The sequence below is a fragment of the Streptomyces sp. NPDC127197 genome (genome assembly GCF_042672405.1).
Taxonomy (GTDB): Bacteria; Actinomycetota; Actinomycetes; order Streptomycetales; family Streptomycetaceae; genus Streptomyces; species Streptomyces flavusporus.
The window spans coordinates 102,271-213,313 of sequence record NZ_JBHXVG010000004.1; the positions used below are offsets into that span (position 1 = coordinate 102,271).

Sequence of the window (111,043 nt, forward strand, 5' to 3'; positions counted from 1 at the left end):
GAACGGATGGTGCACCGGCCGAGCAACTGCCTTAGCGCGAGCGGCAGTTCGGCGCCGTCCAGCGCGGTGCGGGTGGCGAGGCCCAGGATCCGGGTCGGCGCGTCCACCAGGTCGTGGGCGTCGGCCCGCTCGATCCAGGTGTGCGTACCGCCCGCCTGCGAGACCGCCCGGGTGATCTCGGACGCCGCGAGCTCTGCGGGAGCCCGCAGCAGGAACTCGTCGACCGTGCCGTCACCCAGCGGATGCGTCTGCAGGCTCAGGATGTCGACCCGGTGCCCGGCGAGGGCCGTGCACAGCGCGGCCAGCGAGCCCGGTTCGTCCTTCACCGTCGTCCGCATCCGCCACAGCGTGCCCTCCCCGGCCTCGGACTCAGGGCTCGTGGACGGCCCGGCCTGCTGCTCCGGGGAGCGCGGCCGGGCGCCGGTATCGCTCTTCGGAGGAGCGTGACCGTGGCGCCGTGCCCACCAGATGTGGAAGGCGGCCGTGGCGAGCAGGACGACCGCCGAGATCACCAGCAGCGCCGGACCGTCGGGTCCGTGGCCGATCAGGTTCGCCACGGCATCGGCCACCGCGACGGCGGTGAAGAGGGCGGCGAGTTCGACGACGTCCCGTCGCCAGTGGTGCACAGGACGCCCGTTTTTCGCACGCGTCACATCAGACATGTCTCGACTCATGCAGCCACTGTGAAGGAAAGGTGTTGCGTGATCACGAACGCTTTGTGACTGATCGGTAAAGCATGGTTCTGTCCGTTTTGCAGTTCTTTTTACGAATGTGTTGCGTCAGAGGTGTCAACGAGGTGACACCGGCCGTGCCGACGGGCCCCTGCCTGCAGGCCTACGTCAGGCGGCCGGCTCCCCGGCCAGCGAACTACGCAGCCGGCGTGCCTGGGCCACCAGACGCGACGAGCCGCGCCGCGCCGCCGTCTGCGCCAGGTGCGGCAGCTCGCCGCGCGCCCCGGACCGCTCGGCACACTCGGCCGCCACCGCCAGCAGATCGCCGAGCCCGCGGGCCGGTGCGGTCGCCCCGCCGGTCGCGAGATCGGCGAGCAGCATGGGCAGGGTGTGGCGGAGGATGCCCCAGATGGAGGCATTGGCCTCGGTGGCCGCCGCGGTCCGCGCCGACTCGGCGAGCCGCTGCGGTTTCACGGCTCCCCGCCGAATCAGCTGACCGAGGTCGGCGCCGAGCCGAGCCGTGTCCAGCTGTCCACGCGCGGCCAGCACCAGCAGCGCGTCCACGGCGGCGAGCCGGTCCTCCGGATGCCGTGCCCCGAGCGCGTACGCCACACCCAGATGGACGGCCTCGCCCGCTTCGCCACCCGACTCGGCGAGCAGCGGCAGCACCGAGGCGGCGCCCCGTGAGTCGTCCACGGCGAGGGCGGACAGATCGCGCAGCAACCGCACCGCCACCAGTTCGCGCCGCTCCGGGAGCAGCGCCAGCCAGTGCTGCTGTATGTCGTCGCTCCAGTGGTAGCAGTAGTGCCGCTCCGTGAAGACGCCCACCGGTCGCCCGAGCGGCCGGAACTCCGCCGGGAAGTGCTCCTGCAGTTCCAGCAGTTCAGCCAGCTCGACCAGGACACGCGGCCCCGACGTCCGCCGCCGGGCGGTGGGGAACGCCGGTGCCTCGGAGGTCAGCCACTCGGCGAGCCGTCTCCCCTCCGCCGTGCCGAGCGCCGCCGCCCGGTGGGCTGCCGTCCGGGCCGCCTCGCGGTCCCCGCGCCGCACCCGCAACAGGGCCTGCGCGAAGTCGGCGGACGAGACGCGGGCGCCCAGCCGGCCGTAGACCTCCAGGCGTTCCACCAGTTCGGCGGGTTCCAGCAGCCCCGTGCTCCAGGTCGGGGTGGAGAGCAGGAAGGGCAGGGGATCGGTGCGTATCCGGTACGCCACCTCCCACACGCGGCTGTCGAAGGCCCGGGACAGGGCGCTGTGCACGCAGTCACGGCCGGTCGTCCCGTGCTGGACCCGGGCGTGCAGCGTGGCAGTGCGCACCTTGCCCCGCAGGGCGGCGAGGAGGATGTCCAGCCCGTCCGCCGCGTTGGACACGCCGTGGTGGGCGGTGCCGAACCGGTCGCCGGCGTGCAGGGTGTCGGCGCGGTCCCACCAGCGGCGGGTCATCACCGGCTCCAGGGCCTGCAGCAGGGCGTCCCGGTTGCGGTACGCCTGCCGTACCAGCCCGTCCAACGCCCGCTCGAAGCCGGTCACGCCGGGCTCGCCCGCCAGTGCCGCTCCCACCTCCTCGGCGAGTTCCTCCACGGACTCCGGTGCCGGCGCCAGACAGACCGGCTCCGGCACGGGTGGCAGCACCTCCTCGTACGTCACCGGCTCAGGTGCCGCCGGTGCGATACCCAGGGTGCGGGATGCCCGGGCGCGCAGGCCGGGGACCAACTGCTCGGCGGCCACGGCCAGTTCGTCCCGCGCATCGGCCGTGTTCAGTCTCTTGACATGCCGCTCGACCAGCTTGAGCGCCCGCTCCTGCATCTCCGAGTCCGCATGCCCGAAGGCCTGCGCGGCGGCGAGCAGCAGCTCCTCGGCCGTGGACGCGTCCCGCGCGAGCACCTTGCTCAGCAGCACGAGCTGCGCCCGCACCAGCTTCTTCTCGGTCCGGAACAGCACCGCTCCCGACAACTCCGCCAGATGACGTGGTGTCAGCTCACCGTCCAGAGCCAGGTTTCCCAGGACGGACTGGGCGTGCGAGGCGACCGGGGACGCCGCGTCCGAGGCCAGCGCAAGCCAGTCGGCGACCCGCTCCCGCTCCTCGGCGCGGGTCAGGGCGAGCGTCTTCAGCAGCCGCAGGAACACCCGCTGATCGGCGGCGGGACCACCCCGCAGGAGCCGCGCCACGCACGCGTCGACCGTCGCACGGCGGTCGAGGGCGCCCTCGGCGGTCAGCTGCGCGAGCGCTCCGGTCCAGCTGTCCGGGCCCTCCTGGTTCGGCCATTCCAGCCTGCCGCCGATGTCGTTCGTCTCGAAGAGCGCCGCCGCCAGCTGCGGCAGATGCGGATCCTGCCGCAGCCGGTCGAACAGGGTCCCCCCGCGCTGCCATGAGCCGTGAAGGTGATCGACCCAGCCCCGGACGTAGGCCTCGGTCGTCGGTACCGGGCAGCCGGAGAGTCGCACCAGGCCGGCCATCAGCTCGAAGGGTACCCACGCGGTGACCGGGCGCTGCGCCAGCCGGTGCGTCACATCCGTGAGCCAGTCGGTGTCCCGGTCGCCCAGGACGTGCAGCAGCAGTCCGGGCGACACCCGTGACCAGCGCAGGTCCGCGGCGGCGATCCACCCGGCCACCCCCGCGGCCCCCGTCTGGCATGCCGCCCCGGCCGCGTGCAGGGCGGGCAGGGCGCGCCGCGACTGCGCGTCCCAGGGGGCCGCCCTCAGCTCCTTGCGCAGCGCCTTCAACTCGGGGAAGTGCGACCTCCGTTCGGCGTCCGTCATCCCGTCGAGCAGACCCACCGCCTCGGCTGTACGGCCCGCCCGCACCGCATCCATCAGCGCACTCATCGCACACTCCCCTCGACCCGCGCCCCGACCTGCTCCACCGCGACACCCCGCCGCACCATCCGCACCGCCAGCGCGTGCTTGCACGGCCCGCGCCCGCCCCGATATCTGGCCCACCACAGGCAACTGCAGCTCAACACCCCCGCCTGGTCGCGCACCCGGTGGACGTGCCCGTCCTCGGCCGTCACCGTGGCGACCGCGCCGTCCAGGGCGACCGCGCCCGCCGCCACCAGCGCCCGGGCGGAGCGCAGGCGCGGGTTGTGCCGGCCCACGCGTTCGGCGTCGTACGGCAGTTCCCGGTGGAAGTAGGCCGCCTCCGCCACGTCGTACCCGACGCGTCCCGAGGTGCCGAGGCGGACCAGGGCCGCGCGGACGCGCTCGGCGGTGAGGCCGGAAGCGGTGGCGAGGTCGGCGACGTCGATGCGGGGCTCCCAGGCCAGCAGCACCGAGATCAGCTCCGCGTCCTCTGCGGCCTCGTCCGTTGCGAGCGCATCGAGGACTCCGCCCTCGCCGGAGAACCCGCGCGAGGCGTCGGGGGACAGCGTCAGGGTGAGCCGCATGCCGGGCAGCACGGCCTCCCATGCGCCGGCCGTGGGGGCGCTGCCGCCAGTGACGGCGGGACCGTAGACCCGCAGGGCGGTCGCATGCCGCAGCACCCGCTGGAGTGCGACCAGCCGTTCCGGGCCGGGCAGGCACACCGCGCCGGGCACCGCCCGGGTCGTCGGCCGCAGCCCGTGACCCGAAGGCACCACCCACCGGGCACCCCCCGACGCACCGCGCGCTCCGCCACGCGGCAGGGACCGCAGGAACCGCACCGCCTCGGCGGCCGGCAGCTCCGCGCGCAGGTCGAAGCCGGCGGCGATGACCTGGGCCTCGGCGAACCCGCGCAGCCACCGGTCGGGAAGCGGCACCTTCCGCTCCACCACCGGGCCGTCCAGCGTGGTCACGGACAACTCGTCGGGACCCACCCGCATGTGCAGCGGGTCGGCCGGGCCGATCCTCGACAGGGCCTCGCGCAGGGGGTTGTTGACGTCGACGTTCGTCGTCCCGTGCCCCACCTCGCCGCCCTCGAGGCCCGGCTCCATGACGTCCAGGCGTGCGTACACCCCGCCGCAGCCCGAGAAGGACTCGAAGCGCAGCCGGTCACCGTTGCCCGTCACCACCGGGTCGAGCGAGGCGCGCAGCTGCCGCTGGTAGTACCGCGCGGCCGCCACGTCGGCCACCGCCAACAGCCCGGCCGAGGCGACCTGAGGGGAGGTCAGGAAGCCTGCGAAGAACTGCGGATGGTCCTGCACGCCCGAAGGCGTCGCACCTCGTGAGGTCTCCAACCCCAGGCGTTGTCCGTCCGCCGCGGACTCCAGCACGGAGGGTCGCCGATAGGCCACGGCCTGCAAAGATCGCGTCATGGGAAAACCGTAGAGGCGACCACTGACAATCGGCCTGACCTGCGAAAGGCCCTGATCGAGGGGAGGTTGGGGACTGCGGCCCAAGGCCGCGCACCGGGGGATGACACCGGTGCGCGCCTTGGGCCGCGCGCACCGAATCTACTGGCCGACGCGGCCCGGCTGCAGCACCTGCGTGAACAGCACGGTGCCGTCCTGCTCGCGCAGCCGCACCGTCATCTCCCCGCTGTGGCCGTCGATGTCCACCTCGCCGAAGAACTGGTAGCCGCCGGCCGGCGAGACGTTGGCCGTGGCCGGTGCCTTCACGAACACCCGCTCCGGGCCGAAGGTGTTGTCGAGCGTGTTGGCGGGGAAGGCGCCCGCGTTGAGCGGGCCCGAGACGAACTCCCAGAACGGCTCGAAGTCGGTGAACGCGGCCCGCGACGGCTGGTAATGCTGCGCCGAGGTGTAGTGCACATCGGCGGTCAGCCACACCGTGCCCGTGATCCGCCGGTGCTTGACGAACCGCAGCAGCTCGGCGATCTGCAGTTCACGGCCGAGGGGCGCCCCGGGGTCGCCCTGCGCGACCGCCTCGATGTTCGGTTTGCCGTCCCCGGTGTCCGGCACGACCAGGCCGAGCGGCATGTCGGAGGCGATCACCTTCCACACCGCCCGGGAGCGGGACAGCTCCCGCTTGAGCCACTCCAGCTGCTCGCGGCCTAGGATGCCCTGCTGGTCGGTGGGCTGGTCGTCCGTGGAGTTCGCGTTGCGGTAGGTGCGCATGTCCAGGACGAAGACGTCGAGCAGCGGGCCGTGGTGCTGGACCCGGTAGACCCGGCCGTCGGGGCGGCGCAGCGTCGAGATCGGGAAGTACTCCGAGAACGCCTGCCGGGCGCGCGCGGCGAGCACGTCGACGTTCTTCTCGGTGTACCGGGTGTCGGTGAGGATCTCACCCGGGTACCAGTTGTTGGTGACCTCGTGGTCGTCCCACTGGATGATGGACGGCACCTGGGCGTTGAAGGCGCGCAGGCTCTCGTCCAGCAGGTTGTAGCGGAAGTTGCCGCGGAACTCCGCCAGCGTCTCGGCGACCTTGGACTTCTCCTCGGTGGTGATGTTCCGCCAGGTCCGCCCGTCGGGCAGGGCCACGGTCTCGGTGATCGGACCGTCGGCGTAGACGTTGTCACCGCTGCAGATGAAGAAGTCCGGGTCGAGGGCGGCCATCGCGTCGTAGATCCGGTAACCGCCGAGCTCCGGGTTGATGCCCCAGCCCTGTCCGGCCAGATCGCCGGACCAGACGAACCGCACCCCGTCGCGCCGCCGGTCGGACGCCGTGCGGAAGGTGCCGGTGACCGGCTCGCCGGTGCGACGCGGGTCGTCCGGGTCGGCGAGCAGCACGCGGTAGTGGATCTGCTCGCCGGACGGCAGTCCGCGCAGCCGGGTCGTGCCGGTGAAGTCCGTGCCGGGGCCGAGCAGCGGGCCCTGCCATCTGCGCGGGTTGCGGAACGACTCGGTCGCGGACGTCTCGACGATCATCCGGGCCGGCCGGTCGGACCGTACCCACACCAGCCCGGAATGCGCGGTCACGTCGCCCGTCTGTACGCCCCAGCCCGCCGAGGGGCGCCCCGACCGGGCGAGGGCCGGCGCCGCGCCGAGGCCGACGGGCAGGGTCAGGGCCGCCGACGCGGCGAGGGAGCCGCGCAGGACGCTGCGGCGGCCGGGGAAGGGACGGTGTGACATGGGGCGCCTCCAGGACAGGACGGTTCCGGCCAGTTGCGATGCCACAACTACTGGTGCGCCGCAGCGCACACGGAAACCACAAGTGAACAACTGACCGTGGGCGCACGGAAAAGCGGCGGCGACCGGGGCGCAAGAACAGTAGAGCCTCCTGAGGGACCGGCTCCGCTCAGCGGCTGCCGTCGAGCAGGACCCGCGCGACCAGCGCCGGGTCGTCGTTCATCGGGACGTGACCGCAGCCGGGCAGCCGGATCAGCCGGGCCCGGGGAATGACGTACTTAGCGCGGACGCCCTGCCGGGGCACGAGCAGCCGGTCCCTGCTGCCCCAGGCCACCGTGACCGAAATCCCCGGCACGTCATCGGTGAACTGCACGTCCCTGCCGGTCCGCAGGGTCTCCGAGAAGCCCTCGGCACGCGCCAGCGCGAGCGTCTCCGCGACCACGGCCTCGGGTGAACGGCGGGCCGGGCGGGCGTAGATGGTGCTCGTCAGGAGCGTACGGCCGAGCGCCGGGCGGGCGAGCCGCTCGACCACGGGCACCGGCATCCGCTGCGCGATCTGTCGCATCGTCATCAGGACACCGAAGGCGTAGCGCCGCTCGACCGGCGACCAGAACCCGGCCGGGGACAGGGCCGTGACCGACCGGACGAGCCGGTCGCGACCGAGCTGCAACGCCAGCAGACCGCCCAGCGAATTGCCCGCCACATGCGGCCGTTCGACATCCAGCGCCTCGCACAGAGCGGTGAGTACGGCAGTCATCGACGGCAGGTCGTGCGCCAGTCCGGCCGGGAGCGCCGGGGATTCCCCACAGCCCGGCAGATCCACGGCGATCACATCGCGCTCGGGCGCCAGGGCGGGGATCACCGGATCCCACACCTGCCGGTGGTGACCTATGCCGTGCAGCAGGAGCAGCGGTGCACCGGTGCCCACGCGCGCGTAGGAGACGGTCACACTCCGCGGGCCGTGCTGGGTGGGGACCTTGAAGGAGACGGTGGCGGACATACAGCTCCTTGCCGAAGACTCGTGCGCCGGACGTGGTGTAGACACCTTGTCAGCAATAGCTACCGCCGGGTAGCCCCCGGTTGTCGTCAACCACTCAGCCGTATGGACCGCGAAGCCCCGCCCGCGGAAATCCGCCTGGACACGACCGGACGCGTCGGATGGGATGAGGGCGTGACCACCGACACCGCCACCGAGGTCTTCGAAGAGCACCGCGCCGTCCTCCTGGGCGTCGCCTACCGCATGCTCGGCCGCGTGGCCGACGCGGAGGACGTGGTCCAGGAGGCCTGGCTGCGCTGGTCCGGCGCCGACCGGTCCGAAGTGCGCGTACCGCGCGCGTTCCTGGTGCGTGTCACCACCCGCCTCGCCGTCGACCGGCTGCGCCAGATCAAGGCGCGTAACGAGGCGTACGTCGGCCCCTGGCTGCCCGAGCCGTATGTCACCGAGTTCGGCGGCGCCGTCCCGGACGTGGCGGAGCGGGCGATGCTGGCCGACTCCGTGTCCCTCGCGGTACTCGTCGTCCTGGAGTCGCTGTCGCCGCTGGAGCGGGCCGTGTTCGTCCTGCGGGAGGCCTTCGGATACCCGTACGCGGACATCGCCGCCATGCTCGACCGGGCCGAGCCGGCCGTGCGGCAGCTGGCGGGCCGCGCCCGCAAGCACGTCGACGAGCGCCGGCCGCGCTACGACGTCGACCCCGTCCAGCGCCGTGATCTCACCGAGCGGTTCCTCGCCGCCGCGGCGGACGGGGACCTCGAGGGCCTCATGTCGCTGCTCGCCCCCGACGTCCGGCTCGTCGGCGACAGCGGCGGCAAGGCGAAGGCGCCCCTGCGGGTACTTCAGAGCGCCGACAACGTGGGCCGCTTCCTCGTCGGCGCCGCGCGCAAGGGCATTGCGGCGGTGTCCTTCCGGTTCCTGGAACTCAACGGCGGCCCCGCGGTGCTGGTCCTGTCCGGGGACGAGCCCGACGCCGTGTTCCAGCTGGACGTCCTCGACGGGCGCATCCATTCGGTCTACGTCATCCGCAACCCCGACAAGCTGCGGAGGCTGGTCGGCGAGTAGCCACCGTTGCCGCCATGTCACCTATACGGCGTTTTGCGAACGCCCCGTGAACGCTTCACGTCGGTCCGCCCGTGCGGCGCCCAAGGGATCGAGGATTGGTCTTGACCAAGGGTGAGGGCCGTCTTATGGTCGCAGATAAGTGCAACAACCTTTAATAAACAAGGGCGCTAAAACGCCGCCGGATCACGGCGATTGCGGAGGACAGGGTGGGGACCACGCAGCTGGAATCGGTGCCGGAACCGAAGTACTGGCACCTCAAGACCGTGCTCACGGAGGCACTGGACTCCGAGTTCTCCGTGGGCGAGATCCTGCCCAACGAGCGCGACCTCGCCGCCCGCTTCGGTGTCGCCCGCGCCACGCTGCGCCAGGCCCTGGAACAGCTCGAACTGGAAGGCCGGCTGCAACGCCGCCGCGGCGTCGGTACGACCGTCGCGCCGCCGCGCGTGGGAGTGGCCGTCGGCACCGAACAGCACGCCTGGCCGGGCGCGCCCGGCGATGCCTGGCAGGCCGTCGACTGCACGATGGCGGCACCGCCGGCGGCGGTCGCCGACGCCCTGGAGGCCGACCGCGACGAACCCGTGCACACAGTGCGCCGCACCCGGATGACACACGGCCAGCCGGTCGCCGCCGAGCTGCTGTACATCCCCGAGTCGTCCGTGCCCGAACTGTCCGCCATCGACGCCCCGGCCGGACCGGCGCGCGTGCGTGCGTTGCTGCGTGAGCTGCAGCGCATGGAGCTGGAGGGCCAGGACAGCGCCGTGGAGCTGGGCTCGGCCCGTGCCGACGACGCGAAGGAACTCGACCGGTTGCCGGGCGCGCCCGTGCTCGTCGTCACCACCCGCTACTTCGCCGAGGGCCGCACCGCCGTGCTCTCCGTCGCCACCTACCGCGCGGACACCTGCCGGCTGACCTTCGGGGACTCGGGCGGCGTGGAGATCCACCAGGACCCACAGCGCCGGGCATCCTGACCGCCGGTCCCGACGTCTCGCGCTCCGATGGGGCGGGGGCACGCGGGGTTTTCCGGGCCCGTCGGCGGGCGCTTCAGTGGCGTGCCGTCACCGTGCTCTCGACTGCGAAGAGCTGCTCCTCCACATGGTCCAGGGCCAGTCGCAGTGCCCCTGTCGCCACCGCGGCCTCGCCGAGCAGGGACAGGGTCACCTTCGGCGGCCGCAGGCAGTAGCGCGCTAGCTCGCGCCGCAGCGGGTCCAGTACGCCGTCCAGTCCCGCCGCCCAGCCACCGATGACGACCAGCTCCGGGTCGAGGGCCAGCACGAGCGCGGCGACATCGTGCACCAGCCGCTGAATGAAGCGGTCGACGGCAGCCCGGGCCCGCTGATCGCCCTGGCGGGCCTGGGCGAAGACCTGGGCGACCGCCTGCTCGTCCAGCGGATGCAGCGGCTCGTCCGTTGTGGACAACAGCGTCTCCGGGGTGACGTCCCGGCCCAGCAGATGCAGCGCGCCGATCTCACCGGCTGCCCCGCCGAACCCGCGGTGCAGCCGCCCGCCGATCAGCGAACCGGCGCCGGGGCTCAACCCCGCCAGTACGAACACAACGTCGTCGGACTCGGTGGCGGAACCCTTCCAGTGCTCGGCAACGGCCGCCGCGTTGGCGTCGTTCTCCACCAGGACCGGGCACTTGAAGGAGCGGCCCAGCCGTTCCCCGAGACGCAGCCCCGTCCACCCCGGCAGTGCGGTACCCAGCCGTACCGTGCCGTCCGCCTCGACGATCCCGGGCGTGGCCACCCCCACCGCCCGCAGTGAGCCGCGCGCCACGCCGGCCCGTCGCAGCAGCTCGGCGACCGCGGTGCGCAGCCGCTCCAGGCGTTCGTCCGCGTGCGCCGTCTCGTCGACGTCCTTCGCCTGCGCGCCGATCACCCGCCCGTCCAGATCGGCGAGGAGCGCGGCGACGCGATGCGCCCCGATCTCCAGCCCCAGCAGATGACCGGCCTCGGCCCGGAACCTGAACCTCCGCGCAGGCCGCCCCTGACGCCGCGCGGCACCCTCCTCGGCCGCCTTCTCCACCACGAGACCGGCCTCGATGAGCCCTTCGACGACGCCCTCGACGGTCGGCCGGGACAGCCCGGTCACCCGGGTGATCTCCGTCAGCGTCGCGCAGTCCGTGGCACGCAGCGCGTGCAGCACCACCGCGGAATTGATCCTTCGCAACAGCGAGGGATCCCCGCCGGTCAGCCGCCCCACCGTCCGTCCTCCCAGCTCGTGCGCGTGTTGGCCGGATGGTACTCGGCGCGGGACAGCCGGGCGAGAGGCGGACGCCTGCGGTCCGGTGCGACGACCGCCGTCAGCCCGGCGACACGAACCCCGACTCGTACGCCGTGATGACCGCCTGGGTGCGATCCCGCGCCCCCAGCTTCGCCAGCACCGCGCTGACATGCGACTTCACCGTCTCCGTGCCGACGACCAGCTGCCCGGCGATCTCCGCGTTGGACAGCCCGCGCGTCATCAACCGCAGCACCTCCGCCTCCCGTTCGGTCAGCTGGGCCCGCTCCAGCACCGCCCGCGCCGCACGATTCCCGCCATCCTCGCCGTACTCCGCGGCCAGCTGCCGTACCGACGCAGGGAACAGCAGCGACTCGCCCTCGGCTACCAGCCGTACCGCGTGCACGATCTCGGCCGGCCGGGCCCGCTTGAGCAGGAACCCGTCGGCGCCGGCCCGCAGCGCCCCATAGACGTACTCGTCGTTCTCGAACGTCGTCACCACCAGGATCTTCGGCGGCTCGTCGATCGTCCGCAGCACCGCGCGCGTGGCCTCGATGCCGTCCAGGAGCGGCATCCGTACATCCATGGCGACCACGTCGGGCCGCAGTTGCCGCACCAGCGGAATCACCGCGGCCCCGTCGGCCGCCTCCCCGACGACCTCGATGTCGGGCTGCGCCTCCAGCACGGCCCGCAGGCCCGCCCGTACGAGGGGCTCGTCGTCGACGAGGAGAACGGTGACCGGCATCCGGCCAGCGTAGATCAGCCGAGCGGCAGCTCCACACGCACCTGCCAGTCACCTTCGTCGGGCCCCGTCCGCGCGCGGCCGCCCAGCAGGGCAGCGCGCTCCCGTATGCCGCGCAGACCGCTGCCGCGACCGGGCCCCGGTATGTCGGCGGTGAGCGGGTTGCGCACCTCGAGGGTGAGCGTGCCGCCCGCGACGGCGATGCGGACCCGGACGGCGACGGACCCCGCGTGCCGCAGCACGTTGGTCAGGGACTCCTGGAGGATGCGGTAGCCCTCCCGGGAGACCGGGCCGGGCACGGTCTCCAGCGGCCCGGTCATCTCGACCTCTACCTTTGCACCGGAGGCACGCGCGGACTCCAGCAGACGATCTGCGTCCGTCAGCGTCGGCCGGCTGCTGACCGGCCGCTCCGATTCACGCAGGATGCCGAGGACGCGATCCAGGTCCTCCAGGGCCGCCCGGCCGGTCTCCTCGATGGCATCCAGGGCCCGGTCGGTGAAGGCGGGATCGCCTGCCGCGCGCGCGGCACCCGCCTGCACCACCGCCACGGTCAGGGCGTGGCCGATGGAGTCGTGGAGTTCGCGAGCGATGCGGGTGCGTTCCAGAAGCTGCTCGGTGCGTTCCTCCATGGCGGCGAGGCGCTCGGCAGGGGAGGGGCCCAGGAGACGGTGGGCGAGTGCGGTGATGAGGTGGCCCGAGGCGACCACGGTCACCGCAAGCGTGACCAGCGCCAGGGGCACGAGCAGGACGTGCCACCACTCGTGGCCGTCGAGGAGCAGCAGCACGCCCTCCTCTACGTCACGGCCGAACGCCGCCGACACCAAGTCCACCGAGGCGAGGAGCAGTTGGACGGTGAACAGCGAGGTCGCGCAGCCGAGCAGCAGCCGCGTCTCCAGCCACACCACGAGCCGTCCCCGGTCTCTCCAGGAGGCGGACGGCGCGACGACGATGTCGGTGCCCTCACTGTCGTGCCGGTGACCGGTCAGCAGCAGTCTGGCCTGCATCCCCTCCACGGTGCGCATTGCGGGCACCAGGCCGACGGGGGCGAGCACCACGGCCGCCACCAGCCAGGTCCACCAGGCTTCCTTGACGAACAGCCACATGGACGGCCACACGATGGCGATGAACAGATGCAGCAATCGTGTGTACGTCACCGCCCTGCCGAACGGGCGCAGCCAGCGGACCATTCCGTCATCGTGCCAGCCGTCACTGACAACGAGCCTCCCCCGCGCGGGGGAGACGATCTCCACCCGCGGGGGAGGAACCGCCTGCGCCCCAGCAGCCAGGCTGCCGGCATGACCAGCATCGAAGTCCAGGCCCTCACCAAGGAGTACGGCACCCGGCGAGCCGTGGACGACCTCACCTTCACCGTCCTCCCCGGCCGCGTCACCGGCTTCCTCGGCCCCAACGGCGCCGGCAAGTCCACCACCATGCGGCTCGTGCTCGGCCTCGACCGGCCGACCTCCGGCACCGCCACCATCGGCGGCCGCGCCTACGCAACCCTGCGCGAACCTCTACGTCACGTGGGCGCGTTGCTCGACGCCCAGGCCGCGCACGGCTCCCGCACCGGCCGCGATCATCTGCGCGTCCTGGCGGCGAGCAACCGCATCCCGGACCGGCGCGTCGACGAGATGCTGGAGGAGACGGGGCTCGCGTCGGTGGCGCGCCGCAGGGTGAAGACGTACTCCCTGGGCATGCGCCAGCGGCTCGGCATCGCCGCAGCCCTCCTCGGCGACCCCGAGGTGGTCATGCTCGACGAGCCCTCCAACGGCCTCGACCCCGAAGGCATCATCTGGATCCGGGAGTTGATGCGCCGGCTCGCCGGGGAGGGGCGCACGGTCCTGGTATCCAGCCATCTCATGAACGAGACGGCGTCCTTCGCCGACCACCTCGTCGTCCTGGGCCGGGGCCGCCTGCTGGCCGACACCCCGATGCGGGAGTTCATCCACGCGCGCGTGCAGCCGCGCGTGCGGATCCGCACGACGGACCCCGCGGCCCTCAAGAGCGCCCTCGCCCGGCACGGTCACGACGCCGTGGAGCACGAGGACGGGATCTGGACCGTGCCCCTCGCGCGCGTGGACGACATCGGGCGCATCGCCTCGGCCGCGGGCGTGCCGATCCTCGAACTGGCCACGGAGGAGGGCACGTTGGAGCAGGCCTATCTCGACCTGACGGCGGCCGAGACCGAGTTCACCGCACAGCCCCAGGAGGCCTGACCATGGAATTCACGCCCGTGCTCCGCGCCGAGTGGATCAAGATCCGCACACTGCGGTCGCTCCTCGGCGCCCTGTGCGCCGTTCTGCTCGTCACCACCCTGTTCTCGGCGCTCGGCGGTCTGGACACCGGCGGCGCGGACTTCGACCCCCTGTTCGCGGCATTCTTCGGCGTCAGTTTCGGGCAGATCGCCGCGGTCGCCTTCGGTACGACGGCCGTCTCCTCGGAGTTCCAGGGCGGTGCCCTGCGCGTCACGTTCGCCGCGGTGCCGCGGCGCGGGTGGTGGTTCGCGGCCAAGGCGGTGGCGATCGCCGCCCCCGTCCTCGCGGCCGGCCTCGTCACGGGCGCGGCGAGCCTGGCCGTCGGCAGAGCCGTGCTCGGGGACGAGGCGGACGGCCTCTCCTGGAGCGAGGGGCTGCGCGGGGTCGTCGGCTGTGCCGTCTACCTCACGCTGATGGCGCTGTTCGCGGCCGGGCTCACCGCCCTGCTGCGCAGCGGCGTGGCCACGCTGAGCGTGCTGATCCCGTTCCTGCTCATCGTGTCCTTCGTGATCGGTGACATGTCCGGCACCGTCGCCGACCTCCTGCCCGACAAGGCCGGCCAGCTGGTGTTCCACGAGACCCCGGAGGGCACCCTCGGCCCGTGGACCGGCCTCGCCGTGACCGCCCTGTGGACGGCGGCGGCCCTGGTGGCGGGCGCGTGGAGCGTGCGGCGCCGGGACGCCTGACGCGGCGGCAACTGTCAGTGGCCCCGGGTTTACCGGGGCATGAACATCGTGCGGTGCCTGGAGACGATCGACCGGCTGTGCGCAAGCCCCCTGCCCGCGGCCCACGGCTGGTCGGACGAGAGGGGCTGGGCTACTACCTCGGGAAGCGCGCGGCACCGGCCGCTGGGTCGCCGTCGGCGTGGCCGACCGGGACGAGTCGGACACCGCCCGGCTCCTCGCGGTCGGCACCGCGACCGACCCGCCGTGACGAACACGACCGGGACCGTCAGACCTCCGCCGCCGCCCGCAACCGCGCGAACTCCTCCGCCATCGTCGCCGCAGTCCAATGCGCGTTCAGCCCGGAGGGATTCGGCAGTACCCACACCCGCGTGTTCCCGATCGTCCTGGCCTGCGGCCCCACCTGGGCCGTGCGGTCGTCGAACGCGGCCCGGTAGGCGGTGACGCCCACCACCGCCAGCCAGCGCGGTCGCAACCGCGCCACCTTCAGCGACAGCAGGCGCCCGCCCTCGCGGTACTCCTCGGCGCTCAGCTCGTCGGCCCGAGCCGTCGCCCGCGCGACCACATTGGTGATCCCGAGCCCGTACGAGAGCAACTCACCCTGCTCGGACGGCTTCAGGAGCCGGGGCGTGAACCCGGACAGATGCAGCACCGGCCAGAAGCGGTTGCCCGGGCGGGCGAAGTGGTGGCCCGTCGCCGCGGTCATCAGGCCCGGGTTGATGCCGCAGAACAGCACGCGGAGGCCGTCCGCGACCACGTCCGGTACCAGGCGGTCGCGAGCGGCCTCCAACTCCTCCGCGGTGAAGCGCGTCAGAGGATCGCTCCCGGCGTGTAGCCCGCGGCCTCCGGGTGCTGCTTCATGAGCTCCTCGATCCGGCCGACGACGGTGCCGACCTGGTCGGCCGCGGCGCCCGTGAAGGACAGCTTGTCGGCCATCAGCTCGTCCAGCTGCGCACGTTCGAGCGGGATGCGCGAGTCGTCCGCGAGCTTGTCCAGCAGCTCGTTGCGCTCGGCGCCCTGCTCGCGCATGGCCAGAGCACATGCCACCGCGTTCTCCTTGATCGCCTCGTGTGCGACCTCACGGCCGACCCCCGCGCGCACCGAGGCCATCAGCACCTTCGTCGTCGCCAGGAACGGCAGGTAGCGGTCCAGCTCGCGCGCCACGACCGACGGGAACGCGCCGAACTCGTCGAGCACCGTCAGGAACGTCTCCAGCAGTCCGTCCAGCGCGAAGAAAGCGTCCGGCAGCGCGACCCGGCGCACCACCGAGCAGGACACGTCGCCCTCGTTCCACTGGTCGCCCGCCAGCTCGCCGGTCATCGAGGCGTAGCCGCGCAGGATCACCATCAGGCCGTTGACGCGCTCGCAGGAGCGGGTGTTCATCTTGTGCGGCATGGCGGAGGAGCCGACCTGGCCCGGCTTGAAGCCCTCGGTGACCAGCTCGTGCCCGGCCATCAGCCGGATCGTCTTCGCCAGCGAGGACGGCGCCGCTGCCAGCTGCACCAGCGCGGTGACGACCTCGTAGTCGAGTGAGCGCGGGTAGACCTGGCCGACCGACGTGAAGGCGGTGGAGAAGCCCAGGTGGTCGGCGATCCGTTGTTCCAGCTCCGCAAGCTTCGACGCGTCCCCGCCGAGCAGGTCCAGCATGTCCTGCGCCGTGCCGACCGGGCCCTTGATGCCGCGCAGCGGATAGCGGCCCAGCAGCTCCTCCACCCGTCCGTACGCGACGAGCAGCTCGTCGGCCGCGGTCGCGAACCGCTTGCCGAGGGTCGTGGCCTGCGCGGCGACGTTGTGCGAGCGGCCGGCCATGACCAGTTCGCCGTACTCACCCGCCAGCTTGCCCAGGCGCGCGAGGACGGCCACCGTGCGGTCGCGCATCAGTTCCAGCGAGAGCCGGATCTGCAGCTGCTCGACGTTCTCGGTCAGGTCGCGGGAGGTCATGCCCTTGTGCACCTGCTCGTGCCCGGCGAGGTCGTTGAACTCCTCGATCCGCGCTTTCACATCGTGCCGCGTGATCTTCTCGCGCTCGGCGATGGAGGCCAGGTCGACCTGGTCGAGGACGCGCTCGTAGTCGGCGATCGCCGCGTCCGGCACCTCGATCCCGAGGTCCTTCTGGGCCCGCAGCACGGCGAGCCAGAGCTGACGCTCCAGCCTCACCTTCTGCTCGGGCGACCAGAGCGTGGCGAGCTCGGCGGAGGCGTAGCGTCCGGCGAGGACGTTCGGGATGCGGGGCTTGGCGGGCGCAGAAGTCACGTAAACGGATTCTACTGGCGGTTTGTGCAGGCCAACGCCACGGATGCGTTTGGTGGAACCTACGAGACCTGGGTCACGCCCGGGAGGGTGGGAAGGTCTTCGCCCCCGCCGTCCTACCCGTCCCATTCGCAGGAGCTCGGGCCGCTTCGGCCGGTATCCCCGCGCGGAGCTACGCCACCGGGCCCTCGTACGGCAGGAGCTCCGGGCGCTTCGGCGGGAGCCCATCCCCGGACGACCGGCCCGTCAGGCGGCGGGCGATCCACGGCAGCAGGTGCTGTCGGGCGAATCGCACGTCCGCGACCCGGCGCGCTGCCCAGCCCGGCGGCAGGGTCGCCGGCATCGGCGTGTGCCAGTCCGGGTCCTCGGAGTCGTATCCGAGCGTCTGCCACACCGCCTCCGCGACCCGCCGGTGCCCCTCGGCGGTCAGGTGCAGCCGGTCCACGTCCCACAGCCGGGGGTCGCCGAGCGAGGGCGCCCCGTACAGGTCGACCACCACCGCGCCGTGCCGCGCGGCCAGCTCGTCGACGCAGGCGAAGAGCTCCTCCATGCGCGGCCGGAACCGCTCCAGGACCGGGCCCTGCCGTCCCGGGCTCCGCATCAGGACGAGCTGCTTGCACGACGGAGCCAGCCGTTCCACGGCCTCCTCCAGGAGCCCGCGCACCCGCCCCATGTCGCACTTGGGGCGCAGGGTGTCGTTGAGCCCGCCGACGAGCGTGATGACATCGGCGCCCATCGCGGCCGCCACATCCACCTGCTCGTCGACGATCTGCCCGATCAGCTTGCCGCGCACGGCCAGGTTGGCGTACCGGAAGCCGGGCGTACGGGCGGCCAGCCGTGCCGCGAGCAGGTCGGCCCAGCCCCGGTAGGTGCCGTCGGGCAGCAGGTCCGACATGCCCTCGGTGAAGGAGTCGCCCACCGCGACCAGGCTGGTGTACTGGGGAGAGGGATTCGTCTGCATGGCGTACGAGATGGTATCCCGAGGCGCATACCCGACGGTCGGTCGGGCCCCTTCACCCACCGCCCCTACGTACGCTGCCCGAACAGCTCCCGCAGCACGTCCTCCATGGTCACCAGCCCCGCCAGCCGCCCGTCCGACCCGAGCACGGCCGCCAGGTGCGTACGGCTGCCGCGCATCGCGGTGAGCACGTCGTCCAGCGGTGTCGTCTCCCGTACACGCGCGATGGACCGCATGTCGCGCAGCCGGAACGGCACATCCCGCGGCGAGGCGTCCAGCGCGTCCTTCACATGCAGGTAGCCGACGATCCGGCGCCCCTCGTCCACGACGGGGAAGCGGGAGAACCCGGACTCGGCCGACAGCTGCTCCAGCTCTTCCGGCGTGACGCCCACGCGCGCGTAGAAGACGCGTTCCAGCGGGAGCACGACGTCCCGCACGGGCCGGCGGCCCAGTTCCAGGGCGTCGTGCAGCCGCTCCTGCGCGCGGACGTCGATGAGCCCGGCCGCACCGGAGTCCTTGACCAGGCGGGCCAGTTCGGCGTCGGAGAAGGCGGCCGTGACCTCGTCCCTGGTCTCGATCCGCAGCAGCTTCAGCAGCCCGTTCGCGAAGGCGTTGATCGTGAAGATCACCGGTCGCAGCGCCCGGGACAGCGTCACCAGCGGCGGCCCGAGCAGCAGCGCGCTGCGCACCGGCTCCGCGAGCGCGACGTTCTTCGGCACCATCTCGCCGAGCAGCATGTGCAGATACGTCGCCAGGGTCAGCGCGATCACGAAGGACACCGCGTGTCCCGCGCCGCTCGGCACACCCATCGCGTGGAACACCGGCTCCAGCAGATGCGCGATCGCCGGTTCCGCGACCACACCGAGCACCAGCGTGCACAGGGTGATGCCCAGCTGCGCCGCCGCCATCAGCGCCGACACGTGCTGCAGGCCCCACAGCACGCTCTTCGCCCGCCGGTCGCCCTGCTCGGCGTACGGCTCGATCTGGGAGCGGCGTACGGAGATCAGCGCGAACTCGGCGCCCACGAAGAAGGCGTTGACGACCAGCGTCGCCAGACCGATCAGCAGCTGTACGGCGGTCATGCCTGGGCCTCCTTCTCGTCGTCGAGCGGCGCGTACAGCAGCACCCGTGCCGCCCTGCGCCCCGCGGCGTCCAGCACTTCCAGGCGCCAGCCGGCCACCTGGACCGTGTCGCCGGCGGCGGGTATCCGGCCCAGTTCGGTCGCGACGAGTCCGGCCAGTGTCTCGTAGGGACCCTCGGGCGGCCGCAGGCCGACGCGCGCGAGCTGGTCCATGCGGGCGGCACCGTCGGCGGAGTACAGCGCGTGTCCGTCCTCGTCCGTGCCGGCCGGGAGGAGGTCGGGTGTCTCGTGCGGGTCGTGCTCGTCGCGCACCTCGCCGACGACCTCCTCGACGATGTCCTCCAGCGTCGCGACGCCCGCCGTGCCGCCGTACTCGTCGATGACCACGGCCATCGTCCGCTTGCCGGACAGCCGGTCCAGGAGCCGGTCCACAGTGAGGGACTCCGGGACGAGAAGCGGCTCGCGCATCAGTTCGGAGACGGGCACGCGGGGCCGGCGTTCGGCGGGCACCGCCAGGACGTCCTTGACGTGCGCGGTGCCCACGACCGAGTCGAGGCTGCCGCGGTAGACCGGGAACCGCGACAGCCCGGTGGCCCGGGTCGCGTTCGCCACGTCCTCGCAGGTCGCCTGCACGTCGAGGGCCACGACCTGCACGCGCGGCGTCATCACGTTCTCCGCGGTCAGGTCCGCGAGGTTCAGGGTCCGTACGAACAGCTCGGCGGTGTCCGGCTCCAGGGCGCCCTCGCGGGCGGAGTGCCGGGCGAGGGCGGCCAGTTCCTGCGGACCGCGCGCGGAGGCGAGCTCCTCGGCGGGTTCGAGGCCCAGGCGGCGCACCATGCGGTTGGCGGTGTTGTTGAGGTGGGTGATGAACGGCCGGAACACCGCGCTGAACCAGCGCTGGGCGTTGCCCACCGTCTTGGCCACGCCCAGCGGCGAGGAGATCGCCCAGTTCTTGGGCACCAGCTCGCCCACCACCATCAGGAAGACCGTCGACAGGGCGGTGCCCAGCACCAGGGCGATCGACGAGGCCATGGAGCGGGAGATGCCCAGCGACTCCAGCGGGCCCGCGATCAGCCGGGCGATGGACGGCTCGGCGAGCATGCCGACCACCAGGTTGGTGACGGTGATGCCGAGCTGCGCACCGGAGAGCTGGAAGGTGAGTTTCCGTACGGCCTTCAGAGCGCCGGACGCGCCGCGCTCGCCGCGCTCGACGGCACGCTCCAGTGCGCTGCGCTCGACCGTGGTCAGCGAGAACTCCGCGGCGACGAAGGCGCCACAGGCGAGGGAGAGCAGGATCGCCACGAGGAGGAGGAGCACTTCGGTCATCGGGTCACCCCCGTCCCATGTTCCGGCAGGGCAGGGGGGAATGCGCGATGGCTGGTACTGGGAGGCTCGCCCATGGGCGGACGCTCACACCTTTCTTGGAGGACCGAGTGGTCCTCCAAGAGTAAAGGACCGGCAAAGGGTGTCAGGACTCGGCCAGGGGCTTCACCCAGCGCCGCCAGTGCTCCTCGGGCGCGTACCCCGCCGCGCGCCAGGCGTGCTGCGCCCTCTCGTTGCGGGTCAGCACCATCGCGTCCCCGCGGCGCCCGCCGAGCCGTACGAACCGCTCCTCTGCAGCGGCGAGCAGCGCCCCGCCGATGCCCTGGCGGCGGCGCTCCGGATGTACCGCCAGCCGGTAGAGGTGGCAGCGCCAGCCGTCGAAGCCCGCGATCACCGTGCCGACCAGCTCACCGCCCAGCTCGGCCAGGATCAGCGCCTCGGGGTCACGGGCGACCAGCCGCTCCACGCCGTCCCGGTCGTCGCTGATGCTCGTCCCCTCGGCGGCGGTCTTCCAGAAGGCCAGCACGGTGTCGAGGTCGTCGGGCGTCGCGGCCCGTATCCGCAGGTCAGTCATGGCGTGATCTCATCACCGGCGGCGCTTCGGGGCACGCGATTTTCAGCATCCGGACGCCCGCCCGCCGTACCTCCCTGTCACTCGTGCGCTATCGCAGTCAGCACGTTCATCCGCGAGGCCCGCAGGGCGGGCAGCAGCGCCGCCACGACGCCGAGCACCGCCGAACCGATCACCACCGCGATGATCGTGCCCCACGGGATCGCCAGCGCCGTCATGCCCTGCAACGCCAGCACCTGCTGGGTGCACACCCCCCACACCAGGCCCAGCCCGAGGCCCAGGACCGCGCCGAAAACCGCGATCACCACCGACTCCAGCCGGATCATCCGGCGCAGCTGCCGCCGGGCCAGCCCGATGGCGCGCAGCAGCCCGATCTCCCGGGTGCGCTCCACGACCGACAGGGTGAGGGTGTTCACCACGCCGAGCACGGCGATGACGATCGCGAGCCCCAGGAGGGCGTACACGAGGTAGAGCAGCACGGAGATCTGGTCGCGCACCAGTTGCTTGTAGTCGGCCAGGTCCCGGACCTGCAGCTGCGGATACGCGTCGAGCGTCCGCTCCAGGTTCCTGCGCAGGTCGTCGTCGCTCGTGCCCGGGGCGGCGTTGACGTACAGCACGGAGTCCTGCCCGCCCTGTGCGTACCGCTCCAGGGTGGCGAGGCCGAAGTAGATCCCGCCCTGCAGCCCGAAGCCCTCGGCGGACTCCTGGTCGGTGAGGGCGCCGACGGTCAGCTCGGCCGTGCGGCCGCCCTGGAACTCGACGGGGACCGTGCTGCCGAGCCGTACGCCGTGGTCCCGCGCGAAGTCCAGGTCCATCGCAAGGTGTCCGGCGGCCAGCGCGGCGGCGCTGTCGCCCCCGGCGTAGGTGATGTTGGCGACCTCGTCGAGCCGCCGGTCGTAGCCGGCGGCGGTCGTCTCGACGCGGGCGCCGTCGGGCAGGAGGATCGCGATCGGCGTGAACCGCGAGCGCACCACGAGCCCCACGCCCTCGGTGTCGCGCACATGGTCGGTGACCTCCGGCGGGAAGGGCACGAAGTTGTTCTGGATCACGAAGTCGGCGCCGAGCGTCCGGTCGATCTGCCGGTCGAACGACTTCGTGATCGAGTCGCTCGCCACCGACAGCCCGCCGACCAGCGCGAGGCCCACCATGAGCGCGGCCGCCGTGGCGCCGGTACGGCGGGGGTTGCGCAGGGCGTTGCGCTGGCTCATCCGGCCGATGGGACCGAACAGCGCCGGGAAGGCCCCGCCCAGCACCCGGATCACCGGCCGGACCAGGAGAGGTCCCGCGACCACGGTGGCGATGAGGGTCAGGAGCACCCCGAGGCCCAGCAGGGATGCCGCCGGTCCCGTCTCGGACGACATCACGCAGCCCGCCAGTGCCGCCGCGCCCGCCGCTCCCACGACCGCGCCCACCACCGCGCGCATCTTGAGCGGCCGGCCCACCGCGGCGACCTCGGCGTCGGAGAGCGCCGCCATCGGCGAGACGCCCGCCGCACGCCGGGCCGGGAGGTACGCAGCGACGAAGGTGACGCCGACACCGACGACGTACGCCGCGAGGGGTGTCCCCCAGCCGATGACCATCTCGGTGGACTTGATGTTCATGCCGAGCAGGCCCATCAGTTCGATGAGGCCGGCGGCGAGCCCGATGCCGGCGGCCAGACCCAGCGTGGAGCCGACCAGGCCGAGCAGCAGCGCCTCGGTGAGCACCGACCGGCGCACCTGGCGCCGGTCGGCGCCCAGCGCGCGCAGCAGACCCAGCTCGCGGGTGCGCTGCGCGATCAGCATCGAGAAGGTGTTGACGATCAGGAACACGCCCACGAGGACGGCGACCCCGGCGAAGCCGAGCATCACGTACTTGATGACGTCGAGGAAGCCGCCGAGCTGTTCGACGTCCGACTCGGCCTGCTCGTCGGCGGTCCGGAAGTTGTAGCGGTCGGCGCCGAGGGCGGCCGCGACGCGCTGCTTGAGCGTGGTGTCGCTCACGCCGTCCGCCGCGTCCACGGTGATGCTCGTGGCGGCTCCCTTGACGCCCAGCAGCTTCGTCTGGGCGGTCGGCGTGTCGACGAACACCAGTGCGGCGCCGGGATTGGTGGTCGTGAACGTGACGATGCCGACGACCTCGACCCGGAAGGAGCCGGGTGCGGCGATCACCGTCACGACGTCCCCGATCCGTACGTTCCTGCGGTCGGCGGTCTCGGAGTCGATCAGCGCCTCGGTGGGCCCGTGCGGGGCGTGGCCGGAGGTCAGCTCGACGGGGCTGCGGTCGCTCGGGTTCCAGTTGGTGCCGATCGTGGGGGCGCCGGTCGTCGGGCCGACCGATTCGTTGTCGGCGTTGACGACCGTGATGTTCGTGGCCTCGGCCTCCGCGCGGGCGGCGGCCACACCGTGGACCCGGGCGATCCGGTCGGCGAGCGCGGCGGGCAGCGTGGCCGTCGCACCGGACGGCAGCACCTCGTCGAGGGTCTCCTTGGGGGTCACGGTGACGTCCGCCGCGGTCGACGCGAAGAGCCGGTTGAAGGTGCGGCTGACGGTGTCCGAGAAGATCAGGCTGCCCGCGACGAACGCGACGGACAGCAGCACGGCCAGCGCCGAGAGCAGCAACCGCCCCTTGTGGGCGACGAAACTCCGGAGTGTTGCCCTGAGCACGGGTTTCAGTCCCTCTGGACGGGGGCGGCGTCGTCGGTCCGGCGGCGGATCACGTCGAACCGCTTCATGCGCTCCAGCACGGCCTCTGCCGTCGGCCGCTCCATCTCGTCGACGATCCGTCCGTCGCCGAGGAAGAGCACCAGGTCGGAGTGGGCGGCGGCGCCAGGGTCGTGGGTGACCATGACGACGGTCTGCCCGAGGTCGTCGACGGCCCCGCGCAGGAAGCCGAGGACCTCCAGACCGGCCCGCGAGTCGAGGTTGCCGGTCGGCTCGTCCGCGAAGATCAGCTCGGGACGGGAGGCCAGTGCGCGGGCGCAGGCGACGCGCTGCTGCTGGCCGCCGGACAGCTGCGAGGGCCGGTGCCCCAGCCGGTCCCGCAGGCCGAGCGTGTCGATGACCTGGTCCAGCCACTCCCGGTCGGGCTTCTGGCCCGCGATGTCCATGGGCAGGGTGATGTTCTCGAGCGCGTTCAGCGTCGGGATGAGGTTGAACGACTGGAACATGAACCCGATCCGGTCCCGCCGCAGCCTGGTCAGCTCGCGCTCCTTCAGCCCCGTGATCTCGGTGTCGCCGAGCCACACCTGTCCGGCCGAGACGGTGTCGAGCCCGGCCAGACAGTGCATCAACGTGGACTTCCCGGAGCCCGACGGGCCCATGACGGCGGTGAAGCGGCGGCGTGCGACGTCCACGTCCACCGAGTCCAGGGCGAGCACCGTCGTCTCGCCCGAGCCGTATGCCTTGGTGAGACGGCGGGCGCGGGCCGCGACCCCGTCGGCCGGTGCGAGCCCCGGGGCGTGCTCCGCAGCAGGTGTGGACAAGGCTGCCTCCTCGATCGCGCCTCGCTCGTGGACGTCACGAGTTCCGTTCCTGTGCCGCGGGTGATGTGATCCGCACCACAAACGGTATCCCGCCGAGGATGCAGACGGTTTCTCTCCCAGGTCGGGCCCCGGATGTGGTTGTAAGGGACACTCACTGCCCCTCGGGCGACGCCCTTGCCGCTGCTAGCATTCCGGCGCTAGCTTCGAGGTATGGCCAAGACCCAGCTGAACGTCCGCGTCGACGAGGACACCGCCCGCGCGGCCCGCGAACGCGCACTCGCGCGCGGCATGAGCGTCAACCGCTACATCGAAGAGCTTGTGCGGCAGGACACCGGAGAGGTCGGCCACACCTTCGTGGAGGCCGCCGCCGACTTCATGAAGCAGTACGAGTCCGTCTTCGCCGAGGAGTTCGACGGGGGTGCCCCCGCTCATGGGGGTCCCCCCGCGCGAGCGAAGTCGAGCGTGGGGGAGAAGTCGAGCGTGGGGGAGGACCGTCAAGGCCGCACGAGTGAAGGTCGCCACTGATCCGTTGAGCGACCTCACCATCGACCTCGCCTGGCTCCTGATGCTCGCCGAACAGAAGACGCCGGGAGATCCCCAGGTCACCGACTGGGGAGCCCTCGTCGCCGCGGTCGCGCGCCACCAGGCCGAGATCTTCGACGTCCCCGTCTACGACACCCCGTACGCGCGCGCCGCGGCCCTGCTCCAACTGCTGATCCACGTCCCCGCGCTGGAGCGCTCCAACGCCCTGTTCGCCTCCGCGGTCGCGTACGCCTACCTGGTCGCCAGCGGCGTCAAGGTCGTCACCTCGCCCGTGCAGGTGCGTGACCTGGCCCGGCTGGTGAAAAGCGGTGAGGCGTCGGTGCACGACATCGCGCGCGAACTGCAGCAGTGGAGCCTGTGACGCCCGGCCCTACTCCTCGGGGCGCCACGCGGTGCCCAGCACGCAGAACGAGGTGGGCAGCACAGGCCCCTTCTCCGGCATCAGCATCCGCCGGTACGGGCCCAGTTCGAACCCGGTGTCCCTGAGCGCGGCGACCGGATCCCGGGACAGATGGCAGCCGCCGTTCAGTTGCGGCCACACCGTGCGGTCCAGCGCGCGCTGGGTGAACGTCATCGCCCGGCCGCCGCCCCGCCCGTGCTCGAAGAACCGCACCTGACCGCCGGGCCGCAGCACCCTGCGCACCTCACCCAGGGCGCGCGGCACATCCCGCACACTGCACAGCACCAGCGACAGCACCACCGCGTCGAAGGCCTCGCTCTTGACCGGCAGCGCCTCCGCCGCCCCCGGTACCACGTCGACGGGCATCTGGGCGCGCAGCGCGGCCTCCACCGCCAACTGCCGCAGACTGCGCTCGGGTTCGATCGCCACGACCTCCGAGACCGTACGCGGATAGTGCGCGAAGTTCAGTCCGTTGCCCGCGCCGATCTCGAGCACGCGTCCGGACAGCCCGGCGAGCAGCCGGTCGCGCACCCCGGCCATGCCCAGCCGGGTCTCGGCGGCCACGCTGACGCGGGCGTAGTAGCGGGCGAACAACGGGTGGTGCACAGGATCCCGCGTCATCCTGCGGGCACCGGCGGACCGTAGCGGCATGAGGACCTCCCTCGCAGGACGGGCAAGTACCGCGATTCTCCCCCCGGTACGGCGCCATACGCCCCACACCGATGGCTGCCGAACGCGGCAGCACGCCCTCGGGGGGTCTCGGCAAGGGGCCCACGACCCCCGGGCTAGGGTGGATGGCTCGGGTCACGCACACCGTCATCGAGGAGTCATGGCGCAGACACCGCTGTCCTGGTTAGCCGGCCGATACACCTGGGGGCCGCGCAGTGTACGCATGGCCGCCGTGGCGTCCGTGGTCGCCGCCATCGGGATCATCGTCACCGGCGGCGTGGTCCGGGTCACCGGCTCCGGGCTCGGCTGCCCCGAGTGGCCCGCGTGCTCCGGCGACAGCCTCGCTCCCACCGCGGAGATGGGACTGCACGGCGCGATCGAGTTCGGCAACCGCCTCCTCACCGGTGGGCTGTGCGCGGTGGTCGGCTGGCTCATCATCGCCGCCCGGCTGCAGCGCGAACCCTCTCGGCCGGTGCTGCGCGGGGCGTGGGCACAGTTCCGGGTCATCGTGCTCAACGCCGTCGTCGGCGGAATCACCGTGTGGATGCGGCTGAGCCCGTACATCGTCGCCGCGCACTTCCTCGCGGCCACTTTGCTCCTGACCGCTGCGGTGGTCACGTGGGAACGGCTGCGCGATGCGGACCACGACGTGCCCGCCCCGACGGTCCTGCCGCGGCGCTGTGCCGTCCTGGCCCGTGCCCTGCTGGTGTCGACGGCCCTGCTGCTTGTGGTGGGCACGTCGGTCACCGGCTCGGGGCCGCACGCGGGCGACTCCTCCGAAGTGGACCGGATGCCGTTCGACTGGGTCGGCGCAACCGTCGTGCACGGCCTGCTCGCGGGAGTGTGCCTTGTCCTGGGTGGCCTGCTGTTCACCGCCCTGCCCGGCGGCACCCCGGCCCGCCGACGCACCGGGGTGTTCCTCGCCGTCTTCCTCGCACAGGGCCTCGTCGGTCTGTTCCAGGCGCTGACCGGTCTGCCCGCGGTCGCGGTCGTCCTGCATCTGCTCGGATCGGCGCTTGTCTGGGCGGGAGCGCTCCGCGTCAGCCTCGCGGTGGGCCGGGGCACGACTCGCGCGCCCGCGGCGGCGCCGCCGGTCGCTCAGGTCCCGGCACCACTCGCCCGGTCCACCAGCTCGGCCGACACGTAGAGCGAGAGCGGCCCAAGGGCTGAACGGTTCAGCTTGACCGCCGCCCAGTGGAACGGGTTCACCGGCTCCTCGTCCCGGTGCGCGCGTTCCCGGCCCTGTGCGGCGTCGGTCACCAACCGGGTCAGCCGGTGCAGGTGCTCGGGCCGGACGAACGGCCACCGCGGCGCAACGAAAGAGGTCGGCGGGCCCGAGCGGACCGGCCGACCTCTTGGGTGCCAGACTCCTAACGGTGCGGCGCAGGCGCCTGACGCACCCGGAACGCCTCCGCGTCCCACGTCCCGTCCAGCCGCGGCGCGAGCCAGTCCGGCGCCGCCGCACGGAAGGTGGCCGGAGCCAGCGCCCCGGCGCCGGCGGGCACGGCGCCGAGGAGCGGGGCCCCGGCCACCTCCGGCAGATCCGCGAGGTTGCACCGGGCGGCGAGGTCGGGCTCGCCGGGCCAGCTGCCGATGACGACTCCGGCCAGGTCGAGCCGCCGGGACCGTACTTCACGTGCCGTCAGCTCGGTGGTGTTCAGCGTGCCCAGTCCCGCGGACACCACGACCAGCACCGGCGCGGCGAGCAGCCCGGCCGCGTCGGCGAGGGTCCCGCCCGCCGCGTCGAACCGTACGAGCAGCCCGCCGGCACCCTCGACCAGCACCAGATCGTGCTCGGTGGCCAGCTTGGCCGCCGCTTCGGCGATCTCCTGCGGGTGCACCGGCGCCCGCCCGGCCCGCCGCGCGGCGGTGCCCGGCGCCAACGGCTCGGGATACCGGGCGAGTTCGGCCGCCGTGACGGTACCGGCGAGCCGCGCGACCTCGTCGGCGTCCCCGCGCTCGTCCGGCCGCACGCCGGTCTGCGCGGCCTTGAGCACGGCCACCGAACGCCCGGCCGCCCGTGCGGCGGCGGCGACCGCGGCCGTCGTGACCGTCTTGCCGACCTCCGTGCCCGTACCCGTGATCACCAGAACCGGCATGTCATCCCTCCCGCGCCGCGGCGCACACCGCGCGCCCGATCCGCGCCACGTCCGCGTCGTTCGTGACGTACGGCGGCATCGTGTACACCAGATCGCGGAACGGCCGCAGCCACACGCCCTCGCGCACCGCCGCCCTCGTCGCCGCGGCCATGTCGATTGCGTGGTCGAGCTGGACGACGCCGATGGCGCCGAGGACTCGGACGTCCCGCACACCCGGAAGGTCCGCGGCCGGAGCCAGCCCCTCCCGCAGCCCCGTCTCGATCCGCTTGACCTCCGCCGACCAGTCCTGGCCGAGCAGCAGCTCGATGGAGGCGCAAGCCACGGCCGCGGCCAGCGGATTGCCCATGAACGTCGGCCCGTGCGCGAGCACCGGCACCTCACCCCGCGAGATGCCGTCGGCCACCCGCGAGGAGCACAGCGTCGCCGCCATCGTCAGGTAGCCGCCGGTCAGCGCCTTGCCCACGCACATCACGTCCGGCGCGAGAGCCGCGTGCTCCGCCGCGAACAGCGCGCCCGTACGCCCGAAGCCGGTCGCGATCTCGTCGAACACCAGCAGCACGTCGTGCGCGTCGCACGCCTCGCGCAGCACCCGCAGATACGCGGGGGAGTGGAAACGCATCCCGCCCGCGCCCTGCACCACCGGCTCGACGATCACCGCGGCCAGTTCGTCGGCGTGCCGTTCGATCATCGCGCGCAGATGGTCGGCGTACGACTCCTCGTACTCCGTCGGGGGCGCGTCCGCGAACACCTGACGGGGCAGCACCCCGGTCCACAGCTCGTGCATTCCGCCCTCGGGGTCGCACACCGACATCGGCTGCCACGTGTCGCCGTGGTAGCCGCCGCGCCAGGTCAGCAGGCGCTGCTTGCCCGGGCGGCCGAGCGAACGCCAGTACTGCAGACACATCTTGACCGCGACCTCGACCGACACCGAGCCGGAGTCGGCGAGGAAGACATGCTCCAGACCGTCGGGCGACATGTCGACAAGGAGCTTTGCCAGGCGTACGGCGGGCTCGTGCGTGAGCCCGCCGAACATCACATGGCTCATCCGGCCGAGCTGTTCACGCGCGGCCTCGTCGAGCACCGGGTGGCGGTAGCCGTGGATCGCCGACCACCAGGACGACATGCCGTCGACCAGCTCACCCGAGCCGTCCGCCAACCTCAGCCGCACCCCGCTCGCCGCCTCGACGACGAGCGGTTCCTGCCGGCCCGGCATCGGCCCGTACGGATGCCAGACGTGCCGCCGGTCGAGGTCCAGCAGCTCGGACACGGTCAGCTCAGGCATTGGGCGCGAGGTCCGTTCCGGCTCCTCTGCGGCGCACGGCCACCAGGTCGGTGCGCGCCTCGGGGGCCGTCTCGGCCGCCGGCGCCGACGCCGAGCCGCACGTCGAGGCGCAGCCGCCGGTCGCCCGGTGCTCCGGCAGCGTCACCTCGTCCGTGCCCTCCACCTCGAACCCGGCATCCGCGATCATCTCCAGGTCGGCCTTGCCCGCCTGGCCCTCGCTGGTGAGGTAGTCGCCGAGGAAGATGGAGTTGGCCAGATGCAGGGCCAGCGGCTGCATGGTGCGCAGGTGCACCTCGCGGCCACCGGCGATGCGCACCTCGACGTCCGGGCAGACGAACCGGACCATCGCCAGGATGCGCAGGCACCGTTGCGGGGTGAGGTGCCACTCCTTGGCGAGCGGAGTGCCCTCGAACGGGATCAGGAAGTTGACCGGCACCGAGTCCGGGTCCAGCTCGCGCAGCGAGAACACCACGTCGACGAGGTCCGCGTCGCTCTCGCCCATTCCGGCGATCAGACCGGAACACGCCGACAGCCCGGCCGCGTGCGCCTTCTGGACCGTGTCCACCCGGTCGGCGTACGTGTGCGTCGTCGTGATGTCCGCGTACGTTCCTTCGGAGGTGTTGAGGTTGTGGTTGTACGCGTCCGCGCCGGCCGCGCGCAGCCGCTCGGCCTGGCCGTCGGAGAGCAGACCGAGGCAGGCGCACACCTCGACGTCCTCGTTCTGGTCCTTGATCGCCTTGATGGTCTCGGAGACCCGGTCGACGTCACGGTCGGTCGGGCCCCGTCCGCTGGCCACCAGACAGACTCGCTTGGCACCTCCGGCGAGCCCCGCGGCCGCGGCCTGCGAGGCCTCGTCGGGCTTGAGCCAGGTGTACTTGAGGATGTCGGCCTTCGACCCGAGCCGCTGGGAGCAGTAGGAGCAGTCCTCGGGACACAGGCCCGACTTGAGGTTGACGAGGTAGTTGAGTTTCACCCGTCGGCCGAACCAGTGCCGGCGCACCTTGCCGGCCGCGGCCACCACATCGAGCAGGTCGTCGTCGGAAGTGGCGAGGACGGCCAGTGCTTCCTCGCGGGTCGGCAACTCACGCCGAAGCCCCTTGTCCACGAGCGTGTTCAGCAGGTCCATGAGAGCCGATCCTGTCCTAAGGCACCACCTCCGGCCAAGGAGAGTTCGCACAGCTCTGGCAGTTCGTCGTGTGGGTATTGCCACACACTGAGCTGCGTTGCGTCCCGCTAGGGTCTGTGCATTACCTACAAAAGTCCCGGAGGGCTCATGGCGTTCGGCTGGATCGACGAGCAGGCGGAGCTGCGCCGCCGCGCCGGACTCGTACGGACCCTGCGCCCCCGCTCCGCCGACACGCCGCTGCTGGACCTGGCGAGCAACGACTACCTGGGGCTGGCCCGCCACCCCGAGGTCACCGAGGGCGCCGCGCGGGCCGCGCGCACCTGGGGCGGCGGCGCCACCGGCTCCCGACTCGTCACCGGCACCACCGAGCTGCACGGCGAACTCGAACGCGAGCTGGCCGACTTCTGCGGCTTCGAAGCGGCCCTGGTCTTCTCCTCCGGGTACGCGGCCAACCTCGCCGCGGTCACCGCACTCGCGCCCCACGGCTCCCTGATCGTCTCCGACGCCGGCAACCACGCCTCGCTGATCGACGGCTGCCGGCTGGCCCGCGGCACGACACAGGTCGTCGCGCACGCCGATCCGGACGCGGTGCGCAAGGCGCTGCAGACACACGAGGGGCCGGCCGTCGCCGTGTCCGACACGGTCTTCTCGGTCGACGGCGACGCCGCACCGCTCGCCGCACTGGCCGAGGCATGCCGCACACACGGCGCCGGGCTGGTCGTCGACGACGCCCACGGCCTCGGTGTGCTCGGTGACGGCGGCCGGGGCGCCCCGTACGCGGCGGGGCTCGCGGGCGCCGACGATGTCGTCGTGACGGTGACGCTGTCCAAGTCGCTCGGTAGTCAGGGCGGCGCCGTGCTCGGCCCCGCCCGGGTGATCGACCACCTGGTCAACGCGGCCAGGACCTTCATCTTCGACACCGGCCTCGCCCCCGCGGCCACGGGCGCGGCCCTGGCGGCGCTGAGACTGCTGCGCCGCGAACCCGAGCGGGCGGCGCGGGTGCGCGCGGTGGCGGGCGAACTGCACGCCCGGTTGACGGGCATGGGTCTGGAGGCGGTACGCCCGGACGCCGCGGTCGTCTCCGTGCGCGCGCCGTCCCCGGAGGGGGCCTTGCGTTGGGCGGCCGACTGCCGCGCCGCGGGGCTCGCCGTGGGCTGCTTCAGGCCTCCTTCCGTGCCCGACGGCATCTCCCGGCTGCGGCTGACGGCCCGCGCGGACCTCTCCGGGGACCAGGTCGAACGCGCTGTACGTGTGATCGGCGAAACGCGACCATGAGTCGGCGTACCACGGCCGTGCATCACGCGATGCGGACCTGATCAGATTCGATCAGGAGGTGACGCTGGTCGGGGGTGGTCAGGGATCGGTGCGCCTCACCGGAACGAGGCCGTGAATCCCGCCCAGCTCTCGGGAGAGAAGAGCAGCGCGGGTCCGGCCGGGTCCTTGGAGTCGCGCACGGCGAGCAGTCCGGCCCCTGGGCCGTGGTCCGGCCGGGCCGTCTCCACACAGTTGTTCGCTCCGGTGCTGTAGCTGCTGCGCAGCCAGTGCACACCGAGCAGTCGAGTGCTGGAAGGTACGTTCCGAGGCAGTGCGGTCATGGTGCCTCCTTACGCGCCGTCACCTATCCCGGCGATGTAATCCAACGAGTCCTCGGGCGAAAGGGCATGGAACTGAAGGACGTTGAAGGCCTCGGTGTAGGCCTCTACGTCTTCTTTCCGTTCGAGGTAGAGGCTACTCGTCAAGTGGTCGAGAACAACCACATCCAGATCAGAAGTGCTCGGAAATGAGAAGACAACGAAAGGCCCGGTGATGCCGATGTGGGCTCCGGCCGCGAAGGGCAACACCTGGAGCCGCACTTGGGGCAGCCGGGCCGCCTCCACCAGCCGCGCCAGCTGCCGGGCCATGACATCCGGTCCGCCGACCTCGCGGCGCAGCACCGCCTCGTCCAGTACGGCGCTCAGCGCCAGGGGCGGCTGCGAACGCAGCACGTCCTGCCGGGCCAGGCGTACCTCCACCAGGGCGTCGAGCCGGTCCTCGTCCAGTCCCTCCACCGCGGCCCGGGTCACCGCACGCGCGTACTCGGGTGTCTGGAGCAGCCCGGGGACGACGGAGGTCTCCAGTGTGCGCATCGCGCTCGCTTGGGACTCCAGGCTGATGAAGTCCCGGTAGGTGGGCGGCAGCACCCCACGGTAGGCGTGCCACCAGTGGTCCCGGCCATAGCCGCCGCCGGAGTCCGCCAATGTCAGGAGCACCTCGCGGAGTTGAGAGTCGGTCACCCGGTAGGCATCCAGGAGTAACCGCACGTCGGCCGGTTTCACCCCGCTCGCGCCGGTCTCGATCCGGCTCACCTTCGACTGGTGCCAGCCCACGAGCCGGGCCGCCTCGCCGCTCGTGAGGCCGGCGCGGCTGCGCAGTGTGCGCAATTCGGCACCAAGTTTCCGACGGCGCACCGCGGGACCGTGCTGCATGGGAAACTCCTTACTCCTTCTGAGCCGCCCAAATACGGTCTGCCGTCGCAGAGTTCACCGCTTCGAGCGACAGATATATGCATATCTTGGTGGATCGCCACCGTGACCGGCGCGGTAGTGGCAGTCTGGCGACGAAGCACCAGTCCGGGACCGTACTCGAACCATCCGCTCCGTGTCGGACTGCGGTCCCGTGGGAAAGGGACGACCTCGCCATGGCAGACCATCTGGAAGCATCCGTCACTCTGCCGAGCGATCCAGCCTCGGTCTCCGCGGCTCGCGGCTATGTGGTCAGCACCCTCGCGGAGTGGGGCCTGGCGCCGGACAGTGAGGTGGCCGACACCATCCGGCTCATCGTCTCCGAACTCGCCACCAACGCCGTACAGCACACCTTCGGCCAGTCACCCACCTTTACGGTGGACATCGAACTCGACCGCGACGAACAACTGCGCATCGGAGTGACCGACAGCCACCCGCGCTTCCCCAAGCGGCTGCCGGCCGCCGTCCAGCAGGACAACGGCCGCGGCATGGTCATCATCCGCTGGCTGACCAACGAGTGCGGGGGCCGGCTGCGGGTGCGTCCCACCCGCGAGGGCGGCAAGACGGTCTCCATCGAACTGCCGTGGACCGTCCCCTCGCGGCCGGTGCCGGCGGCGGCGCCGCAGGAGCCGTAGGGCGCGTCCACCAGGCAGTGCAGTGCGCCGCCCGTGCCCGGAGGGCGTCACGGACGGCGCAGGGGCTCCCGGCCCTGTTCCAGGTGCAGGGCGGGCCGGGGACGGACGGGGCGGTGGCGGTGCGTCAGGGCGCCGCCACCACCGCGCCCCAGGGGTCAGGTCAGGAGACCCGGCCGTACCAGACGCTCCTCGTCCAGATCTTCTGCAACCTGACCACGTCCCCGGTCTTCGGGGCGTGCCAGATCTTCCCCTTTCCGGCGTAGATACCGACGTGGTAGACGCTGGACCCCGAGTGGAAGAACACGAGGTCGCCGGCCTTGCGGTTCTTGGCCGAGATGTGGCGGGTCTTGTTGTACTGCTGGGCGGCCGTACGAGGCAGCTTCTTGCCGGCCTTCTTGTACGAGTACAGCGTGAGCCCGGAGCAGTCGAACCTGCGCGGCCCGGTGGCGCCCCACGCGTACGGGGAGCCCTTCTTCGACGCCGCGATCTGCAGCGCCTTGGCCGCGGGCGAGGCGGCAGCCGCCTCGGAGGCGACACCCGGAACCACGACGGAGCCGCCCACCGCGGCCAGGGTGAGGGCCGAGGCCGTACCGGCCCGGGCCATGAGCGACGGGACACGATTGAGCGTTGTCATGCGCAACCCTTCGTCAGCCGCCTGTGAAGGATGACCTGTCGGATTCGGGCTGGCGAAGTGGCCCGGCCGCGTCATCGCGGCTTCACCCCAAGGGCTGCGCGGAACTTGCGCTCCGGCGACCCGTCTTGCGTGGGTCCTCCACTCCTGCCGATCCACTCCTGTCGACCCGTCATCCGGGCGGCGGCAGGACTCGGCGTCCGCCCGGATCGCCCCGCCGCTGCGGCGGGGTCTTGTCGTCGTCACGGATCTTGACTCACGAATGTCCGAAAATCCCAATGGAACCGGGGGTTTGTGTTGTTACTCACCACTCACCCGTTCGGGTGGACAGCCTGCTGTTCGAGCGGCTGTCAAGGGCACTGCGAGCCCCGGACCAGCACTGGAATGCTCTATTCCGCCCCGGAGGCATGCCTGTTGCGCAAGTGCAGCGGTTCCAAAAAATATGCTCGGATACTCCGAGCGGGGGTACACCTTTTGGTCCGTTTCAACTCCGGCCCGGACACGGCGTCATGAGGGCTGACGAGCCGGGCCGACTGGCGGTGCGTCAACTGTCGGAGCGCGGTGGAACGATGACCCGCGCCGTGCGGCGTTCACCGTCCAGGACGCGCAGCGCCCGCGCGAGTGTCGGGGCGTGCAGCTCGGTCTCGCCCCGCTGGTGCATCAGTGCGAGCGCGTCGCGCAGTTCGACGGCCTTGCGCACCAGCGCCTGGGCGGCGCGCAGTCCACGGTAGGTGTCCCCTTCGTGGGCCGGATTGATCCGGCCGAGCAGGTCCACCACGTCCAGGTAACGGTCGATCACCTCGCCCTCGGCGCGGGTCAGGGCAGGCAGCGGCGGGAGTTCCGGAGGCAGCATCCGCGGCTCACCGTGCGCCGGGGGCGGTGCGCGAGGCCCTGCGGCTGGGGATGATCCGGTCGATCAGGCCGTACTCCAGCGCCTCCTGCGCGGTGAGAATCTTGTCCCGCTCGATGTCCACGCCCACCTGCTCCGGAGTCCGCCCCGTGTGCCGTACGAGCATCTCCTCCAAGCGGGCCCGGACGTGGGCCAACTCCTCGGCCTGGATGGCGAGATCGCTGGCCTGTCCCTCGATCGGCTCGGGCAGGCTCGGCTGACGGATCGCCACCCGGGCGCCGGGCAGCGCGTATCGCTTGCCCGGGGTGCCGGCGGCCAGCAGGACCGCGGCGGACGATCCGGCCTGCCCGAGGCAGATCGTCTCCACGTCGCAGCCCACGTACTGCATCGTGTCGTACACGGCCGACATGGCGCTGAACGAGCCGCCGGGGGAGTTGATGTACAGCGAGATGTCCCGGTCCGGGTCCTGGTACTCGAGGTGCATGAACTGCGCCATCACATCGTTCGCCGACGTGTCGTCGATCGGCGTCCCGAGGAAGACGATCCGTTCCTCCAGCAGCTTCGAGTACGGATCCATCGTCTTGTGCCCGTAGCTCGTGCGTTCGGTGAACTCGGGCAGGACGTGACGGGCGGACGGTCGGGTCATGGCGAACCCCTCCTCGCGGCGGAAGCCGGCTCCGGCGGAGCCGTCTGTAAAAAATGTACAGGATGTACGTGACGTTAGAATGGGGGCATGGCCTACGAGATTCCGGTGACGCAAGCCAGGGCTGAGCTCGCCGACCTGATCAACCGGGTGGTGTACGGCGGCGAGCGCGTCGTCGTGACACGGCACGGCAAACCCCTCGTCGCCCTGGTCTCCGCCGCCGACCTGGAACGACTCGATGCGCTCGAGGCAGCTCAGGAGTCCGCGGAGGAGCAGGTGGTCACCTCGGTTTCCGGCGTCCGCGAGGTCGCGTCCGCTCCCCGCGAACATCAGCGCTTCGGCATCGTGGCGGAGCACCGGGGGCCGAATCCCTCGTAACGGGGACCGGGAAACGAAAGAGACCGTGCGTCCCCGTCCGCTGCAGTGGGGGCGCACGGTCTTGACCGCGGTCGGCCGGCTGCTCAGTCGGAGAGCGCCGGTTCCCGGTGGGCGGCGGGCTCGCCGCTCTTCACGCGGGCGGTCTTCAGGGCGCTGCCCAGCAGTACGGCGCCCAGGCCCAGTGCGGCCCACCAGGTCAGCGTCAGGGCAGGCCCGACGGCAGCCGCGCCGTCGAAGTACGACACCGAGCGCAGCAGGGACGTCCCTGCGCCGGGCGGCAGCCACTGGCCGATCGTCCCGGCCGGTTCGGGCAGCATCTCCGGCGCCGAGCCCGCGGCCGAGAACGGGTTGCCGAACAGCATCACCACGGCCGAGACGATGCCCACGCCGGCGAGGCCCAGGAGTGCGGCGAGCCCGGCGACGGCGCCGCTCACGGCCAGCGTGGACAGCCCGAGTACGGCGGCCTCCGCCCACCAGTTGCCGGTCAGTACCTCCAGCCAGCTGTGCGCGATCGCGGCTGCCGCCACCCCGACGAGCGCGGAGGTGCCGAGGAGGGCGGCCGCGGCCCGCACACCGCGCAGCCCGGCCATGGTCACCGCCGCGCCCGCTGCGATCCCAGCCAGCGTCAGCGGCAGCGCGCTCGCGTTCAGGGCCGCGCCGCGGGGGTCGTTCGCGGGAGCGGCCACCACGTCGACCGTCCTGACCCCGGTCCCGTCGGCGGACGCCCGCTCGGCCACCGCCTGCTGAAGCAGTTGGGCGACCGCCGGGCTCGCGGCCGACGCGGTCAGCAGTTCGGGGCCCCGGTCGGTGACGACGACCGCGCCGTACACCGTCCGGTCCTCGATGGCCTCCCGGGCGGCGGCCTCGTCGGCGTAGCGGTGAATCTCGAACGCGCCCTCCTGCCGGGTCAGCTGCTGTTCGACCTGGGCCGTGGCGGCGGCCGGTCCCGCCACGCCGAGCGGCAGATCGCGCGGAGCGGTGCGAGCGGCGGGCCAGGCGAAGGCCCACAGGGCGAGTGTCGCGAGGAGCGGGACGAGGACGACGGTCGCGATCAGCCGGCGGGTGTGGGTGTGGGCTGGCGTGGACATGGGATCCCCCTCGGATGGGATGACTAAAAAGAAGGATCGTTCGTTTTGGCTGTTCTCCACCGTGCGTCCATCGGTGTCGCTTGTCAAGAAGGAATGTTCGTTTTAGATTTGGGGCATGGCCCGCGTATCGCAGGAACACCTCGACGCCCGCCGCCGGCAGATCCTCGACGGCGCCGCCCTCTGCTTCGCCCGCAACGGGTTCCATGCCACGTCGATGCAGGACGTGCTGAAGGCGGTCGATCTCTCCGCGGGGGCCGTGTACCGCTACTTCAGCGGCAAGGAGGAGCTGATCGAGGCGATCGTCACCGAGGTGCTGTCCACCCTGGGCGACATCTTCAAGGGGGCGACCACGGAGAGCCCGCCGCCCCTGCCGGACGTGCTGGTTCTCAGGGTGCTGGAGCGCATGCGGGAGCTGCGGCCCCTCACGGTCGACGGCGAGTGGATGTTCCCCCGCCTGATGATCCAGGTGTGGACCGAGACCCTGCGCAACGAGAAGCTGGGGGCGGTGCTGACGCCGGGCTTCGGCAGGGTCGAGGAGGCCTGGAGGCAGGTCGTCGAGCGCTACCGGGACGCCGGACTCGTCCCCGAGGACGTCGACGCCCGCGCCATGGCGCGCGTGATGATCGCCGTCGTGCAGGGCTTCGCCGTGCAGATGGTCCTCTTCGGCGACGTCTCGGAGGACACGCTGCGCGACGGGCTGCGGGCCCTGATGAGTGTGGGCGGGCCCAGCGCGGTCGGCGGACGGGACGCACAGCCGGTTTAACGTGTCGGAAACTCGCCGCGATTAGCCTGCCCATCCACGCCACCAGGGACTTTTCCCGGTGGCCGCGGCAACCGGGCCCCGCACGGCCCGGAGCGAGGATGTGAGGTGGGACGTGCAACTGACCCCGCACGAGCAAGAGAGGCTGCTGATCCACGTGGCCGCCGACGTGGCCGAGAAGCGCCGGGCCCGGGGGCTGAAGCTGAACCACCCCGAGGCGGTCGCCCTCATCACGTCGCATCTCCTCGAAGGCGCGCGGGACGGCCGTACCGTCGCCGAACTCATGGCCTCCGGGCGCAAGCTGCTCACCCGGGACGACGTCATGGAAGGCGTCCCCGAGATGATCCACGACGTCCAGGTCGAGGCGACCTTCCCGGACGGCACCAAGCTCGTCACCGTCCACGACCCGATCGTCTGAGAGGGCCTCGATGATTCCCGGAGAGATCCTCTTCGCCGACGGGCCGATTGCCTACAACGAGGGCCGCGAGGTCACCCGACTGACCGTCCTCAACGCCGCCGACCGGCCCGTCCAGGTCGGTTCCCACTACCACTTCGCCGAGGCCAACCCCGGCCTGGAGTTCGACCGCGCCGCGGCGCGCGGCAAGCGGCTGAACGTCGCCGCCGGCACCGCCGTGCGCTTCGAGCCCGGGATCCCCGTCGACGTCGAACTCGTCCCGCTCACCGGCGCCCGTGTCGTGCCCGGACTGCGCGGGGAGACCGGAGGTGCCCTCGATGCCTGAGATCTCGCGTGCCGCGTACGCCGACCTGTTCGGCCCGACCACCAGTGACCGCATCCGGCTGGCCGACACCGACCTGATCGTCGAGATCGAGGAGGACCGCAGCGGCGGGCCCGGTCTCGCCGGTGACGAGGCCGTGTTCGGCGGCGGCAAGGTCATCCGCGAGTCCATGGGACAGTCGCGCGCCACGCGCGCGGACGGCACGCCGGACACCGTCATCACCGGTGCCGTGATCGTCGACCACTGGGGGATCGTCAAGGCCGACATCGGCATCCGCGACGGCCGGATCACCGGCATCGGCAAGGCGGGCAACCCGGACACCATGGACGGGGTGCACCCGGACCTGGTGATCGGCCCGGAGACCGAGGTCATCGCCGGCAACGGACGGATCCTCACCGCCGGTGCCATCGATGCGCACGTCCACTTCATCTGCCCGCAGATCGCCGACGAGGCGCTGTCCGCGGGCATCACCACCCTCGTCGGCGGCGGCACCGGACCGGCCGAGGGCTCCAAGGCGACCACCGTGACTCCCGGCCCCTGGCACCTGGCCCGGATGCTGGAGGCGATGGAGCAGTACCCGCTCAACATCGGCTTCCTCGGCAAGGGCAACACCGTCTCGCACGAGGCGATGCTGTCCCAGATCCGCGGCGGCGCACTGGGCCTGAAGCTGCACGAGGACTGGGGCTCCACCCCGGCCGTCATCGACGCCTCGCTGACCGTCGCCGAGCAGACCGGCATCCAGGTCGCCATCCACACCGACACCCTCAACGAGGCCGGATTCGTCGGCGACACCCTTGCAGCGATCGCCGGCCGGGGGATTCACGCGTACCACACGGAGGGCGCGGGCGGCGGGCACGCACCGGACATCATGACGGTCGTCTCCCAGCCGCATGTGCTGCCGAGTTCGACGAACCCGACGCGGCCCTTCACCGTCAACACCGCCGAGGAACACCTCGACATGCTGATGGTGTGCCACCACCTGAACCCCGCGGTGCCGGAGGACCTCGCCTTCGCCGAGTCCCGCATCCGGCCGTCGACCATCGGCGCCGAGGACATCCTGCACGACCTGGGCGCCATCTCGATCATCTCCTCCGACTCCCAGGCCATGGGCCGGGTCGGCGAGGTGATCATGCGGACCTGGCAGACGGCGCATGTGATGAAGCGGCGGCGGGGTGCGCTCCCCGGCGACGGCCGGGCCGACAACCGTCGCGTACGTCGCTATGTCGCCAAGTACACGATCAACCCGGCGATCGCCCAGGGCCTCGCCCACGAGGTCGGCTCCGTGGAGACCGGCAAGCTCGCCGACCTGGTGCTGTGGGAGCCGGCGTTCTTCGGCGTCAAGCCGCAGCTGGTCATCAAGGGCGGGCAGATCGCGTACGCGCAGATGGGCGACGCCAACGCCTCCATCCCGACACCGCAGCCGATCCTGCCGCGGCCGATGTACGGGGCGATCGGACGGGCGCCGGCCTCGAACTCGTTCAACTTCGTGGCGCCGCTCGCCCTCGAGGACGGGCTGCCCGACCGGCTCGGGCTCGGGAAGCGGTTCGTGGCCATCGAGTCGACCCGCGGGGTGACCAAGGCCGACATGCGCGAGAACGATGCGCGGCCCGAGGTGCGGGTCGACCCCGACAGCTTCGCCGTGCACATCGACGGGGAGCTTGTCGAGGCCACTCCGGCCGCCGAACTGCCCATGGCTCAGCGGTACTTCCTCTTCTGATGTCCAGGGCAGCGCTACTCGTTCTGGCCGACGGCCGGTTTCCCGCCGGAGGGCATGCGCACTCCGGTGGGGCCGAGGCCGCGGTGAAGGCAGGGCGGATCACGGGCGCCGCGAGCCTGGAGGACTTCTGCCGGGGGCGGTTGCATACGGCGGGGCTGGTGTCGGCCGGCCTCGCCGCGGCGGCCGCGCTCGGTGTCGATCCGGTGGAGCTGGACATGGCGGCGGATGCGCGGACGCCGTCGCCGGCGCTTCGGCTCGCCGCTCGGAAGCTGGGACGGCAGCTCATGCGGGCCGCGCGGGCGACCTGGCCGTCGGGTGAACTCGACGCCCTTGCTGCGGAGTTTCCCAAGGGAGTGCATCAGCCGGTGGTGCTGGGGGTGGCGGCGCGGGCGGCTGGGTTGGGGGCTGTCGATGCGGCGTACTGCGCGGCGTACGAGAGTGTGAGCGGGCCCGCTTCGGCGACGGTGCGGTTGTTGAGTCTTGATCCGTTCGACGCTACGGGGGTGCTGGCTCGGCTGGCGCCCGAGATGGACCGGGTTGCGGATCGGGCGGTGGAGGCGGCTCGGGGGGTGGTCGACGACGGGGTCGATGCGCTGCCTGCGGGGTCGGCTCCGCTGTTGGAGATCGGGGCGGAGGTGCATGCGGCTTGGGCTGTACGGCTGTTCGCGTCGTAGGGGTTTTTCACCCCCGCCGCCCCTACCCGTCCCTTCCCTGGGGGCTCCGCCCCCAGACCCCCGTATCGGCCTGAACGGCCTCGTCCTCAAACGCCGGACGGGCTGGATGATGTCGCCTGCGCTGAAAACTGGAGCCGCCCTTATGCACCTCGACCACTCCCACGACGGGCCCGCCGCCGTCAGCGCCGATGCCCGCCGCCCCGACGGGTCGCGCCGCGCTCTCCGTATCGGTCTCGGTGGACCTGTGGGTTCCGGGAAGACCGCCACTGTCGCGGCGCTCTGCCGTGCCCTGCGGGACGAGTTGTCGCTTGCTGTCGTCACCAATGACATCTACACGCGCGAGGACGCCGAGTTCCTGCTGCGCGAAGCCGTGTTGCCGCCCGAGCGGATCACCGCCGTGGAGACGGGCGCCTGCCCGCACACCGCGATCCGGGACGACATCTCCGCCAACCTCGAAGCGGTCGAGGACCTGGAGGACGAGGTCGGGCCGCTGGATCTGATCCTTGTCGAGTCCGGTGGGGACAATCTCACCGCCACCTTTTCCAAAGGGCTCGTCGACGCGCAGATCTTCGTGATCGACGTGGCCGGCGGTGACGACATTCCGCGCAAGGGCGGACCCGGGGTGACCACGGCCGACCTGCTCGTCGTCAACAAGACCGACCTCGCGCCGTACGTCGGCTCCGACCTCGGGCGGATGGCGGCGGACGCCAAGGCGCAGCGGACCGAACTGCCGGTCGTCTTCCAGTCGCTGAGGACCGAGGCTGGGGTGGGGGACGTCGCCGACTGGGTGCGAGCGCAGCTCGCCTCGTGGAAGGCGTGACCGTGACCGGTGTGCGGGCCACCGCGAGGATCAGCGCCCGCGAGGACGGACGCGGCGGTACGTCCCTGCCCGTGCTGGAGGGCGAGGGACCGATCGCCCTGCGGCGTACGCGGGGGAGTGGCCCGGAAGCATACGTCATGCTCGTCGGCGCGATGAGCGGGCCGCTCGGCGGTGACCACTTCACCGTGGCGGCCGACGTCGCGGACGGAGCCCGGCTGCGGGTCGGGTCGGCCGCCGCCACCATCGCGCTGCCCGGACAGGCCAAGGGCGAGGCCCGGTACGACGTGCAGCTCAGCGTGGCGGACGGGGGCGAACTGCACTGGCTGCCCGAGCAGTTGATCTCCGCGCGAGGCAGCGACCTGTACGTGCGCACCCGCGTCGAACTCGGGCCGGCCGCTTCGCTGGTCCTGCGTGAGGAACAAGTGCTCGGGCGGGCGGGTGAGGAACCCGGGCGGCTCACCAGCCGTCTCTCCCTGCGGATCGCCGGGCGGGTCGTCCTCGACCAGGAGCTGGCCTGCGGGCCGGGCGCACCGGGCGGCTGGGACGGTCCCGCCGGACTCGGGGGGCACCGCGCCGTCGGGCAACTCGTCGTCGCCCGGCCGGAGTTCGAGCAGCAGCCGGTGCCGACCCGGGTGCTGGGCGACGGGGCAGCGGTCGTACCCCTCGCCGGGCCGGCCGCACTGGTGACCGCCGTCGCGCCGGACGCGCTGCGGCTGCGCCGGCTGCTGGACGAGGCGTTGGCCTCCCTGGAGTAGCTCTCCGTTCAGCGGGACGCCGTTCTCCGGTTATCGGATTGGCAAAGAACCGCAGTCGCCTCTGTTCTCAGCAACCTCACAGCGGACAGGATCACCCGTACTCATCCAAACGGCGTACGGGAGGCCCCACTTGAGGGACAAGAGACCGAAGAGGCGGACGGCGGCGCTCGGTTCGGCCGGAGTGCTCGTCGCGGCGACCCTGATAGCCGGTGCCGTCGCCGCGCCCACGGCCAGTGCGAGCGCCGAAAGCCGTCACGGTCAGAACCCCGAGGCCAGGGGCGTCGCGATCGCCGCCGCCCGCGCCGCGCAGACCGGGGTGAACTGGCAGGACTGCCCCTCCGACTGGGGGCTGGAGAAGCCCATCCAGTGCGGCTGGGTCACGGTGCCGCTCGACTACGCCAAGCCGTACGGCAAGCAGATCAGGATCGCCGTCGACCGGGTCGGCAACACGGGCACCGAGGAGGAGCGCCAGGGCGCCCTCGTCTACAACCCGGGCGGACCCGGAGGCTCCGGCCTGCGCTTCCCGCGCCGGGTGACCACGAACAGCCCCCTGTGGGCGAAGACGGCCAAGGCATACGACTTCGTGGGCTTCGACCCGCGCGGCGTCGGCAAGTCGGCGCCCATCTCCTGCGTCGACCCGCAGGAGTTCGTCAAGGCACCCAAGCTGGACCCGGTGCCCGACTCGGAGGCCGACAAGCTCGCCCAGCGCAAGCTGGCCCGCGAGTACGCCGAGGGCTGCCAGGAGCGCAGCGGCGCGATGCTCCCGCACATGACGACGCCGAACACCGCGCGCGACCTGGACGTCATCCGCGCCGCGCTCGGCGAGAAGAAGCTCAACTTCCTCGGCGTCTCCTACGGGACGTACCTCGGTGCGGTCTACGGCACCCTCTTCCCCGGGCACGTGCGCCGCATGGTCGTCGACAGCGTCGTCAACCCGTCCCGCGAGAAGATCTGGTACCAGGCCAACCTGGACCAGGACGTCGCCTTCGAGATGCGCTGGCAGGACTGGCAGGACTGGGTCGCGAAGAACGACGCCACCTTCCACCTCGGCGACACCCGTGCCGAGGTCCAGGCGGAGTGGCTCGAACTGCGCGCCACCGCCAAGAAGGATCCCATCGGCGGGGTCGTCGGCCCGGCCGAGCTGATCGGCTTCTTCCAGAGCGCCCCGTACTACGACTCCGCGTGGGTGCAGGTCGCCACGGTGTTCAGCAAGTACGTCGCCGGTGACACCCAGGCCCTCGTCGACGCGGCCGCCCCCGACCTGGCGGACACCGTGGGCAACGCCGCCTCCGAGAACGGCAACGCCGTCTACACGGCGGTCGAGTGCGCCGACGCCAAGTGGCCGACCAGCTGGCAGAAGTGGGATCAGGACAACACCCGCCTGCACCGTGACCATCCCTTCCTCACCTGGTCCAACGCGTGGATGAACCTGCCCTGCGCCACCTGGCCCGCCCGGCAGAACACCCCGCTGGACGTGAAGACCGGCAAGGGCCTGCCGCCCGTGCTGATCGTGCAGGCCGAGCGTGACGCGGCCACCCCGTACGGCGGCGCCCTCGAACTGCACCAGCGCTTCAAGGGCTCCCGCCTGATCACGGAGAAGGACGCGGGCTCCCACGGCGTCACCGGCCTGGTCAATCCGTGCATCAACGACCGGGTGGACGCCTACCTGCTCACCGGCAGGCTGGACACGAAGGACGTGACCTGCGCACCGCACGCCACGCCCAAGCCGTGAGCAGCAGTCGTAGGAGGTGAGGGGCGGCCGGCGGTCAGCCGGCCGCCCCTTCGCTACACCCGGTCGAGCCAGGCGTCCTCGGCCGCGTAGTCGAAGAGGTCGCCGTACGCCTGCACCATCTTCGGGTACGCCTCCCGCCAGTCCCGCCCGGACAGTTGGCGTTCGATCGACTCGACCGTTTCCGGGAGCGTCTCGGCGTACCGCACCACCGGGCGGTACCCCAACTCCCGCTGGGCCGCCGACATGTCGCACACCACCGGGACCGGGACCGACCATGGGCTGTCGCCCACGGTCGGAGCCGGCGGGGGACCGTCGACCAGGACCGTCTCGGTCTCCGTGCCCATCACGGTGTCGATCGCCGCGGCGATGTCCGCGACGGTCGGTGCCTCGTCGTCGCAGGCGTTGAGCACCCGGGAGGCGGGTCGTGCCGCGGCGAGGCGGATGAGTTCGGCGAGGGTGTGCACGCTCACCGGGTGGAAGCGGCTCTCACCGCCGTAGGCGATGACACGACGTCGGCGGCCGTCCAGGTTGCGCTTGACGAAGTACAGCTCGCGGGGGGTGCGGCAGTGCGGTCCGTGCACCGCGCCGGCGCGCAGCAGGGTGGTGGGCAACTGCTTGCCGGCCGCGAGCAGTTCACGCTCCAGGGCCGCCTTGCGGGTGCTGTACGACGTGTCGCCGGGCGTCACCGTGCGCTGGGTCTCCGGCAGCGGCACCGGGTACTCGGGGAAGCCGTCCGGTTCGGCCTGTGTGTCGAAGTTCCGGCCCTTGTCGTCCTCGTACACCGACACACTGGAGATCACCACCGCCGAGCCGACCCGCCCCGCCATGGCGGTCAACTGCCGTGCATGCCGGTCCCCGAACGCGACGATGTCGACCACCAGGTCGCAGTCCTCGCCGATCACCGCGGCCAGTGCCGCGTCGTCCTCCCGGTCCAGCCGCACGGTCCGCACCTCGTCGGGCCACGACGCGTCCCGGCCGCCGCCCCGCGACGCGGCCGTCACCGCCCAGCCGTCCCGCGCCAGCGCCCGCACGGCCGGACGCCCGATCTGGCCCGTCGCTCCGATCACCACAGCACGTTTCATGAGGCGACCCTAGGACGGAACGGCCCGGCAGGCACGGGAACTTGGCCCACAGCAGAGCTCAACCGAGCGGCATCCGCGGGAATCTGCGCTCTCGCTCCGCCCGGGCCGCGGCCTCCTCCGCCTTGACCACGGCCGCGTACCGGTCGACGTACTCCTGCCCGGACAGCGTCAGGATCGCGTACATGATCTCGTCGGTGACGGCGCGCAGGATCGCCTTCTCGTTCTCCATGCCGGCGTAGCGGGAGAAGTCGAGGGGCTCGCCGAAACGGATCACGACGGGGTGGATGCGCGGGACGACCTTGCCCGGCGGCTGGGCCTCGAAGGTGCCGATCATCGCGCAGGGGATCACCGGGACCCCGGCCTTGAGGGCCATCACCGCGACACCGACCTTGCCCTTGTAGAGGCGGCCGTCGTGCGAGCGGGTGCCCTCCGGGTAGATGCCGAGCAGCTCGTCCTTGCGCAGCACGCCGAGCCCCTCGCGGATCGCCGCCTGGCCCGCGTCCTTGCCGGAACGGTCCACCGGGATCTGCCCGGCGCTGCGGAAGAAGAACGCGGTGAGCCGGCCCCTGACGCCCGGGCCGGTGAAGTACTCGGCCTTGGCGAGGAAGGTGATGCGGCGCTTGAGGATCGCGGGCATCAGGAAGTGGTCCGAGAACGACAGGTGGTTGCCGGCGACGATGGCCGGACCCGACGAGGGCACGTGCTCCAGTCCCTCGATCCGGGGCCGGAAGACCAGTCTGAGCAGCGGTCCGAGAAGCACGTATTTGAGCAGGTAGTAGAACAACGGGTGGGCTCCTCACTCCGTCGGTTCGGCTCACCGCCGCGTTCTCGCAGCTCAACCGGCATGTCGTGAGGGTTCAGTCTAGGTGCAGGCGTGGTCATGGGGAACCGGTGCGGCCCCTGGACGCGGGCTCGGTCCGTCGCAGGTCAGGGCTGTGCGGTCGGAGCGTGCGGTAAGAGTCCTTCGGCCGGGTGGGGGACGGACCGTGCGGGAAGCGCCGTCGGCGCCGGTGCGGCCGGGGCGGGATCCGTCGGTTCCGTCGTCAGCTCGGCCCAGACGATGCGCCCGTCGCGGTGCGGGGTGCCCCGGACTCCCCAGTCGTCGCACAGCGCCTCGACCAGGAGGAGCCCACGCCCGCTCTGGTCGTCGGGACCCGGTTGCCGGGGTGCCGGGAGACCGGTCCCGCGGTTCTGGTCCTCGACCTCGATACGGACGCGACCTGCGGTGGCGTGCAGTCGGCACACGATCCGCTCGCTCGCCGAGTGCGTGACCGCGTTGGTGACGAGCTCGGAGGTCACGACGAGGGCGTTGTCGCGGGCCTCGGTGCCGATGTGCCATGCGGTGAGCGTCTCGCGCACGCTTCTGCGGGCGACGCCGGCCGACTCCGGTGCCGCCGGCAGGACGAACGTGTGAATCCGGCGGGGAGCGGGGTCCCCGGAGGCGAGCCGGTCGGGGCCCGAGGGCCCGGGGAGTCGACCAGGGTGCTGCTCGCCTCCGGGTGGCTGTGGGGGGTGCGGCGTCTGTGAAGGCCGGAGGGTGAGCCCGGCACCCGGCAGGCGTGCGAAGGGCTCGGCGCCGGACGGCCGGACGGTCCGCCCCGGCAGTCGGCCGGGAAGCTTGTCCTCGGGCAGTTGGTCCAGCGGGTGGGGGAGGGAGGGCGGAGCCATCGCCGTACGTCTTTCATGTGCCGTGCGGACGTCGGGTGTCGTCGCGGCTCTGTCTCCCCCAACTGGACCGAGCCGTCACTCTCTTCGGCTGGCCGAGGACAGTGAGTCCACTGTGGCACCCGCCAACTACCGCTCGCAACCTGCAAGTTGAAAATTGCAATGGGTCAAGTGCATGCTGCTTCCGCCAGGAAGTGATCGAATGACCATGCAAGCGTGAACGCGTGAAACGGTGACCCCGGGAGCTGACGGCGTGAGGGGGTGAGGCGTGACCGAAACCGACTGGGGCGGCGCCCCTTCCGTCCTGCGCATGATCCTCGGCAGACAGCTGGAGGAGCTGCGGACGCGGGCCGGCCTGACGTACGAGCAGGCGGGCGCGGCCCTCGGGGTCAGCCACTCCACGATCCGCCGGATGGAGGCCGCCAAGGTGGCCCGTCTCAGGCTGGCGGATGCCGAGAAGCTGCTCCAGGTCTACGGCGTGACGGACCAGCAGGAGATCGACACCTTCCTGAAGTCCGTCCGTGAGGCCAACAAGCGCGGCTGGTGGCACACCTATCGCGATGTGCTGCCGGACTGGTTCGCGGCGTATCTGAGCCTGGAGCAGGCGGCGTTGCAGATCCGCGCCTACGAGAACCAGTTCGTCCACGGCCTGCTGCAGACGGAGAGTTACGCACGCGCCCTGCTCGGCGCCGGCAATCCGCACGCCCCGGCCGAGGCGACCGAACGCCGGGTCGCCCTGCGGATGCGGCGCCAGGAGCTGCTGACCCGCCGGGAGCCGCCGCGGGTGTGGGTCGTGATGGACGAGACGGTGCTGCGCTGGCCGGTCGGCGGCGCCGACGTGATGCGCGCGCAGGTCGACCATCTGATCGAGATGAACCGGCTGCCGCAGGTGACCCTGCAGATCATGCGGTTCGCGAACGGCCCGCACCCGGCCATGCGGGCGGGCGCGTTCCACCTCTTCCGGTTCCGGGCCCGCGAACTGCCCGACATCGTCTACCTCAACGGCCTGGTGGGCGCTGTCTACCTGGACAAGAGCGACGACGTCGTGGTGTATCGCGAGGCCCTGGACCGGCTGGGCGCCCAGGCGGCGCCCGCCGGCAAGACCGAGGCCCTCCTCGGTGCGATTCGCAAGGAGCTCTGACGTGCACCACCACATACGCAACGGCATACCGTCCCGGGAACTGGGCGCACGCGGCTGGTCCAAGCCGTGGAGCGACGACGCCGGAGGCGCCTGCGTGGAAGTGATGAAGCTCGCCGACGGACGCGTTGCCGTACGCCAGTCGACCGATCCCGACGGTCCGGCGCTGGTTTTCACCCCGCTGGAGATGTCGAGCTTCCTGACGGGTGTCAAGGCGGGTGACGCCGACTTCCTCCTCTGACTCCCCTGCTACTGCTGAGCGTTCCCCGCACCCCAAGCCACGACCCGAATGGGAGACACGGCGTTGCCTGACAACGGATGGCCGGCCGACCGCATCGACACCGAGAACGCGCACTCCGCGCGGATCTACGACTACATCCTGGGCGGCAAGGACTACTACCCCGCGGACAAGGAGGCGGGCGACGCCATGTCCCGGGAGTGGCCCGCCCTGCCCATCCACATGCGGGCCAACCGGGACTGGATGAACCGCGCCGTGCGCTGGCTCGCCGAGGAGGCGGGGATGCGCCAGTTCCTGGACATCGGCACCGGCATTCCCACCTCCCCGAACCTCCACGAGATCGCCCAGGCCGTGGCGCCCGGGTCGCGGGTCGTCTACGTGGACAACGACCCCATCGTCCTCACCCTCTCCCAGGGTCTGCTGGCCAGCACCCCCGAGGGACGCACCTCGTACATCGAGGCCGACTTCCGCGACCCGGCGAGCATCCTCGACGCCCCCGAACTGCGCGAGACCCTCGACCTCACGCAGCCGGTCGCCCTCACGGTGATCGCGATCGTCCACTTCGTCCTCGACGAGGACGACGCCGTCGGCATCGTCCGCCGCCTGCTGGAGCCGCTGCCCTCGGGCAGTTACCTGGCGATGTCCATCGGCACCGCCGAGTTCGCGCCTCAGGAGGTGGGCCGCGTTGCCCAGGAGTACGCGGCCCGCAACATGCCGATGCGGCTGCGCACCATCGACGAGGCCCACGAGTTCTTCGAGGGGCTGGAACTCGTCGACCCCGGCATCGTCCAGGTGCACAAGTGGCGCCCGGACGGCACGGGGGAGCAGGGCATCCGCGACGAGGACATCGCGATGTACGGGGCGGTCGCCCGCAAGCCGTGAACCATCCCGGGCCGGGGCCCACCTGTGGCCCCGGCCCGGCCGCGGACCACGAGGGATCAGGCCTGCTCGTCGCCGGAGACCGGCTCCGGTTCCGGCTGCACCTGCACCTGCGGTCGGCCGGTGCGTGCCCGCTCCATGTCGGCTCGTGCGTGGATCAGCAGGGCCACGGCCTTGATGATCGCGGCCGCGCTCATACCGAGCGCCGTCCCCAGTGCGCCGACGGCCGTGATCACCTGGGCGGTCTCCGACGGGTCCAGCCGATCGCCCGCAGGGGCTTCGAGTACGGGACGGCCCGCCAGGTAGGCCATCAGCCAGGCCGTACCCGCCGCGGTGGCCCACAGCGCGACGCGCTGGATCTCGGCTCGGCGCCCACAGCCCGCACCGGCGACCTCGGCGAGGCGGTTTTGGAGTCGCAGATGCCGGAACTCGTAGTGCGCACCCGACTGCCGCAGCACGCCACGGCGGTGCGCCTCTTCGAGGAACTGCATCAGCCGCCAGGGCGCCCGCCCGGTGACGGCCAGCCAGATCCTGGCCACGCCCATCCGCCCCCAGGCGCCGAGCGCGAGCGCGGAGGTGCCGACCGGCACCCACAGTTCGGTGTGCATGGTGCCCAGCGTGCTGCCCCGCCGAAGCGCCGAGATCAGCACCAGACAGACTCCGCCCGCCAGGAGGGCGGCGATCGCACTGCGCGCGAGAGTCGCGGCCCGGTCGGTGCGCAGGGTGCTCTGCGGACCGGCCGCGCGGATCGTGTCGGACGGTGTGTTCAGAGCACGGTAGACACCGGAGGCGCAGCCCCCGATGGCGCCGATCAGCACCCCGAACCAGACGAGGGGGACCACGGCGTCCCGCACGACCGTCCCGACGGGCCGGTGCACGAGCCACACCTTCACGGGGTCGGGCAGGGCGACCACCAGGTTGTGGGCGTCGACAGGTCTGCCGTCCCACTCGTCGGGCAGGCCGGTCCAGTCGATCACCCAACCGTCGCTCCCCGCACGGATCCGCACCTCCTCCGTCCGCCCCCCGAGTCGCTCGTCCCACGAGATCCGGGCGCCTTTCATCACGGCGAACGGCCGGTCGAGCGCCGCGCGTTCCACGAGCAGGACCTCGCGCGGGCCCGTCGAGCGGACGGACCGTTCACCGTCGTCCGTTTCGTGGAGCCGCCAGCTCTCGAAGACCTCACCGTTCTGAAGCCGGTGAGCGGGCCAGTGGATCCGGTACGCGGCGAACGCGCCGCTGACGCATCCGACGGCCGCCGAGGCGGTGACGCCGATCAGCGTGCACGCGACGAAGCCCCGCAGCAGGTCGCGGCCGGGACCAACGCACCGTAATAGCCCTGGATCGCAAGGCCGGCGAAGACGACCAGGGCACCCGCCACGCGCACGGCCACGGGGCCGCTCGGACTCCCCGCCCAGGGCAGGGCCAGCGGGAGGGGGCGCCTGGGCAGGCCGGCGACGGCGAACATCATCGCCAGGATCAGTCCGAAGCAGCACCCGTTGAGGAACCAGGTGGGTCTCGGGGTGATCACGGCCCCGAGGCGTGCGCCGACCAGGGGCGGTACCAGTAGGCCCAGACCCACCGCGACGACCGCGGCCGCGGCGGTCGTCCGCACCGCCGTGCGCGCCGATCACCGTGCTCCTTGCGGGGTTTCGGCGGTGGCCGGCAACAGAAAGGCGAGTCCGAAGCACAGGCCGGACCCGATGCCCGCGAAGTTGAGCACGGCCGACAGCCCGCTGTCCCAGTTGGCGACCACACCCCCGCCGTACACGGCCAGCGGCACCAGCAGCGCGGCCGTGGCGAGCAGCGCCAGGAGCGCAGGTCCGATCACCCCGAGCGCTCTCGGCATCACCGTCGAAAGCTCCCACCAGGCCAGCCGCCAGGTGGGCGTCGAGCCGGGACGACGGTGCCCGAGGTCACGCGCGAGGCGGCTCAGCCAGTGGTGGGCCGCGCCCGGGCGCCAGGTGCCCTCCGCGTCCGCGAAGGCCGCCGGTACGAACGCGTCCAGCAGGTGCTCCTCGATGGCCTGCGCCGTGGGGAAGCGGCCGGGGTCGGCCAGTTCGGCGGGGCTGCGGGAGGTGTCGCCGTACACCGTGCGCGCCAAGGCCACCATCAGGGGTGTGGTCAGTACGTCCGTGAGCGGTGGCGTGGGGGCCGCCAGCACCGGCGTCCACGCCGTGGAGCCGTCGCGGCGCGAACGGGCCGTGCGCTCCAGGTAGTTCCGTGCGGTGTCGAAGTCCAGCGGTCGCAGCCGTACGACCTCTGCCGCGGTCAGCACATCGCCGCCGCGCACGGCGCTTGCCCATTCCGCGGTGCGGCAGGTGAGCAGGACCGGCAGCCGCTCGTCCAGTTCGGCGTTCAGGCGCCGCAGCGCGTCCTCGCGGATGGCCTCCGGCAGTTCGTCGAGGCCGTCGAGCACGGGAAGCACGAGACCTTCGTCCAGCAACTCGCGGGCCAGCGTGCGCCCGTCACGGACGGCGGTCAGCGGCCGGTACTCCGCGGCCAGCCGCTCGGCCAGCCAGCCGCGCAACGGTGCGGACCGGGGGTCCCAGCTCGCCAGGGGGAACAGCACCGGCACCGGTTCGCCCGGTCGCCGCACGGCGAGCGAGCCCAGCACGAACCGCACGGCGAGAATGGTCTTCCCCGCGCCCGGATCGCCCAGCACAACGAGCCGGCCCGAGGGAACGGCCCGGAACGTCCCGACGATCCGGTCGAGCCGCTCGTCCCCGTCACGTGGTGCCGGCAACGGCAGCCCGCACGCGATGTTGCGCGGGTGGTCGGCGAGCGGCGGACCGACGCGGGACCAGTGGACGTCCAGTGGCGCCGGGTCCTGCAACCGGCGCAGCCGGGCCTCCGCGGCCCACTGGACCCGCACCGCCTCGGCGAGGTCGTCGGCCGCCTGCAGCCGCCGGTTCCCCGCAGCGGCGGTCTCCGCGCCACTCTGTCCACGCAGGAGGTCCGCGGTGAACGCGCACACCGCCAGCGCTGCGGAGACCACCGAGACCCACAGCGAGGCCGAGTCCTTGTCGTCGTTGTGGCGTACGAGGGCGACTACCAGCGCGACCGACGCGGCACCGGCCACTCCCAGTCCGAGACGGCGAAGCACACGACCACGCTCACACGGCGGTTCGCCCCCACAGGGAAGGATCGACGATCTTCGCCGCAACGGGTGACCGACAGGGCGGGTGTTCGCACCTGGTGCCCGGCGTGTCCCCCTGTTACGCAGGAGGTCACGTCAGCGACTGCTCCGCCCAGATGATCTTTCCGTCGGGTACAAAACGGGTGCCCCACCGCTGGGTGAGCTGCGAGACCAGCAGCAGCCCGCGCCCGCCCTCGTCCGTGGTGCGGGGGTGGCGCAGATGAGGTGCGGTCGCGCCGCCGTCGAAGACCTCGCAGGCCAGGGCGCGCCCCCTGATCAGCCGCAGTCGGATGGGGCCGATGGCGTACCGGATGGCATTGGTGACCAGTTCGCTCACGACGAGTTCCGTGGTGAACGCCAGTTCCTCCAGCCCCCACTCCGTGAGCTGCCGCATGGCCGCCTTGCGGGCGTCGGCGACGACGGCCGGGTCGGTGGGCAGGTCCCAGTCCGCGACCTGGTCGGCGCCGAGGCGGCGGATACGGGCCATCAGGAGGGCCACGTCGTCGTACGGGCGGGTGGGCACCAGGGCGTCGACCACGGAACGGCACCGGACATCGAGCGAGGGCGCCGGCCGTTCCAGGGCCAGCCGCAGCCGGTCCCGGCCCGCGTCGACGGCCCAGGCCCCCTCCCCGTCGGCGAGCAGCCCGTCGGTGTGCAACGTGAGCGTGCTGCCCGGTGGGAAGGTCATCTCCACCGACTCGAAGGGCGGCCCGCCCACGCCGAGGGGCGGCCCCTGGGGGAGGTCCACGAACGTGGCCGTACCGTCGGGCAGGATCACCGCGGGCGCCGGATGTCCGGCGGCGGCCATCGCGCACCGTCCGTCGACCGGGTCGTAGACGACGTACACACATCCGGCGCCGGACCGGACGTCGGCGGCCCCGTCGGTGGTCGGCACGGAGGGGCGGGTGCCGTCGGTCTCCCCGGCGTCGGGCACGGTGCCCGTGGTGTCGTCGGGAGCAGTGGCGTCGCATCCACCGGTGTGCGCAGCTCCCTCCGCATCCGGTACGTCGGCCCAGGCCGGGGCGGTCGCTCCGGTGTCCGGTGTGATGCCGTCCTCGTGTTCGGAACGCGCCACCAGGTCATCGAGGTGACCGAGCACCTCCTCGGGCGGCAGGTCCAGGGCGGCCAGAGTCCGCACCGCGGTACGCAGCCGCCCCATCTCCGCCGCCGCGACGATGCCGTGACCGGCCACCTCGCCCACCACGAGGGCGACCCGCGCACCGGACAGCGGGATGAGGTCGTACCAGTCCCCGCCGACGCCGGTCAGCTCGTCGGCCGGCCGGTAGCAGGCCGCCACCTCCACGGCCTCCTGCTCGGGCAGCCGGTGTGGGAGCAGGCTGCGCTGCAACACCAGGGCCGCGTCCCGCTCGCGGGTGTAGCGCCGGGCGTTGTCCACGCAGACGGCCGCCCGGGAGACGAGGTCCTCGGCCAGACTCAGATCGTCCGCGTCGAAGGCCTCGTGGCGGCGGCGCCGGAAGAAGGTGGTGACGCCCAGGGTGACGCCCCGCGCGCGGATCGGCACGATCATCGCGCTGTGCAGGCCCAGCTCCAGGAAGATCGACCTCCGGCCACCGCGCGCGTCGGTGGCCCACTCCTCGCCGAGCGGGTCGAGCCGCTCCTCGAGCCAGGAGCTGCCCGACATCAAGCAGCGGATCGGGGGCGACCCCGCCAGATACGTGGCCACCTCGCCGATGCCGAAGAGGGCCCTCGGGACCGCGTCGAGCGACCGCTGGCCCGCGCGGCGCAGCGGCACGGGATCCGAGGCGCTCAGCGGCCCGGGTGCGGGCTCCGCGCCGCTCAGCACCGACTCCAGCAGGTCCACGGTGACGAAGTCGGCGAGCTCCGGTACCGCCACGTCGGCCAGCTCCTGGGCGGTCCGCGTGATGTCCAGGGTGCGGCCGATGTGCTCGCCGGCCCGGTCGAGCAGGGCCAGCCGCTGCCGGGCGCGGTGCCGGTCGGTGATGTCCACGACGATGTAGTACACGCCCACCGGGTGACCCTGGCCGTCGTCGAGCCGGGTGAACGACATCATGTGCGAGGTCTCCCGGAACGGAGCGGACCGGACGCGGCCCACGTGCTCGAAACCGACCACGGATTCGCCGGTCGCCAGCACGTGCCGCATCTGCTCCTCGATCGCCTCGGTGTCCAGGCCCGGCTGGATGTCCGCCAGTCGCAGTCCCAGCCGGCGTTCCGGGGGGCCGCCGCCGTACTGGGCGAGGGCCGCGTTCGACCAGACGTAGCGCAGGTCCGTGTCGACGATCGCTATGCCGACGGGGGAGCGGTCGACGATCTGTTCCAGCATGGTGCGGCTCATGTCCCAGCCGGGCGCGTCCGCCAGCTCCGACATCAGCGCGAGCCACTGCGAGGGGCCGCGCGTCTCCCGCGCGGAGGTGATCCGCACCATCACCCGGACGGGCGGTCCGTCCTTGTGCCGGGCCGTCAGCAGCCCGGCCCATTCACCGTCCCTGCGGCAGCACTCGAGCACCTGCGGCACCCGCCGGGCGTCCTCGGCGGTCAGCAGGTCGGCCAGGTTCGTGCCCACTGCTTCGGCGGCCCCGTACGCCAGCATGCGCTCGGCGTCCCGGGTCCAGCTCGTCACCACGCCCCGTGCGTCCAGCAGCAGGGGCGCGGCATCCGCCACGTCGAACCGCCGACGGGCGACGTCGCGGTCCTCGTAAGTGCCCACGGCCGACCTCTCTGTCGCTGAGAGTGGTCTACCACCTCTCCCACCCATCTTCACCCTTCGCCCGTCGCCCCTGCCGCGCGGAAGCACGGGCCGGGCAGACGAGTGGGATCGAAGCGGACCTCGCTCATGAGGGGCCCTCGCCGGAGTGGGTGCCCTCACGCGCCTCGCAGCAGTACCGCCTCCAGTGCGTCGAGGGCGGAGCGGAGCTCCTCTTCCGTGATGGTCAGTGGGGGTGCCAGGCGGATCGTGGAGCCGTGGGTGTCCTTGACCAGAACGCCCTCCCGCATGAGGCGCTCGCTGACCTCGCGGCCGGTGCCGAGGGACGGGTCGATGTCGACGCCCGCCCACAGCCCGCGCGCCCGGAAGCCGACGACACCCTGGCCGACGAGCTTCGCCAGGCCGTCCCGCAGGACCACGCCCAGCTCCGCAGCCCGGCGCTGGAACTCGCCCGTCTCCAGCAGGTCCACCACCGCCGTGCCGACCGCCGCCGCCAGCGGGTTGCCGCCGAACGTCGAACCGTGCTCACCCGGCCGCAGCACACCGAGGACCTCCCGGCGCGCGACCACCGCCGACACCGGCACGATGCCACCGCCCAGCGCCTTGCCGAGAAGCAGTACGTCCGGGACGACGCCCTCGTGCTCGACGGCGAGCGTACGGCCGGTACGGCCGAGGCCCGACTGGATCTCGTCCGCCACCCACAGACAGCCCTTGCGCCGGGTCAGGTCGCGGACGCCCGCCAGATAGCCGTCGTCCGGGATCACCACACCGGCCTCGCCCTGGATCGGCTCGATCAGCACCGCCGCTGTCGTCTCGTCGATCGCCGCCTCCAGCGCCGCCAGGTCGTTGTACGGCACGATCCGGAAGCCCGGCGTGAAGGGGCCGAAGCCCATCCGCGCGGTCTCGTCCGTGGAGAAGCTGACGATGGTCGTCGTACGGCCGTGGAAGTTCTCCGCCGCGACCACGATCGTGGCCCGGTCGGCGGGGACGCCCTTCACGTCGTACGCCCACTTGCGCGCCACCTTGATGCCGCTCTCGACCGCCTCCGCGCCCGTGTTCATGGGCAGCACCATGTCCAGTCCGGTCAGCCCGGCCAGCCGCTCGGCGAACTCGGCGAGCCGGTCGTTGTGGAAGGCACGCGAGGTCAGGGTCAGGCGGTCCAGCTGGCGGTGCGCCGCGTCGATCAGCGCGGGGTGCCGGTGGCCGAAGTTGAGGGCGGAGTAGCCGGCCAGCATGTCGAGGTAGCGACGGCCCTCGACGTCCTCCACCCAGGTGCCCTCGGCGCGGGCGACGACCACGGGCAGCGGGTGGTAGTTGTGCGCGAGGACCGGCTCCTCGGCGCGGATCAGCTCGGCGGAGTCACGGGTACGGGCGGGTGCGGTCATGGGCGGATCTCCTGGGTGCAGCACTTGATGCCGCCGCCGGCCTTGTGGAACTCCGACAGGTCGACGGGGACGGGGACGTAACCGCGGTCGGCCAGCCGCGAGGCGAGGCCCTCGGCGCGGGGCGGGACGAAGACGTGGTGTCCGTCGGAGACGGAGTTCAGCCCGAACGCCATCGCGTCCTCGCGGGTGCCGAGCACCGCGTCCGGATACAGCCGCTCCAGCACCTCGCGGCTGCCGGGCGAGAACGCCTCCGGGAAGTACGCGATGTTCTCGTCGTCGAGCACGAACAGCGCCGTGTCCAGGTGGTAGAAGTACGGGTCCACCAGCGTCAGCGAGATCACCGGGACGCCGAAGAACTCCTGCACCTCGCGATGCGCCTCGCGGGTGGTGCGAAAGCCGGTGCCGGCCAGCAGGTACCGGCCGGTGAAGACGAGGTCGCCCTCGCCCTCGCACACGTTCTCGGGCCGGTAGACGTCGTAGCCCGCCGCCTTGAACCAGGTCTCGTAGTGGGTGGACTCGGGGCGGCGCTCGGGTGCGTGGAAGAGGGAGCCGAAGACGCGGCCGTCGACGACGACCGCCGAGTTCGCGGCGAAGACCATGTCCGGCAGCCCGGGCACCGGCGGCACGGTCTCGACCGTGTGGCCGTGCGCCCGGTAGGTGTGGATCAGCGCCTGCCACTGCTCCTGGGCGAGATCGAGGTCGACGCGGACGTCGGGATGCATCCAGGGATTGATCGCGTACTGCACGGCGAAGTGTCTGGGTTCGCAGACGAGGAAGCGCCGTCGGCGCGGCACACGGCTTGTGGGCACAGAGGGGTACCTCCGCTTCCAGCGGTGTCGACTGAGGGTTGACACCAAGGTAGGAAGCGACCGCGACGGGCGACAAGCAACAAAAGCTGCGTGTCCGCGCAGGAATGCTGCGTTCTGAACGCCCTCAGCGCAGGTCTGGTGCGGCCTGCGGCGCAGGGTGGCTGGCACCCGCCTCAGGACTCTCCGGGATCAGATGGGACAGCACCATCACGCTGATCGTCTTCCTGATGAACGGCTCCGCACGGATCCGCTCGAGCACCTCCTCGAAGTGCTCCACGTCCCTCGCCCGTACATGCAGCAGCGCGTCCGCGCCGCCGGTCACCGTCATCGCCGCCGTGATCTCGGGGTGATGGCGCACGACCTCCGCCAGCCGCCGGGGCGGGGCGGCGCCCTCGCAGTACACCTCGACATACGCCTCCGTGCGCCAGCCCAGCGCCGACGGCTGCACCGTCGCCGTGAACCCGGTGATCACGCCGGTCTCGCGCAGCCGGTCCACCCGGCGCTTGACGGCGGTCGCGGACAGCCCGATCGCCGTGCCGATCTCGGCGAAACTGGTCCTGGAGTTCGCCATCAACGCGGTGATGATCTTCCGGTCGAGCTCGTCGAAGGATGCCGGCCTGCTGTTCATGCGGGCACTGTATCCAGCAGAAACGTCCACGTCCGGCCCGTGTGCAGGCGTACGGAATGCTCCTAGACTCCACGTTCATGCTGCGCGCCCTGGCTGTCGACGACGAACGCCCCTCGCTCGAGGAACTCGTGTACCTGCTGAACGCGGATCCGCGGATCAGCAGCGCGGAGGGCGCCGGCGACGCGACCGAGGCGCTGCGCCGCATCAACCGCGCCCTGGAGTCCGGGCCGGACGGGCCGGAGGCCATCGACGTCGTCTTCCTCGACATCAACATGCCCGGCCTCGACGGACTGGACCTGGCCCGCCTGCTGACCGGATTCGCCCAGCCGCCGCTGGTCGTCTTCGTCACCGCCCACGAGGACTTCGCCGTCCAGGCCTTCGACCTCAAGGCGGTCGACTACGTACTCAAGCCGGTCCGCAAGGAGCGCCTCGCCGAGGCCGTGCGCCGGGCCGCCGAACTGCGCGGCACCGCACCGCGCATCCCCGTGCACGAGCCCGACCCCGACCACATACCCGTCGAACTGGGCGGCGTGACCCGCTTCGTCGCCGTCGACGACATCACTCACGTCGAGGCGCAGGGCGACTACGCCCGACTGCACACCGGCAAGGGCAGCCACCTGGTGCGCATCCCGCTGTCCACCCTGGAGGACCGCTGGCGCTCCCGCGGCTTCGTCCGCATCCACCGCCGCCATCTGGTCGCCCTGCGCCACATCGGCGAACTCCGCCTGGACGCGGGCACGGTCAGCGTCCTGGTCGGCTCCGAGGAACTCCAGGTCAGCCGCCGCCACGCCCGTGAGCTGCGGGACCTGCTGATGCGCCGGACCACGAGCTAGGGGGAACGCATGCCCCAGGACCAGACCGAACGCCGCGTCGTCGTCACCGGACCGCCCCGCCGCACCCGCCGGGCTTCCGGCTACTACCGGCCGCGCACCGAGATCGACGAGCAGACCACCCTTGGCCACACCTACGTCCGCTCCCTGATGCGCACCCAACTGCGGGCCGCGCTCACGGTGTTCGCCGTGCTCGGCCTGTTGGTCGGCCCGTTGCCCCTGGTGTTCGCGGCGACCCCGAACGCCCGCCGTCTGGAGTGGCTGGTGCTCGGCTTCGGCCTGTACGCGCCCCTGGTACTGCTGGCCCGCTGGTACGTGCGGCGCGCAGAGCGCAACGAACGGGACTTCGTCCGTCTCGTCGAGGACCGCTGAGCCGGCCGAGGCCCACGCCCGTGTACTCCGGATACGCCGTCCCCGCCGTCGCCCTGGTCGTCGTCGCGACCGTCCTCGTCGGCGCGTTCGGCCTGCGCATCTCCCGAACGACCTCCGACTTCTACGTCGCCTCCCGCACCGTCGGCCCGCGCCTGAACGCCGCCGCCATCAGCGGCGAGTACCTCTCCGCGGCCTCCTTCCTCGGCATCGCCGGCCTGGTCCTGGTCCAGGGGCCCGACATGCTCTGGTACCCCGTCGGCTACACCGCCGGATACCTCGTCCTCCTGCTCTTCGTCGCCGCCCCCCTCCGCCGCTCCGGCGCCTACACACTGCCCGACTTCGCCGAGGCCCGGCTCGCCTCCCCGGCGGTGCGGCGGCTCGCGGGCGCCTTCGTCGTCGGCGTCGGCTGGCTGTACCTGCTGCCCCAGCTCCAGGGCGCCGGGCTGACGCTGACCGTGCTGACGGGCGCACCCGACTCGCTCGGCGGGATCATCGTCGCCGTCGTCGTGACCGCGATCGTCGCCGCGGGCGGCATGCGCAGCATCACCTTCGTGCAGGCCTTCCAGTACTGGCTCAAACTCACCGCCCTCCTGGTCCCCGCCCTGTTCCTGGTCCTCGCCTGGCAGGGCGACGGAGCCCCCCGCAACGCCTTCGACGAACCAGCCGGCTTCCGCGAACAGCGCGTCGTCCGCGTCGACGACACCCTCGACCTGAAGCTCGAAGAACCGCTGACGGTGACGGTGACCGGCACGGTCGACGGCCGCAGGTACGAGGACGACAGCCTGCGGCTCCCCGCCGGCACCCACCGCATCGAGCAGAGCACCCGCCTGACCTTCGACAAGGGCGACCCCGTCCCCACCGCCGACTCGGCCGGCGGCGGCATGTCGCCCTCCCGGGCCGAGAGCCGTGAGGAACGCCCGCTGTACGCCACGTACGGTCTGATCCTCGCCACCTTCCTCGGCACCATGGGCCTGCCGCATGTCGTCGTCCGCTTCTACACCAGCCCCCACGGCGTGGCCGCCCGCCGTACGACGGTGGCCGTGCTGGCGCTGATCGGCGGCTTCTACCTGCTGCCGCCCGTGTACGGCGCCCTCGGCCGGCTGTACGCCCCCGAACTCACCCTCACCGGCGACGCGGACGCGGCCGTCCTGCTGCTGCCCGAGCGGATGATCGGCGGCGTCGGCGGCGATCTGCTCGGCGCGCTGGTGGCGGGCGGCGCCTTCGCCGCGTTCCTGTCCACGGCGTCGGGGTTGACCATGGCCGTCGCGGGCGTCCTGACGCAGGACGTCCTGCCGGCCCGCGGCGTGCGTCACTTCCGGCTCGGCACGGTGCTCGCCATGGCGGTGCCGCTCGCGGCGAGCGCCCTGGTCGGCGGGCTTCCGGTGGCCGACGCGGTCGGGCTGGCCTTCGCCGTGTCCGCCTCGTCGTTCTGTCCGCTGCTCGTGCTCGGCATCTGGTGGCGGCGGCTCACCCCGCCCGGCGCGGCCGCCGGGATGCTGCTGGGCGGCGGCTCGGCGTTCCTGGCCGTGGGCGCGACCATGGCCGGACTCCCCGGCGCAGGCCCGCTGCACGCCCTGCTCGCCTGGCCCGCGCTGTGGTCGGTGCCGCTGGGCTTCCTCACGATGGTGCTGGTCTCCCTGGCGACCCCGGGCCGGGTCCCGGCGGGGACGGCGGCGATCCTGGCACGGTTCCATCTGCCGGAGGAACTGCGGGCGGAGGTGAAGGCATGAGCGGTTTCCTGGCCGGCCTGTGCGTCGCCGTTCTGCCGCTGCTGGCCGCGGGCTTCTGGCTGGGCCGGCGTACGGCCCGCCCGGAGAGCCTCGGAGGCCTGGGCACCCCCGTCGAGCACGCCACCTTCCAGACCCTGCACACCGCCTCCCTCGCCGCACCCCCGCTGCGGGCGGGTCTCACCGAGGAGACCGCCCGCAAGTCGGCCCGCAGGCTGCGCACCCTGCTCGGCACGGACGCGCTGTGCCTCACCGACGACACCCACGTCCTGGTCTGGGACGGAGTGGGCGACCACCACCGCGCCGAGATCATGGAACGGCTCGCCGGCCCGCTGGAGACCGGCCGCGGCGAGGCGTTCCGCCTCACCTGCGACGCCCCCGACTGCCCACTGCGCTGGGCGGTCGTGGCCCCCCTCACCGTCGACGACCGGGTGCACGGCGCCCTGGTCGCCTGCGCGCCCCGCGAGTCCGCCGTCCTCGTCCGGGCGGCCGGCGAGGTCGCCCGCTGGGTCTCCGTCCAGCTGGAACTCGCGGACCTGGACCAGTCCCGCACCCGTCTGATCGAGGCCGAGATCAAGGCCCTGCGCGCCCAGATATCCCCGCACTTCATCTTCAACTCGCTCGCGGTGATCGCCTCGTTCGTCCGCACCGACCCCGAACGTGCCCGCGAACTGCTCCTGGAGTTCGCCGACTTCACCCGCTACTCGTTCCGCAGGCACGGCGACTTCACCACCCTCGCCGACGAACTCCACGCCATCGACCACTACTTGGCGCTCGTGCGGGCCCGCTTCGGCGACCGTCTCTCCGTCACCCTGCAGATCGCCCCCGAGGTGCTCCCGGTCGCCCTGCCCTTCCTCTGCCTACAGCCGCTCGTCGAGAACGCCGTCAAGCACGGACTCGAGGGCAAGTCCGACAAGTGCCACATCAGCATCACCGCGCAGGACACCGGCGCCGAGGCCCTGGTCGTCATCGAGGACGACGGCGCCGGAATGGACCCCGACCTGCTGCGCCGCATCCTCGCCGGGGAGGTCAGCCCGTCGGGCGGCATCGGCCTGTCCAACGTCGACGACCGGCTCCGCCAGGTCTACGGCGACAACTACGGCCTGGTCATCGAGACCGCGGTCGGCGCGGGCATGAAAGTCACCGCCCGGCTGCCGAAATACCAGCCGGGCGTGCACTCGGCGGGGCGGCTCAGCCGCGAGTGAAGACCCGCCGGGAGCTCAGGTGCTGCGCGTGGCGACCATACCGAGGGTGATCAGACCCAGCACGACCCAGCCGAACCACAGCCAGCCGTTGCTGCCGAGCGCCACCGTGTAGCCCGTCACCACGACGAGCCCACCAACGGTGAGCACCCCCATCGCCTTCGTAGAACCGTCCGTGGAACCGGGCATCGCAACACCCTCCTCATGGTTCGTCCCCCTCCATGGTGCCCCCGTTCTGCTTCCGGACGGTGCAGACGACGAAATGAGTGCCGGATTTCCAGGAACCCTCACCGGTCCAGGAACCGGCCTCGTAGACGGAAGGGTCGAATCCGTAGTCGGCAGGCGGTACGTCCCGCGCGCACGCCGTGTCCGACCGCGTGCGCGCCTGCGCAAGCGTCAGCCCCGCGTCCAGACGGGTGAAACCGAGCACCTGCTCGTCGTGGCGTCCCTCGCAGGACACCAGCCGGACGTCCCGGTTGGAGCGGGCGTCGAGGCAGTCCCGCTTCTGCATGGTCGCCGTGTCCGTGAACGCCGACCCCGGCCTGCGATGGCCGGCGAGCGGCCCGTACACCGGCCCGTGCGCGCCCAGCACCAGACAGGCGGCGCGCCGTCCGGCCGCATCGAAGCCCGCCTGCGTCGGCAGGACCGCGAAGCTGCGCACATCCGCGAGCCGCTCGCGGACCTCCCGCGTCAGCTCCTCGCACCGGGCCTGCCCGAGCGTGCGTGCCTGCTCCGCGGACGCGGCTTCGAAGAACGCCATCACCTGCCCGTCGGGCGCCTTGTCCCGGCAGGTCGGGTCCAGGGAGAGCCGGGGCGTGCCGGTGAAACGAGCCGCGCCGGGCCAGTCGGCGAGGACGCAGTCGCCGGCCTTCAACGGTGCGGCGAGCCCGACGGTGTCGCCGTACGGCGCCGTGTCCGTGCCGTCGTCGGCCGTCCGGTCGGCCAGGGCGTACCAGACTCCGCCCAGCGCGAGGGCCAGCCCCAGTCCTCCGGAGACGAGTGCCTGCAGGGCCCGGGGACGAGTGCGGCGGCGCCGGCCCGGCTCGGGGGAAGGCGCCGCGACGGGGGCGGCCGCCGCGGCCGGCGGAAGAGCCGACGCCTCGTTCCAGTGGGGCCGCGACCCGAGGTCCGTCCGGGTCCGCACATACCCGTCACCCTGCGGCGCCACGATCCGCGCCAGCGCGGCCTCGGCCTGAGCCGCGGTCATCCGCTGCGCGGGATCCTTCGCGAGCAGCGCCCGCAGTACGGGTTCCAGGGCACCCGCGCCCACCGCGGGCCGCGGCTCCTCCGTCACCACCGCTGTGAGCTCCGCGAGGTGCGACTCCCGGTCGAAGGGACCATGGCCCTCGACGCCGTAGTAGAGCGTGCAGCCCAGCGAGAACAGGTCGGCGGCCGGGGTGGGCGGCCCGCCGGTGACCCGCTCCGGCGCGAGATAGCCGGACGTCCCCACGAGGGCGGACGCGAGCGTGTACCGCGTCTCTCCCGCGTCCGGCTGCACGGAGATGCCGTAGTCGGTGAGCAGGATGCGCCCGTACGGCGCCCCGGTGCGGTCCGGCGCCAGCAGGATGTTCGCCGGTTTCACGTCCCGGTGCATGACGCCCCGCTCGTGTCCGGCGGTCAGTGCGTCCAGCACGGCCAGACCCGTGCGGGCACACTCCGCGGGGGCGAGCGGTCCGCGCCGGGCGACCAGGTCGCGCAGATCGACGGCGCCCGCCACGTACTCCATGACGATCCACGGCAGCCCCTCGTGCTCCAGCACATCGTGCACGGTCACCACATGCGGATGACCGCGCAGCCCCGCCGCGTGCCGGGCCTCCGCGCGGGCCCGGGCCACCCGCGCCTCCCGCTCGTGGCCGGCCTCGGCCGGGTCGCGGAACACGATCTCCTTGAGCGCGACCTCGCACGCCAGTCTCTGGTCGTGGGCGAGCCACACATGACCCATCCCACCGCTGCCGAGCCGGTGCAGCAGCAGATAGCGGCCGGCGATGACCCGGCCCACTCCCGACGTCGGTGATCCTGAAGGCATGCGGTGACTCCCTCGGGGTGCTACGTCGTGGCGCTCGCTGTGGGTTCGACGGTCCCGGGCTCACTCGAGACCGGTGCGCTGCTCGGGACCGGATCACTCGGCGGAGGTGAGCTGGTCACCTCTGGGGGCGCGCTGGTTTCCGGGGGCGGCTCGCTGGTGGGCGGGGCCGTGCTGGTGGGTGCGGGGCTCGACGGCGGCGGGGCGGAGGAGGGCGGGCGGCTGGTGGGCGGTGCGCTGGTGGGTGGATCCGTGACCGGCGGTTCGCTCGTGGGCGGATCACCGGTCGGCGGTTCGCTTGTGGGCGGATCACCGGTCGGCGGTTCGCTTGTCGGAGCCGACGATGACGGCGGCGAGGCCGATGACGAGGGTGTAGAGGGCGATGGCGTCGAGGTGTCGGACGACGGGTCGCCTGTCGGCTGTGAGGTCGCCGGGCTGGGGTCCGGGGGAGTGGTCGCCACTCCGCTCGTACCGTCGGCCACACTCAGCGTCACGTACTCCCCGAACCGCAGCTCCGTCCCGGCCGGCGGATCGGACGCCATGACCCGCGCACCGTCGGGCGGCAACCCGCCGCCGTCGAACGCAACCGCCAGCCCCGCGTCGGTCAGCAGCCGGCTCGCCCGCCCGAACGTCGTCCCGGCCAGGTCCGGTACGGCGCGCCGCTCCCGCGTGTCGAACGCGGAGTCGTCGTCACCCGTCGTGCCGACCGGACGGCTGATCCCGCGGTCCGGGTCGTCCACGTCGACCAGGGCCAGCCGGTCCAGTGTCCGCGGGGCGGGCTGCACGGCCACCACGGAGTCGCGGTCGTAGCCCTTCCACTTCTGGTTGCCGTCCTCGAACCGGACCGAAATCCTCCCGGTGTCTCCCTCGAAGGGGCGCAGCGGATTTCCGCAGGAGCACTTGACGGCGGGCAGTCCCTGCGGGTCGACGAGAACGGCGATTCCCGCCTGCAGCAACGCATCGAAGGGAACAGACTTTCCCTTCTTGTAGTCATGGTTCTTCACAAGTGTGTCGGTACGGAGAAGAACCGGCGTGAGCCGGTCGAGATAATCCGGGATCCCGGCCGTCGTGATATCGAGCACGGTCGCCCAGGCCTGTGCCTTGCGGTGATTCCTGGGATCGGTGAGGAATTCCTTCAACCGTGCGACATCACAGATCCGCTGCTCCCCGGTGCCGCCGTACAGTCCTGGCGTGTCGCCCTGCTGAAGGCCGCCCGGTGCCGGACGGGAGCGGAGGCCGGCGTCGTGGCCGAGCCCCGCGCTCTCGTCGAAGAAAGGTGCGAGTGAAGGAACTCCCGCGGCAACGGCCTTCACCGCGAACAAAGGTGCGCCCCGGTCACATCCGCTCAGGACCACCACGAAAACCAACAGGACGGCGATCCTGCGGAACACCGATTTCCCCGCCCTGCGCATGTACGCACGAAACGTCATCACCGCTCCCCCCGGCGGTTCCCCCAACGCGTTTCATGCTACTGAAAGGAACTGCCCGGAAAAGGCGGTCAGCGGCTGCGTGCGTTCAGTGAGGCCAAATAGGCGTTGTATGCCTCGAGTTCCTTGTCGCCGTCACGGTCGGCGGCCCGGTCCTTGCGCCGCGCCTGCCGCTGGTCGGAGGCGTACCACTGGAACAGCAGGGCGATCAGCACGAGTACGGACGGGATTTCGCTGAACGCCCAGGCGATACCGCCGGCCGCGTTCTGGTCGCTGAGTGCATCGATGCCGAGGGAGGCGGGCGGGTCGGCGTACGTGTCGATCATCGGCGTCGAGGCCATCATCAGCGCGATACCGAAGAACGCGTGGAACGGCATGCCCGCGAACAGCTCCAGCATCCGCATCAGATAGCCCGGCCGGTGCGGTCCCGGGTCCACGCCCATGATCGGCCAGAAGAACACCAGGCCGACGGCGAGGAAGTGCACCATCATCGCGATGTGCCCCGGCTTGGAGCCCATCAGGAAGTCGAAGATCGGGGTGAAGTACAGCGCGTACAGGCTGGCGATGAACAGCGGGATCGTGAACACCGGGTGGGTGATGATCCGCATGTACCGGCTGTGCAGCACGGCCAGCAGCAGCTCACGCGGCCCCTTGCGGCCCCGGCCGGCCGGCGGAAGTGCGCGCAGCGCCAGGGTGATGGGGGCGCCGAGCAGGATCATGATCGGGGACAGCATGCTGATCACCATGTGCTGCACCATGTGCACGCTGAACATGACCATGCCGTAGTCGTTCAGCCTGGTGCACATCATCAGCCCGACGCTCAGCACACCGGCGGCGAAGGACACGGTCCGCCCCACCGGCCACTTGTCACCGCGCCGCACGAGCCGGGCGACGCCCCAGCCGTACAGCACGAGCGCCAGCAGGCAGGAGACGAGGAAGAACGGGTCCGCCGACCACTGAAGACCCCGCCCCAGCGTGAACGGCGGCAGATCCATCGTCATGCCGTGCCCGCTGTGATCCATCCGCCGGCTCCTGATTCGTGGGGGGTTGTGCAGTCTGTCCGCACCAAGACTAGAACTGCCCCCGGCGACTCATGTCACCGGGGGCAGTGCAGCTCCCTGGGGGCGCGGGGAACTGCGCGACCAGCCACACAACCCGCACCCGCCGGACGGCTAAAGCACGCACTCCGCTTCCGCGTACCGCTCCGAGGGAACCGTCTTCAGCGTCTCCACCGCCTCGCCCAGCGGCACCATCACGATGTCGGTCCCGCGCAGTGCGGTCATCCTGCCGAACTCACCGCGGTGGGCGGCCTCCACGGCGTGCCAGCCGAAACGGGTCGCGAGCACCCGGTCGTACGCAGTCGGCGTCCCACCCCGCTGCACATGCCCGAGGATCACCGGCCGCGCCTCCTTGCCGAGCCGCTGCTCGAGCTCGATGGACAGCTGGCGTGCGATACCCGCGAACCTCTCGTGCCCGTAGATGTCCTTGCCCCCCTCGTCGAACGCCATGGTGCCGGGCCGCGGCTTGGCACCCTCCGCGGCGACGACGATCGCGAACCGCTTGCCCGCCTCGAAGCGCTCGCCGACCCGCGCGGTCAGCTCGTCGATGTCGAAGGGACGTTCGGGGACGACGATGGCGTGGGCGCCCGCCGCCATCCCGGAGTGCAGTGCGATCCAGCCGGTGTGGCGGCCCATGACCTCCACGATCAGCACCCGCTGATGGGATTCGGCGGTGGTCTTGAGACGGTCGAGGGCCTCGGTCGCCACAGTCACAGCCGTGTCGAATCCGAACGTCACGTCCGTGACCGCGATGTCGTTGTCGATGGTCTTCGGCACCCCGACGATGGGCAGTCCGCTGTCCGACAGCAGCCGGGCCGCCTTGAGCGTGCCCTCACCGCCGATCGGAATGATGGCGTCGAGGCCGAGCTCGGCCACATGCCCCTTGGCCCGCTCCACGCCGTCGCGCAGATGCTCGGGACGGACCCGGGAGGAGCCGAGGATGGTGCCGCCGCGGGCCAGGATGCCGCCCACCGCGTCGAGGTCGAGCTTGAGGTAGTCGCACTCCAGGAGGCCCTTCCAGCCGTCCCGGAAGCCGATGACCTCGTCGCCGCGGTCGGCGACGGCACGGTGCACGACGGACCGGATGACGGCGTTCAGGCCGGGGCAGTCGCCGCCGGACGTGAGGACACCAATGCGCATAGCCCGAAATACCTTCTCAACGTGGGCCGGGGACCGGACCACGTTGTCCGGCTCGATCCCCGCCACCCTAGCGGCACCAGGGGGCGGGGCCGAACCGTGCGTCCGCCTGCTGGACGAGCGCGCTCACCTGTGCGGATGGTCCGTCAGACGGGCTGGCTGAGCCTGTCGGCGGCCGGGTGTACGGGCCTCAGGCAGGCTGCTGTTGGGCCGCCGCGATGCGCTCGCTGCGCAGCGCCTCGTACCAGCGGTCGTCGGTCGGCGGCAGTGCGTTCACGTCGAGTGCCAACTTCAGCAGCAGGTCCGCGATCTGCGGGTTGCGGGCGAGCACGGGACCGTGCATGTACGTGCCGAAGACGGTGTCGTTGTACGCGCCCTCCGTTCCGTCGCCCGTGCCGTTGCCCTTGCCGAGGCGGACCTGGGCCAGGGGGCGGGCGGTGGGGCCGAGGTGGGTGACGCCCTGGTGGTTCTCGAAGCCCGTCAGCGGCGGCAGGCCGAGGCGCGGGTCGATGTCCGCGAGGACGTCACCGACGCACCGCTCGCCCTCGCCGCGTACCGAGACGACGTCGAGCAGACCGAGGCCGGGCTCGCGCTGGCCGAGGTCGTTGATGAACTCGTGGCCGAGGATCTGGTACCCGGCGCAGACGGAGAAGACGATCGCGCCGTTCCCTACCGCCCGGTGCAGACCCCCGTCACGGCGCAGCCGCTCGGCCGCCAGCCGCTGCGGCCGGTCCTCGCCGCCGCCGATCAGGTAGATGTCGCCGGAGGTCGGGATCGGCTGGTCACTGCGCACATCGAGCCGGGCCACGTCCAGGCCCCGCTGCCGGGCCCGGCGCTCCACGACGAGGACGTTGCCCTGGTCGCCGTACGTGCTGAGCAGGTCGGGGTAGAGCCAGACGACCCGCAGGCTGTTGTCGCTCATGAAGTCACTGTCCTTACGAGTACGTCAGTTGCCGACGCGGCGGCGCAGATCCTGGAACGCGGTGTAGTTGGCGATGACCTCGATACGGCCCGGCGGGGCCATCTGCACGGCCTGGTCGAGGTTCTCGCAGACCTGGAAGTGCTGGTTCGCGACCTCCAGACGGACCGCGAGGTCCAGCTTGCGGTCGCCGATGACGAGGATCGGGTGCCCGGTCAGCCGCGTGTAGTCGACGTCCCACAGCCAGGAGGTGTCCGTACCGTCGGCGCTGCGCGCGTTCACGGACAGGATCACCGGGGTCGGCGGCGGGTCGATCAGGGAGAAGGTCTCCAGCCAGCCGGCCGGGTTCTTGGCGAGCAGCAGCCGCAGATCGCGCTCCATGAACTGCACGACGTCATAGCGCCCGGCCACCGCCTGCACCTGGTACATGCGTTCCAGGGCGACCTGCGGCGGCACGCCGAACACGGCGGCGACGGCGGCGGAGGAGGCGGCGTTGGCCTTGTTGGCGCGGCCCGGCAGCTGGAGGTGGATCGGCCAGGCGGAGCCGTGCGGGTCGAGGACGTGGTCGCCGGACAGCGCCCAGCTCGGCGTCGGGCGGCGGAAACCGCACTCACCGCAGTACCAGTCGTCGCCGGGGCGCTGCATCACGCCACCGCAGGACGGGCAGGACCAGGCGTCGTCCTTCCACATCTGGCCGGCGGCGACCCAGATCACGTTGGGGGAGGAGGAGGCGGCCCACACCACGAGCGGGTCGTCCGCGTTGGCCACGACGACCGCCTTGGACCCCGCGAGCCCCTCACGCCAGTTCTCGGCCAGCATCCGGGTCTCGGCGGCGCGGTCGAGCTGGTCGCGGGAGAGGTTGAGCAGGGCGATGCACTTCGGGTCGGTGTCCCGGGCGACCCCGGCCAGGTACTTCTCGTCGACCTCGATGACGCCGTACCGCGCGTCCGAGCCGCCGGCGAGCGCCGAGGTGATGCCGGCCGGCATGTTGGCGCCGAGCGCGTTGGACACGACCGGGCCTGCGGCGCGTAGTGCCTCGGCGATGAGCCGGGTGGTCGTGGTCTTGCCGTTGGTCGCCGAGACCAGGACCACGTCCAGGTTCTGGGCGAGCCGGGCGAGGAGGTCGGGGTCGAGTTTGAGTGCCACCCGGCCACCGATCACCGAACCGCTGCCGCGCCCTGCTGCGCGCGATGCCGCAGCGACCGCCTTGCCCGCGGTCACGGCCAGCTTGGCCCGCGGTGTGAGCGGGTCCGAGTTGCCTGCCATCAGTTCTCGATCCTCCTTGCGTACCCGCCGCGCCGTAGCATCCGGCAACGTGGTGAGGCCTCAGCCTATCGAGATCCACTCACGTGCCCGAATCGCGGCACCATCACGATCCTTGCGCGCGGGGCGCGCGCCAGCGAGGACCGTACCCTTGCCGCCATGCGACACGGCTCCATCCCGGGCGCCCACGGGCGTGTCCGGCCCCTCACCCTGCTCGGCGACCCGATCCTTCACACACCCTGCACGGAAGTCACCGAATTCGGCCCCGAACTCGTCCGCCTGGTGGAGGACTTGTTCGCCACGATGTACGCCGCGCAGGGAGTGGGCCTGGCCGCGAACCAGGTGGGCGAGCCGCTGCGCGTCTTCGTCTACGACTGCCCGGACGACGATGACGTACGTCACCTCGGCCATGTGGTGAACCCACGCCTGGTGGAAACGGACGGCGTGGTGGTCCGCGGCCCGGAGGGCTGTCTGTCCCTGCCGGGCCTGGAGGCAGGGACGGAGCGCTACGACCACGCGGTGGTGGAGGGTTTCACGATGACGGGGGAGCCGGTCACGGTGCACGGTACGGGTTTCTTCGCCAGGTGCCTGCAACACGAGTGCGACCACCTGGAGGGCCGGGTGTACGCGGACCGCGTGAAGGGCTGGCGCCACAGACGACTGATGCGCCAGGTGGCGCGAGCCTCATGGCGCAGGTGACTGGAGAAACCCCAGGGGTGCGGGGCTGTATCAATATGCGGCTCCGCCGCGTGGGCGGGAGCAACCACAGACAGCCCGCAGACAACACCCAACCGTCAGAACCCCGGACCCCCTATCTTGTCCCCCGCTGCCGCAAGGCGACCCCACAGCAGGTCAGCCAGACTCCGCACCAACTCGGCCCGGGAACAAGGCCGTTCCCCCAGCCACCAGTCCCCGGCCGCATGCATCATCCCGACGATCCCATGCCCCCACACCCGGGCAAGCTGCTGACTCCCGGGCCCGAGATCCAACCGCTCCTCGATCACCTGGGCAAGCTCCTCACCCATGCGCCGCAGCAACGGCGCCGAGTGCTTCCCCACATCGAACTCCTGGTCCCCCGACGAGCCCTCCGCGGGATGCATCAGAAACCGGTACACCTGAGGCCGCGCCTCGATCGCCGCAAGGTAGGTGTCCAGCGTGGACTCGACCCGCTCCCGCCGCTCGGCAGGCGCGTCCAGCGCCGCCCGCAGCGAATCCAGCAGCGCGTCCGTGTGCCGCTTGGCCAGTGCCGCGTACAGACCGCCCTTGTCACCGAAGTGGCGATAGAGGATCGGCTTGGTGATGCCGGCCTCCGCGGCGATCGCGTTCATCGAGGCCTGCGGACCATCGCGCAGCACCACTCGGTCCGCGGCCTCCAGCAGCTCGCGCCGTCGGCGGTCGGCGGACCGCTGCTGCTCGGTCCGCTGCGTGGTGTCCATGAGCTCTCCCCACCCGTGCTGAATCGGTGACGCCTGCGCAAACTAACACTCGGCTCGCCCAGGACCTCGAACGGGCTGCCGAGGAGTCCTCGTGAGTTGACTTTTCCTACCCATGGGTAACAGACTGCGGTTACCGCAAGTAACATGCATGTGCGCCGCTGGAGGGGACATGGCCGAGTTCACCATGGAGCTCAACGACGAACAGAAGGAGGTCCGGGACTGGCTGCACGGCTTCGCCGCCGACGTCATCCGTCCCGCGGCCGCCGAATGGGACGAGCGTGAGGAGACTCCCTGGCCGGTCATCCAGGAGGCCGCCAAGGTCGGCATCTACTCCCTCGACTTCTACGCCCAGCAGTACTTCGACCCCACCGGGCTCGGCATCCCGATGGCCATGGAGGAACTCTTCTGGGGTGACGCGGGCATCGCCCTGTCGATCGTCGGCACCGGCCTCGCGGCCGTCGGTGTGCTCGCCAACGGCACCGAGGAGCAGATCGGCACCTGGATTCCCCAGATGTACGGCGATGCGAGCGACGTCAAGGTGGCCGCGTTCTGCTCCTCCGAGCCCGACGCCGGCTCCGACGTCGCCTCCATGCGCACGCGTGCGGTGTACGACGAGGCCAAGGACGAGTGGGTGATCAACGGCACCAAGACCTGGGCGACCAACGGCGGCATCGCCAACGTCCATGTCGTCGTCGCGGTGGTCGACCCGGAGCTGGGCTCCAAGGGCCACGCGTCCTTCATCATCCCGCCGAACACGCCCGGCCTCGCCCAGGGCCAGAAGTTCAAGAAGCACGGCATCCGCGCCTCGCACACCGCCGAGGTGATCCTCGACAACGTGCGCGTGCCCGGTTCCTGCCTGCTCGGCGGCAAGGAGAAGCTCGACGAGCGGCTGGCGCGGGCCCGTGAAAAGGCGAAGAAGGGCGGCGAGCGCGTCAAGAACGCGGCGATGGCCACGTTCGAGGCGTCCCGCCCGGCGGTCGGCGCGATGGCGGTGGGCACGGCACGGGCCGCGTACGAAGTGGCGCTGGACTACGCGACGACCCGCGAGCAGTTCGGCCGCCCGATCATCGACAACCAGGGTGTGGCGTTCCAGCTCGCCGACATGCGCACCTCCATCGACGCGGCCCGTCTGCTGGTCTGGCGCGCCTCCTGGATGGCGGTCAACGGCAAGCCGTTCACGGCGGCCGAGGGTTCCATGTCCAAGCTGTTCGCCAGTGAGACCGCCAAGAAGGTCACCGCGCAGGCGATCCAGATCCTGGGCGGCAACGGGTACACGCGGGAGTACCCGGTGGAGCGGATGCACCGGGATGCCGCGATCTACACGATCTTCGAGGGGACGAGCGAGATCCAGCGGCTGGTGATCGCGCGGACGATCTCGGGGATGTCCGTTCGCTAGCAACCAGTAAGCGGACTGTGGGACGGGTGGGGCCAAGGGTTGCGGGGAACCGCTAGGACCCGGCCCCACTGCTGTGCGCAATACACGCCACGTCGATGCGATCGGCCAACTTGGCCAGCTCGATGGTCAGCGCGGCCACGGTATCCTCGTCGAGCCCCTCCTGCCCGGCCTCCACCAGATGCAGCCACCGCCCGCCCACCGTGCGCAGCAGCTTGCTCACGTCGGCCGCAGCCACCTGCAAGGTACCGCGGTCGTCGACGATCAGAGGGAGAGTCACTTCGCGGTTCACAAAGGGGATCGTAACCGCGGAAGGCTCACGCTCCGTGCCATACGGTCGTGATGTTGCAGAACTCGCGGATTCCGTGCCCGGACAGCTCACGCCCGTACCCGGACCGCTTGACCCCGCCGAACGGGAACGCCGGGTGGGACGCCGTCATCCCGTTGACGAACACGCTGCCCGCCTCCAGATCCCGTACAAAGCGGTCGACCTCGGCCTCGTCGCGCGTCCAGACGTTGGAACTCAGCCCGAACAGTGAGTCGTTGGCGATCAGCACCGCCTCGTCCAGATCGCCGGCGCGGTACAGCGTGGCGACCGGCCCGAACGCCTCCTCGCGGTGGATCCGCATCTCCCGGGTGATGCCGGTGAGGACGGTCGGCGGGTAGTACCAGCCGTCCCCTTCGGGCCGCTCGCCGCCGCACAGCACCGTCGCGCCGGAGCGCTTGGCGTCGTCCACCAGTTCCTCCAGATCGGCCCGGCCCTGCTCGCTGGAGAGCGGTCCGACCTCCGTCTCCTCGTCCATGGGGTCGCCGACCCGCAGTGCCTTCATGCCCTGGGTGAAGCGCTCCGCGAAGGCGTCGTAGACATCCGTGTGCACGATGAACCGCTTGGCGGCGATGCACGACTGCCCGGTGTTCTGCACCCGCGCCGTCACGGCGACCTGCGCCGCCCGGTCGATGTCCGCCGACGGCATGACGACGAACGGATCGCTGCCGCCCAGCTCCAGCACCGTCTTCTTCACCATCTCCCCGGCGGTGGACGCGACCGCGCGCCCGGCCGGCTCGCTGCCGGTGAGGGTGGCCGCCCTGACGCGCTCGTCGCGCAGGATCTCGTCGACCGCGCTCGCGCCGATGAGCAGGGTCTGGAAACAGCCCTCGGTGTAGCCCGCCCGGTGGAAGAGGTCCTCCAGGTAGAGCGCGGTCTGCGGCACGTTCGAGGCGTGCTTGAGCAGGCCCACGTTGCCCGCCATCAGCGCGGGCGCCGCGAAGCGGATCACCTGCCACAGCGGGAAGTTCCACGGCATCACCGCGAGCACCGGGCCGAGCGGCCGGTAGCGGACCCGGACCCGGGAGGCGCCGGAGTCCTTCACGTCGGAGTCGGCGGGCTCCTCGTCGGCGAGGAGTTCCTCGGCGTGCTCGGCGTACCAGCGCATCGCCTTGGCGCACTTCGCGGCCTCCGCGCGCGCCTGCTTGATCGGCTTGCCCATCTCGGTGGTCATCACGCGGGCGATGTCCTGCTGGTCCTCGTCCAGGAGGTTCGCGGCCTGGACCAGCAGGCGTGCACGGTCGACGAAGCTGCTCTGCCGGTACGTGCGGAACGTGGCCTCGGCGAGCTGGAGCCGACGCTCGATCTCCTCGGCGCCCATGGCCTCGTACGTCTTGAGCGTCTCGCCGTTCGCCGGGTTCACCGTTGCGATGGGCATGGCCGACCTCCTCGGAGCGACTGTGCTTCGACCTTCCCGCGCGGTGCCGGGCACCGCAACGCGTACACATCTCTTCAGGCCGAGTGCTCCGCCAGGCGGTCGAGAAACGCGGCCTGGGCCTTGACGATCACCTCGCGGGCCCGGTCCAGGCCGAACCACTCCACGCGGTCCAGTTCGGGGAACTCCTGGGCGCGTCCCGACTTCGGCGGCCACTCCATCGTGAAGGTGCCGGGGCTGATGGACGCCGGATCCAGGTCGGCCTCGACCGCCCAGGCCGTGACGATCTTGCCATTGGTCTGCCGGACCTCCCCGAGCGGGACCGCCTCGCCGTCCGGCGGTGGCAGCCCGAGTTCCTCCTCGAACTCCCGGCGGGCGGCCTCCCACGCGGGCTCCCGGGGGTCGTACTCGCCCTTCGGCACGGTCCACGCTCCGGTGTTCCGTCTGGCGAAGAAGGGGCCGCCCATATGGCCGAGCAACACCTGAAGGCCCTGGTCGGTGTGCCGGAAGAGGAGCAGTCCGGCGCTTCGTCTGCCCGTCAAGGAGCCACCTCCGGGTGTGCGGCCAGCAGTGTCTCGACGGTGTCCGCATCTTCCGGGCGCTTGTCCTCGCGGTAGCGGACCACGCGGGCGAAGCGGAGGGTGACGCCGGCCGGGTAGCGGGTGGACCTCTGCAGTCCGTCGTAGGCGATCTCGACGACCAGTTCGGGGCGGACGGTCACCACGTGACCGGTGTCCTCGACGGCCAGCTCCCGCAGCCGTTCGGTCTGCCAGGTCAGCATCGCGTCGGTCATGCCCTTGAAGGTCTTGCCGAGCATGGCGAAGCCGCCGTCCGCGGTGCGGGCGCCCAGGTGCAGGTTGGAGAGCTTGCCGGTGCGGCGGCCGTGGCCCCACTCGGCGGCCAGCACCACCAGGTCGAGGGTGTGGACGGGCTTGACCTTCAGCCATGAGGCGCCCCGCCGGCCGGCGCTGTAGGGCGCGTCGAGGGCCTTGACCACGACGCCCTCGTGGCCGCGGCGGAGCGTCCCGGCGAGGAAGTCCTCCGCGGCCGGTATGTCCTCGGGGCCGGAGACCAGCGTGCGTCGTACCCGCATCGGTTCGGGGACCAGGCGGGCCAGCTCCGCGTGCCGCTCGGCGAACGGCAGGTCGAGCAGGTCGCGGCCGTCGACGGACAGCGCGTCGAAGAAGACGGGGGAGACCGGCACCGCCTGCGCGGCCGTCGTCACGTCCACCCGGGAGCCGACCCGGCCGGCCGTCTCCTGGAACGAGCGGGGCCGTCCGGCGGCGTCGAAGGCGATGACCTCGCCGTCCAGCACGAAGTGCTCGCCGCGCAGTTCCCGCGCTGCCTTCGTCAGCTCGGGCAGCCGGTCGGTGATGTCGTCGAGGGTGCGGGTGTAGAGGCGTACGTCGTCGCCGTCGCGGTGCACCTGGACGCGGATGCCGTCCAGCTTCTCCTCCACCGCGCAGGCGCCCAGCCTGCCGACCGCCTCCGCCACCGAGGACGCGGTGTGCGCCAGCATCGGCAGGACGGGACGGCCGACGGTGAGCCGGAACCGCTCCAGTGCCCCGGGTCCCTCCGCGAGCAGCGTCTGCGCCACCGTCTGCAGCGACCCGGCCAGCATCACCGCCCGCCGGACGTCCGCGGGCGGCGCCCCGGTCGCCTCGGCGAGCCCCTCCACCGCGAGCGCGTCCAGGGCGCCCTGCCGGACCTCGCCGGTGATCAGCCCGAACAGGAACCGCTGCTCCTCCTCGGTCGCGGAACCCATCAACTCCCCGACCAGCCGGGCCCGTTCGGCCTGCGAGCCGGTGCCGGTGACCTTGCCGATCCGGGTGAGCCGGGCGTCCACCTCGCGCACGGTCAGGGCCGGCTCGGTGGCCGGGGCGACCCGGCGGCTCAGCACCTTCCAGCCGATGCCGAGCCGCCCCTGCGGGAGCCGGCCCGCGAGGTAGGGGATGACGATCGGCACGTCGTCCGCCTCCGCGTCCCGGAACAACTCGGCGAGCAGGGCGATCTTGCGGGACCGCGCCGAGGTGGCGGCGACCTCCCGGGACACGTCGGCGAGCCGGGTCAGCAGCATGCAGCCATGGTGCAACGGCGATGCCGGGACTACACCCGCATAGCCGCGTCGAGGTCGGTCATCAGCAGTTCCCCGTTGATCGTGGCGCCCGCGCGGTAGCCGCCGCTCGCCGCGTTCACGACCTGCTCCGAGAACCCCATCGCGTTGCCCGCGGCCCATACGCCCGGCACGGTCGTCAGGCCCGTCGCGTCGACCACGGGGTAGGCGCCGAACGGGGTTTCGTTCAGCTCGGCGCCGAGCCGCTGGAGCAAGCCGGTCTGCGGGACGGCGCGGGGTGCGACGAACAGCACCTCGCGGGCGTGGGCCGTACCGTCCGCGAGCCGGACGCCGGTGAGCCGGTCGTCCTCCACCACCAGGCCGGCGACCTGACCGGGCACCACGTCCACCCCGGCCGCGGCGAGGCGGCGCAGGTCGTCGTCCGTCAGGTCGTCCTCGGCGACCTCGTGCAGGAAGAAGGTGACGTCCTTGGACCACTGGGTGACGATCAGCGCCTGGTGCACGCTGTTCGGGCTGGTGGCGAGCACGCCGAAGGCCTGGTCGCGGACCTCCCAGCCGTGGCAGTAGGGGCAGTGCAGCACATCCCGCCCGAACCGTTCGGCGACCCCGGGGACCGTCGGCAGTTCGTCCTTGAGTCCGGTGGTGACGACGAGCCGGCGGGCACGCACGGTCCGTCCGCTCGCGAGCTCCACGGCGAAGTCCTCGCCCTTGGTGACGTCCACCACGGTGTCCCGGACGAGCTCCACGCCGTACTGCGCGATCTCCTCCCGGCCGATCGCCAGGAACTCGGCGGGCGGCATGCCGTCCCGCGACAGATAGCCCTGCATGTGGGCCGCCGGTGCGTTGCGGGGCTCGCCGGCGTCGACAACCAGGGTGCGGCGCCTGGCCCGCCCCAGGACGAGCGCGGCGGACAGGCCGGCCGTGCCGCCGCCGACGACGATCACTTCGTATGTCTCGGTCATGGTGACCACCTCCACGACAGAAGGTCGCCCCGCCGATGCCGTGTTGACAAATGTCTTTGCTGAAACTGCAATACGAGGCATGAGTACCGATGACGTTCTGGCAGGCGTGGGTCCGCGGCTGCGGCGGATCCGGAAGGAACGGGAGGTCACGCTCTCCGGGCTGTCCGAGGCGACCGGCATCTCGGTGAGCACGCTCTCCCGGCTGGAGTCCGGGCTGCGCAAGCCCAGCCTGGAGCTGCTCCTGCCGATCGCACAGGCCCATCAGGTGCCCCTGGACGAGCTGGTCGGTGCGCCGCCCGTCGGCGATCCGCGGGTGCGGGCCAAGCCGATCGAGATGCACGGCCGCACCCACTGGCCGCTCACCCGCCAGCCCGGCGGACTCCAGGCCTTCAAGGTGCTCGAGCCGCAGCGCAGGCTCGAACCCGACCCGCGCACGCACGAGGGCTACGAGTGGCTGTACGTCCTGTCCGGGCGGCTGCGGCTGGTGCTGGGGGAGCACGACGTGGTGCTCACGGCGGGGGAGGCCGCCGAGTTCGACACGCGCGTGCCGCACTGGTTCGGGTCGACGGGGGAAGGGCCGGTGGAGTTCCTGAGCCTGTTCGGGCCGCAGGGGGAGCGGATGCATGTGCGGGCGCGGCCCAAGCGGGCATGACCTGTTCCGGCCCGCGTGACGTACGCGACTGTTCCCTGATGGGCAAGCGACCGCTTAGTATGCGATCGACCCCGGTCGGACGAGGAAGTCGCGTGGAGGCCCCGCATGCAGGCATGGCAGGTGCACGAGAACGGCGAGCCGGGCGAGGTGATGCGCCTCGCGGACGTGGCGCCACCCACGCCCGGCGACGGCCAGGTCCTGCTGAGGGTGCGGGCCGCGAACATCAACTTCCCCGACGCCCTGCTGTGCCGGGGCCAGTACCAGGTGCGGCCCCCGCTGCCCTTCACGCCGGGCGTGGAGATCTGCGGCGAGACCGAGGACGGTCGCCGCGTGATCGCGAACCCGGCGCTGCCGTACGGCGGTTTCGCCGAGTACGCCGTGGCGGACGCCGCCGCAACTCTGCCCGCTCCCGACGCGCTGGACGACGCGGAGGCCGCCGCCCTGCACATCGGCTACCAGACGGGCTGGTTCGGCCTGCACCGCCGGGCCCGGCTGGAGGCCGGTGAGACCCTGCTCGTCCACGCCGCCGCCGGAGGGGTCGGCAGTGCGGCCGTGCAGCTCGGCAAGGCGGCCGGCGCCACGGTCATCGGTGTCGTCGGCGGTGCCCAGAAGGCCGCCGTCGCCCGCGAGCTGGGCTGCGACGTGGTGATCGACCGGCGTGCCACGGATGTCGTCGCGGCCGTGAAGGAGGCCACCGGCGGCCGGGGCGCCGACGTGATCTACGACCCGGTCGGCGGGGAGGCCTACGCCCAGTCCGCCAAGACCGTCGCCTTCGAGGGGCGGATCGTGGTCGTCGGCTTCGCGAGCGGGTCGATCCCCAGCCCCGCGCTCAACCACGCCCTGGTGAAGAACTACTCGATCCTCGGCCTGCACTGGGGCCTGTACAACACCAAGAACCCGAAGCTGGTCCAGCACTGCCACGAGCAGCTCACCGAGCTGGCCGCGCAGGGCGCCATCAAGCCGCTGGTGAGCGAGCGGGTGCCGCTCAGCGGGGCCGCGGCCGCCGTGCAGCGGGTCGCGGACGGCGTCACCACCGGCAGGATCGCCGTCGTCATGGAGGAGGCAGCATGATCGACGCCACGGAACTGCGCAGCCGCACACAGGAGTTGCTGGCCGCACATCCACCGGCCACCACTGACCGGCTCGACTTCCTCAGGGCCCGCTTCGACGCCGGGCTCGCGTGGGTGCACTACCCCGAAGGGCTCGGCGGACTCGGTGCCCCGCGCTCCCTCCAGGCCGTCGTGGACGCCGAGTTGGAAGCCGCCAACGCCCCCGACAACGACCCGCGGCGGATCGGCATCGGCCTCGGCATGGCCGCGCCGACGATCCTCGGCTTCGGCACCGAGGAGCAGAAGCGGCGGTACCTCAGGCCCCTGTGGACGGGGGAAGAGGTCTGGTGTCAGCTCTTCAGCGAGCCGGGCGCCGGCTCCGACCTGGCCGCGCTCGGCACCCGGGCCGTACGGGACGGCGAAGAGTGGGTCGTCAACGGGCAGAAGGTGTGGACGTCCAGCGCCCATCTCGCCCGCTGGGCCATCCTCATCGCCCGCACCGACCCGGAGGTGCCCAAGCACCGGGGCATCACGTACTTCATCTGCGACATGACCGACCCGGGTGTCGAGGTGCGTCCGCTGCGCCAGATCACCGGCGAGGCCGAGTTCAACGAGGTGTTCCTCACCGACGTCCGCATCCCGGACGCGCGACGCCTCGGCGGGATCGGCGACGGCTGGCGGGTCGCGCAGACCACCCTGATGAACGAGCGCGTCTCCATCGGCGGCATGCGGCTGCCCCGTGAGGGCGGCATGATCGGCCCGGTCGCGAAGACCTGGCGCGAGCGCCCCGAGCTGCGCACCCACGACCTCCACCAGCGGCTGCTGAAGCTGTGGGTCGAGGCCGAGGTCGCCCGGCTCACCGGCGAACGGCTGCGCCAGCAGCTCGTCGCGGGCCAGCCCGGCTACGAGGGTTCCGGCATGAAGCTGTCGTTCGCCCGCCTCAACCAGGAGATCAGCGGCCTGGAGGTCGAACTCCTCGGTGAGGAGGGTCTGTTGTACGACGACTGGACCATGCGCCGACCCGAACTCGTGGACTTCACCGGCCGGGACGCCGGCTACCGCTACCTCCGCTCCAAGGGCAACAGCATCGAGGGCGGGACCAGTGAGGTCCTGCTGAACATCGTCGCCGAGCGCGTCCTGGGCCTGCCTGCCGAGCCGCGCACCGACAAGGACGTCGCGTGGAAGGACCTGGCCCGATGACCGACCTGCTGTACTCGGAGGAGGAAGAGGCGCTGCGCGCCGCCGTCCGGGACCTGCTCACCGACCACTGCGACGCGGCCGGTGTGATCGCCCGCAGCGAGTCGGACGCGCCGCACGACATGGAGTTGTGGAAGCTCCTCGCCGACGGTATGGGGCTGGCCGGGCTGCTGGTGCCGGAGGACCGGGGCGGTCAGGGGGCCTCGCACCGCGAAGCCGCCGTCGTCCTGGAGGAGTTGGGCCGGGCGGTGGCACCCGTGCCGTATCTGACCAGTGCCGTCGTTGCCACCGAGGCCCTGCTGGCCTGTGACGACTCCGCCGAGCTGCTCGCCCGGCTGGCGTCCGGGCGGACGATCGGCGCCCTCGCCGTCGCCCTGCACCTCGCTCCGGGCGTCGCCTTCCCGGCCGTACGACTCGAGGACGGCGTTCTGCACGGCGAGTTGACCGGCATCGCGGACGCGTCGGCCGCGGACGTGCTGCTCGTGCCTGCGGACGACGGCGGGCTGTACGCCGTGGAGCGCGATGCCGTGACCGTGGTGCCGCAGGTGTCGCTCGACCTGACCCGGCCGGTGGCACGGGTGCGCTTCGACGGGGCGGCGGGGCGTCGGCTGGGCGACGCGGAGCCCGCCGTACGACGAGCCCTGCTGAGCGCGGCCGGGCTGCTCGCCTCGGAGCAACTCGGCCTTGCCGACTGGTCGTTGACGGAAACGGTCCGCTATCTGAAGGAGCGCAAGCAGTTCAATCGCCCTGTCGGCGGGTTCCAGGCGCTCAAGCACCGGCTCGCCCAGCTGTGGCTGGAGGTCGCGGGCCTCCGGGCCGCGGCACGGGGTGCGGCGGACGCGCTGGCGACCGGCGAGGACGTCGACGTGGCCGTCGCGGTCGCGCAGGCGTACGCCGCGCCCGTGGCCGTCCGTGCCGCCGAGGAGGCGCTGCAACTGCACGGCGGTATCGGGATGACCTGGGAACACCCGGTCCATCTCTACCTGAAGCGGGCCAAGGCGGACTCCATCGCGTACGGCACCGCGGGTGCCCACCGTGGCGCGCTGGCCGAGCTGGTGGACCTTCAGGCCCCCTGACGTACACCTGGAGAAGCGCGGTCGACGCGCGCGGGAATCCCGAGGAAAGCCCGCCCCACCTGGGGCGGGCTTTTCGGTGTGCCCCGGTCCGGTGAAGTGAACTGATGACGGCGGTCCGGCCAACTCCCTGCCCGGGCCTGCCTCTTGGGCGCTGCGGAACCGCATACTCGCTGGGGTTTCCATCCGTCCACCAGGGAGGCAGAGCATGGCCCTCACCACCCGTCGCAGAGCCCTCACCACTCTCGGCGCCGCCTTCGCGGGCGCGGTCGCCCTGCCCGGCGCGAGCGCGATCGCGGGCGAAGCGAAGAAGCACGGCCCGCGCCCGCTGTGGCGAGCCCACGCCCACAACGACTACGAGCACCCGCGTCCGCTCCTCGACGCGCTCGACCACCGCTTCGGCAGCGTCGAGGCCGACATCTACCTCGTCGGCGACCAGCTCCTCGTCGCCCACGACCCGGAGGACCTCGACCCGGCGCGCACGCTGGAGTCCCTCTACCTCGACACCCTCGCCGCCCGCGTCAAGGCCAACCACGGCCGGGTGTACCGCGGTCACCGCGGCTCCCTGCAGCTGCTCATCGACATCAAGACCGAGGGCGCCTCCACGTACCTCGAACTCGACCGCCATCTGCGCCGCTACAAGCACCTGTTCACGACATACGCCCACGGCCGGGTCTTCCCCGGACCCGTCACCGCCGTCATCTCCGGCGACCGCGCGGCCCGCGTGCCCATGGCGGCGCAGACCGTGCGCCGGGCCTTCTACGACGGCCGGCTCGCGGACCTCGGCAGCCCGGCGCCCGCCTCCTTCATCCCGCTGATCAGCGACAACTGGACGCTGAACTTCACCTGGCGAGGCGTGGGCGCCTTCCCCGACGCCGAGCGGCAGAAGCTGCGGACCATCATGCAGGCGGCACACTCGCGCGGGCAGAAGGTGCGGTTCTGGGCCACCCCGGACCTGGCCGGCCCCGCCCGGGACGCGCTGTGGACCGAGCTGCTCGCTGCCGACGTCGACTTCATCAACACCGACGACCTGCTCGGCCTGGAGGCGTTCCTGGACGCCCACGAGCAAGCGTAGAGACCACACGTTCGGGGGCATGTCAGCCGCCCGGACGAACCCTCCGCTACGCCACACTTGCGGCCGAAGGCCGCGCAGTGGACGTGGCGGAGGAGGTTGACCATGGCCATTTCCATCTCTGTGGTGCTGCTGCTTCTGATCCTGGCAGTGATCTTTCTGCGCAACGGCGGGCTCAAGCCCACCCATGCGATCGTCTGCCTGCTGCTCGGCTTCTACCTCGCGAGCTCGAGCGTCGCCCCGACCATCCACAGCGGCCTCACGGCCACGGCTGACATCGTCAGCGGCCTGAGACCGTGAGGACCGCGTGGAAGGGCGGGGAAGCCGGGGTCAGCCCGCGGAGAAGACCCCGATGCCGTTCGGAACCGGGCGCTCCACCCCGTCGGTGGGGTGATTGCGCACGGACACACCGCCCGCGCCCGGCGTGCGGGCGACCAGCGTCGACGAACCGCCACCGTCCAGGCTGAAGGCGTCCACCGAGCCCAGCTGCCGCATGGTGTCCGCCACTTCGGCGATCGTCAGACCGGTGCGGTACTCCGGCGCACCGTCCACCGCCAGCAGCAGCACGCGACGCCCGCCGTCCGCGATGCCCACGGCCGTGCGTACGGCCGAGGTCCGGTCGTCCAGGCCGGTCAACGGCAGACCGTCCCTGAGGACCGGATAGCCGCCGAGAGCGAAGCGGTACGGGACCCACGACTTCTGCGCCACCAGCCGGTGGCGCACCTGCACGGGCTCGCCCGTCGAGAACTTCCGCAGCTGCTGGGCACCCGCCTCCCGGCCCACCAGCACGGTGGTCCCCTCGGCGATCGGGCCGCTTCCGGGAGTGTCCGCGGCCGACACCACCCGGCCGTCCCTGACCGTCACCTCGTAGGTGTCCGTGCTGCACGGCGCCGCCCGGTCGGTGTCCGTGCCGCACGTGGCACGCACCCGGGAAGCGCTGCCCCAGGCCGGGGTGAACGCGCCGACCGAGCCCACCGGCAACGCGTACTGGTTGAGCCCGCCGAGCGGCAGTCGCCCCGCAGGCGTGGTGACCGACCCGTCCAGCGCCAGGCTGTCCAGCCGGGCCCGCCGGTCGACCCCGACGCCCACGACGTCCTGGGTGCTCGTGCCCGGCGGCAGGGCAGGACCGAAACGCTGGCCGTTCGGCACCGCCGCCTTCAGTGCCGTGCCGCGCGCGATCGCCGGTCCGACGCTCGCGCCGGTCGCCTGCACGCCCGGGTGCTGGACCTCGGTGATGTTGAAGAAGTCCCCGTTGACCCCGGCGACGGCCCCCCAGGCGTCGGCGAGTTGGGAGACGGTCGCCCGTGCGGCCACCGCTCCGGGGTACAGCAGGTCGAGGCGTACCCGAGGGTCGCGCAGGTCGACGCTCAGCACATGGGCGTGCGTCGGTCCCCTGGCCGCCTGGATGTCGAGTTCCCGGTAGACGACGCCCGGCGCGATCCGGGTCGCGTCCTCAGCGGCGCCGGCCGGTGCCGCCCCCACCAGGGCCGCTCCGGCCAGCGCGCCGAGTGCCGTGAGTACTGCCAGTAACGTTCTTCCTGCTCCGAACCTCTTCTGACGACGCGTCACAGATCCCCCTGAGGTCTCGTCAACTGTCTCAGGACACGGGGGAAGTGCACCAGACCACCGTGTCCGAGGGGGTGACGGGCACCCGACCGCGCGAGAACGGGCGGGAGAACGCGTGCTGTTGGCGGCGGTCAGGGGGTGAGCGCCGACGCCCGGTCGACGTGCGAGTGGCCGACCGGCCGGGGACGAGAGCGACGTGCAGGGTGGGTGCGGAGTGTCGTCGTCAGGCCGCTGTCAAGCGCAGCGCCATGTGGCACACCCATATCGGGCGGCGGAGTATAAAAGCGACTCTGTGGGGCACTCGAACAGCCCCGTCCGTCCTCATCGGCGGAAGGAAGGTTGTGCTCATGACGCCGATGACGTTCTCCGCCCTGCCGACGGCCGGGTGCCGCTGGGAGCGGGCCCTGGTGACCGGCGGCGCCGGGTTCCTCGGCTCGCACCTGTGCGAACGCCTCCTCGGCAGCGGGGTCGACGTCGACAGCGTGGACAACCTTTCGTCGGGGTCTCACGACAACGTCCGGCACTTGGTCGGCCGGCCTGGTTTCCGGTTCCTCGAACTCGACCTGGCCGAGCCCGGCTGTTCCGACGCCCTGGAGGCTCCGTACGACCTGATCCTGCACTTCGCAGGCCCGGCCTCGTCCGCCGAGTGCCGGCGGCACCCTCTGGACGCGCTCGACACCGCCGGCCGCGGTACCCACAACGCGCTGGCCGTCGCGGACCGGGCAGGCGCTCGGTTCCTGCTCGGCTCCGGGTGCCAGGTCTACGGCGATCCACTGGTGCATCCCCAGCGCGAGGACTACTGCGGCCACGTCGACCCCGTGGGACCGCGCAGCGCCCACGATGAGGCCCAGCGCTTCGCCGAGGCACTGACCACCGCGTACGCGACCGCCCACGGCACCGACGCCGGAATCGTTCGCGTGTTCAACACCTACGGCCCACGGATGCGGGCGGACGGCCACCAGGCGGTCCCCACCTTCATCACGCGGGCGCTGGCCGGGGCACCGCTGATCATCGAGGGCGACGGCAGCCAGACCCGCTCCCTGTGCCACGTCGACGACATGGTCGACGGCGTGCTGCTGGTGGCCGCGAGCCGGTCCGTCCGCCCCGTCAACATCGGCGGCGGCGACGAGCCGACCGTCCGGGAGATCGCCCGCCGGGTGATCGAGCTCACCGGCTCGCACTCGCGCCTGGAGTTCGCCGCCCGCCGCCCGCACGATCCGGCCCGGCGCCGCCCCGACACGACCCTGGTCCGGGAGATCTTCGGCTGGGTTCCGAGGGTCACCTGGGAGGAAGGGTTCCGCCGCACCATCGCCCACTTCGCGGACGTGTCGGCCGACCGCCGGCCCCTGCGCGCCGAGGGAGGTACCCGTCATGCGTGTTGCTGGTGACGGGCGAGGGGAGCGGTTGCGGTGAAGGCGCTCGTCGTACGCCCGGACGGGTTCTGCGGTGTGCTGCTGGCCGGACCGGCCGTCCGCGCCGTCGCCACCCGGGCCGCCCACGTCACGGTGATGTGCGAACCCGACGGCGCGCCCGCCGCCCGGCTGCTGCCCCACGTCGACGACGTCCTCGCATGGGACGCGCCCTGGGAGCCGCCCGGACCGGACCGGACGGACGGCGAGGGCCCCCTGCGGGTCCTGCGTGAGGCCTGCTACGACGTGGCGCTCGTCCTCGCAGCGCAGGGGCGCAGTCCGCTGCCCGCCGCGCGGCTGCTGCGGACGGCACGGGTGCGCCGGATCGGTGCCGACGGCGCGTACGGCGACGACGGCCTTCTCGATGTCGGCCACCGACGCCTGCCGGGCCAGGACGAGGCCGCGGCGGCCCTCGACACGGCCGCCGCGATGGGCTTCCTGCCCAGGGCGGGCGACGACGGACGGCTGCGCGTGATCCCGCCGCCCGACACCACGGGCCTCACGGGCAACGGCCCCTACGTCGTCGTACACCCAGGGGCCGACGCGTGGACCCCGGACCGCTGTTCCGAGGCCGTTGCCGAGCTCGCCGATGCCGGCCATCGCGTCGTCGTCACCGGCGGACCGGAGGAGACCGCCCTGACCCGGTATGTCAGCGGCGCCACGGCGGTCGACCTCGGCGGCCGCACCGACCCGCGACGGCTCACCGGTGTCCTGCACGCCGCCGATGCCGTCGTCGCCGGCGCCCCGGGCGCGGCCCACCTCGCCGCGGCCACCGGCACTCCCGTCGTCTCGCTCGTCCCGCTGGCCTGCCTCCGCGGCGTGCCCGGCATCGTGCTCGGGCCGGACGACACCACGGCCCGGGACGTGGCGAGCGCCGTGCGCAAACTCCTCGCGGAGAGCGCGTGAAGGCCGACACTCCCGTCCCGGAGGAGCCCATGCCCGACGCCGCCGCCCCCCGCGTCACGGTCGCGATGATCACCCGCAACCGCTGCCGGAGCGTCCTGCGAACCCTCGACCGGCTGGCCGCCCTCCCCGAGCGGCCACCGGTCGTCGTCGTGGACAACGGCTCCACCGACGCGACGGTGGCCGCGGTACGGGCCCATCCGGTGGGGGCACATGTCCTCGCGGTCGGCCGCAACACCGGTGCCCTGGGCCGCAACCTCGCTGTCCGCCACGCCACCACCCCGTACGTCGCCTTCAGCGACGACGACTCCTGGTGGGCACCCGGCGCCCTGGACACCGCTGCCGACGTGCTCGACGCCCACCCGCGCCTCGGGCTGCTGGCCGCGCGCACCCTGGTCGGCCCGGACGCCGTGGAGGACCCGCTGAACTCCGTGCTCGCGGACTCGCCGCTGCCGTCCGACCCCGATCTGCCCGGCCGCCCCGTCCTCGGCTTCCTCGGGTGCGCGGCCGTGGTCCGGCGCAGCGCCTTCCTCGACGCCGGGGGCTATCACCGGGTGCTGTTCTTCGGTGGTGAGGAGACACTGCTCGCCTACGACCTGGCAGCCCGCGGCTGGGGCGTCTGCCATGTCCCCGAGGTGATCGCCCTGCACCACCCCGAGCCCGGCGGGCGGCCCGGCCGGTCCGCGGTCGTGCGGCGCAACGCCCTGCTCACCGCCTGGCTCCGGCGGCCCGTGCCGGTGGCCCTGCGGCACACCGGCCACGTCCTCGCCGCCGCGGCCAGGGGCGAGCCGGAGGCCGCGGCGGCCCTGCGCGGCACGCTCGTCCGGCTCCCCGCGGCCCTCCGGGACCGCGAACGGCTCCCCGAGCCGGTCGAGCATGCGGCCCGGCTGCTGGACGGGGCGGGCGGCGGAGAGGGAGAACGACGTGGGCCGAGCTGACACGACGTACGGCGACGGGCCGGGACCTGACCCACGTACGACCGTCGTCGTGATCACCCGCGACCGGCGCGCCGAGCTGCTGCGCACCCTGCGCATCCTGCGGGAGCTGCCCGAGCGGCCCCGGGTCGTCGTCACCGACAACGGGTCCCGCGACGGCACCGCCGAGGCCGTCGCGCAGCACTTTCCGGAGGTGCTCCTGCTGCGCCCGGGCCGGAACCTGGGGGCGGTCGGCCGCAATCTCGCGGTGCGGCAGGTACGGACGCCGTACGTGGCGTTCTGCGACGACGACACCTGGTGGGAGCCGGGTTCTCTGCGGCGGGCCGCGGACCTGCTCGACGCGCATCCCGCGCTCGCGGCCGTCACGGCCCGGATCGTCGTCGAGCCGTCCGGGGAGGAGGACCCCGTGGTCGCCGAGCTGCGCGACTCGCCCCTGGCGGGCCCCGACTGGCTGCCCGGCCCCGCCCTGGGCTCGTTCCTCGCCGCTGCGACCGTGCTGCGGGCCGACGCGTTCCGGGCCGTCGGCGGCTTCCACCCCGGGCTCTGGATCGGCGGGGAGGAGGAACTCCTCGCCACCGACCTGCTGCGCCTCGGGTACTGGCTGAGTTACGTGCCGGAACTGACCATCCATCACGCCGCGTCACCGGTCCGCGACAGCACCGGCCGACGGATCCTCGGCCTGCGCAACACCCTGTGGTTCACCTGGCTGCGCCGCCCCTGGCCATCGGCCCTGCGCCGCACCTGGTACCTGCTGCGCACCGTGCCGCGCGACCGGGCGTCCGCACGGGCCTTCGCGCGTGCGGCGGCAGGGCTTCCCTGGGTGCTCAGACAGCGCGACCCCGTCCCGGCCGACCTGGAGGCCCGGCTGGCCGCCCTGGAACGGGCGCGGCGCACTTCTCCCGCCCGCAGGTACGTCGGCTGAACGGCCGTGCGCCCATGAGAACGGCGGCCGGGCTCGAAGCGCCGGCCGCCGCGTCCGTGAGGTTGATCACTCCTTGCCGAACACGGCCTTGCTCACCTCGGCGGGGTTCTGGAACTCCTTCTTGCCGAGGTGCGAGATCCGCTCGGTGACCTCCTTGGGCGCGTGATTCTTCTTGGCGACCTTCGCCAGCTGGTCCCGGTCGGCCGGATACTCCGCGCCGGACAGGGCTTTCTGCAGATCAGGGGGGCTGATACCAGCCATGACGCCTCCACGTCGGTGAGAGGTACGGGGGCTTCCCCCATACCTCCGGGTGCCCCTTGTCGCGCGCCGGATAACGCCGGACGACACGGTCCTCCGGCGGGGTCGCCGGGGAGGCTGTGAGCAAGTGCACAGGATGCGGCAAATCCCGGTGGGCTTCTGCGACTTGGTGCTTTTCGACCGCCTCGCCCGAGGGTGTGCGACGTGACTCGGAAGTCCCGTCTGCCACGATGGGCGACGCCGTGCTCCGGTGTCCCGGCAGGTGTGCCGAGGACGGGCTTTCCGGCAGCGCGGCGGCCCGACAGATCCGGGCGGAGTGACCGCGCAGCGCAGCCGGTGTTCCGAGCTCCCGCGGATTGCCGATTCCCGACCCGAGTCCCCCGGGACCCCTCTCACCGAGAACTCCTGTGTCTTCCACTCCTGCCCCTTCCGTGCCTCCTGCCGCCTCCGCGCCGGACGCCGCCGCGCCGTCCGCGGAGCCGTCCACGGGCGAGTCCCGCTCGCCGTGGCGGTCCCTGAAGTACCGCAGCATGCGCTGGTGGTCGCTGGCGAACTTCGTGTCCAACGCCGGTACGTGGATGCAGCTCACGGTGCAGAACCTGCTGGTGCTGCAGATCACCGGATCGGCTGCCGCCACGGGTCTGTCCGTGTCCGTGCAGGCCGCCCCCGCCCTGCTCGTGAGCCTCGCGGGCGGTGCGGCTGTCGACCGCTGGCCGCGGAAGCTGACGGCCATGGTCAGCCAGGCCCTCCTCGGTGTCGTCGCCCTCGTCACGGCCCTCCTCGTGGCGACGGACCGGCTCGACCTGACGGTCCTGCTGGTCCTGGCCGCCGTCACCGGCACCATCGCCACCGTCGACGGACCGGCCTGCGCCCTGCTCGGCAACGACCTGGTCCCGACGGCGGACGTCCCCTCCGCGATCGGCGTGGGCTCCCTGGTGCACAGCGCCGGCCGGCTCGCCGGCACCGCGCTCGCCGGCGTGACGGTCGGCTTCCTCGGCACCTTTGCCGCCTACGCCGCCAACGGCGCGTCCTTCCTCTTCGTCGCCTCGGTCATCCCTTTCCTGCGCCCCGCCGCCGGGGCCGTCCGGCAGGCCGTGCACAGCGCGCCCGCCATTCCCGCCCAGCGGGGCTCCAGGAAGGCCGGTCACGACATGACCGTGCGGCAGGGCCTCGCCTACTTCATGCGCCGCCCCCGGCTGGTCGCGCTCGCGGGCGTCACCGGGATCAGCGCGGTCTTCGGCCGGAACTACGGACTCACCCTGGCCGTCCTCGTCACCGGCCCGCTCGCCGGCGGCGCCGGGGCGTTCGGCACGGTCTCCACCGTCCTCGCCGTGGGCGGCATCCTCGGCGCGGTGCTCGGGGCCAGGCTGCGGCGGCCGTCCGTGCGGCTCGTGGGCATCCTGGCCGCCGTGGGCGCCCTGCTCCAGGCCGTGGCGGGACTGTCGCCGTCGCTCGCCGTCCTGCTGGTGCTGGTCCTGCCCATGGCCGTCGTGGAGTCCGTCTCCGACACGGCCGGGACCACCGTCCTCCAGACCGATCCGCCCGCCCACATGCGGGGCCGCGTGCTGGGCGTGTGGGGCAGCATCAGCACCGGATGGGGCCTGGCCGGGCCGCCCGCGCTGGGGCTTCTCATGGAGCTTGCGGGTGCCCGTGGCGCGCTGGTGACCGGTGGGCTGATCATCGCCGGCGCGATCGGAGCGGGTTTCTTCCTGCGGGAGCGGCGCAGTACGACGCCGGTGCCGCTGCGGACCGGCGAGCGCGGCGGGGCAGCTCAGCCGGAGCTGGGCACGGCTGCTTGACGGCGCGGGGCCGGGGTCAGCGAGGCCCTCGGGTGGTGATCGGCCGGCGCCCCTGATCCGCCAGTTCCCGTACCGCTTCGACGACCTCGTCGACGCCGATTCTCAGCAGGCGTTCGTCCGGCAGGCGGCCGTGGGCGTCGCCGGGGCGGGGCGAGTCGTCGTCGCCCGGGTGCCACAGCACCCGGTGCCGCGCGTCGGGTGGCGGTCCCCAGAGGCGAGGGGCGACCGGGCCGAACAGAACGACCGAGCAGGTGCCGAGCGCCGTGGCCAGGTGGGCCGGCCCGGTGTCGCCGGCCACCACGCAGCGGGCCCGCGCGACGAGCGCGGCCAGCCGGTCGAACGGCACGTCACCGGCACCGCCCAGGACCGTGCTCGGCGGCAGGCCCGCCTCCGCCGCCACGAACCGCGCCAGCGCACCCTCACCCGCGCCCGCGGTCACCACGACGTCGTGACCCGATCTGCACAGTTCCCGGGCCACGGCCGCGAACCGTTCCTTCGGCCAGCAGCGGGCGGGTGCGTCGGCCCCGGGGTGCACGAGGACCGCGCCGGGTGCGGGAGAGGGCGCCGTGGGCGCCGGGATCCGCAGGTCGGCTGGGTCCGCCGGGATGCCGTACCAGCGCAGCAGCCGGCACCAGCGGTCCCGCTCGTGTTCGTCCTCCCGCCAGGCGGGGCCGACGATGTCGGGCGTTGCGGGGTGCGCGTAGGCGAACAGCCGGTGCGGGCGGAGCCGCTGCAGCAGCAGGTGGCTCGGCGGGCCGTTGCCGTGCAGGTCCACGGCGAGGTCGGGTGCCGGTCCGCACCACGGCAGTGCGGCCGGTACCGCCCGGCCGGCGGCGGACGTGGGCAGCAGCCGGTCCACCAGGCCGGTCGCGGCGGCTGCCCCGGCCAGTCGACCGGGGGCGGCCAGCACGAGCTCGTGGCCGGGCAGGTGCCGCCGTAGCGCCCTCAGGGCGGGAACCGCCGTCAGCAGGTCACCGAGGCCGAGCGCCCGCAGCACCAGCGCCCGCGGCCGGGCCGCCGTGCCGCCCTCCCCGACCCTCACGGCGCGGACGGTGGCACGGCGGCCTCCGCGGCCCGGCGGGCCAGCAGCGTCGTGGACCGCCCGTCCAGGTAGGGCAGGACGACCGCCTGGCCGCCCCACGCGCGCAGGACCTCCGCCTCCGGCAGGTCCTGGACGCAGTAGTCGCCGCCCTTCACCCACACGTCGGGCCGCAGCCGGGTGAGCAGTTCCTCCGGCGTGTCCTCGTCGAAGACCGCGACGGCGTCGACGCTGCCGAGGGCCTCGAGGACGCGGACGCGGTCCGCCACCGGGTTGAGCGGGCGCCCCGGGCCCTTGAGCCGGGCGACGGAGGCGTCCGAGTTGAGGCAGACGACGAGGCAGTCGCCGATGCCCCGGGCGCTGTCCAGCAGACCGACGTGCCCGGCATGCAGCAGATCGAAGCAGCCGCCGGTGGCCACCACCGTGCCCCCGCGCGCCCGGACCTGCTCGGCGAGTGCGAACGCGTCGGTCCCGGGCGCGCCGGCCGCGTCGGAGGCGGGCGCCGTCCGCCACAGCGCCGGGTTCCCGGCACCGCCCTCCGCCACGAACGCGGCGGCCTCCGCGACGGCCCGCTGCAGGGCCTCCTCCGGGAGCGCACCGTCCGCCAGGGCACCGGCCGTCGAGGCGGCGAAGCAGTCACCCGCGCCGCACGGATCACCGACGGCCCGGTACGGCGCCGGGATCAGCATCGGTGTACCGCCCCCGGGCCGGGCCAGCAGCACTCCGCGCTCCCCGAGCGTCACGGCGACCCCCGCGGCCTGCCAGCGGTCCGCGAGCCGCGCCCCGCGCTCGGCGTGCGCCCGCAGCGAGTCGCCCTCGTCGGGGCACAGGCTGCGCGCCTCGGCGGCGTTCGGTGTGACGAGCCGGGCTCCCGGGACGGGGGCGTCGCCCTTGGGGTGCGGGTCCCACACCAGCGGAGTGCGGGGGACGGCGGCGGCCAGATGCTCCCGGACGGCGCTCGCCGTGTGCCGCCCGTAGTCGGCGACGAGGACGGCGTGGGCCTGCGCCAACGCCTCGCGCACGGCCCCGTCGGGCTCGCCGGGCGTACCGCCGCCCCGGTCGATCCGCACCAGCGGGCGGCCGCCGGCCAGTACCCGGGTCTTCACCGGCAGGCTGCCCGTCAGCGGGATCTCCACCAGCCGGACCCGGCCGCTCAGTTCACGGCGTACGGCCTCGCTGGCGGAGTCGTCGCCGAGGGCGGTGACCAGGACCACTTCACGCCCGCCCCGGGCCGCCAGCGCGGCGGCCAGCCCCGCACCTCCGGGGTGACGCCGGTCGCGGGCGACGTCGACGACGGGCGCCGGGGCGTCCGGGGACAGCCGCGTGGCGACGCCCTCGATGTCCTCGTCGAGCAGCACGTCCCCGACGACGACCAGCGGCTTCAGCCCCGTCACGACGCCCTCCTGTGGGCCGCGACCGCTCGGGGCGCGGAGGGGCGCCTGGCCGACGCGGCACGGGGGGCGAGTGCCGCGTCGAAGGCTTCGCACAGCAGGTGCACGGCGACCAGGTGGGCCTCCTGGACGGTCGCCGTGCTGTCGGCCGCGACGCACAGCGTCTCGTCGGCGGCCTCGGCCAGCGGGTTGGGCTGCGGCCCGGTCATGGCCCACACGCGCAGCCCGGCGGACCGGCCGGTCACGGCCGCGCTGATCAGGTTGGCGCTGCGGCCCGAGGTGGACAGCAGGACCAGGACGTCCCCGCGGCGGCCGTGGGCGGCCACCTGGCGCGCGTACACCTGGTCGAATCCGTAGTCGTTGCCCAGGGCGGTCAGGCTGGAGGTCTCCGCGTGCAGGGAGATGGCCGAGTAGGCGGGCCGTTCGCGGCGGTACCGGCCGACGAGCTCGGCGGTCAGATGCTGGGCCTGGGCGGCGCTTCCGCCGTTGCCGGCGGCCAGGAGCCGGCCGCCGGCGGGCAGCACCGCGGCGAGCCGGTCGCCCCATTCCGCGATCCGGGCGAGGCCGTCGCGGCGCAGCCGGACGAGCGCCTGCTCGAGGGACCGGCAGTGCACATGGGCGGCTTCGAGGGCAGGTGACGCAGGGAATTCGCTCATGCTGGTCGGGCGTACCGCGTCGCGCTGGACGGCGGCCGGACCCGCACCTCCTTCGGGCGTCGGTGCTCCGGGATCGGTCGGAGAGCTGTCGGGAGCCGGGTACGTCACCCGGGCCCGGCGGACGAGGGGGTGATGGCAAAGGGGTTGTCACACCACCCCCGTCACGGCCTGTTGGGCGTCCAGGACGGCGCAGTACGCCGCCTCCGTCTCGGCCGCGACGCGTCCCCAGCCGTACCGGCGCAGGACGCGACGGCGCCCGGCCGCGCCGCACGCCTCCCGTGCCTCGGGACGGGCGAGGAGATCGGCAACGGACCGGGCGAGGGCCTCGGGGTCGCGGGGCGGCACCAGACGTCCGGTGCCGGGGTCCGCGACGGTGTCCAGATGGCCGCCCACCGCGCTCGCCACGACGGGCCTGCCGCAGGCCATCGCCTCCAGCGGGACGATGCCGAACGGTTCGTAGTACGCCGGGCACAGCACCACGTCGGCGCCCCGCAGCAGTGCGGGCACCTGACGGCTGGGCACCCCGCCGGTGAAGTGGACCCGGTCGGCGACCCCCGCCCGACGGGCGATGGCGCGCAGTCGGCGTACCTCCGGGTCGTCGTCGAGCCGGTCCCCGGGCGGGCCGCCGACCACCACGAGTTCCGTGTCGGGCAGCCGGGCCAGCGCGGCGATGGAGACCGCGGCGCCCTTGCGCGGGACCAGCCGTCCGAGCTGGAGCAGCCGGTAGCGGTGGGTGCGGCGCTTCGCGGCCGGGCCCCGGGGGGTGAACAGGTCGGTGTCGACCCCGCACGGCACGATGCTCACCCTGTCGGAGGGGATGCCCATCCTGTCCAGTTCCACGACCTCGTCCCGGCAGGTGGCGATCACCCGGTCGCAGCCGAGGCCCACATCCGTCTCGTGGGCGATCCGCTGCGGCGGGCTGGTGTCCGCCAGCTGCTGGTGGCGTCGCTTCACCGTGCCGAGCGCGTGGTAGGTGTGCAGCAGGGGCAGGCCCAGCGGGCGCACCGCCCGCAGTGCGGCGAGGCCCGACATCCAGAAGTGCGAGTGCACGAGGTCGGGCGGCCGGCCCCGCCAGACCCGGGTCAGATGGCGGGCGAAGTCCCCCATGTGGGGCAGGAGTTCATCCTTGGGTATCGGCTCCGCCGGTCCGGCGGGCACGTGGTGCACCTCGACCCCCTCGCGCAGGACGACCCGGTCGGGCAGGTCGGCGTCGTCGCGCCGGGTGTACACGGTGACCCGGTGTCCGCGGTCGGCGAGCGCGCTCGCCAGGCAGGCGACGTGGACGTTCTGCCCGCCGGCGTCCACCCCGCCCAGCGCGGCCAGCGGGCTCGCGTGCTCGGAGACCAGCGCGATCGCCAGGGAACCGGGGCCGTCGCCGTCATGGGTGTGCAGCAGGGATCCCATCCATGAGGTCATGCGCGCACCTCCGTCAGCACGCGCTCCCAGTCGTCCAGGAAGCGTTTGAGCCCGTACCGTCCGAGAGCCGCCTGGCGTGCCCGGGCGCCGTCCTCGGCCGCGGCCTCAGGCTCCTCGAGATAGTGCCGGGCGGCTCGGGCCAGCACCTCGGGCCGGGTCGACAGCGTGCCCGCGCCCGGCGGGACCGCCTCGACCGCCTCCGTGGTGGCGAGCGCCACCACCGGCATGCCCAGATGCATCGCCTCCAGCAGCGACAGGCCGAGGGACGTCCAGCGCACCGGATGCAGATACAGCCGGCGCTCGGCCATCGCCGCGTGCAGTTCGCTCTGCGGCAGGTCGGCCGAGCGGCACCGTTGCCCGGGCACGCCGAGGTGCTCGGCGAGGCCCTCGGTGCGCATGCCGAAGACGTCCAGCGGCGCCGCCTCGGACAGGGCGGGCAGCAGATCCGTACCGGTGTGACGGCCGCGCCGCACCGGGTCGTTGACGACGACAGCCGCACGTGGGAGCCGACCGGTGTACTGGTGCCCCGGGTCGACGATGCCGTGCTCGATCACCTCGGTGCGGGTGGTGCCGCAGTCCCAGAACAGGCGGTTGAAGTGGGTGACATGAACCAGCGTCAGATCGTCGCAGTCGGCCAAAGGGTGTCGGGTGGCGGGCACGTTGCCGTCCGGCGCGTTGTGCTCCAGGTACACGGCGGGCAGTTCACGCCCGGGCCGGCGACCGCCCAGCCAGCGCTCGGCCAACTCCCTTTCGTGCGGGCGCTGGAGGACGACCAGGTCCACCTCCGCCTCCCGCAGTTCCTCGGGGGCCATCTCCCGCACCGAGGCCGGCCAGGAGAACGTACGGGCCCGGCCGAGCCCGTCCGCGTCGCGGTCCGGGGTCACAGGAACGAGGTAGGTGTGCGGTCCCTGGACGAATGCCGTCGTCCAAGAGCCGTGCACATGCCACAACAGAATGTTCATCTGGTTGCTCCTCGTTCCGTTTCGGCGGTGCCGCCGGGTTCGTGGGGGGCGGGCGGCTCAGGAGGCAGGCCCGCAACCGGTTCGGTCTGATTCGACTTCCTTGTCTGCTTGAAGTTATTCATCCCGACTAGTCGGTTCTCACCAAGTGCGACGACCGCGGCCAGCACCTCCGCGTCGCCGATCCCGTCGAGACACGGATGTCCCGGCGTGGGACAGCGCCGGGCTCTGCTCCCCGCACAGGCCGCCTCCTGGTCCCCGAGCAGCACGTGCGGGACGCCGTACGGGCGCCAGCGCTCGGCCGGAACGACCGGCGCGAACAGCGAGACGACGGGTGTCCCGACCGCGGCGGCGAGATGCGCCGGCCCGGTGTTGCCGACGACGGCCACTCGAGCCGCGGCCAGGACCCCGGCCAGCTGGCGCAGATCGGTGCGCCCGCCGAGGTCGAGGGCGTGCCGGCCGGCGACCCGCGCGGTCAGCTCCAGCTCGCCGGGACCGCCGGTGACGACGACCCGGAACCCTGCGGCCGACAGCGCGGCCGCGGCCCGGGCCGCCCGCTCGGGGCTCCACGCCCGCGCGGGCACCGCGGCGCCGGGGTGGAACACCACGTAGGGCTCGGAGCCGGTCAGCGGCGTGGTGTCCGGCGGGGTCGTGACGCGCAGGGCACCGTCGTCGCCGGGCGGCAGCGCGAACCCGGCGTCCCGGGCCAGGTCCAGGGCCGCCTGGACCTCGTGCCGGTGCGGCTGCCGGTGGTGCCGCAGATCGAGCAGGGCGCCCGGGTAGTCCTCGCTGTCGGCCGCCGTCCAGCCGACCCCCGCCAGCTTCAGCAGCAGGGCCGCCGGCAGCGGGCTCTGGTGGTACGACACGAGGATCAGCGCGCGGTCGAAACGGCGGGCCGACAGCGCCTGGAGCAGCTCCCGGGTCGCCGGCCGCGAGACCGGCGCCGGCTCCACGCCCACCCAGGGCGCCTCGTGCACCAGCACCTCGTCCACACCCGGCAGCAGCTCACCCGCGCCGACGCCCTGCGGCCCGCACAGCAGCGCCGTGTACGAGGACCCGGTGGCCACCGCGCGGACGGCAGGGCCGGCCAGCAGGACGTCGCCTGCGCTGTCCAGGCGCACGACCAGGGAGCGGGGGAGGCTTCGGGAACCGGCCGTCATGGCTCTCCCGCCACCAGACCGGGCGCCGGGTCGAGCACGAGACGAACCGCCGTGAGCAGGTCGGGGGCCGTGGCCTCGGCGCGTTCGGTTTCCTCGCGGAGGGTCGTGGGGGTGGGCACGAGCACGCCCCGGGCGCCCGCGGCGCGGGCGGCGGCCACGTCGGCCTCCGTGTCGCCGATGACGACCGTACGTTCCACCGGGACGCCGAGCCGTGCGCACGCGGCCAGCACCAGGCCCGGCGCGGGCTTGCGGCAGCGGCAGCCGTCGTCCGGTCCGTGCGGGCACACCGCCCACACCCCGAACGGGCCGAGCAGCTCGTCGACCCGCTGCCGCACGGCTGATACCTGACGGTACGTCAGCAGCCCGCGCGCCACCCCGGACTGATTGCTCACCACCCCGATCCGAACGCCCCGCGCGCGCACGGCGTCGACGGCTTCCCGCGCCGTCGGCATCGGCTCGACCCGCGCCGGGTCGCCGTTGTACGGCACGTCGGCGACCAGCGTGCCGTCGCGGTCGAACAGGACCGCCGACGGGTAGCCATCCGTCGGCCTCGCGGCATCGGGCGGCCCGTCGAACAGCCACGGCACGCAGCTCAGGCGCCTCATGAGCGCACCCGTTCCCGATCCGGCCGCCGCCGGGCAGGCGGCGACTCACCGGAGCCGTGGACGACGACAGGCGACGTCCCCCGATGGACCACCTGCCCCCGCAGCCAGTGCCAGACGGCGGCGGGCGGGATGGCCACGCTGGTCAGCGCCATGGTGACGATCTCGTCCCGGGTCCTGGGTCCCGGCACGATCCGCGCCAGCGCGAACTCGGCCGTCCCGCCCAGCCAGGCAGCCGCGCACGCCGTGGCCGCCCGGGGCCTGCCCAGAACCGCACAGACGAGGGCCGTCACCCCCGCTCCGGTCACCGCCAGATGGCGGGGCAGCCGCCCGCGGGGCGCTCCGGCGCGGCCCCACCATGTGCGGCCGTGCAGCCGGGTCATCAGGACGTCGTCCGCGTTGCCCGCCTGGAGACGTACCGAGACCCAGCGGTCGGCGGGACGCACCGGATGGGTCGTGCGGCGGTCCCCGGCGGACACGGTCCACCCGGCGGCGAGCACCCGCAAGGCGAGGTCCGCGTCCTCCCGGAAGGCCCGCCGGAACCGTTCGTCGAATCCGCCGACCGCCTCCAGCGCCGCCCGGCGGTACACCATGTCGGCCGTGATCCAGCGGGCGGTGGCGAGCCCGGCGGTGTTGCGTTCCCAGTCCGTGGGCCGACGGTCCGGTGGGAGAGGGACGTCGATACGAGCGGTGATCGCGCCCGTCCGGGGTGTCGCCGCGGCCAGGTCCAGCGCGAGATCCTCGCCCCAGGCGGGGCCGGGCACCACGTCGTCGTCGAGGAAGGCGATCCAGGGCACATGCCCGGCCGCCCGCCACCCGGCGTTGCGCGCGGCGGCCGGACCCCGCGCCCGACCCCGGACGACCGTGACGAGCGACCGCAGCGCCTGGGGGACGTCGACGGACAGCGGCGCGCGCGAGGGGCCCGGGCGATCGTCGACGAGGACCACCCGCACCGGCGGCGGCCCGCCGGCCCGGGCCAGCGCGCGCAGACAGGCGTCCAGGCTGGGGCGGCCGAGCGTCGGGATCACCACCGCGTACTCGGTGTGCGCCCGCTGGGCTGCGTACTGGGCCATCACGCCCTCCCGTCGCCGGCCGCGCGGAAGAAGTCACCGCGCCGGACCGCGTAGGGGCCGATGGCGAGCAGGTCGACGGGCGAGGAGCCGAAGCACTCCAGCGCGTCGCGCGGATCGTCCACCATGGGCCGGCCCGCCGTGTTCAGGCTGGTGTTCACCACCACCGGCAACCCGGTGAGCCGCTCGAACGCCATGAGCATGCGGGCGACCAGCGGCTCCTGCGCCCGGTCCACGGTCTGGATGCGGGCCGTGCCGTCGACGTGCACGACAGCCGGGATGCGGTCCCGCCAGGCCTCGGCCACGTCGTGGACGAACAGCATGTACGGGCTGGGCAGCGGACCGTCGAAGATCTCGGCGGCGCGGTCGGCCAGCACCATGGGCGCCACCGGCCGGAACTGCTCACGGCCCTTGACGTCGTTGAGCCGTTCGAGATTGCCCGCGTGCCCGGGGTGGGCCAGCAGCGAGCGGTGGCCGAGCGCCCGGGGGCCGTACTCGGAGCGGCCCTGGAACCAGGCGACGATCCCGTTGTCCGCGAGGGCCTCGGCCACGGTCGCCGCGATGTCCGCGGGCCGCTCGAACGGTACGGCCGCCGTCTTCAGCCACGCGCCGAGCTCCGCGTCGGACCAGTCCCGGCCCAGGTCGGCGCCCCGCATGGGCTCCGGCGCGTCCCCCGCACCCGCGGCCAGCAGCAGCGCGCCGCCCAGCGCCGTTCCGGCATCCCCGGCCGCGGGTTGCACCCACACCTGGGAGAAGGGCCCCTCGCGCGCGATACGGGAGTTGGCGACGCAGTTGAGCGCGACGCCCCCGGCGAGTGTGAGCACACCGTGGTGCGTCCGTCCGTGCAGCCAGCGCACCAGGTCGAGCAGCGTCTCCTCCAGGACGGCCTGCGCGGACGCGGCGACGTCCGCGTGGTCCTGCGTCCAGGGCTCGTCGGAGGCCCTCGGGGGGCAGAACTCGTGCCAGGGGACGCCGGTGGCGTGGAACCCGCCGTCGCCCGTCGGGTACACGTAGCGCCGCAGTTCGGGCAGCATCCGCGGGGTGCCGTGCGAGGCGAGGGCCATCACCTTGAACTCGTCGGAGGAGCGCAGGAAGCCGAGGTGGTCGGTGAGCTCCTCGTACACCAGCCCCAGGGAATGGGGGAGTTCCTGGGCGTGCAGCGCTTCCAGCCGCTGCCCGACCCGGCGCGCGGCCAGGTGCGAGGCACGCTCCCCGCGGCCGTCCAGGACCAGGACGGACGAGTCGCCCGCGTCGGGTGCGGCGAAGGCGCTGGACGCGGCGTGCGCCATGTGGTGCGGCACGAAGCGGACCTTGTCGCGGTCCAGGCCCGGCAGCGCGGAGGCGAGAAAGCCGGGCGCCTCGCGGGCGTAGGTCTGCCGCAGGTGGTCCCAGGGATCGTCCAGGCCCATGGACTCGGCCGGCCGGGCGAGCTGCGGGTCGTAGGAGTAGGCGACCGCGTCGAGGTCCTGCGGGCGCAGACCGGCCCGGCCCAGACACCACGCGGCGGCCTTCTCCGGCAGTTCCCAGGCGGAGAAGGGAACCGGCCGCTTGCCGTGCTTGCGCCGGGAGAACCGCTCCTCCTCGGCGGCCGCGACGATACGGCCGTCGACCACCAGGGCGGCGGCGGGGTCGTGGAAGAGGGCGTTGATTCCGAGGATGCGCATGGGGGGTCCTGGTCTTCGCGAGGTGGGGTGAGCCGGGCGGGCGGCCGGGGCGGAGCGCTCGTGGCGGGTCAGGGGTCCGTGGGCCTGCGGTCCCCCGCGAGCCGTTCGCTGCCGGCGGCGGTACGGAACCAGTCGATCGTGCGGCGCAGGCCTTCCTCGGCGGCCACCTCGGGTTCCCAGCCGAGCTTGTCGCGGGCCAGCGTGATGTCCGGGCAGCGCACCGCCGGGTCGTCCGTCGGGCGTTCGACGAAGCGGATCTCCGACCCGGATCCGGTCAGCTCGATGACCAGACGGGCGAGATCGAGCATGGTGATCTCGGTCGGATTGCCGATGTTGACCGGGCCGCGCATGCCGTGCCCGGCGGCCGCGAGGACGCCCCGGACGGTGTCGTCGACGTAGCACAGCGACCGGGTCTGGCGTCCGTCGCCGGTGACCGTGAGGGGCTCACCGTCCAGTGCCTGGCGGACGAAGGTCGGCACGGCGCGGCCGTCGTGGCCGCGCATCCGGGGGCCGTAGGTGTTGAACAGCCGCACGATGCAGGTGTCGGTGCCCTCGGCCTCGGCGTGCGCGGTGGTGAGCGCCTCACCGAACCGTTTGGCCTCGTCGTACACGCTCCGGGGCCCGACCGGGTTCACATGGCCCCAGTAGCGCTCGTCCTGGGGGTTCTGCTGCGGGTCGCCGTAGACCTCGGACGTCGACGCGAGCACGAAACGGGCGCCACTGCGGTGCGCCAGCTCCAGGGCGTTGCGGGTGCCGAGGCTGCCGGTCTCCATGGTGTGCAGGGGCAGCCGAAGATAGTCCGCGGGGGACGCGGGGGACGCGAAGTGCAGCAGGAGATCGGGCGGCCGGTCGATCGGAAGCCGCTCGGCGACATCGGCGTGCACCAGCGTGAATCCGGGCCGGTCCAGTAAGGGCGCCACGTTCTCGGGCCTGCCGGTGGAGAAGTCGTCCACGCAGGTGACCGCCGTGCCCGAGTCCAGCAGGGCGGCGCACAGGTGCGAGCCGACGAAGCCCGCGCCGCCGGTGACGACGGCATGCTCCCAGTCGCGGGAAGAAGCGGTGCTCATTCAGGTCTCCTCTGCACGGGGCCACTGCATCCACGGCCTGTCGTACGCCCGTCGCCGATCCGGGGACCTTCCGGTCCCGCCCCGCCGCCGGCGCCCGGTCGCACACGCCGCAGAGGTCGTCGGGTACCCACATCAGCCTCATCCGCCCCGGCGTCGGCGGCTCGGTGGTGTACGGCAATCGAGTGAGCGACGGAGAGTGAGCACCCGAGGCCCGGGCGCCCCGGGCCGTCCGAGCAGTGGACATGCGACGCCGGTTTCCCCGCCGGCTGCCGCTCAATCGCGGCGCCGCCCGCGTCGTCGCCTCATTTCACTGCGATGGTGCCGACCGCGGTCCCATGGAAGGATGAGCGCAGGAGTGGGCCGCCGGGCGAAGATCCCGCGGTGGCGCAGCCCGCTGCCGGCGCCGACGGCCTCCCGCCTGCTTCCCTGTCCGCTGCCGCCGGAAAGCACCGTAGCGAGGGGGTTTCTCCCGAGTCGTGGCGGCAACTCGGGCCCGAGCCCGCGGCAGCGACCCACCAGACTCCGACCGCTTCCCCGCCGCGCCCGCAGAGCTGTCCCGGACCGACGCCCTGCTCTTCAGCTCCACGGAACAGGAGTTCCGGATGACCACCACCACACAGCGTCCGCGGCCCGGGGGACCGGCCCCGCACATCGGCCTGCTCGGCTCGTACGGCGGCTTCAACCTGGGCGACGAGGCCATCCTGACCTGCGTCATGAGCTGCCTGCGCGGCCACCGCCCGCACGCCCGGCTCGTCGTCTTCAGCCGGAACGCCGAGCACACCCGCGCCCACCAGCCGACCGCCGACCAGGTGGTGGACTGGGAAGGCGTCCCGCAGAAACAGGTCCTCGACGTCCTGTCCGGCCTGGACGTGCTGGTGCTCGGCGGCGGCGGCATCCTCTACGACGGCGAGGCCCGCCGTTACCTGCGGCTGGTGCGGGCGGCCCAGACCCGCGGTGTGCGCACCTTCGCCTACGCCGTCGGCGCGGGCCCGCTGCGCGAGGCGGACGACCGGGAGGCGGTGCGCGCCGTGCTGCCGGTGATGGACGAGGTCGTGGTGCGGGACGAGGAATCACGGCTCGTACTGGAGGAGGCCGGACTCGAACGCGATCTCACTGTCACCGCCGACCCGGCGCTGCTGCTGCCGCCCGAGCCCTTCACCGAGCAGATGATGCGGCAGGAGGGCATCCCCGCAGCGACCCGGCTGGTGGGGATGTCGGTGCGCGAACCGGGCCGGGCGGCGGAGAAACTCGACGAGAGCGACTACCACGCGCTCCTCGCCGACGTCGCCGACTTCCTCGTACGGCGGCTGGACGCCCATGTGGTCTTCGTCCCGATGGAACGGCAGGACGTGCACCACGCCCACGGCGTCCTGTCCCGGATGACCGCACCGGACCGGGGGCGGATCCTGCACAGCATCTACAGTCCCGGCCAGGTCCTCGGCTTCATGAGCCACCTCGACCTCGTGGTCGGCATGCGACTGCACTTCGTGATCTTCGCCGCGCTCGCCGGACTGCCCGTGCTGCCGTTGCCCTACTCCGGCAAGGTCTTCGACTTCGCCCGGCGTATGGGTGCACCGGCCCTGGTCGGGGTGGCGCGCGAGCAGGCCGGGCTGCTGCTGGCCGAAGTCGATCGGCTCTGGGACGAGTTCCCGCAGCGGCGCGCCGATCTCGACGCCCGGATTCAGCAGCTGCGGGCCCTGGCCCGGGAGACCTGCGTCCGATGCGGCGCGGTGCTCGACGCCCTGGACCACGAGACCGGTGACCGGGCCGGTCCCGAACAGCCCGGGCTGCATCTGCTCCGGCCGGGCACCGGAACCGCGACCTGAGGGACCGCAGCCCGGGCGAGACCGCCCCGCCGCCCTCGGAGAAACCACCCGACGGGAAATAGCGATGCCGATCCTGGAACGACCGCCACAGCCCCGGACCATCACCCTGCCTCCGCGTTCCGCCCACCACGCGGGCCGGACGGAGGTCCTCGTCGTCGGCGGCGGCCCGGCCGGAACCGCGGCGGCACACGCGGCGGCCGACGCAGGGGCCGACGTCGTGCTCGTGGAGCGCTACGGCTTCCTCGGCGGCAACGCCACCGTGGCACTCGTCATGCCCCTGATGTCGTTCCACAACGAGCAGAAACAGGCCGTGTTCGCCGGGCCCGGCGGGGAGGGGGACCGGCTGCTGCCCACCGATCACGGCGAGGGCGAGGCGGTGGTCGCCGGCTTTCTGTGGCGGCTGCTGGAACGGCTGGACGAGCGCGGCGGCTGCACCCCGCCTTCCCTCGACACCGGCTACACCGTGCCCTTCGACCCGGAGATCTTCAAACTCGTCCTCCTCGATCTGCTCGACGAGGCGGGCGTACGCATGCTCTTCCACTCCTTCGCCTCCGCCGCGCTGCCGCTCGACGACGGCGAGGGCTGGCGGGTGGTCTTCGAGACCAAGTCCGGTCCGGTGGTGATCGACGCCGATGTCGTCGTCGACGGCACGGGCGACGGCGACGTGGCCGCGGCCTGCGGAGCACCGAGCGAGGTCGGCCGCCCGGAGGACGGGCTGGTGCAGCCCATGACGCTCATGTTCCGGGTCGTCGACTTCCTGCGGCCGCGGTTCGCCGAGTACGTCCACGAGCATCCCGACCAGTGGCGGGGCGTGCACGGCCTGTGGGACCTCGTCGAGGAGGCCACGAAGTCCGGCGAACTGCGCCTGCCCCGCGAGGACATCCTGTTCTTCGGCACACCGCACCCCCGTGAGGTCAGTGTCAACAGCACCCGCGTCACGCGAGCGCTCGGCATCGACGTGTGGGACCTCAGCCGCGCCGAGTACGTCGCCCGCCGCCAACTGGAGCAGATCGAACGCTTCCTGCGCCTGCACGTGCCGGGCTTCGAGCAGTCGTACGTCGTGCAGAGCGGCACCCAGGTCGGCGTACGGGAGACGCGCCGCATCCTCGGCGACTACCACCTGACCGGCCACGACATCCTGGCCGCGCGTTCCTTCCCCGATGCCGTCGCACACGGCGCCTATCCCGTCGACATCCACAACCCGAGGGGAAGCGGCACCGTCCTCAAGCGCGTCCCCCGCGGGCGGTTCTACGACATCCCGCTGCGCTGTCTGCTGCCCCGCGAAACGGACCGACTGCTCGTCGCCGGGCGCTGCATCTCCGGCTCGCACGTGGCACATTCCTCCTACCGTGTGATGCCCATCGCCATGGCGACCGGCCAGGCGGCAGGCGTCTGCGCCGCGTTGGCCACCCGCCTCGGCCGCAGCCCGCGCGACGTGCCGTACCACCTCGTCCAGCAGGAACTCCTGCGCCAGGGAGCCCGACTGGACATCGAGGCCGACGCACCCGCACCACAGCCCCGCTGACGCCGCACTACGAACGGCGTACTGGCAGCCACTCAACGGCGTGGTGAGCCGCGGTTCATGACTCGTTGTCGTGCCACCGGCCGTTGACGGGAGCGGTGTCGAAGCGCGTGGCCGCCGACGCGTTGCCCCTGAAGTCGTTGCCGACCACGCGTCCTCTCTTCCAACTGCCTGCGTGTGTGATCCAGAGGGCGTGGGTCTGAGTCCTGGGCCGCTGGTCGTCCCAGATCCGGTTGCTGTGCAAGTGCGGCCCGCAGGCGGTGGCGGCGGTGGTGGTTCCGGCCCGCGGCGCCGGGGAACCGGGCAGCCGGTACGGGGAACCCGGCGCCGGCGTGCCGTCGATCCAGGCCGTCCTTGCCCCCGGCCGCACAGGCGCCAGGCGGAGTTCCGTTTCCGTGTTGAACGTGACCACGGCGTGCTGGGTGCCCACCGTCAGCTGTTTGCCGCGATGCCCGTCCGGCGGCCAGTCGGCGTTCTCGTCGATCATGGACAGACGACTGAAGCGCACCCCGTCACCGCCACCCGATGCCGCCGGCGCGGCGCGGCGGCCGTTGTCGCGGATCCGGTTGCCGAGGACGGCCGGATCCCGCAGGTCGGCGTCGATGCGGACACCGTCGAGTGCGTTGTCCCGGATGTCGTTGGACTCCAGCACGATGTCCGCTGCCGATTCCTGGTCGCCGCCCGCGAGATTGTGCTCCCAGAACCCGTACCGCCCGTTGTTGCTGATCCGGTTGCCGCGGAAGGCGTAGGGGCCGGGAGTGTTGCCGATCCCGAGGCCGTCGCGCACATTGCCGTCGATCACGCAGCCGGTGACGATGCCGCCGCGCCCGCCGACGCCCGATGTGCCCTGGGAGGACACGTCGAACCCCGCCTCGTGATTGGCGAGCATCGTCGACGAGGTGACCAGCAGACCCTCCCCAGTCGGAGATGCCGAACCGGTTGTCCTCGGCGTGACAGGCGGTGATGCGGATGCCGCGAGGTGGCGGCCAGTGCTCCTGCTGCAACTCCACGAAGATGCCGTTGGTGCCGTTGCCGACCGCCGTGCAGGCGGTGATCGTCAGGCGCTCGACCATGCCCCAGCCGCCCACGCCGATCCCTATCCCCGCGCCGCCCATCTTCTCGCCGGGGTCCTGCCGTCCGCACCGCTCCGCCAGAACCCCTCCACGAGCGTGTCCTGCAGGAGGTCACAGCCGAAACCGGTCGCCGCGGTGTCGTGCACGAACAGATCGCTGAACCGGCCCCGCAGCACGTACTGCAGACCGATCCCCTTCGCCAGGGCGTCGTACTCCTGGGTCCCCACGCCCGAACCGTCCACCTCGAAATGCGCGAAGGTGATGTCCGCCAGATGGTTGTCCCGGCCGGCCCCGTGCTGCGCGGCGGTGAACGCCGGCTGATCGGTGGTTCCGTCACCGACCAGACCGTGCTCCCGGGCGTCGACCGTCAACGGCATCGACAGGGACCTGGACATTTGAACCCTCCCCCGGCTGAAGCAGGGGGATTCCTGGCTCACGTCGCCTGCGGCCCAGCGGACCGGCAGGTCTTACACGATCAACACCAGCCGGGTTGGAACCAGCCCGGTTTGGTACTACAAGCAAAGGAGTTGCTGTGCTGGCTTGGTTCTCGCTCAGCACGTCGGAGATCGTACCAGCCGTCTCGTGGGCGGTCTTTCGCCCTGGGGGCGGTGAACGGCCGTGCCCAATCCCTCAAGTCCCGAGCGAGCTCGGCGTCCCGTTCAGGCGGAGTTGACGAGCCTTGTGTAGCGCGCCCAGTCCCAGTGCGGTCCGGGGTCGGTGTGGTCGGTGCCCGGTATCTCGTAGTGCCCGATGATGTGCTCCCGGTCCCTCGGGATGCCGTACCTCGTGCAGATCGCGGCGGTGAGTGCGGCCGACTGCTCGTAGAGGGCGTCGGTGAAGTAACCGGGTTGGTCGACCCAGCCCTCGTGCTCGATGCCGATACTGCGGGTGTTGTAGTGCCAGTTCCCCGCGTGCCAGGCGATGTCGGACTCGCGGACGCACTGCGCCACGTGCCCGTCGCCGGATCTGACGACGTAGTGCGCCGAGACCTGCTTCCGACGGTTCTGAAAGACGGCCAGGGTGTTGGAGTAGCTCGTCTGCGTGACGTGGATGACCACGAGATCGACGGGACGGGCGGTCCCCCGGTTCGACGCCGTGTAGTTGGCGGCGGTGGCCGGCTGCCAGTCGGCGTGCGGGTGGTCGGGGGCCGGCATCACGGCACCCACGCTGGGTTCGGGGAGCAGCGCGTACGGGACGGCGGCGAGGGCGGCGGCGCCCTTCAGGATGCGACGCCTGGTGGGGATCGGTCGGGCCTGTTCCATGGACGATTCGCCTTTGCATTGAGGAAAGTTGGGAAATGCTGCGAGCCACGGTGGCCGCTCAACGCCGCAACGCCGCCGCCGTCTCACGCAGCCGCGCGTGCGCCCGGCGGAGCAGCCCTCCGTGTACAGATCGAGAACCGTGCCCGGCGCGATGCGCGCCACGGGCAGCGTGCCGCCGAACGTCCAGGCGTATTCGCCCGGTTCGGGCCGGACGGTCGGCATGCGGGGATCGCTCTCGACCGCACCCCTGCGTGTCCCGCGACGCGACCGGATGGGCACCAGCACCCTTCGGCAGCTCCACCGGCATCATGCGTCCCCCTCGACAATCCCAGCCCCGCACACCCGCCGTGGTCACCACACGGCGGTTGCGCCTCGCGTGAATCACGGTACGACGCCTGCCGGTTGGACGGGAGGACGTCCCGCTCGTCGGTGGACGGCCGCGGAATTGTGGACAACTCACTCACCCGAGCGGGTGGGGACGCCGTTCTTTCGCCCGTCGGGCCTTCCGCTGTCGGCCCGTCAGGAACGTTCCGCCACCGCCACCGGATCGTCCAGCACAGCGCGCACCACCGAGTGCGCCGCACCCAGCAACGGCCCTTCCGGCCCGAGCCGGGACACGGACACGGGGCAGGCCGGCCCCGCCGTGCGCCCGGCCAGTTCGGACCGCAGCGACGGCAGCAGCCACGGCGCGAGACCGGCCAGCGCCCCGCCCAGCACGACACTCTCGGGGTCCAGCAGATTCACCGCCCCGGTCAGCGCGACACCGAGCGCCTCTCCCGCATCCCGCAACGCCCGCCGTACGTCCTCGTCGCCCTCCGTCGCGCGCGCCGCGAGCAGTCCCACCCGGTCCTCGCCCGGTTCCAGGCCGGCCGCGCGCAGCACCGCCTCCTCGCCGGCGTACTGCTCCAGACAGCCGCGCCCGCCGCACGCGCAGCCCGGCCCGTCGGGCCGGACCGGCACGTGACCCAACTCACCCGCGAATCCCCGCGTTCCGCGCAGCAGCCGCCCGTCCACGACCACGCCCGCGCCGATGCCGATCTCGGCGGACACATGCAGAAAGTCCCGCGGAGTGCCCTCGCCCAGCCACAGCTCGGCCAGAGCTCCGAAGTTGGCCTCGTTGTCCACGGTCAGCGGCAGCTCGGCGGGCAGCAGGGAGCCGAGGTCCGTGTCGTGCCAGCCGAGGTTCGGGGCGCGTACGACGGTGCGCCCGTCGCCCGCCACCAGACCGGGCACGGCCACGGCGAGCCCGGCCGGCCACAGCCCCTCGCGTTCCGCCTCGGCTACGACATGACGTACCAGCCGGGTCAGCTCCTCGACGACCGGCGCGGGGGAGCGGCCACGGTTGGAGCCGTGCCGCACGATCCTCGCCCGCACCTGTCCGCGCAGGTCGACCGCACAGACCGCGAGGTGGTCGACGCCGACCTCGGCGCCGATCCCGGCGGGACCGCGCCCGCTGACGGCGAGGGCGGACCCGGGCCGGCCCCGGCCGACCCGGACGGGCCGTTCCGGGCCCAGTTCCTCCAGCAGCCCGGAGCGGATCAACTCCTCGACGAGGGTCGAGACCGCCGCGCGGGTCAGTCCGATGCGCGAGGCGACCGCGGCACGGGAGAGCGGCCCCTCGGCGCTGACCGTGTGCATCACCCGGGCCAGGTTGCGGCGCCGCATGCCCTGCTGGGTGTCGGGCAGCGCCCGTCCGGGACCGGCAGGGCGGGCCTCGTGCAGCGGTGCGGTCATGCCTCCGTCCGTCCTCAGTCGATCTGCGTGCTCCGCTCCAGCAGCGGGGCCGCGTCGGAGAGTACCCCGGAGATCCTGGCCAGCGTCTCCTCGTCCCGTTCGACCGCTTCGAGCACCGGTCCGCGGGTGGTGTTCCAGCGTCGGGCGACCGCGGCCGGATCCTCGCCGGTGAGCAGGCCGGCCGCCTGGGCCGCGGCGCCGAGCGCCACCAGCTCCCTGGCCTCGGGGACCTGGACCGGGCGCCCGGAGAGCCGTCGTACGGTCTGCTGCCAGGCCGTGCCCCGGGCGCCGCCGCCGATCAGCAGCAGTGGTGCCGAGCGGTCGGCGTCCTCGTCGAGGACCAGGTCGAGCGCGCCGAGCAGTGAGTGGACGGCGCCGTCGTACGCGGCCTGGAGCAGCTGGCCTGCGGTGGTGTCGTGGCGCAGGCCGTACAGCAGCCCCGAGGCGTTCGGCAGGTCGGGGGTGCGCTCGCCGTCCAGGTAGGGCAGCAGGGTGACGCTCGTGCCGGGCTCGACGGCCTCGCGGTCCAGGCCCAGCAGGGTCGCGACGCGGTCGACGGCGAGTGTGCAGTTCAGAGTGCAGGCCAGCGGCAGCCAGTCGCCGCGCGCATCGGCGAAGCCCGCCACGGTGCCGGTCGGATCGGCCGGGCGCCGCTGCGACACCGCGTACACCGTGCCCGACGTGCCGAGGCTCAGCACCGGCATGCCGGGACGCAGCCCGAGGCCGAGCGCGGCGGCAGCGTTGTCGCCGGTTCCGGGGGCGACCAGGGTGCCCTTGGAGAACGGCAGATCGTGGCTGTCGCGCACGGTGCCCGCCACTTCGCCGGGCCGGACCACGCGCGGCAGCAGCGCCGGATCGAGGCCGACGTGCGCGAGGATCTCCTCGTCGTACGACTCGCTGCCGGACGCCCACCAGCCCGTGCCGGAGGCGTCGCCGCGGTCGGTCGTGCCCTGCCCCGTGAGGCGTTCGGTGAGGTAGTCGTGGGGCAGGCGTACGGCCCTGGTCGCGCGGATCGCCTCCGGCTCGTGCTCCGCGAGCCAGGCCCACTTCGTGACCGTGAAGGACGCCGCGGGCACGCTGCCCGTGCGGTCCGCCCAGAACTTCGCGCCGCCCAGCTCCTCGGTCAGCCGGCGCGCCTGCGGCGCGGAGCGTACGTCGTTCCACAGCAGCGCGGGACGGACGGGCTCGCCCCGGTCGTCCAGCGTGACGAGGCCGTGCTGCTGTCCTCCGATCGACACGGCGGCGGCCTCGTGCGCGGCGTCGCCGCACTGGCGCAGCGCCTCGCACAGGGCGTCCCACCACTGCCGCGGATCGCTCTCGCGCCCGGCTCCCGAGGACACGGTGTGCGGTGCCTGGCCGCTCGCCACGACCTCGCCGGTCGCCGCGTCGACGACCAGCGCCTTGGTGGACTGGGTGGACGTGTCCACGCCGACGACGAGCGGACCCTCGGCTGCTGACATCGGGCTCTCCCTTTCCTGCGGCTCACGCGCCCCGGCGGCTGCTGTGAGGCACGTCTCTCTGGGTCATGTCCCGGCTTCGGAGACACCTTGTCTCTTCCCAGAGGTGCTTCTGCATACTAATTTGTAAACCGCCATGACGAAATAGTCGTGTGCAACAGTCGCAAGCGAGCAAGGGAGCCGCGGCATGAACTACCAGCCCACCCCCGAGGACAGGTTCACCTTCGGCCTGTGGACCGTCGGCTGGCAGGGAAGGGACCCGTTCGGCGACGCCACCCGGCGGGCCCTCGACCCGGTCGAGACGGTGCAGCGCCTGGCCGAGCTCGGCGCGCACGGAGTGACCTTCCACGATGACGACCTGATCCCGTTCGGGTCCTCCGACACCGAGCGCGAGTCGCACATCAAGCGCTTCCGCCAGGCCCTGGACGCGACCGGCATGACCGTGCCGATGGCCACCACGAACCTCTTCACGCACCCCGTCTTCAAGGACGGTGCGTTCACCGCCAACGACCGCGACGTGCGCCGCTACGCGCTGCGCAAGACCATCCGCAACATCGACCTCGCGGTCGAACTCGGCGCGAAGACGTACGTCGCCTGGGGCGGCCGGGAGGGCGCCGAGTCCGGCGGCGCCAAGGACGTGCGCGTCGCACTCGACCGCATGAAGGAGGCGTTCGACCTCCTCGGCGAGTACGTGACCTCCCAGGGCTACGACCTGCGTTTCGCGATCGAGCCGAAGCCGAACGAGCCGCGCGGCGACATCCTGCTGCCCACGGTCGGCCACGCCCTGGCGTTCATCGAGCGCCTGGAGCGGCCGGAGCTGTACGGCGTCAACCCCGAGGTCGGGCACGAGCAGATGGCCGGACTGAACTTCCCGCACGGCATCGCGCAGGCCCTGTGG

At 72.3% G+C, this 111,043-nt stretch carries 107 protein-coding genes and 1 riboswitch (2 of these 108 running past the window's edge); of the genes, 41 read left to right on the forward strand and 66 right to left on the reverse strand.

What is annotated here, in order from left to right:
• The 5 genes from ACFVJQ_RS07935 to ACFVJQ_RS07955 all read right to left on the reverse strand — a co-directional run.
• Positions 1-662, reverse strand: the 5' portion of a protein-coding gene (locus ACFVJQ_RS07935; RefSeq protein ID WP_385781779.1) for a GNAT family N-acetyltransferase. 754 nt of this gene lie to the left of the window's left edge; 662 of the gene's 1,416 nt are visible here — the first part of the coding sequence; it begins with the start codon at positions 660-662; its stop codon lies off the left edge, out of view.
• Between the two features lie 177 nt (positions 663-839).
• The gene (locus ACFVJQ_RS07940; RefSeq protein ID WP_385781782.1) at positions 840-3,494 is read right to left on the reverse strand and encodes a DUF6493 family protein; all 2,655 of its coding nucleotides are present in this window, start codon (positions 3,492-3,494) and stop codon (positions 840-842) included.
• Positions 3,491-4,897 (reverse strand): SWIM zinc finger family protein, encoded by a 1,407-nt coding sequence (locus ACFVJQ_RS07945; RefSeq protein ID WP_385509040.1) that lies wholly within the window; start codon positions 4,895-4,897, stop codon positions 3,491-3,493. Before ACFVJQ_RS07945 ends, ACFVJQ_RS07940 begins: the two co-directional genes overlap by 4 nt.
• Before the next feature lie 138 nt (positions 4,898-5,035).
• A complete protein-coding gene (locus ACFVJQ_RS07950) occupies positions 5,036-6,610 on the reverse strand; it encodes an alkaline phosphatase D family protein (RefSeq protein ID WP_385781785.1) in 1,575 nt (524 codons plus the stop codon).
• A 166-nt stretch (positions 6,611-6,776) separates the two neighbouring features.
• Positions 6,777-7,607 carry an alpha/beta fold hydrolase gene (locus ACFVJQ_RS07955; RefSeq protein ID WP_385781788.1) on the reverse strand — a complete coding sequence of 277 codons (831 nt, stop codon included), beginning with the start codon at positions 7,605-7,607 and terminating at the stop codon, positions 6,777-6,779.
• 171 nt (positions 7,608-7,778) lie between these two features.
• Here ACFVJQ_RS07955 and ACFVJQ_RS07960 point away from each other — a divergent pair, with 171 nt between their 5' ends.
• Together ACFVJQ_RS07960 and ACFVJQ_RS07965 are read left to right on the forward strand one after the other, a co-directional pair.
• Entirely contained in the window at positions 7,779-8,663 is an 885-nt protein-coding gene (locus ACFVJQ_RS07960; RefSeq protein WP_385781791.1) for an RNA polymerase sigma-70 factor, read from the forward strand.
• A 206-nt stretch (positions 8,664-8,869) separates the two neighbouring features.
• Positions 8,870-9,631, forward strand: coding sequence for a GntR family transcriptional regulator (locus ACFVJQ_RS07965; RefSeq protein ID WP_385781794.1), 762 nt, complete (start codon positions 8,870-8,872; stop codon positions 9,629-9,631).
• 73 nt (positions 9,632-9,704) lie between these two features.
• Here ACFVJQ_RS07965 and ACFVJQ_RS07970 read toward each other — a convergent pair whose 3' ends face one another.
• The 3 genes from ACFVJQ_RS07970 to ACFVJQ_RS07980 form a co-directional block, all read right to left on the reverse strand.
• A complete protein-coding gene (locus tag ACFVJQ_RS07970; protein ID WP_224737205.1) occupies positions 9,705-10,862 on the reverse strand; it encodes an ROK family transcriptional regulator in 1,158 nt (385 codons plus the stop codon).
• Positions 10,863-10,962: 100 nt separating this feature from the next.
• Entirely contained in the window at positions 10,963-11,625 is a 663-nt protein-coding gene (locus tag ACFVJQ_RS07975; protein WP_385509034.1) for a response regulator, read from the reverse strand.
• Positions 11,626-11,639: 14 nt separating this feature from the next.
• Entirely contained in the window at positions 11,640-12,809 is a 1,170-nt protein-coding gene (locus tag ACFVJQ_RS07980) for a sensor histidine kinase (protein WP_385781798.1), read from the reverse strand.
• A 108-nt stretch (positions 12,810-12,917) separates the two neighbouring features.
• Between ACFVJQ_RS07980 and ACFVJQ_RS07985 the strand changes: the two genes are divergently transcribed.
• Together ACFVJQ_RS07985 and ACFVJQ_RS07990 are read left to right on the forward strand one after the other, a co-directional pair.
• Positions 12,918-13,838 (forward strand): ABC transporter ATP-binding protein, encoded by a 921-nt coding sequence (locus ACFVJQ_RS07985; protein ID WP_385509032.1) that lies wholly within the window; start codon positions 12,918-12,920, stop codon positions 13,836-13,838.
• Positions 13,839-13,840: 2 nt separating this feature from the next.
• Positions 13,841-14,563: an ABC transporter permease gene (locus ACFVJQ_RS07990; RefSeq protein ID WP_385781801.1), complete on the forward strand. Its 723-nt coding sequence runs from the start codon at positions 13,841-13,843 to the stop codon at positions 14,561-14,563.
• A gap of 265 nt (positions 14,564-14,828) precedes the next feature.
• Here the strand turns inward: ACFVJQ_RS07990 and mug are convergent, their stop codons facing one another.
• The 8 genes from mug to ACFVJQ_RS08030 form a co-directional block, all read right to left on the reverse strand.
• Entirely contained in the window at positions 14,829-15,374 is a 546-nt protein-coding gene (gene mug, locus ACFVJQ_RS07995; RefSeq protein ID WP_224737217.1) for a G/U mismatch-specific DNA glycosylase, read from the reverse strand.
• Positions 15,371-16,813 carry an adenylosuccinate lyase gene (gene purB / locus ACFVJQ_RS08000; protein ID WP_385509030.1) on the reverse strand — a complete coding sequence of 481 codons (1,443 nt, stop codon included), beginning with the start codon at positions 16,811-16,813 and terminating at the stop codon, positions 15,371-15,373. Before purB ends, mug begins: the two co-directional genes overlap by 4 nt.
• Before the next feature lie 169 nt (positions 16,814-16,982).
• Positions 16,983-17,771, reverse strand: coding sequence for an SGNH/GDSL hydrolase family protein (locus tag ACFVJQ_RS08005; RefSeq protein ID WP_385509028.1), 789 nt, complete (start codon positions 17,769-17,771; stop codon positions 16,983-16,985).
• 65 nt (positions 17,772-17,836) lie between these two features.
• Positions 17,837-18,850, reverse strand: coding sequence for a hemolysin family protein (locus ACFVJQ_RS08010; protein ID WP_385781804.1), 1,014 nt, complete (start codon positions 18,848-18,850; stop codon positions 17,837-17,839).
• Entirely contained in the window at positions 18,847-20,175 is a 1,329-nt protein-coding gene (locus tag ACFVJQ_RS08015) for a hemolysin family protein (protein ID WP_385509025.1), read from the reverse strand. Before ACFVJQ_RS08015 ends, ACFVJQ_RS08010 begins: the two co-directional genes overlap by 4 nt.
• A gap of 142 nt (positions 20,176-20,317) precedes the next feature.
• Positions 20,318-20,746, reverse strand: coding sequence for a GNAT family N-acetyltransferase (locus ACFVJQ_RS08020; protein ID WP_385509024.1), 429 nt, complete (start codon positions 20,744-20,746; stop codon positions 20,318-20,320).
• Positions 20,747-20,823: 77 nt separating this feature from the next.
• Positions 20,824-23,388 (reverse strand): FtsX-like permease family protein, encoded by a 2,565-nt coding sequence (locus ACFVJQ_RS08025; protein ID WP_385781807.1) that lies wholly within the window; start codon positions 23,386-23,388, stop codon positions 20,824-20,826.
• Positions 23,389-23,393: 5 nt separating this feature from the next.
• Entirely contained in the window at positions 23,394-24,206 is an 813-nt protein-coding gene (locus ACFVJQ_RS08030; RefSeq protein WP_385509022.1) for an ABC transporter ATP-binding protein, read from the reverse strand.
• 210 nt (positions 24,207-24,416) lie between these two features.
• On the opposite strand from ACFVJQ_RS08030, the gene ACFVJQ_RS08035 reads away from it, so the two are divergent.
• Both ACFVJQ_RS08035 and ACFVJQ_RS08040 read left to right on the forward strand, forming a co-directional pair.
• Complete coding sequence (locus ACFVJQ_RS08035; protein WP_224739137.1) at positions 24,417-24,731, forward strand: toxin-antitoxin system HicB family antitoxin; 315 nt, start codon at positions 24,417-24,419, stop codon at positions 24,729-24,731.
• Positions 24,732-24,735: 4 nt separating this feature from the next.
• Positions 24,736-25,110, forward strand: a complete 375-nt coding sequence (locus tag ACFVJQ_RS08040) for a fic family toxin-antitoxin system, toxin component (protein WP_385509021.1) — start codon at positions 24,736-24,738, stop codon at positions 25,108-25,110.
• Between the two features lie 9 nt (positions 25,111-25,119).
• On the opposite strand, the gene ACFVJQ_RS08045 is transcribed toward ACFVJQ_RS08040, so the two are convergent.
• Positions 25,120-25,800, reverse strand: a complete 681-nt coding sequence (locus tag ACFVJQ_RS08045) for a class I SAM-dependent methyltransferase (RefSeq protein WP_385509020.1) — start codon at positions 25,798-25,800, stop codon at positions 25,120-25,122.
• Between the two features lie 241 nt (positions 25,801-26,041).
• Between ACFVJQ_RS08045 and ACFVJQ_RS08050 the strand changes: the two genes are divergently transcribed.
• Entirely contained in the window at positions 26,042-26,965 is a 924-nt protein-coding gene (locus ACFVJQ_RS08050) for a heme A synthase (protein ID WP_385781812.1), read from the forward strand.
• 223 nt (positions 26,966-27,188) lie between these two features.
• On the opposite strand, the gene bioD is transcribed toward ACFVJQ_RS08050, so the two are convergent.
• The 3 genes from bioD to bioB are packed head-to-tail and all read right to left on the reverse strand — an operon-like array spanning position 27,189 to position 30,325.
• The gene (gene bioD, locus ACFVJQ_RS08055; RefSeq protein ID WP_385509018.1) at positions 27,189-27,917 is read right to left on the reverse strand and encodes a dethiobiotin synthase; all 729 of its coding nucleotides are present in this window, start codon (positions 27,915-27,917) and stop codon (positions 27,189-27,191) included.
• Between the two features lies 1 nt (position 27,918).
• The gene (locus ACFVJQ_RS08060; protein WP_385509017.1) at positions 27,919-29,199 is read right to left on the reverse strand and encodes an adenosylmethionine--8-amino-7-oxononanoate transaminase; all 1,281 of its coding nucleotides are present in this window, start codon (positions 29,197-29,199) and stop codon (positions 27,919-27,921) included.
• The gene (gene bioB, locus ACFVJQ_RS08065) at positions 29,192-30,325 is read right to left on the reverse strand and encodes a biotin synthase BioB (RefSeq protein WP_385781815.1); all 1,134 of its coding nucleotides are present in this window, start codon (positions 30,323-30,325) and stop codon (positions 29,192-29,194) included. The genes ACFVJQ_RS08060 and bioB overlap by 8 nt, the downstream gene beginning before the upstream one ends.
• A 147-nt stretch (positions 30,326-30,472) precedes the next feature.
• Between bioB and ACFVJQ_RS08070 the strand changes: the two genes are divergently transcribed.
• Positions 30,473-31,600, forward strand: a complete 1,128-nt coding sequence (locus ACFVJQ_RS08070; RefSeq protein WP_385781818.1) for an 8-amino-7-oxononanoate synthase — start codon at positions 30,473-30,475, stop codon at positions 31,598-31,600.
• Between the two features lie 95 nt (positions 31,601-31,695).
• On the opposite strand, the gene ACFVJQ_RS08075 is transcribed toward ACFVJQ_RS08070, so the two are convergent.
• Positions 31,696-31,920, reverse strand: a complete 225-nt coding sequence (locus ACFVJQ_RS08075) for a DUF397 domain-containing protein (RefSeq protein ID WP_385509014.1) — start codon at positions 31,918-31,920, stop codon at positions 31,696-31,698.
• Positions 31,921-31,929: 9 nt separating this feature from the next.
• Positions 31,930-32,790 (reverse strand): helix-turn-helix domain-containing protein, encoded by an 861-nt coding sequence (locus tag ACFVJQ_RS08080; RefSeq protein ID WP_385509012.1) that lies wholly within the window; start codon positions 32,788-32,790, stop codon positions 31,930-31,932.
• Between the two features lie 212 nt (positions 32,791-33,002).
• On the opposite strand from ACFVJQ_RS08080, the gene ACFVJQ_RS08085 reads away from it, so the two are divergent.
• Complete coding sequence (locus tag ACFVJQ_RS08085; RefSeq protein ID WP_385509011.1) at positions 33,003-33,461, forward strand: ATP-binding protein; 459 nt, start codon at positions 33,003-33,005, stop codon at positions 33,459-33,461.
• 160 nt (positions 33,462-33,621) lie between these two features.
• Here ACFVJQ_RS08085 and ACFVJQ_RS08090 read toward each other — a convergent pair whose 3' ends face one another.
• The 3 genes from ACFVJQ_RS08090 to ACFVJQ_RS08100 all read right to left on the reverse strand — a co-directional run bounded on the left by ACFVJQ_RS08090 (position 33,622) and on the right by ACFVJQ_RS08100 (position 35,588).
• Positions 33,622-34,095 carry a C40 family peptidase gene (locus ACFVJQ_RS08090; RefSeq protein ID WP_385509009.1) on the reverse strand — a complete coding sequence of 158 codons (474 nt, stop codon included), beginning with the start codon at positions 34,093-34,095 and terminating at the stop codon, positions 33,622-33,624.
• Positions 34,096-34,098: 3 nt separating this feature from the next.
• Positions 34,099-34,301: riboswitch (cyclic di-AMP (ydaO/yuaA leader) on the reverse strand.
• A gap of 335 nt (positions 34,302-34,636) precedes the next feature.
• Positions 34,637-34,945 (reverse strand): hypothetical protein, encoded by a 309-nt coding sequence (locus ACFVJQ_RS08095; protein ID WP_385509008.1) that lies wholly within the window; start codon positions 34,943-34,945, stop codon positions 34,637-34,639.
• Positions 34,946-34,952: 7 nt separating this feature from the next.
• Positions 34,953-35,588 carry an ATP-dependent Clp protease proteolytic subunit gene (locus ACFVJQ_RS08100; protein WP_385781822.1) on the reverse strand — a complete coding sequence of 212 codons (636 nt, stop codon included), beginning with the start codon at positions 35,586-35,588 and terminating at the stop codon, positions 34,953-34,955.
• An 87-nt stretch (positions 35,589-35,675) separates the two neighbouring features.
• Here ACFVJQ_RS08100 and ACFVJQ_RS08105 point away from each other — a divergent pair, with 87 nt between their 5' ends.
• Positions 35,676-35,963, forward strand: a complete 288-nt coding sequence (locus ACFVJQ_RS08105) for a type II toxin-antitoxin system Phd/YefM family antitoxin (RefSeq protein ID WP_385509006.1) — start codon at positions 35,676-35,678, stop codon at positions 35,961-35,963.
• 83 nt (positions 35,964-36,046) lie between these two features.
• Here ACFVJQ_RS08105 and ACFVJQ_RS08110 read toward each other — a convergent pair whose 3' ends face one another.
• A complete protein-coding gene (locus ACFVJQ_RS08110) occupies positions 36,047-37,051 on the reverse strand; it encodes an ABC transporter permease (RefSeq protein WP_385509005.1) in 1,005 nt (334 codons plus the stop codon).
• A gap of 115 nt (positions 37,052-37,166) precedes the next feature.
• Between ACFVJQ_RS08110 and ACFVJQ_RS08115 the strand changes: the two genes are divergently transcribed.
• The 8 genes from ACFVJQ_RS08115 (at position 37,167) to ACFVJQ_RS08150 (ending at position 44,246) form a co-directional block, all read left to right on the forward strand.
• Positions 37,167-37,814, forward strand: a complete 648-nt coding sequence (locus ACFVJQ_RS08115) for a TetR/AcrR family transcriptional regulator (protein WP_385781827.1) — start codon at positions 37,167-37,169, stop codon at positions 37,812-37,814.
• A 112-nt stretch (positions 37,815-37,926) separates the two neighbouring features.
• The gene (locus tag ACFVJQ_RS08120; protein WP_224738826.1) at positions 37,927-38,229 is read left to right on the forward strand and encodes an urease subunit gamma; all 303 of its coding nucleotides are present in this window, start codon (positions 37,927-37,929) and stop codon (positions 38,227-38,229) included.
• Between the two features lie 10 nt (positions 38,230-38,239).
• A complete protein-coding gene (locus ACFVJQ_RS08125) occupies positions 38,240-38,551 on the forward strand; it encodes an urease subunit beta (RefSeq protein ID WP_190050893.1) in 312 nt (103 codons plus the stop codon).
• Positions 38,544-40,265 (forward strand): urease subunit alpha, encoded by a 1,722-nt coding sequence (locus ACFVJQ_RS08130; RefSeq protein WP_385781831.1) that lies wholly within the window; start codon positions 38,544-38,546, stop codon positions 40,263-40,265. Before ACFVJQ_RS08125 ends, ACFVJQ_RS08130 begins: the two co-directional genes overlap by 8 nt.
• A complete protein-coding gene (locus tag ACFVJQ_RS08135; RefSeq protein WP_385509001.1) occupies positions 40,265-40,939 on the forward strand; it encodes an urease accessory protein UreF in 675 nt (224 codons plus the stop codon). The genes ACFVJQ_RS08130 and ACFVJQ_RS08135 overlap by 1 nt, the downstream gene beginning before the upstream one ends.
• Positions 40,940-41,081: 142 nt before the next feature.
• Positions 41,082-41,759 carry an urease accessory protein UreG gene (gene ureG, locus ACFVJQ_RS08140; RefSeq protein WP_385509000.1) on the forward strand — a complete coding sequence of 226 codons (678 nt, stop codon included), beginning with the start codon at positions 41,082-41,084 and terminating at the stop codon, positions 41,757-41,759.
• Positions 41,747-42,514, forward strand: coding sequence for an urease accessory protein UreD (locus ACFVJQ_RS08145; protein ID WP_385781834.1), 768 nt, complete (start codon positions 41,747-41,749; stop codon positions 42,512-42,514). Before ureG ends, ACFVJQ_RS08145 begins: the two co-directional genes overlap by 13 nt.
• A gap of 130 nt (positions 42,515-42,644) precedes the next feature.
• A complete protein-coding gene (locus ACFVJQ_RS08150; RefSeq protein WP_385781837.1) occupies positions 42,645-44,246 on the forward strand; it encodes an alpha/beta hydrolase in 1,602 nt (533 codons plus the stop codon).
• A gap of 53 nt (positions 44,247-44,299) precedes the next feature.
• On the opposite strand, the gene ACFVJQ_RS08155 is transcribed toward ACFVJQ_RS08150, so the two are convergent.
• From ACFVJQ_RS08155 to ACFVJQ_RS08165, 3 genes are all read right to left on the reverse strand, one after another.
• Entirely contained in the window at positions 44,300-45,328 is a 1,029-nt protein-coding gene (locus tag ACFVJQ_RS08155; RefSeq protein ID WP_385781840.1) for an NAD-dependent epimerase/dehydratase family protein, read from the reverse strand.
• Positions 45,329-45,386: 58 nt separating this feature from the next.
• Complete coding sequence (locus ACFVJQ_RS08160; RefSeq protein ID WP_385508996.1) at positions 45,387-46,112, reverse strand: lysophospholipid acyltransferase family protein; 726 nt, start codon at positions 46,110-46,112, stop codon at positions 45,387-45,389.
• A gap of 143 nt (positions 46,113-46,255) precedes the next feature.
• Positions 46,256-46,996, reverse strand: coding sequence for an ATP-binding protein (locus ACFVJQ_RS08165; protein WP_385508995.1), 741 nt, complete (start codon positions 46,994-46,996; stop codon positions 46,256-46,258).
• Positions 46,997-47,303: 307 nt separating this feature from the next.
• Here ACFVJQ_RS08165 and ACFVJQ_RS08170 point away from each other — a divergent pair, with 307 nt between their 5' ends.
• The 3 genes from ACFVJQ_RS08170 (at position 47,304) to ACFVJQ_RS08180 (ending at position 49,251) form a co-directional block, all read left to right on the forward strand.
• Positions 47,304-48,134, forward strand: a complete 831-nt coding sequence (locus ACFVJQ_RS08170) for a helix-turn-helix domain-containing protein (RefSeq protein ID WP_385509081.1) — start codon at positions 47,304-47,306, stop codon at positions 48,132-48,134.
• Between the two features lies 1 nt (position 48,135).
• On the forward strand, positions 48,136-48,372 hold the full coding sequence (locus ACFVJQ_RS08175) for a DUF397 domain-containing protein (protein WP_385508994.1): 237 nt from the start codon (positions 48,136-48,138) through the stop codon (positions 48,370-48,372).
• 63 nt (positions 48,373-48,435) lie between these two features.
• Positions 48,436-49,251: an SAM-dependent methyltransferase gene (locus ACFVJQ_RS08180; protein WP_385508992.1), complete on the forward strand. Its 816-nt coding sequence runs from the start codon at positions 48,436-48,438 to the stop codon at positions 49,249-49,251.
• A 56-nt stretch (positions 49,252-49,307) separates the two neighbouring features.
• On the opposite strand, the gene ACFVJQ_RS08185 is transcribed toward ACFVJQ_RS08180, so the two are convergent.
• The 7 genes from ACFVJQ_RS08185 to ACFVJQ_RS08215 all read right to left on the reverse strand — a co-directional run bounded on the left by ACFVJQ_RS08185 (position 49,308) and on the right by ACFVJQ_RS08215 (position 57,889).
• On the reverse strand, positions 49,308-50,345 hold the full coding sequence (locus ACFVJQ_RS08185) for a hypothetical protein (protein WP_385781845.1): 1,038 nt from the start codon (positions 50,343-50,345) through the stop codon (positions 49,308-49,310).
• A gap of 176 nt (positions 50,346-50,521) precedes the next feature.
• Positions 50,522-50,860, reverse strand: coding sequence for a hypothetical protein (locus ACFVJQ_RS08190; protein WP_385781848.1), 339 nt, complete (start codon positions 50,858-50,860; stop codon positions 50,522-50,524).
• A 15-nt stretch (positions 50,861-50,875) separates the two neighbouring features.
• Complete coding sequence (locus ACFVJQ_RS08195; protein ID WP_385781851.1) at positions 50,876-52,351, reverse strand: NACHT domain-containing protein; 1,476 nt, start codon at positions 52,349-52,351, stop codon at positions 50,876-50,878.
• Positions 52,352-52,475: 124 nt separating this feature from the next.
• On the reverse strand, positions 52,476-55,070 hold the full coding sequence (locus ACFVJQ_RS08200) for a SpoIIE family protein phosphatase (RefSeq protein WP_385781854.1): 2,595 nt from the start codon (positions 55,068-55,070) through the stop codon (positions 52,476-52,478).
• Between the two features lie 155 nt (positions 55,071-55,225).
• Positions 55,226-56,452 (reverse strand): ornithine--oxo-acid transaminase, encoded by a 1,227-nt coding sequence (gene rocD / locus ACFVJQ_RS08205; RefSeq protein ID WP_385781857.1) that lies wholly within the window; start codon positions 56,450-56,452, stop codon positions 55,226-55,228.
• Entirely contained in the window at positions 56,449-57,261 is an 813-nt protein-coding gene (gene ddaH / locus ACFVJQ_RS08210; protein ID WP_385508986.1) for a dimethylargininase, read from the reverse strand. Before ddaH ends, rocD begins: the two co-directional genes overlap by 4 nt.
• Before the next feature lie 124 nt (positions 57,262-57,385).
• A complete protein-coding gene (locus tag ACFVJQ_RS08215; protein ID WP_385508985.1) occupies positions 57,386-57,889 on the reverse strand; it encodes an Lrp/AsnC family transcriptional regulator in 504 nt (167 codons plus the stop codon).
• Between the two features lie 77 nt (positions 57,890-57,966).
• On the opposite strand from ACFVJQ_RS08215, the gene ACFVJQ_RS08220 reads away from it, so the two are divergent.
• The 4 genes from ACFVJQ_RS08220 to ACFVJQ_RS08235 are packed head-to-tail and all read left to right on the forward strand — an operon-like array spanning position 57,967 to position 62,023.
• On the forward strand, positions 57,967-58,722 hold the full coding sequence (locus ACFVJQ_RS08220) for a LytTR family DNA-binding domain-containing protein (RefSeq protein ID WP_129797481.1): 756 nt from the start codon (positions 57,967-57,969) through the stop codon (positions 58,720-58,722).
• 9 nt (positions 58,723-58,731) lie between these two features.
• The gene (locus ACFVJQ_RS08225) at positions 58,732-59,091 is read left to right on the forward strand and encodes a hypothetical protein (protein ID WP_385508984.1); all 360 of its coding nucleotides are present in this window, start codon (positions 58,732-58,734) and stop codon (positions 59,089-59,091) included.
• Positions 59,092-59,111: 20 nt separating this feature from the next.
• Positions 59,112-60,821 carry a cation acetate symporter gene (locus tag ACFVJQ_RS08230; protein ID WP_385508983.1) on the forward strand — a complete coding sequence of 570 codons (1,710 nt, stop codon included), beginning with the start codon at positions 59,112-59,114 and terminating at the stop codon, positions 60,819-60,821.
• Positions 60,818-62,023 carry a sensor histidine kinase gene (locus ACFVJQ_RS08235; protein WP_385508982.1) on the forward strand — a complete coding sequence of 402 codons (1,206 nt, stop codon included), beginning with the start codon at positions 60,818-60,820 and terminating at the stop codon, positions 62,021-62,023. Before ACFVJQ_RS08230 ends, ACFVJQ_RS08235 begins: the two co-directional genes overlap by 4 nt.
• Positions 62,024-62,038: 15 nt before the next feature.
• Here ACFVJQ_RS08235 and ACFVJQ_RS08240 read toward each other — a convergent pair whose 3' ends face one another.
• The 7 genes from ACFVJQ_RS08240 to ACFVJQ_RS08270 form a co-directional block, all read right to left on the reverse strand.
• Positions 62,039-62,209, reverse strand: coding sequence for a hypothetical protein (locus ACFVJQ_RS08240; protein ID WP_129796602.1), 171 nt, complete (start codon positions 62,207-62,209; stop codon positions 62,039-62,041).
• A gap of 13 nt (positions 62,210-62,222) precedes the next feature.
• Positions 62,223-64,046 carry a protein kinase gene (locus tag ACFVJQ_RS08245; protein ID WP_385508981.1) on the reverse strand — a complete coding sequence of 608 codons (1,824 nt, stop codon included), beginning with the start codon at positions 64,044-64,046 and terminating at the stop codon, positions 62,223-62,225.
• A gap of 20 nt (positions 64,047-64,066) precedes the next feature.
• Entirely contained in the window at positions 64,067-65,473 is a 1,407-nt protein-coding gene (locus ACFVJQ_RS08250; protein ID WP_385781864.1) for a DUF6777 domain-containing protein, read from the reverse strand.
• A 68-nt stretch (positions 65,474-65,541) separates the two neighbouring features.
• Positions 65,542-66,492: a cytochrome c oxidase assembly protein gene (locus ACFVJQ_RS08255; RefSeq protein WP_385508979.1), complete on the reverse strand. Its 951-nt coding sequence runs from the start codon at positions 66,490-66,492 to the stop codon at positions 65,542-65,544.
• A 150-nt stretch (positions 66,493-66,642) separates the two neighbouring features.
• On the reverse strand, positions 66,643-67,668 hold the full coding sequence (locus ACFVJQ_RS08260; protein ID WP_224733198.1) for a 6-phosphofructokinase: 1,026 nt from the start codon (positions 67,666-67,668) through the stop codon (positions 66,643-66,645).
• A 187-nt stretch (positions 67,669-67,855) separates the two neighbouring features.
• Positions 67,856-68,587 (reverse strand): type 1 glutamine amidotransferase, encoded by a 732-nt coding sequence (locus ACFVJQ_RS08265; RefSeq protein WP_224733199.1) that lies wholly within the window; start codon positions 68,585-68,587, stop codon positions 67,856-67,858.
• 24 nt (positions 68,588-68,611) lie between these two features.
• Positions 68,612-69,850 carry a MurT ligase domain-containing protein gene (locus tag ACFVJQ_RS08270; RefSeq protein ID WP_224733200.1) on the reverse strand — a complete coding sequence of 413 codons (1,239 nt, stop codon included), beginning with the start codon at positions 69,848-69,850 and terminating at the stop codon, positions 68,612-68,614.
• Positions 69,851-70,006: 156 nt separating this feature from the next.
• Between ACFVJQ_RS08270 and def the strand changes: the two genes are divergently transcribed.
• Complete coding sequence (gene def / locus ACFVJQ_RS08275; protein ID WP_385508977.1) at positions 70,007-70,546, forward strand: peptide deformylase; 540 nt, start codon at positions 70,007-70,009, stop codon at positions 70,544-70,546.
• A gap of 95 nt (positions 70,547-70,641) precedes the next feature.
• Here the strand turns inward: def and ACFVJQ_RS08280 are convergent, their stop codons facing one another.
• Positions 70,642-71,283, reverse strand: coding sequence for a TetR family transcriptional regulator (locus ACFVJQ_RS08280; protein WP_224733202.1), 642 nt, complete (start codon positions 71,281-71,283; stop codon positions 70,642-70,644).
• A 169-nt stretch (positions 71,284-71,452) separates the two neighbouring features.
• On the opposite strand from ACFVJQ_RS08280, the gene ACFVJQ_RS08285 reads away from it, so the two are divergent.
• Complete coding sequence (locus tag ACFVJQ_RS08285) at positions 71,453-72,679, forward strand: acyl-CoA dehydrogenase family protein (RefSeq protein ID WP_385508976.1); 1,227 nt, start codon at positions 71,453-71,455, stop codon at positions 72,677-72,679.
• A gap of 52 nt (positions 72,680-72,731) precedes the next feature.
• On the opposite strand, the gene ACFVJQ_RS08290 is transcribed toward ACFVJQ_RS08285, so the two are convergent.
• From ACFVJQ_RS08290 to ACFVJQ_RS08310, 5 genes are all read right to left on the reverse strand, one after another.
• Positions 72,732-72,968 (reverse strand): DUF6213 family protein, encoded by a 237-nt coding sequence (locus ACFVJQ_RS08290; protein ID WP_224733204.1) that lies wholly within the window; start codon positions 72,966-72,968, stop codon positions 72,732-72,734.
• Between the two features lie 25 nt (positions 72,969-72,993).
• Entirely contained in the window at positions 72,994-74,379 is a 1,386-nt protein-coding gene (locus ACFVJQ_RS08295; RefSeq protein ID WP_385508975.1) for an NADP-dependent succinic semialdehyde dehydrogenase, read from the reverse strand.
• A gap of 74 nt (positions 74,380-74,453) precedes the next feature.
• A complete protein-coding gene (locus ACFVJQ_RS08300; RefSeq protein ID WP_385508974.1) occupies positions 74,454-74,918 on the reverse strand; it encodes an NUDIX domain-containing protein in 465 nt (154 codons plus the stop codon).
• Complete coding sequence (locus tag ACFVJQ_RS08305; protein ID WP_385781873.1) at positions 74,915-76,453, reverse strand: ATP-dependent DNA ligase; 1,539 nt, start codon at positions 76,451-76,453, stop codon at positions 74,915-74,917. The genes ACFVJQ_RS08300 and ACFVJQ_RS08305 overlap by 4 nt, the downstream gene beginning before the upstream one ends.
• 29 nt (positions 76,454-76,482) lie before the next feature.
• Positions 76,483-77,412, reverse strand: a complete 930-nt coding sequence (locus ACFVJQ_RS08310) for an NAD(P)/FAD-dependent oxidoreductase (RefSeq protein ID WP_385781876.1) — start codon at positions 77,410-77,412, stop codon at positions 76,483-76,485.
• Positions 77,413-77,491: 79 nt separating this feature from the next.
• Here ACFVJQ_RS08310 and ACFVJQ_RS08315 point away from each other — a divergent pair, with 79 nt between their 5' ends.
• The 6 genes from ACFVJQ_RS08315 to ACFVJQ_RS08340 all read left to right on the forward strand — a co-directional run bounded on the left by ACFVJQ_RS08315 (position 77,492) and on the right by ACFVJQ_RS08340 (position 82,755).
• Entirely contained in the window at positions 77,492-78,064 is a 573-nt protein-coding gene (locus ACFVJQ_RS08315; protein ID WP_385508971.1) for a helix-turn-helix domain-containing protein, read from the forward strand.
• Positions 78,065-78,169: 105 nt separating this feature from the next.
• Positions 78,170-79,135, forward strand: a complete 966-nt coding sequence (locus ACFVJQ_RS08320; RefSeq protein ID WP_129796588.1) for an NADPH:quinone oxidoreductase family protein — start codon at positions 78,170-78,172, stop codon at positions 79,133-79,135.
• The gene (locus ACFVJQ_RS08325; protein WP_385781879.1) at positions 79,132-80,313 is read left to right on the forward strand and encodes an acyl-CoA dehydrogenase family protein; all 1,182 of its coding nucleotides are present in this window, start codon (positions 79,132-79,134) and stop codon (positions 80,311-80,313) included. The genes ACFVJQ_RS08320 and ACFVJQ_RS08325 overlap by 4 nt, the downstream gene beginning before the upstream one ends.
• Complete coding sequence (locus ACFVJQ_RS08330) at positions 80,310-81,386, forward strand: acyl-CoA dehydrogenase family protein (protein ID WP_385781881.1); 1,077 nt, start codon at positions 80,310-80,312, stop codon at positions 81,384-81,386. Before ACFVJQ_RS08325 ends, ACFVJQ_RS08330 begins: the two co-directional genes overlap by 4 nt.
• A gap of 205 nt (positions 81,387-81,591) precedes the next feature.
• Complete coding sequence (locus ACFVJQ_RS08335) at positions 81,592-82,458, forward strand: phosphatidylinositol-specific phospholipase C/glycerophosphodiester phosphodiesterase family protein (RefSeq protein ID WP_385508968.1); 867 nt, start codon at positions 81,592-81,594, stop codon at positions 82,456-82,458.
• A 102-nt stretch (positions 82,459-82,560) separates the two neighbouring features.
• The gene (locus ACFVJQ_RS08340; RefSeq protein ID WP_224733213.1) at positions 82,561-82,755 is read left to right on the forward strand and encodes a hypothetical protein; all 195 of its coding nucleotides are present in this window, start codon (positions 82,561-82,563) and stop codon (positions 82,753-82,755) included.
• Between the two features lie 30 nt (positions 82,756-82,785).
• Here the strand turns inward: ACFVJQ_RS08340 and ACFVJQ_RS08345 are convergent, their stop codons facing one another.
• Entirely contained in the window at positions 82,786-84,024 is a 1,239-nt protein-coding gene (locus ACFVJQ_RS08345) for a phosphodiester glycosidase family protein (protein WP_385781885.1), read from the reverse strand.
• A gap of 344 nt (positions 84,025-84,368) precedes the next feature.
• On the opposite strand from ACFVJQ_RS08345, the gene ACFVJQ_RS08350 reads away from it, so the two are divergent.
• The 4 genes from ACFVJQ_RS08350 to ACFVJQ_RS08365 are packed head-to-tail and all read left to right on the forward strand — an operon-like array spanning position 84,369 to position 88,190.
• Positions 84,369-85,409, forward strand: a complete 1,041-nt coding sequence (locus ACFVJQ_RS08350; protein ID WP_385781888.1) for an NAD-dependent epimerase/dehydratase family protein — start codon at positions 84,369-84,371, stop codon at positions 85,407-85,409.
• Between the two features lie 21 nt (positions 85,410-85,430).
• Positions 85,431-86,336, forward strand: coding sequence for a glycosyltransferase family 9 protein (locus ACFVJQ_RS08355; RefSeq protein WP_385509080.1), 906 nt, complete (start codon positions 85,431-85,433; stop codon positions 86,334-86,336).
• A gap of 29 nt (positions 86,337-86,365) precedes the next feature.
• Positions 86,366-87,271: a glycosyltransferase family 2 protein gene (locus ACFVJQ_RS08360; RefSeq protein ID WP_385782243.1), complete on the forward strand. Its 906-nt coding sequence runs from the start codon at positions 86,366-86,368 to the stop codon at positions 87,269-87,271.
• The gene (locus ACFVJQ_RS08365) at positions 87,258-88,190 is read left to right on the forward strand and encodes a glycosyltransferase family 2 protein (RefSeq protein ID WP_385508965.1); all 933 of its coding nucleotides are present in this window, start codon (positions 87,258-87,260) and stop codon (positions 88,188-88,190) included. Before ACFVJQ_RS08360 ends, ACFVJQ_RS08365 begins: the two co-directional genes overlap by 14 nt.
• A 66-nt stretch (positions 88,191-88,256) precedes the next feature.
• Here ACFVJQ_RS08365 and ACFVJQ_RS08370 read toward each other — a convergent pair whose 3' ends face one another.
• On the reverse strand, positions 88,257-88,451 hold the full coding sequence (locus ACFVJQ_RS08370; protein WP_224733218.1) for a DUF2795 domain-containing protein: 195 nt from the start codon (positions 88,449-88,451) through the stop codon (positions 88,257-88,259).
• Between the two features lie 527 nt (positions 88,452-88,978).
• On the opposite strand from ACFVJQ_RS08370, the gene ACFVJQ_RS08375 reads away from it, so the two are divergent.
• Positions 88,979-90,247, forward strand: a complete 1,269-nt coding sequence (locus ACFVJQ_RS08375) for an MFS transporter (protein ID WP_385782245.1) — start codon at positions 88,979-88,981, stop codon at positions 90,245-90,247.
• Between the two features lie 16 nt (positions 90,248-90,263).
• Here ACFVJQ_RS08375 and ACFVJQ_RS08380 read toward each other — a convergent pair whose 3' ends face one another.
• The 10 genes from ACFVJQ_RS08380 to ACFVJQ_RS08425 form a co-directional block, all read right to left on the reverse strand.
• A complete protein-coding gene (locus ACFVJQ_RS08380) occupies positions 90,264-91,289 on the reverse strand; it encodes a glycosyltransferase family 9 protein (protein WP_385781893.1) in 1,026 nt (341 codons plus the stop codon).
• Positions 91,286-92,680, reverse strand: coding sequence for a D-glycero-beta-D-manno-heptose 1-phosphate adenylyltransferase (gene rfaE2 / locus ACFVJQ_RS08385; protein ID WP_385781896.1), 1,395 nt, complete (start codon positions 92,678-92,680; stop codon positions 91,286-91,288). The genes ACFVJQ_RS08380 and rfaE2 overlap by 4 nt, the downstream gene beginning before the upstream one ends.
• The gene (locus tag ACFVJQ_RS08390) at positions 92,677-93,333 is read right to left on the reverse strand and encodes an SIS domain-containing protein (protein ID WP_385508961.1); all 657 of its coding nucleotides are present in this window, start codon (positions 93,331-93,333) and stop codon (positions 92,677-92,679) included. Before ACFVJQ_RS08390 ends, rfaE2 begins: the two co-directional genes overlap by 4 nt.
• Positions 93,334-93,480: 147 nt before the next feature.
• Positions 93,481-94,749 (reverse strand): glycosyltransferase, encoded by a 1,269-nt coding sequence (locus tag ACFVJQ_RS08395; RefSeq protein ID WP_385781899.1) that lies wholly within the window; start codon positions 94,747-94,749, stop codon positions 93,481-93,483.
• Positions 94,746-95,711: a glycosyltransferase gene (locus ACFVJQ_RS08400; protein WP_385508959.1), complete on the reverse strand. Its 966-nt coding sequence runs from the start codon at positions 95,709-95,711 to the stop codon at positions 94,746-94,748. Before ACFVJQ_RS08400 ends, ACFVJQ_RS08395 begins: the two co-directional genes overlap by 4 nt.
• Positions 95,708-96,868: a glycosyltransferase family 9 protein gene (locus ACFVJQ_RS08405; RefSeq protein WP_385781902.1), complete on the reverse strand. Its 1,161-nt coding sequence runs from the start codon at positions 96,866-96,868 to the stop codon at positions 95,708-95,710. The genes ACFVJQ_RS08400 and ACFVJQ_RS08405 overlap by 4 nt, the downstream gene beginning before the upstream one ends.
• Positions 96,865-97,473, reverse strand: coding sequence for a D-glycero-alpha-D-manno-heptose-1,7-bisphosphate 7-phosphatase (locus ACFVJQ_RS08410; RefSeq protein WP_385508957.1), 609 nt, complete (start codon positions 97,471-97,473; stop codon positions 96,865-96,867). The genes ACFVJQ_RS08405 and ACFVJQ_RS08410 overlap by 4 nt, the downstream gene beginning before the upstream one ends.
• The gene (locus ACFVJQ_RS08415) at positions 97,470-98,543 is read right to left on the reverse strand and encodes a glycosyltransferase family 2 protein (protein WP_385508956.1); all 1,074 of its coding nucleotides are present in this window, start codon (positions 98,541-98,543) and stop codon (positions 97,470-97,472) included. The genes ACFVJQ_RS08410 and ACFVJQ_RS08415 overlap by 4 nt, the downstream gene beginning before the upstream one ends.
• Positions 98,543-100,204, reverse strand: coding sequence for a carbamoyltransferase (locus ACFVJQ_RS08420; RefSeq protein WP_385508955.1), 1,662 nt, complete (start codon positions 100,202-100,204; stop codon positions 98,543-98,545). The genes ACFVJQ_RS08415 and ACFVJQ_RS08420 overlap by 1 nt, the downstream gene beginning before the upstream one ends.
• A gap of 68 nt (positions 100,205-100,272) precedes the next feature.
• On the reverse strand, positions 100,273-101,271 hold the full coding sequence (locus tag ACFVJQ_RS08425) for an NAD-dependent epimerase/dehydratase family protein (RefSeq protein ID WP_385781907.1): 999 nt from the start codon (positions 101,269-101,271) through the stop codon (positions 100,273-100,275).
• Between the two features lie 602 nt (positions 101,272-101,873).
• Here ACFVJQ_RS08425 and ACFVJQ_RS08430 point away from each other — a divergent pair.
• On the forward strand, positions 101,874-103,097 hold the full coding sequence (locus ACFVJQ_RS08430) for a polysaccharide pyruvyl transferase family protein (protein WP_385508953.1): 1,224 nt from the start codon (positions 101,874-101,876) through the stop codon (positions 103,095-103,097).
• A 64-nt stretch (positions 103,098-103,161) separates the two neighbouring features.
• Entirely contained in the window at positions 103,162-104,622 is a 1,461-nt protein-coding gene (locus tag ACFVJQ_RS08435; RefSeq protein ID WP_385508952.1) for an FAD-dependent oxidoreductase, read from the forward strand.
• A 55-nt stretch (positions 104,623-104,677) separates the two neighbouring features.
• Here the strand turns inward: ACFVJQ_RS08435 and ACFVJQ_RS08440 are convergent, their stop codons facing one another.
• The 5 genes from ACFVJQ_RS08440 to xylB form a co-directional block, all read right to left on the reverse strand.
• Positions 104,678-105,508: a right-handed parallel beta-helix repeat-containing protein gene (locus ACFVJQ_RS08440; protein WP_385781911.1), complete on the reverse strand. Its 831-nt coding sequence runs from the start codon at positions 105,506-105,508 to the stop codon at positions 104,678-104,680.
• A 207-nt stretch (positions 105,509-105,715) separates the two neighbouring features.
• Positions 105,716-106,087 carry a hypothetical protein gene (locus tag ACFVJQ_RS08445; protein ID WP_385781914.1) on the reverse strand — a complete coding sequence of 124 codons (372 nt, stop codon included), beginning with the start codon at positions 106,085-106,087 and terminating at the stop codon, positions 105,716-105,718.
• A gap of 264 nt (positions 106,088-106,351) precedes the next feature.
• The gene (locus ACFVJQ_RS08450) at positions 106,352-106,954 is read right to left on the reverse strand and encodes an N-acetylmuramoyl-L-alanine amidase (protein ID WP_385508948.1); all 603 of its coding nucleotides are present in this window, start codon (positions 106,952-106,954) and stop codon (positions 106,352-106,354) included.
• Positions 106,955-107,473: 519 nt separating this feature from the next.
• Positions 107,474-108,688: an ROK family protein gene (locus ACFVJQ_RS08455; RefSeq protein WP_385781918.1), complete on the reverse strand. Its 1,215-nt coding sequence runs from the start codon at positions 108,686-108,688 to the stop codon at positions 107,474-107,476.
• 14 nt (positions 108,689-108,702) lie between these two features.
• Entirely contained in the window at positions 108,703-110,148 is a 1,446-nt protein-coding gene (xylB, locus tag ACFVJQ_RS08460; RefSeq protein WP_385508946.1) for a xylulokinase, read from the reverse strand.
• Positions 110,149-110,332: 184 nt separating this feature from the next.
• Here xylB and xylA point away from each other — a divergent pair, with 184 nt between their 5' ends.
• A protein-coding gene (gene xylA / locus ACFVJQ_RS08465) for a xylose isomerase (protein ID WP_385781921.1) crosses the window boundary here: on the forward strand, positions 110,333-111,043 show its 5' portion. 456 nt of this gene lie beyond the right edge of the window; 711 of the gene's 1,167 nt are visible here — the first part of the coding sequence; its start codon is at positions 110,333-110,335; its stop codon lies beyond the right edge, outside the window.

What these genes read in the sequence shown, in the direction of transcription:
- ACFVJQ_RS07985 (WP_385509032.1), top strand. Translation starts at nt 12,918, where the DNA reads ATGACCAGCATCGAAGTCCAGGCCCTCACCAAGGAGTACGGCACCCGG.
- ACFVJQ_RS07975 (WP_385509034.1), bottom strand. Translation starts at nt 11,625, where the DNA reads ATGCCGGTCACCGTTCTCCTCGTCGACGACGAGCCCCTCGTACGGGCG.
- ACFVJQ_RS08325 (WP_385781879.1), top strand. Translation starts at nt 79,132, where the DNA reads ATGATCGACGCCACGGAACTGCGCAGCCGCACACAGGAGTTGCTGGCC.
- ACFVJQ_RS08320 (WP_129796588.1), top strand. Translation starts at nt 78,170, where the DNA reads ATGCAGGCATGGCAGGTGCACGAGAACGGCGAGCCGGGCGAGGTGATG.
- ACFVJQ_RS08350 (WP_385781888.1), top strand. Translation starts at nt 84,369, where the DNA reads ATGACGCCGATGACGTTCTCCGCCCTGCCGACGGCCGGGTGCCGCTGG.
- ACFVJQ_RS08410 (WP_385508957.1), bottom strand. Translation starts at nt 97,473, where the DNA reads ATGAGGCGCCTGAGCTGCGTGCCGTGGCTGTTCGACGGGCCGCCCGAT.
- ACFVJQ_RS08235 (WP_385508982.1), top strand. Translation starts at nt 60,818, where the DNA reads ATGAGCGGTTTCCTGGCCGGCCTGTGCGTCGCCGTTCTGCCGCTGCTG.
- ACFVJQ_RS08285 (WP_385508976.1), top strand. Translation starts at nt 71,453, where the DNA reads ATGGCCGAGTTCACCATGGAGCTCAACGACGAACAGAAGGAGGTCCGG.
- ACFVJQ_RS08225 (WP_385508984.1), top strand. Translation starts at nt 58,732, where the DNA reads ATGCCCCAGGACCAGACCGAACGCCGCGTCGTCGTCACCGGACCGCCC.
- ACFVJQ_RS08330 (WP_385781881.1), top strand. Translation starts at nt 80,310, where the DNA reads ATGACCGACCTGCTGTACTCGGAGGAGGAAGAGGCGCTGCGCGCCGCC.
- ACFVJQ_RS08310 (WP_385781876.1), bottom strand. Translation starts at nt 77,412, where the DNA reads ATGACCGAGACATACGAAGTGATCGTCGTCGGCGGCGGCACGGCCGGC.
- ACFVJQ_RS08170 (WP_385509081.1), top strand. Translation starts at nt 47,304, where the DNA reads ATGATCCTCGGCAGACAGCTGGAGGAGCTGCGGACGCGGGCCGGCCTG.
- ACFVJQ_RS08450 (WP_385508948.1), bottom strand. Translation starts at nt 106,954, where the DNA reads ATGGAACAGGCCCGACCGATCCCCACCAGGCGTCGCATCCTGAAGGGC.
- ACFVJQ_RS08415 (WP_385508956.1), bottom strand. Translation starts at nt 98,543, where the DNA reads ATGGCCCAGTACGCAGCCCAGCGGGCGCACACCGAGTACGCGGTGGTG.
- def (WP_385508977.1), top strand. Translation starts at nt 70,007, where the DNA reads ATGCGACACGGCTCCATCCCGGGCGCCCACGGGCGTGTCCGGCCCCTC.
- ACFVJQ_RS08130 (WP_385781831.1), top strand. Translation starts at nt 38,544, where the DNA reads ATGCCTGAGATCTCGCGTGCCGCGTACGCCGACCTGTTCGGCCCGACC.
- ACFVJQ_RS08340 (WP_224733213.1), top strand. Translation starts at nt 82,561, where the DNA reads ATGGCCATTTCCATCTCTGTGGTGCTGCTGCTTCTGATCCTGGCAGTG.
- ureG (WP_385509000.1), top strand. Translation starts at nt 41,082, where the DNA reads ATGCACCTCGACCACTCCCACGACGGGCCCGCCGCCGTCAGCGCCGAT.
- ACFVJQ_RS08370 (WP_224733218.1), bottom strand. Translation starts at nt 88,451, where the DNA reads ATGGCTGGTATCAGCCCCCCTGATCTGCAGAAAGCCCTGTCCGGCGCG.
- ACFVJQ_RS08305 (WP_385781873.1), bottom strand. Translation starts at nt 76,453, where the DNA reads ATGCTGCTGACCCGGCTCGCCGACGTGTCCCGGGAGGTCGCCGCCACC.
- ACFVJQ_RS08220 (WP_129797481.1), top strand. Translation starts at nt 57,967, where the DNA reads ATGCTGCGCGCCCTGGCTGTCGACGACGAACGCCCCTCGCTCGAGGAA.
- ACFVJQ_RS08085 (WP_385509011.1), top strand. Translation starts at nt 33,003, where the DNA reads ATGGCAGACCATCTGGAAGCATCCGTCACTCTGCCGAGCGATCCAGCC.
- ACFVJQ_RS08100 (WP_385781822.1), bottom strand. Translation starts at nt 35,588, where the DNA reads ATGACCCGACCGTCCGCCCGTCACGTCCTGCCCGAGTTCACCGAACGC.
- ACFVJQ_RS08405 (WP_385781902.1), bottom strand. Translation starts at nt 96,868, where the DNA reads ATGACGGCCGGTTCCCGAAGCCTCCCCCGCTCCCTGGTCGTGCGCCTG.
- ACFVJQ_RS07955 (WP_385781788.1), bottom strand. Translation starts at nt 7,607, where the DNA reads ATGTCCGCCACCGTCTCCTTCAAGGTCCCCACCCAGCACGGCCCGCGG.
- ACFVJQ_RS08255 (WP_385508979.1), bottom strand. Translation starts at nt 66,492, where the DNA reads ATGGATCACAGCGGGCACGGCATGACGATGGATCTGCCGCCGTTCACG.
- ACFVJQ_RS08280 (WP_224733202.1), bottom strand. Translation starts at nt 71,283, where the DNA reads ATGGACACCACGCAGCGGACCGAGCAGCAGCGGTCCGCCGACCGCCGA.
- ACFVJQ_RS08425 (WP_385781907.1), bottom strand. Translation starts at nt 101,271, where the DNA reads ATGAGCACCGCTTCTTCCCGCGACTGGGAGCATGCCGTCGTCACCGGC.
- ACFVJQ_RS08390 (WP_385508961.1), bottom strand. Translation starts at nt 93,333, where the DNA reads ATGAGCGAATTCCCTGCGTCACCTGCCCTCGAAGCCGCCCATGTGCAC.
- ACFVJQ_RS07990 (WP_385781801.1), top strand. Translation starts at nt 13,841, where the DNA reads ATGGAATTCACGCCCGTGCTCCGCGCCGAGTGGATCAAGATCCGCACA.
- bioB (WP_385781815.1), bottom strand. Translation starts at nt 30,325, where the DNA reads ATGGACCTGCTGAACACGCTCGTGGACAAGGGGCTTCGGCGTGAGTTG.
- ACFVJQ_RS08080 (WP_385509012.1), bottom strand. Translation starts at nt 32,790, where the DNA reads ATGCAGCACGGTCCCGCGGTGCGCCGTCGGAAACTTGGTGCCGAATTG.
- ACFVJQ_RS08440 (WP_385781911.1), bottom strand. Translation starts at nt 105,508, where the DNA reads ATGCTCGCCAATCACGAGGCGGGGTTCGACGTGTCCTCCCAGGGCACA.
- ACFVJQ_RS08050 (WP_385781812.1), top strand. Translation starts at nt 26,042, where the DNA reads ATGGCCGCCGTGGCGTCCGTGGTCGCCGCCATCGGGATCATCGTCACC.
- rocD (WP_385781857.1), bottom strand. Translation starts at nt 56,452, where the DNA reads ATGACCGCACCCGCCCGTACCCGTGACTCCGCCGAGCTGATCCGCGCC.
- ACFVJQ_RS08260 (WP_224733198.1), bottom strand. Translation starts at nt 67,668, where the DNA reads ATGCGCATTGGTGTCCTCACGTCCGGCGGCGACTGCCCCGGCCTGAAC.
- ACFVJQ_RS08295 (WP_385508975.1), bottom strand. Translation starts at nt 74,379, where the DNA reads ATGCCCATCGCAACGGTGAACCCGGCGAACGGCGAGACGCTCAAGACG.
- ACFVJQ_RS08105 (WP_385509006.1), top strand. Translation starts at nt 35,676, where the DNA reads ATGGCCTACGAGATTCCGGTGACGCAAGCCAGGGCTGAGCTCGCCGAC.
- ACFVJQ_RS08270 (WP_224733200.1), bottom strand. Translation starts at nt 69,850, where the DNA reads ATGGCAGGCAACTCGGACCCGCTCACACCGCGGGCCAAGCTGGCCGTG.
- ACFVJQ_RS08015 (WP_385509025.1), bottom strand. Translation starts at nt 20,175, where the DNA reads ATGACCGAAGTGCTCCTCCTCCTCGTGGCGATCCTGCTCTCCCTCGCC.
- ACFVJQ_RS08430 (WP_385508953.1), top strand. Translation starts at nt 101,874, where the DNA reads ATGACCACCACCACACAGCGTCCGCGGCCCGGGGGACCGGCCCCGCAC.
- ACFVJQ_RS08245 (WP_385508981.1), bottom strand. Translation starts at nt 64,046, where the DNA reads ATGCCTTCAGGATCACCGACGTCGGGAGTGGGCCGGGTCATCGCCGGC.
- ACFVJQ_RS07945 (WP_385509040.1), bottom strand. Translation starts at nt 4,897, where the DNA reads ATGACGCGATCTTTGCAGGCCGTGGCCTATCGGCGACCCTCCGTGCTG.
- ACFVJQ_RS08455 (WP_385781918.1), bottom strand. Translation starts at nt 108,688, where the DNA reads ATGACCGCACCGCTGCACGAGGCCCGCCCTGCCGGTCCCGGACGGGCG.
- ACFVJQ_RS08395 (WP_385781899.1), bottom strand. Translation starts at nt 94,749, where the DNA reads ATGACCTCATGGATGGGATCCCTGCTGCACACCCATGACGGCGACGGC.
- ACFVJQ_RS08090 (WP_385509009.1), bottom strand. Translation starts at nt 34,095, where the DNA reads ATGACAACGCTCAATCGTGTCCCGTCGCTCATGGCCCGGGCCGGTACG.
- ACFVJQ_RS07980 (WP_385781798.1), bottom strand. Translation starts at nt 12,809, where the DNA reads ATGGTCCGCTGGCTGCGCCCGTTCGGCAGGGCGGTGACGTACACACGA.
- ACFVJQ_RS08250 (WP_385781864.1), bottom strand. Translation starts at nt 65,473, where the DNA reads ATGACGTTTCGTGCGTACATGCGCAGGGCGGGGAAATCGGTGTTCCGC.
- ACFVJQ_RS08125 (WP_190050893.1), top strand. Translation starts at nt 38,240, where the DNA reads ATGATTCCCGGAGAGATCCTCTTCGCCGACGGGCCGATTGCCTACAAC.
- ACFVJQ_RS08045 (WP_385509020.1), bottom strand. Translation starts at nt 25,800, where the DNA reads ATGCCGCTACGGTCCGCCGGTGCCCGCAGGATGACGCGGGATCCTGTG.
- ACFVJQ_RS08010 (WP_385781804.1), bottom strand. Translation starts at nt 18,850, where the DNA reads ATGACCGCCGTACAGCTGCTGATCGGTCTGGCGACGCTGGTCGTCAAC.
- ACFVJQ_RS08020 (WP_385509024.1), bottom strand. Translation starts at nt 20,746, where the DNA reads ATGACTGACCTGCGGATACGGGCCGCGACGCCCGACGACCTCGACACC.
- ACFVJQ_RS08165 (WP_385508995.1), bottom strand. Translation starts at nt 46,996, where the DNA reads ATGGCTCCGCCCTCCCTCCCCCACCCGCTGGACCAACTGCCCGAGGAC.
- ACFVJQ_RS08375 (WP_385782245.1), top strand. Translation starts at nt 88,979, where the DNA reads ATGCGCTGGTGGTCGCTGGCGAACTTCGTGTCCAACGCCGGTACGTGG.
- ACFVJQ_RS08155 (WP_385781840.1), bottom strand. Translation starts at nt 45,328, where the DNA reads ATGAAACGTGCTGTGGTGATCGGAGCGACGGGCCAGATCGGGCGTCCG.
- ACFVJQ_RS08400 (WP_385508959.1), bottom strand. Translation starts at nt 95,711, where the DNA reads ATGAACATTCTGTTGTGGCATGTGCACGGCTCTTGGACGACGGCATTC.
- ACFVJQ_RS07940 (WP_385781782.1), bottom strand. Translation starts at nt 3,494, where the DNA reads ATGAGTGCGCTGATGGATGCGGTGCGGGCGGGCCGTACAGCCGAGGCG.
- ACFVJQ_RS08070 (WP_385781818.1), top strand. Translation starts at nt 30,473, where the DNA reads ATGGCGTTCGGCTGGATCGACGAGCAGGCGGAGCTGCGCCGCCGCGCC.
- ACFVJQ_RS07950 (WP_385781785.1), bottom strand. Translation starts at nt 6,610, where the DNA reads ATGTCACACCGTCCCTTCCCCGGCCGCCGCAGCGTCCTGCGCGGCTCC.
- ACFVJQ_RS08035 (WP_224739137.1), top strand. Translation starts at nt 24,417, where the DNA reads ATGGCCAAGACCCAGCTGAACGTCCGCGTCGACGAGGACACCGCCCGC.
- ACFVJQ_RS08060 (WP_385509017.1), bottom strand. Translation starts at nt 29,199, where the DNA reads ATGCCTGAGCTGACCGTGTCCGAGCTGCTGGACCTCGACCGGCGGCAC.
- ACFVJQ_RS08315 (WP_385508971.1), top strand. Translation starts at nt 77,492, where the DNA reads ATGAGTACCGATGACGTTCTGGCAGGCGTGGGTCCGCGGCTGCGGCGG.
- ACFVJQ_RS08215 (WP_385508985.1), bottom strand. Translation starts at nt 57,889, where the DNA reads ATGAACAGCAGGCCGGCATCCTTCGACGAGCTCGACCGGAAGATCATC.
- ACFVJQ_RS08115 (WP_385781827.1), top strand. Translation starts at nt 37,167, where the DNA reads ATGGCCCGCGTATCGCAGGAACACCTCGACGCCCGCCGCCGGCAGATC.
- ACFVJQ_RS08335 (WP_385508968.1), top strand. Translation starts at nt 81,592, where the DNA reads ATGGCCCTCACCACCCGTCGCAGAGCCCTCACCACTCTCGGCGCCGCC.
- ACFVJQ_RS08420 (WP_385508955.1), bottom strand. Translation starts at nt 100,204, where the DNA reads ATGCGCATCCTCGGAATCAACGCCCTCTTCCACGACCCCGCCGCCGCC.
- ACFVJQ_RS08005 (WP_385509028.1), bottom strand. Translation starts at nt 17,771, where the DNA reads ATGCAGACGAATCCCTCTCCCCAGTACACCAGCCTGGTCGCGGTGGGC.
- xylB (WP_385508946.1), bottom strand. Translation starts at nt 110,148, where the DNA reads ATGTCAGCAGCCGAGGGTCCGCTCGTCGTCGGCGTGGACACGTCCACC.
- ACFVJQ_RS08075 (WP_385509014.1), bottom strand. Translation starts at nt 31,920, where the DNA reads ATGACCGCACTGCCTCGGAACGTACCTTCCAGCACTCGACTGCTCGGT.
- ACFVJQ_RS08110 (WP_385509005.1), bottom strand. Translation starts at nt 37,051, where the DNA reads ATGTCCACGCCAGCCCACACCCACACCCGCCGGCTGATCGCGACCGTC.
- ACFVJQ_RS08265 (WP_224733199.1), bottom strand. Translation starts at nt 68,587, where the DNA reads ATGAGCGACAACAGCCTGCGGGTCGTCTGGCTCTACCCCGACCTGCTC.
- ACFVJQ_RS08135 (WP_385509001.1), top strand. Translation starts at nt 40,265, where the DNA reads ATGTCCAGGGCAGCGCTACTCGTTCTGGCCGACGGCCGGTTTCCCGCC.
- ACFVJQ_RS08445 (WP_385781914.1), bottom strand. Translation starts at nt 106,087, where the DNA reads ATGTCCAGGTCCCTGTCGATGCCGTTGACGGTCGACGCCCGGGAGCAC.
- ACFVJQ_RS08240 (WP_129796602.1), bottom strand. Translation starts at nt 62,209, where the DNA reads ATGCCCGGTTCCACGGACGGTTCTACGAAGGCGATGGGGGTGCTCACC.
- ACFVJQ_RS08360 (WP_385782243.1), top strand. Translation starts at nt 86,366, where the DNA reads ATGCCCGACGCCGCCGCCCCCCGCGTCACGGTCGCGATGATCACCCGC.
- ACFVJQ_RS08435 (WP_385508952.1), top strand. Translation starts at nt 103,162, where the DNA reads ATGCCGATCCTGGAACGACCGCCACAGCCCCGGACCATCACCCTGCCT.
- ACFVJQ_RS08095 (WP_385509008.1), bottom strand. Translation starts at nt 34,945, where the DNA reads ATGCTGCCTCCGGAACTCCCGCCGCTGCCTGCCCTGACCCGCGCCGAG.
- bioD (WP_385509018.1), bottom strand. Translation starts at nt 27,917, where the DNA reads ATGCCGGTTCTGGTGATCACGGGTACGGGCACGGAGGTCGGCAAGACG.